We start from the raw sequence: 97832 nt of genomic DNA, 5'->3' as shown, positions 1-97832 counted from the left end.
AGTGTTTAATCATTTGCAGATAGAGTTTTTTATATTATCTCTTGTTAAGTAGCTAATTGTAGAATGAATAATATATCTAATAACTTAAAGACATTGTGTATGAAAAAATTGTTTATTTTGATTGCTTGGGTCAGTGCATTTTTTATGTCTTGTTCAAAGGATGATTCTAATGATATCCTGTGGAAACCTGACACTTTGGTTGAGACGGTTTGGGAGGGGAGAATAATACGGGATAATATTGAAAATAAGATTGTCGTTTCTTTTGTCTCGAAAGAAGATGGATTTTGTTATATGAATTCAGATAAAACAATTTCTTGTTTGTTTGAATATGATATGACAAATAATCAAATCATTTTTTCTAATATCTATGATGGAGATAAGAACTTGATTATTGAAGGAATGTGGCATTTTGATGTGTCAGAAAAAAAAAGAATGCGACTCATTCAGTTTGAGGCTGCTGACAAGCAGAATGTAATAGAGATGAAAAGAATTTTGTAATAGGATAAATGGCTGTTATTATGAGGATTAGAGTATTATTGAGCCTTGCTTTTATCTTGGAATTGTGTGCTTGTTCAAATGATATTGAATTATTCCATGAAGTATTGAGATATGATGAATCTTTTAAAAAGGATTCTGTTGAATTTATTTTGAGGGGTAGGGATTCTCAATATCCGTGGAAGCAAAATCAAAAATCTGCTGGGAATTCAGAAACGAGAGCTGATATTAATTACAATTATCAATACCTAGGATGTGGCTTTCAGCCCAATACGTTGCCGTTGATCGATTTTAATAATATTACCTATCCGATATTGGATCTTGGTAAAATTTTGCAGATTGGTAAGGATAATAAACTTTTTGATTTGAAATCCTCAAGGTTTATTAATTCTTGGAGTTCTAATATTCAGACGTTTAATAGGTTTAATGAGTTTGCTCAATCAACTAGTGTTACTAAAGTTGTTAAAGGGGGATTTTCACTTGCTAATATACCAATAATAGGAGGTCTATTTGGCTTCGGCGCTAAGAAAAAGTATAAAGAGGTATTTAATACTTTGAGAGTTGATACGACGAGAGTGGTTTATGGAAAGTTAGATATTGTATATCGTGACTCTCTACATCGGATTCCGGTGTCAGAATCAACTCTTAAAGATTTGTCTGGATGTTATCATCCACGGTTTAAAAGAGATCTCTATGAGTCACCTATGCAGGATGTGCTTAGGACATATGGATATTTTATGGTCTCCGGAATTGAAAGTGGAGGATTGCTAACAGCATTATATTATGGACATTTTAATTCTCGTCGTTTGTATGAATATCGTGGTAAATCTATGAGTGATAGTATTAGCGCGACTTTGACATTTAAAAATGTAGGTGGAAGTGTGGATTTTTCATTGCATAAAAGTAGGGGGAACTCTACTTCAAATGTAATAAGATATCGTAGTATACATATGTCTTATCAGAGTTTGGGGGGTAATTCCATTTCGATGAATTTCACACCTCCGACTGAAATTGATAAATTGTCAGAAATTAGCTTTAGTTCTTGGGCTGAATCGCTACAAAACAAGAATCTATTGACCGTTATAGAATTCCCTGAAAACGGTTTAGTGCCTCTTTATGATATTTTGTTAGAGGAGAATTTTAAGGAGCGTATTAAGAAATATATGTTGCAAGGTGTTGACAATGTAACCCAGGGATTGATTGAACCATATATTTATATGGAAAGCTATGGTAATCAAGATGTACGTTTTGCTTCGTTGTCTTTAGTAACAAAATATGGAGATTATATTTTATTAGCGTCAAAACAATTTCCGGGAGGGATCCCTGTTAGTGATAAAAACCTTCAGTTAGTTTTTAATTCTATGATTGATAGAGGAAAAGCTTTTTTCCCAGGCTTAAAAGTGAAAGTTATTCACTATTATGTTAGTGTTCCCTGTCCTGAAGAAGATAAGGAAATAGCGATGTCTACGGTAGTATTGCCTTCTAGAGAATTTGTTTATGATGCTGGTTTCCAAAGTGGTGATATGTTTGATTGGGAATTTTGTACTTGTAGGGAAAATTCGAATATTTACATGATATGTCGAAATAGTCGAATAGCATTTACTTTAGCTGATAAGTCAACATGGAATCAATATTGTCTTTTAATGCCTACTGATATGAAGAATTTGAGAAAAGTTTCTTTGTCTGACTTAATAGGATACCGTTTTTTTGCTTTGTAATATAATTAAAATATAGTAAGCGCCCGCCTTTGATACAATAGATATCAAGTGGCGGGCTTCTTACTATTATGTAGTCATCTATGTCAGAAAGTTAAGTTGGAAATTGGATTCTTGAAGGGTAATGTCAGAAGTGTGCAATTTGTGCCATGTCTTTTGTTTATTATTTGTGTCAAAACTCATTTCTTGAAGATATGAACTTATAATTTGAAATTTGAGAATCCTAAAATACTGAAGAAAGGGCCGTATCATTACTCAATACAGAGTTTGACACGACCCTTTTAATTATTATGGTTATAATCTGTAACTTTGAGGAGTAGCCATTTTAGTTTTGACGCACCCTCAATTGAATATTTCTTTCAAAGTATAATTATTGCAATAAGGTGTTTTCATCTTCACTCATCAGATAATTTTTATCTTATCCCTTTTCTGTCAGTCATTTGTTGTTAAGGGAGAGATTTTTAATTAAGGGTTGTTCGATATAAATATTGTTTGTATAGAGCTAGATATGTATATATTATACGTTTATATAGGACTATCTAGTTTGAATTGATTATGTGCTCAACTGGACAATTGGCAAGGAAATATCCTTCCTTTCCGCTCCCTGCCGACAGTCCGCGAGGCGGAAAATGTAGCGGCGACTTTTGTGAAATCCAAAAAAACATATACCTTTGCAACCGCATCTGAAACGGACGATGCACTTTTCATGATTGTACATATTCTTGCGGAAATAGCTCAGTTGGTAGAGCACAACCTTGCCAAGGTTGGGGTCGCGAGTTCGAGTCTCGTTTTCCGCTCTGAAGGATGCTCGAATGGTGGAATCGGTAGACACGAGGGACTTAAAATCCCTTGGCCATTGCGGCTGTGCGGGTTCAAGTCCCGCTTCGAGTACGAAGAAAGCCTCTTAATCGATTGATTGGGAGGCTGTTTTATTTCCCTGCATTTCTCCTTCCAGTCCGTTGGTGCCGTTTTCAGAAACTTGAAGCTAATGGGATGTTTACCAATAAAATTGCGGATATTTGCAGTTTTAATCTGAGTATGGAGCGTCTTTTCCCAAAAATGCCTATCTTTGCTCGCGTATACATAAGTTGTGTGCAGACATATTGAAAGAAAGTGCATTTTCACTTTGTTCCATTGACGTGAACTTCGACAACTCACAAGTAAGAACGGAATGATGTGGGAAAGACGCTCTCTTTGTATGCGTATATTCGTGCCCTTACGGGTATATCATACAGAGCGAGGTATTTATTCTCCTTATCTATCTTACAGGAAGTCGAAGTCCTACGTCAAGGGTAAGGTTCGGAATGAAGGCCTCGCTTTCCTTTTTTATGTTCTCTTCCTTACAGAAACGAATCCGACACATCGCAGGGTGACGGTGAACGGCAAGACCTATGTGGAACCTACCGGAGATATTGGTACATTTTCCGAATTTGTAAGTCATACTGCAGTTCAGATTGAGATCGAAGTGGCACCGAAGGAGACTGCCGGGGTGCAGTACTACCCGAGGCTCAGTATCCTTTTCCGTGCCGATCACTTCTTCCCGTATATGGTAAGCAAGGGGTATACGCTCACTCTTCATGACGACACCTGGATTGGCTACATCCCTTCCGCAAAGGGAGAAATTACCAACTACACCCGCTACGTCAGTGGAAAAATAATCTTCCAAGGTTTTTCGAATGGCATTGTAACCCTCCAGCTGGATAACGTCACGTTTGCTGATAAGAATAACCAGTTGAATGTCATCACGCTGAACGGGGCCTTGGACTTTGAATATAGCGTCTGATGAACAATCTCTGACAATAAAAGTTGCGGCGTCGCTGACGAATCACTCGCCGGCTGGCGCCGCTAAGAGAGTCTTTATTATCAGCTCCGGCAACAGAGATTGACTGTGGTGGAAAATCTCGAGTGATTGCATAAAAAAAGAAAGGTGCATCGTGCATCACGACACACCTTCGCCCTCTTTTATTGGGATATCCCCAAGAAAAGACGCTCTAACGGACGCTTACCACTTGGTCGAGTGGCAGACGCTTCTTAGGATTCTTTGTCGGTTGGTTGGGATCTTCTGTGTCACGATAGCCGATGGCCACGGCGAACAGAGTCTTGTAGCCTTGTAAGCCTACGATCCGGTCGTAAGCAGCAGTATCGATTCCCTCCATCGGGGTACTGTCAATCTGCATTTCAGCACAGGCCGACAAGAAAAATCCCAATGACAGGTATACTTGGTGCTGCATCCAGTTTTTGATAGCTGCTTCTCCTTTGGGCTTTACCATATTTTGGAAATAGGCAACGGCCCCTTCGGGCAAGTGAGCTTTAATCCGGGTCTCAAAAGCATCGATATCGTCCAATACGGAGAAAACAATCACGTGGCTGGCAGCATTGATTTTTTCTTCATTGAAGAATGATACCGAGGCAAGTTGCTTCTTCAAGCTCTCATCACCAACAAAAGTAAACTTCCAAGGTTGGCTGTTGATGGAAGAAGGGCTTAAGCGAAGGATTTCTTGCAGTTCTTGAATTTGTGTGTCTGATACTTTTTTACCGGCGTCATACCGCTTGGTGGTATAACGTGTCTGTGCTAATTCCAGGAATTTCATGACTTTAAATCTTATCTGTTTGATTGTATGATGCAAAATTAAGTTTTTCGTAGAAGTCTTTCGGCAGAAGTGCCTCTGTATTTCACGTCTGAATTTATCTTTTTCTCATTCGGGTGAGTTCGATAGCTTCCTTTCCGGTGATATGTTCGATGGTAAAGTCTATCATGTGCATGGCCTGGTGAGACTTCTTGATTTCCTTGTCCAGCCCCTCTTCGTCATCTTTGAAGAAGCGGTGTCCTAGCAGTCTTGTCGCAGCCATCTTTTCATCGGGGTCATCAATGATGCGCACCCGACCAAAGCAGATGACGCTGGTGAAATAGGTAGTAAACTCTGCTGGATGTATATCGTCTTTTGTTATGACTGTGAATGAAGCTTTGGGATACTTGCGGATAGCATCGACCTTGTGTCCACGCAATGCTGTGTGGAAATACAAGTGCCTGTCGTGGTAGACATGGCTGATAGGTACACCGTAGGGATATCCTTCATCACCCAACAGGCAAAGCACTCCCGATGTAGCTGATTCCAAGATATTGAGTGTTTCTTTTTCTGATAGTTGCTGACGTATCCTCCGCATGGGGCGGAAGGGCACCTGATGAGTGTCTGGGCGAGATGAATTTGTCATATTGATACGATTTTAAGTCCTATAATGCTGAGAATTAATGTTGAGATAAATAGGATGCGGGCTGCTGTGACAGGCTCATGAAAGAAAAAGATACCAAGCAGCACAGTGCCTGCTGCTCCAATGCCGGTCCAAACGGCATAAGCTGTTCCGATGGGTAACGATTGTGTCGCCTTGATCAGTAGATAGATACTAAGAATGTAGAGAGGGACGAACGCGACATACCATAAGAACCGCTGCGTTCCGGCGGCTTCCTTTGCACTGCCAAGGCAAAAAGTGAAGCCACATTCGCATAGTCCGGCAAGCACTAATATTATCCAATTCATATTTGTGTGTCTGGCTATCCTTCTTGAGGGCTGCAGCAAAACCCGGCGTCTCCTGCTGAGGATTGAAAAGTGCTACAAAGGTAGCATAATTGCTTGAGGTATCAAGAGATGGTTGAGGCTTTTTGATTGAAAAGTTGCGGCGCCACCGACGAATCACTCGCCGGCTGGCGCCGCTAAGAGAGTCTTTAGGGACTATATGGTTATGAATCGATTAGGCTCCCAGTCCGAAGAGTTCGAGGTCGCTCTCCACTTCACCGATACCACCGATGCCGAAGTTCTCGACCAGCACCTTGGCTACACCCGGAGACAGGAAGGCGGGGAGTGTCGGACCGAGGTGGATGTTCTTCACACCGAGGCTCAGCAGGGCGAGCAGTACGATGACCGCCTTCTGCTCATACCATGCGATGTTGTAGGTGATGGGCAGGTCGTTGACATCGGCAAGCTGGAAGATTTCCTTGAGCTTGAGGGCGATGACGGCGAGCGAGTAGGAGTCGTTGCACTGTCCGGCGTCAAGCACGCGAGGGATGCCGTTGATGTCGCCCAAGCCCAGCTTGTTGTAGCGATACTTGGCACATCCGGCAGTGAGGATAACCGTATCCTTCGGCAGACGGCGTGCAAACTCCGTGTAGTACTCGCGGCTCTTCATGCGTCCGTCACAACCACCCATCACGATGAAGCGGCGGATGGCTCCACTCTTCACAGCTTCCACAACAGGCTCTGCCAGGGCAACCACTTGGTTGTGGGCGAAACCGCCCAGGATTTCTCCGTGCTCGATTTCCGTCGGCGGCTGACATTGCTTGGCGAGGGCGATGATTTCGCTGAAGTCCTTGCGTCCGTCAGGTCCGGTCGGGATATGCTTGAAGCCGGGATAACCGGTGGAGTTGGCAGTGAACACGCGGTCCTTGTAGTTGGCGTTGGGCAGGGGCGGCACGATGCAGTTGGTCGTGAAGAGAATCGGCCCGTTGAAGGTGCTGAACTCTTCGCGTTGTTTCCACCAGGCGTTGCCATAGTTGCCCACGAAGTGCTCATACTTCTTGAAGGCAGGATAGTAGTGACCCGGGAGCATCTCGCTGTGTGTGTAGACGTCCACACCCTGGTCCTTGGTCTGTTCCAGCAGGTCCTCCAGGTCGCGCAGGTCGTGACCGCTGATGAGGATTCCCGGACGGTTGCGTACGCCGATGTTCACCCGTGTCATCTCGGGCTGTCCGTAACGGGAGGTGTTGGCTGTGTCGAGAAGCGCCATGGTCTTCACGCCGAATTCACCGGTCTTCATCACGAGGTCGATCAGCTCGTTGACCGCCGGCTTGCTGGTGGCGATAGTTGCCAGTGCATGTTGCATGAACTCATGGATGGACTCGTCGTCATGGTCAAGACGCATCGCATGTTCCAGATAGGCTGCCATACCCTTCAATCCGTAGACAACCAGCTCCTTCAGCGAGCGGCTGTCTGCATCCGTTTCGCGCAGTACGCCTACTGTAGCTGCTTTCTCTGCATAGTCCTCGCGGCTGCCGTTCCACGTCAGTTCGTCGACGGCCGGAAGAGATACACCCAGGCTTCGGGCTTCCTCGATGAGGTTGTTGCGCAACACCAGTCCGCGGTCCACACGTCCGAGGATGCTCTCCACATCGAAGTTAGCGTTGGTAATGGTTGAGAACAAGGCATCCACCACGAAGTTGTTCGCTTCCGGTCTTACCTTGTGGCCCGACTTGCGCAGGGCGTCGGTGACTACTGATACACCCCGTACGACGAAGAGCAACAGGTCCATTGATGTTGCCGTACGGCTGTCTTTTCCACATACACCTTTCACGGTGCATCCCGTTCCACGGGCTGCTTCCTGGCATTGGAAGCAAAACATAGCATTTTCTGTCATGGTTTTGTCTTTTTAGGCGCTGCAACTGCGCGGTTTTTCTTATTTTTGTGCTGCAAAGATGCTGATTCCTGTCGGCTGAAGTTGTAACGTATGTGACACGAACCCTTAAAGAATGTAAATCATGAACATGACCCGAGTGCTGGACCATCCGCTTTTTGACGGAATCCGGGAGAGTGAACTGAAGGCATTGCTGGAGATGCCGGGCAATGCGGTGCGCCGTTATCAAACAGGAGATTTCATCGCCTTGCAGGGAGACCCCTGCCGGGCGCTTTACATACTGGCTGAAGGGGACGCCCTGGCGCAGATGGTCAGTCCGGAAGGCAAGCAGCTGACCATTGACCATCTGAAGGCGGTTGAGCTGTTGGCGCCGGCTTTCCTCTTCGCGTCCGAGAACCGTTTCCCGGTCAACCTGGAGGCGCAGGAGGCGTGCGAGGTAATTGCCGTTGGTCGGGACAATTTCCTGGAGGCAATGCACGGCAATCCGCGGCTGATGCAGAATTTCCTTCAGGTCATTTCCGAACGCAGCCTGTTCCTGAGCCGCAAGCTCAACGAGTTTGCCTTGCAAGGACTGAAAGAGCGGTTGCTCAACTACCTGAAGCTGAACGGGACCATCCGCAATCAGAAGGAGGTGGCCTACATCCTGGGAGTAGCGCGTCCGTCGTTGGCACGTGCAGTCTCCGAACTGGTTGCTGAAGGGCGTGTCGTGGCAAGTGGGAAAGAATTCAAGGTCGTCGGGATGCACCGCGGCTGAAGGAGCGGATACAGAAACACCCGGATACAGAGGCTTGTGCCGGCATGGTTGCCGTACATGCTTCCTCTGTATCCGGGTGTTCCGTTGCCTTGTACCTGACGCTTCTAGAAGGACGCAGGCAATGCCTGCAGCTGGTACATCAGTGTCAGTGCCATGCGGCGATGCCCTTCGGCATTGGGATGCAGACGATCCGTGTCCCGGGTGTGGAAATAGGGGGCATGAGCATCATTCATCGGGTAGAGCCCGCTCAGGCTGTTCAGGTCGATGACCGGCACTGCCCACACATTGGCAGTCTCTTTTACTGCCGACACGTAGGAGTCGACATACAGCCCCAGTTTGTTGGGGAACGCCTCTTCCGGCTGGATGTTCTCGTTGCTGAAGCGTGCCGCTCCGCGATGGATGGGAGTCAGCACGATGATTTGCTGGGTGGGGAAGTTGGTCTTCAGGTAATCCATGGCGCGGTTGATGCGTCCACGGAAAGTCGCGCCGTTCGTTTGCGGGATGCGGCGTGCACGAGTCTCCGTCCCTCCACCCTTGACGACGGTTTCCGTCTGGGCATAGTCATACCATTCGCCCAAGGGCACTCCGGCATTGTAGTCATTGGTTCCTGCGAAGATGAGGATGGCATCGACCGCTTTTCCTTCGGCTTTCAGGCGTTCAGCCTGACGCAGCACACCATCCCACTGGTTGCCGTTCTTGGCATACACCTGTGGGTCGATGCCCAACCATTCTGCAAGATACTCCCAGTAGCACTTGGTGGTTCCTACACGGACGGAATCGGTGATGGAGTCGCCCAGGAAGGCCACCCGTTTTCCCTTCCACTGGTTGGCAGTTGCTTGTACCGGTTCATCGGACGCCGGTTGTGAAGATGCCGGGAATGCCGGCAGAGCTGTCAGCAGGGCCGACAGCAGACAGACAGATAGTTTCATGTACATCGTATATTTAAGTATTAAGTGTCATGTGTGATGACAGGCAAAAGTAGCCAATTCGGTTGAGAGTCATTCCTCCCGGACTGATATTTTCGCTGGAGGCACAGAAGCAAAATGATACTTGTCCCGGTCTGCGGGGGCTCTTCTGTGGAGGGGCTCTTCGGTTCACTATAAACTCATTAGCTAATCTTTGGCAGTAAAAAAAGAAAGATGATTTGTTTGCAGATTAATGGAAAAACCGTACCTTTGCAAGCCGATTATTATCTAGACGCTCTAAAAGTTTAGAATTAAGCGTGTTAATAGCCCGGTAAGAGGGTGGTTAGCGCTGCAAAAGAAAAAGTTTTTTAGTAGTTAACATTTAAAAAATTATTAAGAGTGGATACTTTAAGTTACAAGACCATTTCTGCAAACAAAGAGACTGTGACCAAAGAATGGGTCGTAGTTGATGCCACCGATCAGGTGCTCGGTCGCCTCGGTGCAAAAGTTGCGAAACTGTTGAGAGGAAAGTATAAACCCAACTTTACCCCTCACGTAGACTGCGGTGACAATGTGATCATCATCAACGCAGACAAAGTGAAATTGACCGGAAACAAATGGAACGACCGCATTTATCTGAACTTCACCGGCTATCCCGGCGGACAAAGAGAGATTACTCCGGCTCGTTTGATGGCTCGTCCCAACGGTGAGGACAAATTGCTCCGCCGTGTTGTGAAGGGCATGCTTCCGAAGAACCGTCTGGGTGCCAAATTGCTGGGCAACCTGTACATCTATGCCGGCAGCGAGCACAAGCACGAGGCTCAGAACCCGAAATCAATCGATATCAACTTACTTAAATAATAAAGAATGGAAGTAGTAAACGCATTAGGCAGACGTAAAAGCGCGATCGCTCGCGTGTTCGTTAGCGAAGGTACAGGAAAGATTACTATTAACAAGCGCGACCTTGCACAGTACTTTCCATCAACTATTCTTCAGTATGTCGTAAAGCAACCGTTGAACAAGCTGGGTGTTGCTGAAAAATATGATATTAAGGTTAATCTTTGCGGTGGTGGTTTCACCGGACAGTCTCAGGCTCTCCGTCTGGCCATTGCACGTGCATTGGTTAAAATCAATCCGGACGATAAGAAAGCGCTGCGCAGCGAAGGCTTCATGACACGCGATGCTCGTGAGGTTGAACGTAAGAAACCGGGACGTCCGAAGGCACGTAGAAGATTCCAGTTCAGTAAACGTTGATTTGAGTTCATAAGTTTTTTGGTTTATAAGTTTGTAAGTGGTGCTTCCGTGAGGAAGTCGCTTAGAACTCAAGGAACTTAAAAACTCAAGAACTTAGCGACTTGAAACTTCGTTTAGTATCTAAACTGTCGGGACTCCCGAAAGATGGACTACCCGGTGGTTGGTGAAAACAAAAAAGAATGTAAACGATTTAAAGAATAAACACAATGTCAAGAGTAACATTTGATACTTTATTGGAAGCAGGTTGCCACTTTGGTCACTTGAAAAGAAAGTGGAACCCCGCAATGGCTCCGTATATCTTCATGGAACGCAATGGTATTCACATCATTGACCTCCATAAAACAGTAGCTAAGGTTGATGAAGCAGCCGAGGCTCTGAAGCAAATCGCTAAATCAGGAAAGAAAATCCTGTTTGTTGCTACTAAGAAACAAGCTAAGCAAGTCGTAGCCGACAAGGCTGCGTCTATAAACATGCCTTACGTAATCGAGCGTTGGCCGGGTGGTATGTTGACGAACTTCCCGACTATCCGTAAGGCTGTGAAGAAGATGGCTACCATCGACAAACTGACAAGCGATGGTACTTACTCCAACCTCTCCAAGAGAGAAATCCTCCAGATCTCCCGTCAACGTGCCAAGTTGGACAAGAACCTCGGTTCCATTGCCGACCTGACCCGTCTGCCGTCTGCCTTGTTCGTGGTTGACGTCATGAAGGAAAACATTGCCGTACGTGAGGCCAACCGTCTGGGTATCCCCGTATTTGCAATCGTTGATACGAACTCAAACCCTAACAACGTGGATTTCGTAATCCCGGCTAACGACGATGCCAACAAGTCTATCGAGGTTATCCTCGACGCTTGCTGTGGTGCCATCGCTGAAGGTCTGGAAGAAAGAAAAGCCGAGAAAGTTGACATGGAAGCTGCCGGCGAAGCTCCGAAGACCAGAAAGAAAGGTGCTTCCAAGGCTCGTCTCGACAAATCAACCGAAGAGGCTATCAATGCAAGTAAAGCTGCTGCTTTCATTAAAGAAGACGAAGCTTAATCCTCTGATTGAAGCAACTACATAGGTAAGAGTTGAAAGTTGAGAGTTGAGAGTTGAGATGTGTTTCCGTCCCTGTACTTTCACCTTCAGCCTTCAACTCTTATCCTTTTTTATAAAACTCCCTTTTGAATATTCATTAACCCAATAAAAAGAAGAAAACTATGGCTGTAAGTATGGCTGATATTACCAAGCTCCGCAAAATGACCGGAGCCGGTATGATGGATTGCAAGAACGCTTTGACCGAAGCTGAAGGCGATTTCGACAAGGCAATGAAGATTATCCGTGAAAAAGGACAGGCTGTAGCTGCCAAGCGTTCTGACCGTGAAGCGTCTGAAGGCTGTGTGCTGGCTAAGGTTGCCGACGGATTCGGTGCAATCATCGCTTTGAAATGTGAAACCGACTTTGTGGCTAAGAACGAAGACTTCGTGAAGCTGACCAACGATATCCTGGATGCTGCCATCGCACACAAGTGCAAGACTTTGGACGAGGTGAAGGCACTCCCCTTGGGCGACACAACTGTGGCTCAGGCTGTGACCGACCGCAGCGGCATCACCGGAGAGAAGATGGAACTGGATGGCTACATGACCATCGAGGCTCCTGTCATCGCCGTTTACAACCACCAGAACAAGAACTTCCTCTGCACCATGGTTGCCTTGAACAAGGCTGTGGAAGGTGCTGAACGCATCGGTCACGAAGTGGCTATGCAGGTGGCTGCCATGAACCCGCTTGCCATCAGCGAAGCAGATGTTCCTGCTGACGTATTGGCTAAAGAGAAGGAAATCGCTGCTGACAAGGCTCGTCAGGAAGGCAAACCCGAGAACATGATCGAGAAGATTGCCATGGGCCGCATCGGCAAGTTCTACAAGGAGGTTTGCTTGCTCAAGCAAGAGTACATCCAGGACGCCAAGATGACAGTTGCCGACTTCTTGAAGGCTGCTGACAAGGACTTGACCGTGACTGCATTCAAACGCTTCACATTGCGTGCTGAATAATCCACACACAGCGGACCCCCGTCAATTCTAAGAAGGGCTGCATCTCCTAACCGCGGGATGCAGCCTTTTTCATAGATACGGGGAGATGGGAAGGCACCTACAGGCTTCTTCGGTCTGGGGGTGCCTTTCTTTGTTTACGGGGATGCCTTTCGGCGGAACGGCTCTCCTCTCTTCCTTCTTCAGATACTTTCCGCAAACACATCAGGACTTTTCTTCAGACGTTTCCCTCCTGAACTTCCGTACTTTGCAGTGCTAAGGAAGGAGGCCGGCTGGATGTTTCGCCGACGTTCTCCTTCGTCTGTCAAATGAAAAGGTCGAAACGATATGAGGATACATTCACTTAAGGTCCTTCTGTGGGCAGGGATGCTGTCGCTCTGCGGAACGGCTGCTGCCCGGATACAGGCACAGAACGATACATTGGACCTCCGTATTTACTACCGTCAGGGAGACGCACGGCTTGATGAGGACTACCGGCAGAACGGAGTACACCTCTCGTCGGTGCTCGATGCGCTGCGTCGGTTGGCTGACGGTTCCCCGGATGCCGTCCGGAGGCTGGAGATTGTCTCTGGTGCTTCGCCGGAAGGACGGGCTGACTTCAACCTGCACTAGTCCCGGCGCCGCACGAACGCGCTGGGGGACTATCTGCGTACACGGGTACCCCACAGCCTCTTCACTCGGATGGACACCCGTTCGCTGGGCGTCGATTGGGACGGACTGGAACGCCTCGTCGAACAGTCGGACATGCCCCACCGTGACACGGTGCTTCACATCCTGCGCCACACTCCCGAGTGGGTGTTGACCAACGGTGTGGTGACCGATAGCCGGAAGAGGCAGTTGAGCATGCTGGCTGGAGGCAGCCCCTGGCGCTACATGGAACGGCACTTCTTCCCGAGCCTGCGTTGCTCCCACCTGAGGGTCTACACCGACGGTCCGTTGCAGACTGCGACGGACGGGGCGGCAATTCCCTGTCCCGTGCAGGACACGATTTATATCGAGCGCGAGTGCGTCCGTACGCTGGTCGAACGGGACACCTCCTACGTCTATTCACTCTATATGGCGGTGAAGACCAATCTGCTCTACGATGCCTTGCTGGTGCCGAACCTGGCGCTGGAGTTCTATCTCGGCAATCGCTGGTCGCTCTCGGGCGGCTGGATGTATGCCTGGTGGAAGAACGACACGCGTCATCGCTATTGGCGGATTTACGGCGGCGAACTGGAACTGCGGCGTTACTTCGGCAGGAAGGCGGAAGAGAAGCCTCTCACCGGACATCACCTCGGCATTTACCTTCAGGGACTGACCTACGACTTCGAGTGGGGTGGCGAGGGATACCTCAGTCACTGGACCTACGGCGCCGGTATCAGCTATGGCTACTCGTTGCCTGTGGCGCGCCGCTTCAACCTGGACTTCGGGTTGGGCGTGGGCTATCTGGGTGGCACTTAAGACACGTATATCCCCACGGAGACCTGTTATGCCTGGCAACGCCGGTCGCGCCGTCACTGGTTTGGACCGACGAAAGCGGAAATCACGCTCGTCTGGCTCCTGGGACGGAACAACTATAATATAAGGAAAGGAGGCAGACGATGAAGAGAAACCTGTACATCCTGCTGACCCTGTTCGCCGTGCTGCTTGCCGGCTGTGAACACAAGGACTTCTGCTGCCGCTGCCTGCAGGCGGACGATGTGGAGGTGGTGTTCGACTGGAGCCGTTCGCCCGATGCGGACCCGGCGTCCATGAAGGTCTACTTCTTCCCCGAAGGCGGGGGAGAGGCGCTTGTCTACGAGTTCGCCGACATTCACGGAGGCAGCATCCGGCTGCCCGCCGGCAACTACCGCGCCGTGTGTGTCAACAGCGACACGGAATTCCTGCATTACGAACACACTGACCGCTTCGACTCCATCCGTGCCTGTACCGGCGGAGGCGTGTCGGGGCAGTTGCCGGGGACGGACGGCGAAGAGTTCCGCAACGCCCCCGACCGGATATGGACCGACCGGCTCGAGACATTCACCATCGGGCACAGCCCGGACCAGCGGCGTGTCATCTTCCGCCCCGCTCCCTCGGTCTGCCGGTACACCGTGGAGATACGCAATGTCTCCAACCTCGGTTACCTCGGCAGTACGGGTAGCCTCCGCGGTTCGCTGACGGGCTTGTCCGACGGACTTCTGCTTGGCACCGGCGAGCCGTCGGGCCATCCGGTGACCCTCCCTTTTGAGGCGACACACGACGGGAAGTCCACCATCACGGCAGATTTCCTGACTTTCGGTCCTCCCGCCGGAGCGACGGGAAAACACCTGTTGCGCATCTACGTGCAGCTGCCTGACGGCAAGAAGGTCTACTACACGTTCGACGTCACCGACCAGGTGCGTCACGCCCCCGACCCGCGCAACGTCCACATCGTGCTCGACGGGCTGACACTGCCCAAGCCCCTGGCAAACGGGAGCGGCTTCCGTCCGACTGTCGACGACTGGCAGGAGGTCGAGGTGCCCCTGCGCATGTGAGGTGGCGGATGAGGCTGCCCGTCGGCAGGACCGGTACCGCCCCGGCACATACACTTGTCTATGTTTTATCCATTTAATGTATAACTTATGAAAGCGAAACTCTTATTCATGACTTTGAGCGTCGCCGCACTGGCATCCTGCTCAAACGACGAAACACTCGACACGAACCGGAGCGCCATCTCCTTCCGTTCGCTCGTGGAAGGCATGACCCGCGGTACCTCGGTGACCGTAGCCAACCTGGACCAGTCCAAGGTGACTGCCGTGGCAACGGAAAAGTCTATATGGACAAAGTCGCCGTCAACGGCTCGGAAAGCGGAGCCAAGTGGGCGACTGAAGGAACCTACTACTGGCCCGCCTTCCAGCTGGACTTCTACGGCTATGCACCGGCTGACGCACAGGGCGTGACGCTCAACGAGACCACTCGGACGATTGCCGACTTCACGCCCGCACAGAAGGTCGAGGAACAGAAGGACCTGGTCATCGCCTGTAACACCGAAACGAAGGAGTCCAACCAGGAGACCGGTGTGCCCATGAACTTCCGCCATGCCTTGTCGCAGGTGGTTGTCAAGGCCAAGTGCCCCGCCGAGAACATGAAGGTGGAGGTCATCGGCATCAAGGTGGCAAACTCTATGCCGACACCATTGTGTCCGCTTCCCTGACCGACGGACAGGACACCCCGGCGCCGGTCCGTGCCCTGCCGGTCGGTACGGACAACTTCTACGACACCTTCGGTGTGTCGGCATACGCCTACACCGGCGACTGGAGCGACGACTGTACGCCCAACTACATGTACGACGTGGCAGTCGCCCCGTCCGGCAAAGTCTGGGCTTCCGCCAACACCTACTACTGGCCCGGCAGCACCTGCCGCCTGCGCTTCTTCGCCTATGCACCCCGCGGGAACGATGCCTACGCCTTCTCCGGTGCGGACGCCGCGGGAGCGCCGACCCTGCGCTGTGTCATCCCTGCCGAAGCCGGCGAGCAGAAGGACCTGCTGGTCGCCTCGACCGACGGCTTGCCGGGTGACCACCACCAGGCAGTCCCGCTGACGTTCCGCCATGCCCTGACCGCCGTGCGCTTCGTCTGTGGCGACGACATGCGTCCGGGCACCATCCGGCGCATCACCCTGAAGGAGGTCTGTACGTCCGGCGTCTATGACCTTGGCGCGGCACAGTGGTCGTCGGTGGACAACCCCTCGGCCTTCGTTCAGGAGCTTGACACACCGACGGAAGGGACAGCCGACGTGTCCCTCACCACCGGACCGCAGACCTTCATGATGCTGCCGCAGACCCTGCCTGCCGGAGCAAAAATCGAGATTCTCTTCAACGACGGCACCGAGGACTACCTGCTGACAGCCTCCATCGGCGGCACCCTGTGGCCCATGGGGAAGACCGTTACTTACCGCATCTCCACCACGTCCATCAACTGGGTGTACACGCTGGAGGCGAAGGGTCCGCGGCCCTATTCCTTCCGGGGCGAATACGATGAATACGCCGTGACGAGCTACCGCACGCATGTGGTGACCGGGCAGCAGGAACCTGTCGCCTGGAGCGAAACCTATTCGCTGGACGGCGGAAAGAGCTGGACCGACGTGCCTCCCCGCTGGACAAACGGCTTTGTCGGGTCGGGGGAAGGCAGCACGAAGCCCCGGTCCTACTCGCTGTATGTCCGGGAACAGGCGCCCGTCATCCACAACGGGGCGGCGGAGAAGCTGATGAACACACCGCCCAGGGGAACGGCGGACCGTCCGTGGAACCTCTCGAACCGGACGGGTGCCGACGCGGTGGAGAACACGGCGAACTGCTACGTCATCAACGGACCGGGGCACTACTGCTTCCCCCTTGTCTACGGCAACGCCATCCGCAACGGAGCCGACAACCCGGCAGCCTACAGTTCCACCAGCACCAACCCCTACGTGCTCAAGCAGTTCGTCAACTACATCAATAACCCCATCACCAAGCCCTACATCGACGAGGGCTATGCCTACCCGTTGACTTCGGCGGAAATCCTGTGGCAGGACGAACCGGGGCTGGTGACGGACGTCCGCTACCACGCCGAGCCGGGGCGGGGCACCATCTCGTTTGCCGTCCCCCGGGAGACCATCAAGGAGGGGAATGCGGTCATTGTGCTGAAGGACGAACGCGGGCAGGTCATCTGGTCGTGGCACATCTGGGTGACTTCTGCCGACGTGGAGCATACCATCCGCGTGAAGACGTTCCATGCAAAGGAAGCATACGTGCGCGTCTTCGAGTTCATGCCGGTCAACCTCGGCTGGTGCGGGATGGCCGAAGTGGAGTACCCCGGGCTTCCATGTGCCGCCCGTCACGGCATTCACCCGCTGTGCGGTCCTGAAGGAGGGACCGCCCGTCATGGCAGATGCCAACGGCACGTGGGACGACACGCAGAAAGGCTTCCGCTTCTACTGCGACGAGACGAAGTCCGGCACGGTCTTCCTGCCTGCACAGGGCATGAGGACCTATGTGAACGGAAAGGTCGTCGACTATGCCAAGTTCGGATATTACTGGACAGCGGGCAATGCCTACCGCGACCATAAGCCGGGCCCGGCGCCCGCTCCGCCTGCTGATGCGCCCTCCTGCGGACATACGATGATGTTCCGGGGGGATGTCAAGGTGGTCGACCCCTTCACCTGTTCCGGACATGCGTATGCGCTGCCGGTCCGTGCCGTGAGGGAGGAAGCGAATTGACAGACTGACGCCATTCGGCGGTTTTCTCTGTCATAATTTCCCGATTTGGCATTTTCAGCTGACGCGTACTTTGACAGTTTCATCTCTTCTAGAGAAAAGTTGAATACATATTTTAAGATACGACCGTCGGAATGGGTCGGTATTTTCATCCTGTTAACACAAAAACGGAGGTGCGAAGCCTTTCCCGGCACGGTGTGAACCCGTTTCCACCGTCGTACGGACAGGTCCGCACCACCGTACCGACCCATCCGTACCGTCGTGGCGACGCGTCCGCACGAAAAGAGGCCTCTGTTTTGTCTGGATTCTTTACCTGTTTTCATTTTTAGACGGACGAGGCGTCCTGTTTCTCATCTGTTATATTGACGACTTTCCGGATGGTTTGCTGACTTTTAAGCGGAAAATCCGTGTCAGTGTGGAATGAAAAGACAGGAAAACGAGGAAAGGAACTACAATGTGTATTTTGCGAATCGCCCGAGAAGGCGCTTTCTGCTCACCAACTCGCAGTTGGGTGCAAGGAAGGCCCTTCTCGGGCGATTCGTTTGACATTTTGACAAATTGTCATCTGTCCGTTCCGCTGTTCGCCGGGCACAACCTGCACCCCTGTCGGACTTCCTTCCGGGGGAGAGAGCGGGGCTGGCGTGCGGAGAGACGGACGCACGGTTTCCCTGCCGGCGTCCGCCTTTCCCGCCGGGAGCAGGAGGGGCGGGAGCGCCCGTTTCGTTGCGGCTCTGAAAGAAACTTAAAAGATGCGTTGAATGTTAAACCTTGGGGCGTTCCCGGAGTCGTATGTGCGTACATGAATGTCATCTTTTGTGTATCTTTGTCAACCTGGAGTAATGAACCAACTTAAAACATTCCATCTGAATATGAAAACACTGACCAAGGTCGGAGTGGCACTCTCCGCGCTGCTCTCGCTGGGTGCATGCAGCCAACCCGCAAACGAAGCTCCCCAGGATTACTATATGTTTACTTCTTTCCATGAACCTGCCAACGAGGGACTGCGCTTCCTCTACAGTGCGGACGGCATCCACTGGGACAGTGTGCCGGGGACCTGGCTCAAGCCGGAGCTGGGCGACAGCATCCTGCGCGACCCGTCCATCATTGTGGGCAAGGACAGTATCTTCCACCTGGTGTGGACGCTCTCCTGGCGCGGCAACACGGGCTTCGGCTATGCACGCTCGAAGGACCTCGTGCACTGGAGCGACCAGCGGCGGATTCCTGCGATGGACTCCATGCCGTCAACGGTCAACGTGTGGGCGCCCGAGTGGTTCTATGACGACGTGAACGACTGCTACATGGTCATCTACTCGTCGTGTGTCCCCGAGCGGAAGTTCGACCTGGGCGTGGAGGAAGAGAACAACAACCACCGCCTCTACTACGTCACCACCCGGGACTTCGAGACCTTCTCCGCTCCCGAGCTGCTCTACGACCCGGGCTTCAGCTGCATCGACGCCACGCTGGTGAAACGGGGCGAGCAGGACTACGTGATGGTGCTCAAGGACAACACCCGTCCGAACCGCAACCTGAAGGTGGCGTTCGCCAAGCGCCCCACGGGACCCTACACCGCCGCATCGTCGCCCTTCACCGGGTTCCTGGTGGAAGGTCCCTCGGTGGAGAAGCTGGGCGACGACTACCTCATCTACTTTGACGACTACCAGAACCACATCTACGGAGCGGTGAAGACGCGCGACTTTGCCGACTTCACCCCGATGACCGACAGTGTGAGCATCCCCAAGGGACACAAGCACGGCACCATCTTCCGCGCCCCCGAAGCCGTGGTGAAAGGCCTGCTCGACCAGGCGAAGTGAACGGATACTCCCTGAATGCAACGACTGAAAAAACAATCCTATATTACCTATGAACTATTCGAACAAACTTGTGATGACGTTTGCGGCTGCCCTGTTCTCCGTGGGCAGCCTGACAGCTCAGGAGCTGATCCATTACACCGGCACCGAGCTATCCGACCCGAACGCGCATGACGGAAGGCTGTCGCCCGTGGTGGGTGTGCACAACATACAGACCATGCGTGCCAACCGCGAGAAGCCGTCCGCCTCGAACGGCAATGGCTGGACGTACAACCACCAGCCGATGATGGCGTACTGGAACGGACGCTTCTACATGCACTACCTGTCCGACCCGGTCGACGAGCATGTGCCGCCCTCGGTCACATTCCTCCAGACTTCCGCCGACGGCTATACCTGGACCGACCCGGTGGAGCTGTTCCCTGCCTATGAGGTGCCCGAAGGCTTCCGCAAGTCCGACCTGCCTTATGTGGCAGAGAAGGGGACGAAGGCCATCATGCACCAGCGTGTGGGCTTCTACGTCTCCAAGTCGGGCAAGCTGATAGCCATGGGCAACTACGGCATCTGCCTGCACAAGAAGGAGGACGACCCGAACGACGGCAACGGCATCGGCCGTGTCGTGCGCGAAATCAAGGCGGACGGCTCGTTCGGACCCATCTATTTCATCTATCTGAACCACGACTTCAACCCGGAGAAGGGCGGCAAGTACAAGGCTGCCTACCCCTTCTATACGAAAGCCAAGGACAAGGCGTTCAGGCAGGCATGTGAGGAAATCCTTGCCAATCCGCTCTACCGCATGCAGTGGGTGGAGGAGGCGGACCGCGACGAACCGCTCATCCCGCTCAACAAGGCGTACAAGGCATTCAACTGGTACACCTTGCCTGACGGCAAGATTGCTGCGCTGTGGAAGCATGCGCTGACCTCGGTCAGTGCGGACGGCGGCAACACCTGGTCGCAACCCGTGCTCCGTGCGAAGGGCTTTGTGAACAGCAACGCCAAGATTTGGGGACAGCGGCTGAGCGACGGCACGTACGCCACCATCTACAACCCGGCGGAGTACCGCTGGCCGCTTGCCATCTCGCTGAGCCGTGACGGACTGGAGTACACCACGCTCAACCTCGTCTACGGCGATGTGCCCGCCATGCGCTATGCAGGCAACTACAAGTCCTTCGGTCCGCAGTATGCACGCGGCATCCAGGAGGGCAACGGCACGCCGCCCGACGGAGACTTGTGGGTGAGCTTCAGCGTAGGCAAGGAGGACATGTGGGTCACCCACATCCCCGTTCCGGTGCAGACAGTGGCGGCTTCACACGCCGATGAGGACTTTGCCGACTACAGGAAACTGGCGGACCTCGACATGTGGAACCTCAATTCGTACGTCTGGGCACCGGTGTCGCTGGAAGAGAAAGCCGGCAAGACGTGGCTCACCCTGCGCGACAAGGACCCCTTTGCCGCAGCGATGGCGGAGCGCAAGATTCCCGCCACGAAGAACCTGACCGTCTCGTTCGACCTGATGGCGGACCAGAACAACGCGGGCGAGCTGGAGATTGAGTTCCTCGATGAGGACGGGGTCGCCTGCGCGCGCATCGACCTGACGAAGGAAGGCATCATGCGTTCCAAGGGAGGAGCGCGTTACGGGACGGTGTGCAACTACGAGCCGGGCAAGGTCTACCATATCCGCATGGACCTCTCGGTGGAGAACCGCAGCTCCGTCCTGACGCTGAACAACGGCGAGAAGAAGGTGACCCGGATGTTCTTTGCCCCGGTGCACAGCATCGAGCGCATCAAGTTCCGCACGGGCGCACGCACGAGCTTCCCCACACCCGACACCTGGGCCGACCAGTTCGAGGACATGCCCAATCCGGGCGCCGAGGAGCCGCAGGCAACCTTCCGCATTGCCAACTTCAAGACGGTGTCGAACGACGTGGACGGGCAGGCTGCCCTGCTGAAGTTCGACAACTTCAAGCACTACGTGGACTACTTCAACACGATGGAGGACGAGAACATCGTCCAGGCAATCCCCAACGCTCAGGCTGCCGAGTGGATGCGGGCGAACGTCCCCCTGTTCGAGTGTCCTCAGAAGAACTTTGAGGAGATGTTCTACTACCGTTGGTGGACCCTCCGCAAGCACATCAAGAACACCCCGGCGGGATACGGCATGACGGAGTTCCTCGTGCAACGCTCCTACGCCGACAAGTATAATCTCATCGCGTGCGCCATCGGTCACCACATCCATGAGAGCCGCTGGCTGCGCGACCCCCAGTACCTGGACCAGATACTCCACACGTGGTACCGCGGCAATGAAGGCGGTGCCATGAAGAAGATGAACAAGTTCAGCTCCTGGAACCCCGCCGCCGTCTACGAGCGTTACCTCGTGGACGCCGACCGGGACTACATGCTCGACCTCTATCGCGACCTCGATGCCGAGTACAAGCGTTGGGAGAGCACCAACCGCCTCAAGAGCGGACTCTATTGGCAGGGCGACGTGCAGGACGGCATGGAGGAGAGCATCAGCGGCGGCCGCAAGAAGCAGTATGCCCGTCCGACCATCAACAGCTACATGTACGGCAACGCCCTGGCGCTCTCGAAGATGGCAGCCATGAAGGGCGATGACGCCGCCTCGAAGCTCTATGCCGCCAAGGCGGACACGCTCAAGCACCTCATCGAGACGCAGCTATGGAACGAGGAGCAGCAGTTCTTCGAGACCCGCCGTCCCGATTCGCTCGCCAACGTGCGCGAGGCCATCGGCTACATCCCCTGGTACTTCAACCTCCCCAATGACAACCAGAAGAAGTATGAAGTCGCCTGGTTGCAACTCACCGACGAGAAGGGCTTCTCCGCTCCCTTCGGTCTGACCACCGCCGAGCGCCGCCACCCGGAGTTCCGCACCCACGGCGTGGGACGTTGCGAGTGGGACGGTGCCATCTGGCCCTTCGCCACGTCGCAGACGCTCACCGGGCTGGCGAACTACCTGAACAGCACCGAGACCCCCGTGGTGACCGACAGCGTCTTCTTCCGTCAGATGGAACTGTACGTGGAGTCGCAGTACCGCCGCGGACGTCCGTACATCGGCGAGTACCTTGACGAGACCAACGGGCAGTGGCTCATGGGCGACCGCGAGCGCAGCCGCTACTACAACCACTCGACGTTCAATGACCTGGTGATCACAGGACTTGTCGGTCTGCGTCCGCGTGCCGACCGCACCCTCGAGGTGCATCCCCTCGTCCCGGCGGACAAGTGGGACTGGTTCTGCCTGGACAATGTGCTCTACCACGGACGCAACCTGACCATCCTCTGGGACAAGAACGGCGACCGCTACCACCTGGGCAAGGGCCTGCGTGTGCTGGTCGACGGCAAGGAGGTGGGACATGCCGACACCCTGGGACGCCTCGTCTGTCCCGACGTCCTTTGAACGATGAGTAACCGAATAACACAAGACGAATGAACAGGAAACGAACTGCATTCCTCGGAATGCTCGCATGGCTTGCAGCGACAACGCTGCAAGCCATTGACGTAACCCGCATCACGTGCGAGACTGCCGAACGTCCGCTGGCACTGTCCGCCTCCACGCCCCGCTTCGGGTGGCAGCTGGAGGGCGAGGCCGGCACGATGCAGTCTGCCTATGCCGTCGAGGTCTATACCCGTCAGGGAGACAGCCGGACCGTGGTGTGGGAGAGTGGAAAGACCGCTTCGGACCAGAGTCAGTGGGTGCCCTATGGCGGGACGTCGCTCCGCCCCATGGAGCGTTATTTCTGGAGGGTACGCGTGTGGGACGAGCAGGACCGTCCGTCGGCATGGAGCCGGGAGGGAGAGTTCCGTCTGGCACCCCGTGCGGACTTCTTCGATGCCCGTTGGATTGGTGCCATTACGAATCAGGACGCTCGCTTCCCGGAAGGACGCATCTACGAGGGTGCCCGCCTGAAGAAGGCGAAGGCTGCCTGGGATGCCGTCGACTCGCTGGCGTGGCGCAGCATCTGCCTGCGGAAGGACTTTACGGCATCCCGCCGGGTGGCAAGCGCCACGGCCTACGTCTGCGGACTGGGGCACTACGAGCTGACGCTCAACGGGACGAAGGTGGGCGACGGTGAGTTCACACCGCTCATCAGCGACTACGACAAGACCGTCTACTACAATACCTACGACGTGACCGACCTCGTGAAGCCGGGAGCGAACGCCGCCGGTGTCCTCCTGGGCAACGGTTTCTACAATGTCATGGGAGGCGGACGTTACCGCAAGCTCCAGGTAGCCTTCGGTGCGCCGACCCTGCTCTTCCAGCTGGTGATTGACTACGCCGACGGCACGCGCGAGGTGGTGAAGTCCGGTGCGGACTGGAAGTACGCTCTCAGCCCCATCACCTTCAACACCCTCTACGGCGGCGAGGACTACGATGCCCGTCTGGAGCAGCCCGGGTGGGACTGCCCCGGATTCGACGACGCAGCGTGGAACCCCGTCGTGCTGCAGGAGGCGCCCCGGGGAGCATTGCGCCCCCAACAGGCACCGCCCGTGAAAATCATGGAACGCTATGACGTGCAGCGGACGCACAAGCTCACCCCTGCCGAGGTCGACTCCGCCTGCGTGTCTACCAAGCGCACCGTGGACCCGTCGGCACTGATGTTCGACATGGGTCAGAACCTGGCGGGCTTCCCCGAGATTACCGTGCAGGGCAAGCGCGGCCAGCAGGTGACCATCCTCGTCGGTGAGGCACTGACGCCGGAGCATGCCGTCAACCAGCGGCAGACCGGGCGGCAGTACTACTACACCTACACCCTCAAGGGCGACGGGGTGGAGACCTGGCACCCGCGTTTCACCTACTACGGCTTCCGCTACATCCAGGTCGAGGGAGCGGTGATGAAAGGGCAGAAGAATCCCCGCAAGCTCCCCGTCATCCGGAAGATACAGTCGTGCTTCGTCTACAACTCCGCCCCGCAGACCGGACACTTCGAGTGCTCCAACCCCATCTTCACCGCGGCACACCGCCTCATCGACCGTGCCGTGCGCAGCAACATGCAGGGCGTGTTCACCGACTGTCCGCACCGTGAGAAGCTCGGTTGGCTGGAGGAGGTGCACCTCAATGGTCCGGGCCTGCTCTACAACTACGACCTGACCACCTTCGGGCGGAAGGTCATCCGCGACGTGGCGGACTCCCAGCAGCCCGACGGCATGGTGCCGACCACGGCTCCGCGCTACGTCATCTTCGAAGGTCCGGGCATGGACCCCTTTGCCGAGTCCCCCGAGTGGGCAAGCACGCTCATCCTCTTCCCCTTCATGTACTACGAGGCATACGGCGACGACTCGCTCATCCGCGAGTACTATCCCTGCATGCGTCGCTACGTGGACTACCTGACGTCCCGTGCCGACGGCCACATCGTCGACTTCGGACTGGGCGACTGGTACGACTATGACGGCATCCACAAGGCAGGCTTCTCTCGCAACACCTCGATAGCCATCGTTGCCACGGCACATTACTACATGGACCTCTGCAAGCTCGTCGAGGCGGCACGTATGGTGGGCAATGCCTACGACGCGGCGACCTACGGAGCCTTGGCTGACGAGGTGAAGCAGGCATTCAACGCCCGTTTCTTCCACGCAGACACCAACCAGTACGATACCGGCAGCCAGTGTGCCAACGCCCTGGCACTCTTCATGGACGTGGTGCCTGCCGACCGTCGGCAGGCGGTGCTCGACAACCTGGTGAAGGACATCCGTGCCCGTGGCACACGCCTCACCACCGGCGACGTGGGCAACCGCTACCTCTTCCGCGTCCTGGCAGACAACGGGCTGAACGACCTGATGTACGCCATGCACAACCACGAGGAGGCGCCCGGCTACGGCTTCCAGCTGAAGTTCGGCGCCACGACGCTCACCGAACAGTGGGACCCCCGGCAAGGCTCGTCCTGGAACCACTTCATGATGGGACAGATCGAGGAGTGGTTCTATCGCTCGCTGGCGGGCATTCTCCCCGCATCGGACAAGCCCGGCTGCCAGCACCTGATTATCCGTCCGCAAGCCGTGGGCGACCTGAAGGAAGTGAAGGCCTCCTGCCACACCCTCTACGGCGAGGTCTCCGTGGAGTGGACCCGCAAGGGCGGTAACTTCAGCCTCCGTGTCAGTGTCCCCGTGAACTGTACGGCGGACGTCTACCTGCCCGGCGACACCACTCCGCGCACCGTGAAGAGCGGTACCCATACCTTGACGAAAGCTATCTGAGAACCTTTGATACATACTATGCTGACAATGAAGAAACAACTGACACTCACATTGCTCGCCTGCGCGGCGCTCTCCGCACAGGCACAAAACACGTTTGAAGGGAAGTTCACCCGTCCGCTGGGTGAAGTCCTGGAGGAAATCTCCACGCGCTTCAACGTCCGTCTCGCCTACGACATCGACACCGTGGGCAAGACACTGCCGTATGCCGACTTCCGCATCCGCCCCTATTCGGTGGAGGAGTCGCTCACCAACGTACTCGCCCCGTTCGACTATAAGTTCGTCAAGCAGAGCGACACGCGCTACAAGCTGAAACGCTATGAATATGCCCGGCGCACCGATGCCGACGGAGAGAAGCTGCTGAACTACCTCTGCACGCTCTACACCGACAAGGCAAGCTTCGAGCAACGCAAGGCCGTGCTGAAAAAGGAGGTGCGCGAACGCCTCCAGATAGACAAGTACCTCGCCCAGCGCACCGGCAGCGAACCCATCCTGTCGAAGGTGCGCAAGTACGACGGGTACACCGTGCAGAACTTTGCCCTGGAGACCCTGCCCGGACTGTATGTCTGCGGCTCCATCTACACGCCGAAGGGCAAGGGCAAGCATGCCCTCATCATTTGCCCGAACGGCCACTTCGGCAACGGACGTTACCGCGAGGACCAGCAGCAGCGCATGGGGACATTGGCACGCATGGGCGCCATCTGTGTCGACTACGACCTGTTCGGCTGGGGAGAGTCTGCGCTCCAGGTGTCTTCAGTGGGACATAACACCAGCATCGCCCACATCATCCAGGCGATGAACGGCATCTCCATCCTGGACTACATGATGACCCGTGAGGACGTCGACATCACCCGTGTGGGAGTCAACGGCGGTTCGGGTGGCGGCACGCAGACGGTGTTGCTCTCCGTGCTCGACGACCGCTACACGGCAGCCTGTCCGGTGGTAAGCCTGGCTTCCCACTTCGACGGCGGTTGCCCCTGTGAGAGCGGCATGCCCGTGACACTGGCAGGCGGAGGCACCTGCAATGCCGAGCTGGGTGCCCTCTTCGCTCCGAAGCCCATGTGCGTGGTGTCCGACGGGAAGGACTGGACCGCCAGCACGCCGGGGCTGGAGTTCCCCTACCTGCAGAAGGTCTACGGCTTCTACGGCGCTGCCGACAAGGTGACCAACGTCCACCTGCCCAAGGAAGGGCACGACTTCGGTCCGAACAAGCGCAATGCGGTCTATGACTTCTTCGCCGACGTGTTCCGCCTCGACAAGAGCAAGCTGGACGAGAGCAAGGTGACCATTGAGCCGTTTGAGAACCTCTACAGCTTCGGCAAGAAAGGCGAGAAGATGCCCGAGAACGCCATCCGCTCGGTCAACGACCTGGGCAAGTTCTTCGGGCAGGATGCCGTGCGCGCCGCTGCTGCCGACGAGTCGGTGCTGAAGAAGTCGCAGGAAATCATCGCCGCCCTCAACCTCACCGACGAGAAGGCTGCCAACCTGGCCACGACAGCGGTCTATAACCACCGCCGTGCCGTGCGCGACTGGCACAACACCCATCCCTACACCATCATCCCCGAAGTGGACCAGGCGACGGGCCGCAAGCTCAGCAAGGTAGAGCGCGAGATGATGGCGGACAAGAGCATTCCGGAGTCTGTGCACGCCCGGCTGCTGAAAGACCTGAACCGTGTCCTGACGCCGGAGCAGGTAGAGCAGGTCTTCGACGGATACACCGTCGGGAAGGTGGCGTTCACCATGAAGGGCTACTATGCCATCGTCCCCGACCTGACCGACGAAGAGGCGCGCGTCATCGAAGGCTACCTGAAGCAGGCACGCGAGGAGGCGCTGGAGTGCAAGAGCATGAAAGCCATCTCACAGGTGTTCGAGGTCTACAAGAGCAAGTGCGAGCAGTACCTCAACAGCAACGGACGCAACTGGCGTCAGCTCTTCAAGGACTATGTGAACAAGCGTAATGCCGAGAAGAAAGCCAAGAAGAACTAGGCAGACTCGTTATTCATCCTCCCTTAAACAACCGATACTATGACGATAAAGAAACTGTTAATGACCGCCGCATGGGGGCTGACGCTTCTCCCTCTGCAGGCACAGGAGTACAAGCTGTGGTACGACCAGCCGGCGCATGTCTGGACGGAAGCCCTCCCGTTGGGTAACGGACGTCTGGGCGCGATGCTCTACGGCAACCCCGCAGCCGAGCATCTCCAGCTCAACGAAGAGACCATCTGGGCAGGACGCCCGAACAACAACCCCAGTCCCGAAGCGCGGGAGTGGTTGCCCAAGATACGCGAGCTCGTGCTGGCGGGGAAGTACAAGGAGGCACAGGACCTGTGCACGGCACATGTCAAGTCGAAGACCAATCAGGGTATGCCTTACCAGCCCTTCGGCGACTTGCGGTTGAACTTCCCCGGACACACCCGCTACACCAACTACTACCGCGAGCTGAGCCTGGACTCCGCCCGTGCCGTGGTGCGCTACGAGGTCGACGGGGTACGCTTCCAACGCGAGACCTTCACTTCGTTTCCCGACCAGGTTGTCATCACCCGTGTGACGGCAAGCCAGCCCGGGAAGGTGACGTTTAATGCGACCATGACCAGTCCGCACCAGGATGTCATCATTACCTCCGAAGGCAATGACATCACGCTCGAAGGAGTCTCTTCGCTCCACGAGGCACTCAAGGGCAAGGTGCAGTTCCAGGGACGCACGACCGTGAAGACCCGGGGTGGTGTGGTGACCAACCGCGACGGAGTCCTGACGGTGGAGCATGCCGATGAGGCTATCATCTACACGTCCATCGGGACGAACTTCAACAACTACAAGGACATCACGGGAGACTACATCGCCCGTGCCAAGGACTACCTGGCGAAGGCTGTCGGCAAGGACTATGCCGATGCCAAGGACCGCCATGTGAAATACTACGAGCAGTTCCAGAACCGTACTTCTCTCCATCTGGGCGAAGACCGGTATGCCGACGTCCCGACGGACAAGCGGGTGGAGAACTTCAAGCAGACCAACGACGCCTTCCTCGTGGCGACCTACTTCAAGTTCGGGCGCTACCTGCTCATCTGCTCTTCGCAGCCCGGCGGACAGCCTGCCAACCTGCAAGGCATCTGGAACGACAAGCTTTTCCCCTCGTGGGACAGCAAGTATACCTGCAACATCAACCTGGAAATGAACTACTGGCCGGCGGAAGTCACCAACCTGACCGACCTCAACGAGCCCCTCTTCCGCCTCATCCGCGAGGTGAGCGAGACCGGCAAGGAGAGTGCGCAGGTGATGTACGGCTCCGACGGCTGGGTGCTCCATCACAACACCGACATCTGGCGCGTGACGGGTGCCATCGACAATTCTCCTTCGGGCATGTGGGCTTCGGGCGGTGCATGGCTGTGCCAACATCTGTGGCAACACTACCTCTACACCGGGGACGAGGAGTTCCTGCGCAAGGCTTATCCCATCCTGAAGGGGGCTGCCCTCTTCTTCGACCAGGTGATGATTAAGGAGCCGACCCACGGCTGGCTGGTGATGTGTCCGAGCAACTCGCCCGAGAACACCCATGCCGGGAGCGACAACAAGGCTACGACGGCAGCCGGCTGTACGATGGACAACCAGCTGGTGTTCGACTTGTGGCACGCCGTCATCCGTTCGTCGGAGATTCTGGGTGAGGACGCCGACTATGCCGCCCACCTGAAGAGCCGCCTGACCGAGCTGCCCCCGATGCAGGTGGGCCGCTGGGGACAGTTGCAGGAGTGGATGTTCGACTGGGACAACCCCGACGACCAGCATCGCCACGTGTCACATCTCTACGGACTTTTCCCCAGCAACCAGATTTCTCCTTACCGCACGCCGGAGCTGTTCGATGCGGCACGTACGTCGCTCATCCACCGGGGAGACCCCTCGACGGGATGGAGCATGGGGTGGAAGGTCTGCCTTTGGGCACGTCTGCTCGACGGTGACCATGCCTACAAGCTCATCACCGACCAGCTGACGCTCGTGCGCAACGAGAAGAAGAAGGGTGGTACGTATCCGAACCTCTTTGATGCGCATCCGCCTTTCCAGATTGACGGCAACTTCGGTTGTACCGCCGGTATCGCCGAGATGCTGATGCAGAGCTACGACGGCTTCATCTACCTGTTGCCCGCCCTGCCTTCCGTGTGGAAAGAAGGAGAGGTGAAGGGATTGGTGGCACGCGGAGGCTTCGAGCTGGACATTACCTGGAAAGAAGGCAAGGTGAGCCGTCTGGTGGTGAAGTCGCGCTTGGGAGGCAACTGCCGCCTGCGTTCGCTCAACCGCCTCTCGGGCAAGGGCCTCTCGAAGGCAAGAGGGGAGAATGACAATCCGCTCTATGCCGTCGACCCGGTCGCCGCACCTCTTATTAACAAGGAGGCGAAGCTTAATCCCGTGGAGCTGAAGAAGACCTACCTCTACGACTTGAAGACCGAGCCGGGTGGAGAGTACGTCCTCCTTGGAAAGTGAACGGACGGGAAAGCCCCCGCTGACAAGCAATCAATAATCACTTAACACACATACAAACACTATGAAAAAGATTTCAATCTTGACGATGCTCTTCCTCTTCGTTGCAGGAAGTCTGTTCGCCGAAGACGAACCCCAAGTGTATCTGCCGTGGCAGAACGGCAAGCTCCAGGTGTCCGACAACGGACGCTACCTGCAGCACGAGAACGGTACGCCCTTCTTCTGGATGGGAGAGACCGGATGGTTGCTCCCCGAGAAGCTGAATCGTGACGAGGCTGCCTATTACCTGACCAAGTGCCGCGAGGCTGGTTACAACGTCGTGCAGGTGCAGACGGTCAACGCCGTGCCTGCCATGAACTTCTACGGGCAGTATTCCTTCCCCGACGGATTCAACTTCAAGGACATCAACAAGAAGGGTGTCTATGGCTACTGGGACCACATGGACTACATCATCAAGACGGCCGAGCAGAACGGCATCTACATCGGCATGGTCTGCATTTGGGGCGGACTGGTGAAAGCCGGGCTGATGAACGAGAAGGAGGCGGAAGCCTACGGCAAGTTCCTTGCCGAGCGTTACAAGGACTCGCCCAACATCATCTGGTTCATCGGTGGCGACATCCGCGGCGATGTGAAGACCGAGGTGTGGGAGACCCTTGCCCGTACCATCAAGTCCATTGACAAGAACCACCTGATGACCTTCCACCCCTTCGGACGCACCAGCTCCATCTACTGGTTCCATGATGCTGACTGGTTGGACTTCAACATGTTCCAGAGCGGACACCGTCGTTATGACCAGACACGTGGAGACGGCGACAACACGGCCGAGGCAGCTGTGGCTGAAGACAACTGGCGCTATGTGGAGGCTGCGCTTGCCAAGACTCCTGCCAAGCCCGTCATCGACGGAGAACCCAGCTACGAAGAGATTCCGCAGGGACTGCATGACCCCAGCGAACCCTGGTGGAAAGCGCCCGACGTCCGCCGTTACGCCTATTGGTCGGTATTCGCCGGTTCGTTCGGACACACCTACGGGCACAACTCCATCATGCAGATGGTGAAGCCTGCCACCAACGGCGGTTACGGTGCTACCAAGACTTGGTATGATGCCTTGAAGGACCCCGGCTTCAACCAGATGAAGCATGTGAAGAACCTCATGCTTTCGTTCCCCTTCTTCGAGCGCGTGCCCGACCAGAGCGTCATCTCCGGAGAGAACGGCTTCCGCTATGACCGCGCCATTGCCACCCGTGGCAACGACTACCTCCTGGTCTACACCTACACCAACCGTCCGATGGACATCGACCTGAGCAAAATCAGCGGTGCGAAGAAGAACGTGTGGTGGTACAGCCCCGTGGACGGCTCGCTGGAATATGTCGGTGAGTTCGACAGCAAGGTGCAGCACTTCAACTACGACGGTGCCTACGGAGCCGCCAACGACCATGTGCTCATTGCCGTGGACGCAGCCAAGGACTACATTCACAAGGACTGGACGAAACTTCCGACAAAGAACTAAGTTATGAGAACCAACAGATACAAAGCCCTTCTGGTCGCTTTCCTGCTGGCTGTAGGCATGCAGGCGGAAGTCAAGACTACCCGCCTGCTCACCGAGGGGCAGACTTCGCCGCTGAGCATCGAGAGTGAGCGTCCGCGCCTGAGCTGGGTCATCGAGTCGGATGCCCAGGGCGTGATGCAGCAAGGCTACCACATCCTGGTGGCAAGCTCGCTCGAGAAGCTGGCAGCCGGTGAAGGCGACCTGTGGGATTCGGGACGGGTGGACTCCGACCAATCCCTCTATGTACCTTACGGAGGCAAGCCGCTGACGAGCAACCAGCGTTGCTTCTGGAAGGTGAAGGTCTACACCACAAATGGTGAAACGGAATGGAGCGAACCGGCTTCATGGGGCATGGGCCTGCTGGGAGAGACCCACTGGTCCGGCCGTTGGATAGGCTGGGATGCACCCTTTGCCTGGGACAAGGAGGTGACACACAGTCGGCTGAGCGCACGCTATCTCCGCACGGAGTTCAAGGCGAAAGCCGGCATCAAGCGTGCCACCCTGCATATCTCCGGTCTGGGGCTTTACGAACTGTTCATCAACGGCAGGCAGGTGGGCGACCAGGTGCTGGCTCCCGCACCGACGGATTACCGGCGTACGGTGCTCTACAACTCGTTCGACGTGACCTCGATGCTGGCCGCCGACAACGCCATCGGCGTGGTCCTGGGCAACGGACGCCACTACACCATGCGCCAGAACTACAAGCCTTACAAGATTGTGCAGTTCGGCTATCCCAAGATGAGGCTGAACCTCATCATCGAGTATGCCGACGGGACGAAACAGACCGTGAGCAGCAACGAGAAAGACTGGAAGCTGACCGGCAACGGTCCCATCCGCAGCAACAACGAATACGACGGTGAGGAGTACGACGCCCGCAAGGAGCTGGGCGCATGGACGACTGTCGGCTATGACGACAGCCAGTGGCTGACCGCACAGCGTGTGGCTCTTCCCTACGGAAGCCTGCATGGCGCACAGTCGCCCAACATGAAGGTGATGGACCGGTTGAAGGCAGTGTCCATCAAGCAGTACGGCGACCGCTACATCGTCGACTTCGGACAGAACCTTTCCGGTTGGGTGCGCATGAAGGTGCGTGGCGGAGCGGAGGGAGACACCATCCGTCTGCGTTATGCCGAGCTGCTGACGGCTGACGGCAAACAGCTCAACGTGGCTGGCTTCCGCGATGCACAAAGCACCGACACCTATATCTGTAACGGACGCGAGAACGGACGCGAATGGTCTCCCCGCTTCACTTCACACGGTTTCCGCTACATCGAGGTGACCGGCTACAAGCAGCCCCGTCGGGAAGACTTCACCGCCGAGCTGATTTACGACGAGATGGAGAACACGGGCACCTTCGAGTGCTCCAATCCGCTGTTCAACCAGATTTTCCGCAACGCCTGGTGGGGCATCGCCTCCAACTACAAGGGCATGCCCGTCGACTGTCCGCAGCGCAACGAACGGCAGCCCTGGCTGGGAGACCGCACGATGACCTCCTGGAGCGAGAGCTACCTCTTCGGCAACCACCTGCTCTATGCCAAGTGGATGAAGGACATCTGCGACTCGCAGCGTGAAGACGGCAGCCTGCCCGACATGTCCCCGGCCTACTATAACTATTACACCGACGACATCACGTGGCCCGTGGCATTGCCCGTCATCTGCGACATGCTCTACGAACAGTACGGGGACATCCGCCCCATTGCCGACAGCTATGCCGTGATGGTGAAGTGGATGGCTTACATGAAGAAGGAATACGTCAATGAGAAAGGCTTGCTGGGCAAGTACAAGTTCGGAGACTGGTGCATGCCGCCCGAAGCTCCGGAGCTCATCCACAGCAACGACCCTGCCCGTCAGACTGACAAGGGTCTCATCGTGACGGCCTATTACTACAAGACCTTGTGCCTGATGGCGAAATTCTCCCGTCTGCTGGGGCACGAAGCCGAGGCACAGGCATACGAGAAGGAGGGCGCTCTCGTACGGACCAGTTTCAACGAGGCTTACCTCACGGTGAAGAAGGGCACTTCGCCTGCACCGGGACACTGGCTCTATCCGGACAGCATCTTCTACGGCAACAATACGGTGACGGCAAACGTCCTGCCGCTCGCGTTCGGCATGGTGCCCGACGAGTACCGCGGGGAGGTGGAGAAGAACATCATCACCCGCATCAATGCCGACAAGGAGCATGTGAGCTGGGGCATCATCGGCGGTTCGTGGATTATGCGCGAGCTGAGCCGCATGGGACGTGGCGACGTGGCGTATGTCGTCAACAACCAGAAGACGTACCCGAGCTTCGGTTACATGCTGGCGAACGGGGCGACCACAATCTGGGAGCTCTGGAACGGAGACAAGGCAAGCCCGAAGATGAACAGCGCCAACCACGTGATGCAGCTCGGTGACCTGCTGATGTGGTACTATGCGGACCTGGCAGGCATCGCTCCGGCAAAGCCCGGCTACAAGGAGATACGCATGGCACCCGACTTCTCCATCGAGGAGCTGGACGCCGTGAATGCGTCTTACCGGACACCCTACGGGACAGTCGTCAGCCGGTGGAAGAAAGACCTGATGCACCTCACGTGGGACATTACCGTTCCCTGCAACACCACGGCATGGGTCTATCTGCCTATGCACGATGCACAGGCTGTCGTACCGGACGGAGTGACCTACGTCCGCAACGAAGGCAACCGCTCCGTGTGGCGTGTCGGACCGGGTGTGCATCACCTGACCGTCCGCATCGACCCGACGCTGGGCAAAGACAAGCAGGGCATTGTGGAGACGCAGTTCCTCTATGAGTCGGCACCTTTCCCGCAGGCACACTCGGCGAGCATCGCCGAAACACCGCAGGGCGACCTCGTGGCAACCTACTTCGGCGGAACGAAAGAGCGTAACCCGGATGTCTGCATCTGGGTGAGCCGGAAGCCGAAGGGGGCTGCGGAGTGGACCGCCCCCGTACAGGTGGCAGACGGCATCATCAGTGCCACCGAGCGGAAAGCCTGCTGGAACCCCGTCCTCTTCCAGATGCCCGGCAAGAAGGGCGAGCTGCTCTTGTTCTATAAGGTAGGCAAGAACGTGGCTGACTGGAAGGCTTACATCATCCGTTCCAAAGACGGAGGAAAGACCTGGAGCAAACCTGAAGCCATGCCGGAAGGTTTCCTAGGCCCGTCGAAGAACAAGCCTGAATATGTGGACGGACGCATCATCTGCCCGAGCAGTACCGAAGGGTCAGGCGGATGGCGCATCCACTTCGAGATTTCCGACGACGGCGGCCACACCTGGCGCAAGGTCGGTCCGGTGGAAGCCGAACTGTCCGTCCCGACGCAGTTCCGCAAGCCGGGAGCAGCCAATACCGACGACATGGAAGCCGGTGAAGCCATCGAGGGAGAAGGCGCGAAGCCTGTCTACTGCATCCAGCCGAGCATCCTCCGTCACAAGGACGGCCGTCTGCAAGTGGTCTGCCGGACGCGCAACGCCAAGATAGCCACCAGCTGGAGCAGCGACAACGGAGAGACGTGGAGCAAAGTGACCCTGCTCGACATCGAGAGCAATAATTCCGGCATCGACGCCGTGACGCTGAAAGACGGACGTCACGTGATGGTCTACAACAACTTCGAGACCATTCCCGGTACGCCGAAGGGCGCCCGCACGCCGCTGAGTGTTGCCCTGTCGGACGACGGCATCCATTGGCAGCACGTCATCACGCTCGAAGACAGTCCCGTGAGTCAGTATTCTTACCCGGCTGTCATCCAAGGCAAGGACGGCAAGGTGCACGTGGTCTACACCTGGCGCCGCCAACGCATCAAGTACGCGGCATTGGAACTCTGAGACGCCGCATGAATAAGGACACAGGGGGGTGTATCGCAACGAAGCGATGCACCCTCCTTGCGTATATAATCGGGTAACCACAGGCCTTCAACCGGGTAAACACAAGGGCTTGACTTGATACGCATAAGGGCTTGACATACCAAAGTATCATATTTAGGCAGGCAAAGTATAATACTTAGACCCCCTAAGTATAATACTTAGGTAGCCTAAGTATTATACTTTGGTCTGTCAAACTACTATGTTTGTCAAGTCAAACTCATGTGTTTGTCGGGTCAAACACGTATGTTTCGTCCGTCGGACAATTATGTTTACCGGGAGAAAGGCAGGATAACGCAGGCTGTCTCCTGTGTACTTGTGGAATATTTCTACAATTGTCTCATCCAATATTCCACACATCATGGCGGCGCATGAAGATTGTGCCCATGAAGTCTCCGAGAAATGCTTGTTGGATAAGTTTGGCATGTGAATTGTATATTTTTATAGGATAACACTCCTTTGCATGAATGGAAAAGGACTATCTTTGTAAACATTGTGTGAATACATGCAACTAATATCTAAATCAACATCTGTGGTATGAGACGATTTCTAAGAAGTAAAGAACTAAACATCTCTAGGAGGAAAATTACCTACACTTTTGTAGCGTTGGTCGTGTTGGCTGTAGCCATCTGGGTACTGACTCACCGTACGACTGCCGAGCCGGATGTGCCGGTGGTGGCAACCGTACCTGTAGCGCAGGAGGATGTGAACATCTACGGGGAATACGTGGGGCGCATCCGGGCGCAACAGTTCGTGGAGATACGTGCCCGTGTGGAAGGCTTCCTGGAAGAGATGCTCTTTGAGGAAGGAACCTATGTGGCAAAGAATCAGGTCCTGTTTGTCATCAACCAGGAGCAATACCGCGCCAAGGCGGACAAGGCACGTGCGCAGCTTAAGAAAGACGAGGCGCAGGAACGGAAGGCACAGCGGGACCTGGAGCGTATCCGTCCGCTGTATGCACAGAACGCCGCCAGCCAGCTGGACCTGGACAATGCCGTGGCTGCCTATGAGAGTGCCGTGGCGTCGGTGGCAATGAGTGAGGCCGACCTCTTCCAGGCGGAGCAGGAGCTGGGATACACCATCGTCCGTTCCCCCATCTCGGGCAACATCAGTGAGAGGCTGGTCGACCTGGGTACGTTGGTGGGGACAGGCGGCAAGTCGCTCCTGGCAACCATCGTAAAGAGCGACACGGTGTTGGTGGATTTCAGCATGACTGCACTCGACTACCTCAAGAGCCGCGAGCGGAACGTCAATCTCGGGCAGAAGGACTCCACCCGCTCCTGGCAACCCTATATCACCGTAACGTTGGCGGACAACACCGAATACCCTTACCGCGGTCTCGTGGACTTTGCCGAGCCGCAGGTAGACCCGCACACGGGGACCTTCTCCGTGCGTGCCGAGATGCCCAATCCCGAGCGGGTGCTGTTGCCGGGACAGTTCACGAAGGTCCGTCTGTTGCTGGACGTCATGGAGGATGCCCTCGTCGTACCACAGAAGGCTGTCATCATCGAGAAGGGCGGTGCCTACATCTATGTCGTGCGTAAGGATTCCGTGGCGGAGCGCCGCTTTGTGGAGCTGGGACCGGAACAGGGCAATTTCGTTGTCGTGGAACGCGGACTGGCTGCCGGCGAGCAGATTGTCGCCGAAGGATACCACAAGCTGACGCCGGGCATCAAGGTGCGTGTGGACAACAGCAACCTGACTCTGCCTGCCGACAGCATACCGGCACCGGCTGTGGCAACTCCCGACTCCCTCTCACAACCTAACGCCTAAATCTCCGTCCGTATGAAAGTGAATTTCTTCATAGACCGTCCCATCTTCTCGACGGTCATCTCGATTGTGATTGTCATTGTGGGCATCATCGGACTGACGATGCTCCCCATAGACCAATATCCGCAGATTACCCCTCCGGTGGTGAAAATCAGTGCATCTTATCCCGGGGCGAGCGCGACGACTGTTTCACAGGCTGTGGCGACCCCCATTGAACAGGAGTTGAACGGTACGCCGGGGATGCTCTATATGGAGTCGACCAGCTCCAACTCCGGAGGCTTTTCGGCTACGGTTACCTTCGACATCTCTGCCGACCCCGACTTGTCGGCAGTGGAGATACAGAACCGTCTGAAGCTGGCAGAGTCGCGTCTGCCTGCCGAAGTCATCCAGAACGGAATCTCGGTGGAGAAGCAGGCTGCCAGTCAGCTGATGACCATCTGTCTGACGTCGACCGACCCGAAGTTCGACGAAATCTACCTGAGCAACTTCGCCACCATCAACGTGCTTGACTTCCTGCGGCGCATCCCCGGTGTGGGACGTGTGTCGAACATCGGCAGCCGTTACTACGCCATGCAGATATGGGTGCAGCCGGACAAGATGGCGAACTTCGGACTGACCGTGCAGGACTTGCAGAACGCGCTGAAGGACCAGAACCGCGAGTCGGCTGCCGGTGTCCTGGGACAGCAGCCGGTGACGGGGGTGGACGTGACCATCCCGATTACCACCCAGGGACGTCTCTCGACCGTCAGTCAGTTTGAAGACATCGTGGTGCGGGCAAATCCGGACGGGTCCATCATCCGTCTGCGCGACGTGGCACGGGTCTCCCTGGAAGCCTCCTCCTATAATACGGAGAGTGGCATCAACGGGGGCAATGCTGCCGTGCTGGGTGTCTACATGCTGCCCGGGGCCAATGCCATGGAGGTGGCGGAGAACGTGAAGAAGGCGATGGAGGACATCAGCCGGAACTTCCCCGAAGGGCTGACCTACGAGATTCCCTTTGACATGACCACCTACATCTCCGAGTCCATCCACGAAGTCTACAAGACGCTGTTCGAGGCATTGTTCCTGGTGATTGTCGTCGTGTTCCTCTCCTTGCAGAGCTGGCGTGCCACACTCATCCCGGTGGTGGCTGTGCCCATCTCGCTCATCGGAACATTCGGCTTCATGCTCATCTTCGGTTTCTCGCTGAACATCCTGACGCTGCTCGGGTTGATTCTCGCCATCGGTATCGTGGTCGACGACGCCATTGTCGTGGTCGAGAACGTGGAGCGCATCATGGAGGAAGAGAGGCTGGGTGCCTACGAGGCGACCAAGAAAGCCATGGACGGACTGACGGGCGCACTGATTGCCACGTCGCTGGTGCTGGCTGCCGTCTTTGTGCCTGTCAGCTTCCTGCCGGGCATCACGGGACAGCTCTATCGTCAGTTCACGGTCACCATTGTCGTGTCGGTGCTCATCTCGACCATTGTGGCGCTGACGCTGAGTCCGGTCATGTGCTCGCTCATCCTGAAGCCCGGCTCCGGAAAGAAGAAGAACATCGTCTTCCGTTACATCAACTACTGGTTGCGGAAGGGCAACACGAAATACATTGCGGTCATAACCCGGCTCATCGCCCATCCCCGTCGGGTGATGAGTGTCTTCGGTATGGTGCTGATTGCCATCCTGCTCCTGCACCGGTTCATCCCCACGAGCTTCCTTCCGACGGAGGACCAGGGCTACTTCAAGGTTGAGCTGGAGTTGCCCGAGGGGGCAACGCTGGAGCGGACACGCATCGTGACCGAACGCGCCATCGACTACCTGATGACGCAGCCCGAAGTGGAGTACGTGCAGAACGTGACGGGTACCAGTCCGCGGGTCGGAAGCAACCAGGGACGCAGCGAGCTGACCGTCATCCTGAAACCCTGGAAGGAGCGCGACAACACGACCATTGACGGCGTCATGGAACGGGTGCGCAAGGAGCTGAGCCGTTATCCGGAGAGCAAGGTCTACCTGTCCACGCCTCCGGTGATTCCCGGACTGGGTAGCTCCGGCGGCTTCGAGATGCAGCTGGAGGCACGCGGCGATGCCACGTTCGACAACCTGGTGCAGGCGGTGGACACCTTATTATACTATGCCGCACAGCGCAAGGAGCTGACGGGGCTGTCGTCCTCGTTGCAGGCGGAGATTCCCCAGCTCTATTTCGATGTCGACCGTGACCGGGTGAAGTTTGCCGGCGTCCCCTTGTCCGATGTCTTCTCCACGATGAAGGCATATACGGGGTCGGTCTATGTGAACGACTTCAACATGTTCAACCGCATCTACCGTGTCTATATACAGGCGGAAGCTTCGTACCGCGGGCACAAGGACAACCTGAACCTCTTCTTCGTGCGGGGTACCGACGGAGCGATGATTCCGCTGACAGCTCTCGGTACGGCGTCCTACACGACCGGACCGGGCAGCATCAAGCGCTTCAACATGTTTACCACCTCCATCATCCGGGGAGGGGCTGCCGAAGGCTACAGCTCCGGACAGGCGATGGAAATCATGGAGGAGATAGCCCGCGAACATCTGCCCGACAACATCGGTGTAGAGTGGAGCGGCTTGTCCTATCAGGAGAAGCAGGCAGGCGGACAGACGGGACTCGTGCTGGCACTGGTGTTCCTGTTCGTCTTTCTCTTCCTCGCCGCGCTCTATGAGAGCTGGATGATTCCTGCCGCCGTGCTCCTCTCGCTGCCTGTGGCGGCGTTGGGTGCCTACCTGGGGGTGTGGGCATGCGGACTGGAGAACGATGTCTACTTCCAGATCGGACTGGTGATGCTCGTCGGTCTTGCTGCCAAGAACGCCATTCTCATCGTGGAGTTTGCCAAGGAGCAGGTTGACAGCGGCGTCGGCACGCTGGAAGCAGCCCTTCACGCGTCGCAGATGCGTTTCCGCCCCATCCTGATGACCTCCCTCGCCTTCATCCTCGGCATGCTGCCGATGGTCATAGCTTCCGGTCCGGGAGCGGCGAGCCGGCAAGCCATCGGTACGGGTGTGTTCTTCGGCATGATTTGTGCCGTCATCTTCGGCATCATCCTCGTGCCCTTCTTCTTCGTATACATCTACAAGGCGAAAGGGAAGCTGAAAGGGAAGCTGGCAGACCGCCGTGCCGGCAAGGAGACTGTAAACGAACCGTTAAAGTAACCATCATGAAGCGTTTTATGAAGCATATCCTCACATACATACTGTTCTTGGGCGTGTGTCTGACCTCGTGTCAGCTCGGCAAGCACTACACGCGCCCCGATTTGCACCTGCCCGAGCGGCTCGACAGCATGGCGACGGACACGATGTCCATTGCCGACTTCCGCTGGTGGGAGATTTACACCGACACCACCCTCCAGACACTCATCCGCCAGACCCTGGAGCATAACAAAGACATGCTGACGGCGGCGGCACGCCTGAAGGAGATGGCTGCCCAGAAGCGCATAGCCTATGCCAACCTCTTTCCCGAGGTGAAGGGGCAGCTGTATACGGACAAGGAAGCAGAGAACTACGGGGGCGACAGCTATGAGTCTGTCCCGGAGTATTCCGCCAAGTTCATTGCCTCCTGGGAGCTGGACTTGTGGGGCAACCTGCGTTGGGTGAAGGACCGGAGCATGGCACAGTTCCTGCAGGCGGTGGAGAACCAGCGTGCCCTCCGGATGACACTGGTGGCACAGGTGGCGCAGGCGTACTTCGAGCTGGTGGCACTCGACAACGAGCTTGCCATTGTGAAGCAGACCTTGCGTGCCCGTCAGGAGAGCGTCCACCTGGCAGAGCTGCGCTTCAACGGCGGACTCACGTCGGAGACTGCCTACCAGCAGGCACAGGTGGAACTGGCGCGGACGGCGACGCTCGTGCCTGACCTGGAGCGTGCCATCGCGTTGAAGGAGAACGATATCAGCTTCCTCGCCGGGCGTTATCCCTCGACGGTGGAACGCTCGCACCATCCGCAGGACATCCGCCTGCCCGAGACGTTGCCTGCGGGACTGCCGTCGTCGTTGCTGGAGAGACGGCCGGATGTCCGTGCTGCCGAGGAGGCACTGATTGCTGCCAATGCCGAGGTGGGCATTGCCTACACCAACCTCTTCCCGCGCATCACGCTGACTGCCCATTACGGATTGGAGAGCGAGGAGTTCCGGGACTTCCTGCATTCGCCCTACCACTTTCTGAGTGCCAACCTGCTGACGCCGCTCTTTGCCATGGGCAAGAACCGCGCGGCGCTCAAAGCGAAGAAGGCTGCCTGCGAACAGGCGGCTTACCAGTATGAGAAGGCTGTCCTCTCGGCATTCAAGGATGCCCGCAATGCCATCGTGGAGTTCAATAAGATTCAGGACATCTACGATGCCCAGCTGGAGCTGGAACAGGCAGCACGCAAGAGCATCGACCTGACCCGTACGCAGTATCTCAATGGATACATCAGTTACCTCGACATGCTTGACGCCCAGCGTACCTATCTCGACGCACAGATTGCCCTGAGCAACGCCGTCCGCGACAAGCAGATCGCCCTCGTCCAGCTCTACAAGGCATTGGGTGGCGGATGGGAATGAGCCGGAAATGTAACCTGTCCTACATCCTGTCGTAACAGGGAGTGTCTACCTTCGTGCAGTGAACAAAGGCAGACACATCCATGATGTATTTACGCAGACATTACCGCACCGTTGTCCTCTCGGACATTCACCTGGGAACTTCCCACTCCAAAGTCGAGGAGGTCAGCCGTTTCCTGAGCAGCATCGACTGCGAACGGCTCATCCTCAACGGCGACATCATCGACGGCTGGCACATCCGCAAGAACGGGACGCGCCGCTGGCAACCCGCACATACCCGCTTCTTCAAGATTCTCATGAAGATGATGGAGAACTGCGGGACCGAAATCATTTACGTCCGTGGAAACCACGACGACTTTCTCGATGCCCTGGCACCGATGGACTTTGCCAACCTGCACCTGGTGAAGGAATACACCTTCGACGGTGCCAACGGCAAACGTTACTTCGTCACTCACGGCGATATCTTCGATCGTGTGACTACCCGCATGACATGGCTGGCACAGCTGGGCGACATGGGTTACACCTTCCTGCTGTGGTTCAACGGCATCTACAACCGCTACCGTGCCTACCGGGGAAAGCCCTACTACTCCCTGTCGCAACGCGTGAAGCAGAAGGTCAAGACCGCCGTGTCCTACATCTCCGACTTCGAACATACACTGGCAGAGTTCGCCCGTTCGCGCAAGTGCGACGGCATCATCTGCGGACACATACACCATCCCGAGAATACTTTCTACGGACAGACCCACTATCTCAACTCCGGCGATTGGGTAGAAACGATGTCGGCTCTTACCGAAAGCAAAGAGGGCGACTGGAACATCGTCTACTACGCCGAAGTTGAGTTTGAAAACGGGTCGTCCGATCTGAATCTTGTACCCACCATCGCACCCGCCTCATGAAATACCTGTTCATTGTCCAGGGCGAGGGCAGGGGACACCTGACCCAAGCCATCGCGCTCGAAGAAATCCTGCGCAACAGCGGCCACGAGGTGGTCGAAGTCCTTGTCGGCAAAAGCCGCTCCCGACGTCTTCCGTCCTTCTTCAGCCGCCACATCCATGCTCCCGTCCACCGTTTCGAGAGCCCCAATTTCCTACCGACGGCTTCCAACAAGCGCAACCGGCTGGGACGCAGCGTTGCCTACAACGTGGCACGTCTGCCCGTCTACCTGCGCAGCATGCGTTTCATCCGCGAGCATATCGTCCGTAGTGGTGCGGACATGGTCATCAACTTCTACGAGCTGCTGACGGGGCTGACCTATGCGCTCTACCCTATCCGGACACCGCAAATCTGCATCGGACACCAGTACCTCTTCCTGCACAAGGACTTCCATCTGCCCTGGAAGAATGCACCGCGACTGTGGTTGCTGAACTTCTTCACCCGTCTGACCTGTGTGGGTGCACGGAAGAAGCTGGCACTCTCGTTCCGTCCGATGGAGGAGGATGCGCACGGAGGCATCCGTGTGGTCCCGCCCCTGTTGAGGAAAGAAGTACTGCGGAGTGAATCTGTACCAGGCGACTACGTGCACGGCTACATGGTCAATTCCGGCTTTGCCGAGAGTGTCACTGCATGGCATGCCGCGCATCCGGAGGTGCCGCTCCGCTTCTTTTGGGACAAGAAGGGAGAGACGGACGTACGTCGTGTTGACTCCACCCTGAGCTTCTATCCTCTCGACGACACCGAGTTCCTCCGTCAGATGAGCGGTTGCCGCGCCTATGCCAGCACGGCAGGCTTTGAATCCATCTGCGAGGCCATGTTCCTGGGCAAGCCTGTCCTGATGGTGCCCGCACACATCGAGCAGGACTGCAACGCCTTCGATGCCGCTTCCAATGGCGCCGGTATCGTGGCGGACCGCTTCGAGCTGGACCGTCTGCTCGACTTTGCCGACCGCTATGAGCCCGATCCGTCGTTCCGCATCTGGGTGGAGAGTGCTCCCTACATCATCCGCCATGCGCTTGACCCCGATGTATACAGACGTCCGTCCGCCGACCACATGTACATGGTGGAGGAGTTCACATAATATGGAAATGGGGGATTCCCCTGGGGTTGTCCGGACCTTCTTCCGGACAAATACAAATGCTTGGAGGGTGCATCGCTCAAATTACGATACACCCTCTCGTTGGCATCGGCATGTCCGTCCGTGAAGGAGTGCCTCCCGGTTACAGCCTCGTTTCCCCTTCCACGTAGTTCTCCAGGAAGATGTGCTCCCCGTCGTAGACCGCGTAGGTGAAGGTAGTAATCCAGTCGCCGAGGATGAGGACGCGCGTGTTGCGGTTCAGCATCAGGTCCAGCTCGATGTGCCGGTGTCCGTAGATGAAGAAGTTGATGTCGGGATGGAGCTTGAGGTACTCTTTGGAATAGAGCACGAGGTGTTCGCGGTCTTCACCCATGTAGTCGGGTTCCTTGCCGCCTGCACGCTTCATGCGGCTGTGCTTCGCCCAGGTCAGACCGAGCTCAACGCTCCAGCGTGGGTGCAAGGCAGAGAAGAGGCACTGCAGGGTGTGGCTGTGGAAGAGCGTGCGGAGCAGCTTGAACTTCTTGTCCGGGTCGCCCAGCCCGTCTCCGTGGGCAAGGTAGAACAGCTTCCCGTAAATCTCACAGGTGATAGGGGCGCGATGGAGCACCACGCCGCATTCCTTCTCCAGATAGTCTCCGCACCACAGGTCATGATTGCCCGTGAAGTAGTGCACCTCTACGCCACGGTCCGTCAGTTCCGACAGTTTCCCGAGGAAGCGCGTATAGCCCTTGGGAACCACCGTCTTGAACTCATACCAGAAGTCGAACATGTCTCCCAGCAGGTAGACGGCAGCAGCCTTGTCTTTGATTTGGTCGAGGAAATTCACCAGCCGGCGTTCCTGCGTGCGGCTGTGGGCGATGGCACGCGAGCCGAGGTGTGCGTCTGAAAGGAAATAGATGTTCTTCATAACCGGGCAATGTTTAGAGGTGAGGTGAATGTGTACACGGCGGTTGTTACAGGAAGCCCAGCTCCAACTTGGCTTCTTCGCTCATCATGTCCTTGTTCCATTCCGGTTCAAAGACGAGGTTGATGGTGGCGCTCTTCACGCCTTCCACCGACTCCACCTTCATCCGGACGTCCTCCATGATGAAGTCCGCGGCGGGGCAGTTGGGGGCAGTGAGTGTCATGTCAATCAGTGTGGTGCCGTCGTCCTGCACGTCGACTTTGTATACCAGTCCCAGGTCGTAGATGTTCACCGGGATTTCCGGGTCATAGACGGTCCTGAGCATCTTGATGATATTTTCTTCAATGGCTAGTTTGTTGTTTGCATCCATAGTGTCACAGTTTATACTGCAAATGTAAGCGATAATTTCGAAATCCGTGGCTTCTTCTCCCGAAAGTTGAGTGTGGACAGGTCTGTACCTGTCACGAGGATATGAAAAAGGCACAGGGCAGTTCCCCTTTTCGTGCAGGGGATGCTCTGTGCCTGGAAGGCTGGTGTGGCGGTTCGTGTCCGGTTGGTCAGACGCGGAAGGTATTCCGTTCTGCAGCCTGACGATCTCTGCCCGGGCGTTCACTCGGACGTGGACGATTGGTGGGGCGGACAGCCGGGCGTTCGTTCCGTGAGGGGCGTACGGCAGGACGTTCAGGTCTTGACGGACGTTCGTTGCGGCTCGGCATCACGTTGGGGCGTTGTGGACGTTCCACCCGTGAAGGTCGTTCGTTCTTATCGGGTCTTTGCGGACGCTCGATGCGTGAGGGGCGGACAGCGGGTCTGTCGTTACGGTCAGGTCTGGACGGGCGTTCGATGCTGACGGGTCTTGACGGTCGTTCGTCCCGTGAGGGCCTGATGTTCGGACGGTCGTTGTGACCGGGCCTTGACGGACGCTCGACTTGTGAGGGTCTCCGTCCCGGACGGTCATTGTAGCCGGGTCTTGTCGGCCGGTTCTCATGCGGTGGACGGATACCAGGACGGTCAGGACGATGACCGATGCCAGGCCGATGGTCGACGATGGGGCGTGGCGGACGTCCGGCAATGCCGGGACCGAAGTCATGCCGCCGGTAGTAGTCGTAATGGGAGTGTCGGGTCGGACGTGTCCAGATGCCCGTATAGCGCGGGTGGTGATAACGGTTGCAGTAGTATCCGTGTGCGAAGTGTGCCCGGCTATGGATGCCCACATAGGTCAGAAAGTTCAGCGGAGCAGCAAAATAGAAGAACGTCGGGTCGTCATATACCGCATAGATGCGCAGGCGACAGCTGCGGTCGTTGACGTACAGCGGACGGTAGAAGTAGTCGCGGTTCATGAAGCGTTCGAACTGGCTGCGGGTGAGCACATAGCTCAGGTCGTCGTTGCGCAGGTCGAGATTCTTGTAATATTCGTCGATGGCATAGCTGTATCCGGCAGCGAGGTCGTCGGCAACGTAGCGTACCCGGTCGAAGAAGTCAAAGTTGATTTCGTAGACGTCGGTGATTTGCATGCTGCTCAGTCGCAGTTCATACGCCATGCGGTCGGTCATGAAGCGTGCACTGTTGCGCACCTCCGTCGTGCTCAGCATGGCAAAGCTTGCCACGGTGCACAGGCAGAAAGCCACCATCAGGACGATTCTCTTCATACATTTCATAGCTTTTATGTTTAGAGTTTGACATCAGTTGTTGGTTCTGTGGGCAAAGATAGGCGTAGGGATTTCCCCGTCCAACAGTTTTTCCCTATAATCCCGTAGGGAAATCCCTTTTGCTCCTTTGGCATCCCGGACTTCCAGCTTCAAGGTTCCTGCAAGAGTTGATTGCCCCGGGCAGGCATCAGGCGTCCGTTGTTCAGTCTCACCATCCCGTTTGCCGGTACGCCCCACACAAAGTTACCTTCAGGGGTACGGAAGTATCCGGCTTGTATGGTAGAGTCGTTCCTCAGTCCCTTTTTCCAGGGTGAGTCATCGAGGTAGGAGTCGAAGCTGTTGACCTTCCCGTCGACAAACGTGATGCAATAGACAGATGGTCTGGTGGAACCTGCGCTGTTCCGATATTCCCATTCTTCCCGGTTACCATCGAAGCGGCGGTAGTCCGGTTTCCCCAGCAGGCTGATGATTTCAGTCTCACTCATGCCGCTGCGGATGTCCATCAGGTGTTTGTGAAGCGTCCCAAAGCTGTAAGAGGCAGGTATGCAGCTGCCGAGGACAAGGCCGCATGCTAGACAAAGGAGTACAATCGTTTTTTTCATAGTTAATGGATGTTTAGTCGATGTTCAAGTGGATGCCTATCCCCGGAGTGTCCATGCCGAAGCGGTATGGCGGACGGTCCGGTTCTTTGTGTGGACGGGACGGACGGGGCTTTTTCGGATGAGGACGGTGTGCGTGTGGAGGCGGTCCGGCAGGTTCGTCATACAGACCCAGGTACGTGTGCGGCATGCAGGAGGAGAGGAGTCCGCCCAGGCATGCGATAAGGAGTAAGTGTAAATAGCGTTTCATAAGGCAAGTGCTTTTTAGGTTTATCTCTACCGCAAAGGTATGCGGAGGAAATCACACTTGCACGGGGATTTTTCCTATCGTTGGGTAGGAAAGTCCCTATAAATGCAGATGCTCCTTCCGGTGCCACACACGCAGCATGCACACCGGAAGGAGCATTCATTGTCCGTATGTCAATCGTCTATCGAAGCGCGCAGACCGTCTTCCTCGATGAGGATGAGCCGTTTCCGGTACAGTTCGCCGACAGCCTTCTTGAAGGTCTTCTTGCTCACGCCGAAGGTCGCATAAATCTCCTCCGCGGGACTCTTGTCGTTGAAGGGGGTGAAGCCACCGTTGCGGTCGATATACGCCAGCAGCGTGTCGGCAAAGTCGTCCACCTTGCGGGCGCCTCCCCGTTGCAGCTCCAGGTCAATCTTCCCGTCGGGGCGTACCTGTTTGACGTATGCCTCCAGCTTCATGCCCGGTTCCAGCGTGCGGAACACCTCGTTGGCATAGAGCAGTCCACTGAAGCGGTTGTCCACAATCGCCTTGTATCCCAGCTCCGTCCGTTGCCAGATGAGGAGGTCCACCGGGTCGCCTGCCTTGTAGGGCGGCTTGTCTTTGGACAGGTAGCGTTCCACTTTGGCGGACGCCATGATGCGGAAGCTGTCTTCGTCGATGTGTACGTGGACGACGTAGCGCCGCCCCTTCTGCATCTTCATCTTCTGTTCGCGGAAGGGGACGAAGAGGTCCTTCATCAGTCCCCAGTTGAGGAATGCTCCGTATTCGTTGGTCCATGCCACTTCCAGGCAGGCGAAGTCGCCCACCTGTGCATACGGGGTCTGTGTGGTTGCCACGAGGCGCTCTTCGTTGTCGAGGTAGATGAATACGTTGAGCAGGTCGCCCGGCTTGCATCCGTCAGGGACATAACGTGCGGGGAGCAGGATTTCGCCGTCGTCGTCTCCGTCGAGGTAGACACCGAAGTCCACTTCCTTGACGACGGGCAACTGATTATATTTTCCTAATTGTACGTGCATTTGGTAAGGATGTTAGGTGATTCATTACTTGTGTTTCGTCTTGTCGGGTGCGACGCTCATCCGACGACCCGTCCGTCCTGCAGGTGGATGGTGCGGTCGGTGAGGGAGGACAGCGTCTCGTCGTGCGTCACGATGACAAATGTCTGTCCGAAGGTGTCGCGCAGGTGGAAAAAGAGCTGGTGCAGCTCCGCCTTGTTCTGCGTGTCGAGGCTGCCCGAAGGCTCGTCGGCAAGCACCACGTCCGGATGATTGACCAGGGCGCGTGCCACGGCTACCCGCTGTTTTTCTCCACCCGAGAGCTCGTTGGGCTTGTGCGACGCACGCTCCTCCAGCCCCATGAAGCGGAGTAGTTCGCGGGCACGGGTCTCCGCCTCTTTCTGTCCCTTCCCGGCGATGTAGGCAGGGATGAGTATGTTCTCCATCGCCGTGAATTCAGGCAGCAGCTGGTGGAATTGGAAGACGAAGCCGATGTGCAGGTTGCGGAAGCGTGCCAGTTCCTTCTCCTTCAGTCGTCCCACGTCGATGCCGTCAATGGCGACCGTGCCTTCGTCGGGTTTGTCGAGTGTGCCCATGATTTGCAGCAGGGTGGTCTTTCCCGCCCCGCTCGGTCCCACGATACTCACAATCTCGTTGCGTCCGATGTCGAGGTCGATGCCCTTCAACACCTGGAGCGAGCCGAAGCTCTTGGTGATTCCTCGGAGTTCTATCATAGATGTTCGATTACGTATTGTGCCAGGTAACAGCCGAAGACGGCAGGCATGTAGCTCACCGTTCCGGCAGTCGATTTCTTGTTTCGTTCGTTGTCGATGAGGAGCACGGCGTGCGGGTCTGCCTGTTCGGTGCTGAACACCACGGGCAGCTTCCGTTTCGGTCCCATCTTCTGGAGGCGTTTGCGCACCGCCTTGCTCAGTCCGCAGTGGTACGTCTCCCACAGGTCGGCAAAGCGCACCTTCGTCAGGTCACGTTTGGCTCCAGCACCCATGCTCGACACGATGGGGATGCGCCGTTGCCATGCCTCACTGATGAGGTGGCACTTTGGGCTGATGGTGTCGATGGCGTCGACGATGAAGTCGAAGCGGGCACTGTCGAGCAGTTCGGGGATGCTCCCGTCCTTCAGGTATTCGGCACGGACGGTCAGTTCCAGCTCCGGGTTGATGTCGCGGAAGCGTTCCGCCAGGATGGCGACTTTCGGTTTTCCCAGCGTGGAGTGCAGGGCAGGCAGCTGGCGGTTGATGTTCGACGGTTGTACGGTGTCGGCATCCACTAGCGTCAGGTGTCCCACGCCGGCACGGCAGAGCATTTCTGCCGCATAGGCGCCCACTCCGCCCGTCCCGACGATGAGCACGTGGGAGCGGCGCAAGTGTGTCAGGCGTTCTTCGCCCAGCAGCAGAGCTGTGCGTTCCAGCCAGGAAGGGGTATGTGTCAGTTCCATTGTTACGATTCGGATTTAAACCATTTGTAGAGATACTTGCTCACCGTCTCGTACGCTTTCGAGTCCACCGTCTGGTGCGGTTCGGAGAAGCTGACGAGGTCCTGCGGGTCGCCCAGCTGGTCGGGGTAGATGACCATCAGGCTGTTGTTCGCAAAGTAGCGTGAGATTTGCAGGGGCAGCTTTTCGAACGACGGTTGGTAGGAGATGGAGCCTTTGCGGGCGGACACCACGACGAACAGGTGGTCGTAGTTCACCTGCCCGGTGAGTAGCAGCAGGTCTTCCCAGTCATCCAGCTCCGTATATTCGGCGTTGGCATTCTGTTGTTCCACCAGGTGGCGGAGGAACCCCAGGGTCTGAGGGGTGGCGAAGAAGTGGACACGGCAGCCCAGTGTTTTGCTCAGACGGCAGACCTGTCCCACCCATTTCGGGAAGCCCACTTCGTATTCTGCCTGCATGGGCACGGCCACGACGATGCGGCGGAGTGTATTGGCAGGCATGAGTAGCTTCATGATCATCACTTCGCGGTGGGTGCCCTTCAGCAGACTCTCCGTGAGGTTACCGAAGAAAGAGTCCATGATGTTTGTCTTGCGGTGCAACCCGATGACGAGGTCGGTGATGGCATGCTCCTTGGCTGCATGGATGATGCCCTGTGCCACGTTGATGTCGTAGCGCAGCACGGTCTGTATGTCCGTACCGGCCGCTGAGGCAATCCGGGATGTCTGTTCCAGGTCTTTTCGTGCCTTGAGTTCCTTCGCTTCGGATGCCGTGCTGTCGTTGACCACGCTCAGGGCAACCAGCCCTTTGTTCTGCTTGGGATTCCGTATCATGAGTGCGATGTCCATCAGTCCCTGGATGGTCTCCGGGTTGTAGATGGAGATCAGGATACGCTCGTCGCGCTTCTCTTTCTCGTCCGTCACTTGCCCCTCATGTTCTTCGGTAACCAGACAACGGGCCGCATTCTCGGTGATGAACGCACTCACCGTGCAGCTGACGATGATGAGCAGAATGGCACCGTTGAACACATCCTCGTTGAGGAGGCGGCTCCCGTCGGGCAGGATAATGTTGTAGCCTACCGTGACGGCAGCCAGTGTCGCTGCGGCACGTGCATTGCTGAGGCCGTACATGAGCCGGCGCTCCACCTTGCGCATGCGGAATATCTTCTGTGTGGCCCATGCCGCCAGCCATTTTCCCACCAGGGACACGGCGACCATGATGCCTGCTACCTTCAGTGCATACAGGTGATTGAAGAGGGAGGTGACGTTGATGAGCATGCCGATGCCGATGAGGAAGTAAGGGATGAACAGGGCGTTACCTACGAACTCCAGATGGTTCATCAGCGGCGAGACGTGGGGGATGAGGCGGTTCAGCAACAAGCCCACCAGGAAGGCGCCCAGGATGCCCTCCATGCCAATGAAGGCCATGACTCCGGCTCCCAGGAATACCATGGAAAGGACGAAGATGTATTGCAGGACGGGGTCGCTGTAGCGTCGGAAGAACCACCTTGCCACACGGGGGAAGAGGAAGGTGATGACAATGGCGGCCACGATGAATTTCAGTATCAGCCATACCCAGAACAGGTTGGGCGTGTTCTCCCGGAACGAACCGGCGGTGATGGCGAGCACGAGCAGCGTCAGGGTGTCGGTGATTGCCGTACCGCCCACAGCAATACCCACGGCGCGTTGTTTGGAGAGTCCGTACCGGATGGCGATGGGGTAGGTGACCAGCGTATGGCTGGCGTAAAGACAGGCGAGCAGGATGCCGGACATCAGCCCGTATTCCAGCAGCGTCAGGTTGGCCCAGACGCCGATGCACAGTGGAAAGAGAAAGGCGAGCACTCCCAGGACGGTCGCCTTCACACGGATGCTCTTGAAGTCCTCCATGTTCATCTCCAGACCGGCAAGGAACATGATGTAGAACAGCCCGACTTCGCCGAACAGTTCAAAACTGCTGTCGCGTTCCAGGATGTGGAAACCATGTTCGCCGATGAGGGCACCTGCCAGAATCATGCCGATGATGTGAGGCACATGCAGGCGCTCCAGAATGATGGGAGCCAGCAGGATGATGACCAGCACAAGGAAGAAGATCCACGTGGGGTCAGTGATGGGGAAATATCCGGCGTTCAAGAGAGTCAACATAGCTAATCTGTCCGTGAATTCTTGCGCAAAATAAATAAAAAGAATCCAATTTATACCGCCGTATCTGCCAAAATGTTATACTTTTGCACCCGATAAAAGAGATATTTATCCGAAATTACGCTTCCGGTTGACGAGTTGACAAGCAGACAGGTCATCAAACCGGACCCATTATTAACTTTATTCACTAACTAAGACAGATTCAAGAACGATGAAAGTAGCTATTGTTGGCGCGAGTGGAGCCGTAGGTCAAGAGTTCCTCCGCGTACTCGAAGAGAGAAATTTTCCAATCGATGAATTGGTATTGTTCGGTTCTTCCCGCAGTGCAGGCACGAAATATGCCTTCCGCGGTAAAGAGTATGAAGTAAAACTTCTTCAACATAACGATGACTTCAAGGGAGTGGATATCGCTTTCACCTCAGCCGGAGCCGGCACGTCGAAGGAATATGCTGAGACCATCACGAAGTATGGTGCGGTGATGATTGACAATTCGAGTGCCTTCCGTATGGATGAGGATGTGCCTCTGGTTGTGCCCGAGGTGAATGCGGAAGATGCGCTGGTACGTCCGCGCGGCATCATCGCCAACCCCAACTGTACGACCATCCAGATGGTGGTAGCCCTGAAGGCCATCGAGAAACTTTCACACATCAAACGCGTGCATGTGGCGACCTATCAGGCTGCCAGCGGTGCAGGTGCCGCTGCCATGGCGGAGTTGCACGAGCAGTATCGCCAAATTCTTGCCGGTGAACCTGTCACGGTGGAGAAGTTTGCCTATCAGCTTGCCTACAACGTCATCCCGCAGATTGATGTCTTCATGGACAATGGATATACGAAGGAGGAGATGAAGATGTTCAACGAGACACGCAAGATCATGCACTCCGACGTGAAGACCAGTGCCACTTGTGTGCGTGTGCCTGCCCTCCGTTCTCACTCCGAGAGCATCTGGGTGGAGACTGAACGTCCGATTTCCGTTGAGGAAGCTCGCAAGGCATTTGCCGAAGGGGAAGGCCTCGTGCTGATGGACGAACCCGAGAAGAAGGTTTATCCCATGCCGCTCTTCCTTGCCGGTAAAGACCCTGTTTACGTGGGACGTATCCGCAAGGACCTGACCGACGAGAACGGACTCACCTTCTGGATTGTGGGCGACCAGATTAAGAAGGGGGCTGCCCTGAATGCCGTACAGATTGCCGAATACCTCATCAAGGTGGGAAATTTGAAATAGGAACATTCTGAAAAGAATAGCGAAAAAGCCAACTAATTCAGCCTTAAAGCATTGCGAATTAGTTGGCTTTTTGTATCTTTAGGTTTTGAAGAGCCATAAAACACAGCGAGACAAACAAATGAACTTTGTTTATCTCGCTGGAATTTCCTTGTTTAATCTATTGGAAGGAGCTTAGTACTCGTCCTCGTTGAAGAAAAAGTCTTCTTTGCTTGGATAGTCGGGCCAAATATCTTCAATGCTTTCATATATTTCGCCTTCGTCTTCCATTTCCTGCAAATTTTCAATTACCTCAAGAGGTGCTCCCGAACGCATCGCATAATCAATCAACTCATCTTTTGTCGCCGGCCAAGGAGCATCTTCCAATTTAGATGCCAATTCTAGTGTCCAATACATAGCTATCTTTTTTAATAGAGTTCGTAATGCGGCGCAAAAATATAATAAATATTATCACTCACAAGATTTTTGCCAAATAATTTCATGTCCTCCTGTTAAATTGTTCAATTTGCGGGAGAAGACAAATAAGTAATCTGACAGGCGGTTGATGTAGGCCGTCAATAACGGGTCTACTTCAACTCCGGACTCTATCAGGGCCAGGATGCGGCGTTCTGCACGACGGCATACCGTGCGGCAGACATGCGCGACGGCTGCCCCTTGTGAACCTCCGGGAAGGATGAAAGCTTGTAAGGCAGGCAATCCGTCTTCCGCTGCATCGATGGCGTGTTCCATCTTTTCTACGTCGGCTTCACGCACCACACACTGGGGATGCACCTCCTTCTGTTCCTGATCGGTCGCCAGGTAAGAACCTACGGCAAAGAGTTTGTGTTGAACCGACAGCAGGAATTTGCGGTCGGCTTCATCGGTCACGTAGGTCACCAGTAGACCGATGTTTGAATTGAGTTCGTCGACTGTGCCATAAGCTTCCAGACGCGGATGCGTCTTTGACACCCTGATTCCTCCCACGAGACTGGTCGTTCCTTTGTCGCCGGTCTTCGTATACACCATGCTTTTCTTCATATTTCTTTTGTTTTTTGACAGAAGTTGTGCCAGACGTCCAAATTCTGTCAGTTTATTGATTTTCAACTCTCATATAGTGAACGCAAATGCCTTCAGCAATAGGTTATCCGGTAGTTGCGGCGTGGATGATTGCGGTCAAAAAACACCAATCCGATGTCGTAGAGGTCTACTGTGAACCCGGTACGTTCGTCATGCTCTACCGCTTTCCACCACATCCGTCGGTCTTTATCTGCATGGATGGATAGAATGATGAAGACCGAATGTTCTCCGGTGAGTGGTAAAGCTGCCTCAAATGCTTCCCTGAAAGCGTTGGTGCTGGAAATGAACAGAAAGTCCAGTTGCCGGCTGTTCCCCAAAGTCTGTTTCAGCTCCTCGGTTGAGAACCCACGACCGTCGGGTATATTCCTGCAAACAGCATCCTTCCGTGCCAGGGACATGCTTTTCAAGCTCCTCCCGTCACTGTCTCCTGTTTCGATGATGCTGTCGGGAAGGAAACGGTTGACCAGACGGAAGAGCAGCCGGTTGATTTTGAATGAACCGGAGGAGTATGGAGACTCACCGGGCAGTTGGCCGATGGCTTCGTATGCATAATAGGGGAGCCGTTCACGGAACACGTCGGTCAGCAATGCATATATATAAGGTGAATGAACGCCAAAACCCAGGCTTTGGCGCAAGCGGCAGACAGAAGCGAATATTTTGCGTAAGGATGTCATGATGTTTCTTTTACCGGAAGCACGGAACAGATAAAAAGTCACCTTGCCCGGTTCGCAAACATAACAAAAAAAGCGCTGTACCGCAACGGGCACAACGCTTTTCTTTATCGAATGTCAAACAATGACTTATTTCACGATGCTTTGGAACTCAGAGTTGGTTACATATTTAGCAAACTCAAGGTCAGTTGCAGCCTTCTTTGCCAAAGATGCATCTTTTGAAACGGCAGTCTTCAGGTTGCTGATTACCATGGCTGCATTGTTGGTGCGTGCACCGAGGATAGCCGACAGGTAAGCTGTGTAGGCGTCGGGGTTCTTCACACCTTCAAGTGTAGACTTGGCACGGTTGTAATCCTTTGTCAGGATTTGAGCCAATGCAGCACTGTTGGTCTTCACGTCGCCGAATGAAGTTACGGCTCTGTCATATTGACCGGCAGCAATGTAGTAGTTACCGAAAGCTTCGTCGAGACCGGCAGCACCGGCAGCCTTGCCAAGATAAGTCTCAGCGGCAGCCTTGTCACCTTTGATCAAGGAGATCAAGCCGAGGTTGGCGTTGGCTTCAGCTGCAGAAGCGTTCTTTTGGAGAGCGGTCTTGAAGTAGTTTTCAGCTTCATCAAACTTACCTGCCTGGTAAGCCAGCTCACCCAAGTTGTTGTAAGCACGGTAGTCTGCAGGGAAACGGTCGGTTGTAGTCTTGTAGATAGCTTCTTTTTCAGCAGCGCTGTCTACCAATGTGGCAGCATAGAGAAGTTCCTCTACGCTGAGTACTTGCGGTTCGCTCTTGAACGCAGCCAGAATTTCATCATCTGAACGGCCAATCAATTGGTAGTTCAAGGTCAGGCGTGCACGACGCAGTTGCGGGAGGATCTCATCAGCCAGGTTCTTGAATACAGAAGAGATGTTCTTGATTTCAGCCTCGCGTTGTTCGGGGTCTTGATACATGGAGAGCACGCGCAAGATAAGGTCCTTATCCTGGATGTTTGATTTGGAAACCAATTCCTGGAAGCCTTCCCAGTCTTGTGCGGTGTATTTGGCGTCAACGTTGGTTTCAATCTTTTCTTTCTTCAACTGTTTGTTGAGGTAGTTCTCGGTGTTCTTCTGACGTTGAGCAGCCAGTTTGTCGTTCAGTTCCAGACCACCATCAGGTGAAGCATAAGCAGAGATTTCGATGTTTTCCATCAATTTGCCCTTTTGGTCTTCCTTGACGTTCTTCAGCATTTCGTTGAAAGCTTTCAGAGAGTCGGACTTCAACTCGCTGGCACGCAGGTTGGCCTGTTGGATCAAGAACATGATGTTGGCATTCTTGGCTTGTTTGATGACACGTTGGAAAGCGTCTTCACCGTTGGTCGTGTTGGCGTTTGCCAAAGTGTTCTTCACCAGTTCGGAAGTTGCAATCACACCGTCAGCGATTTTCACTGCCGGGATGGTCACGGTCTTTTTGCCTACTTTGGCATCAAACTCCAGATAGAGTTCCGATTTAGCCATTTCAGGCACATAGTCGAAAGAAGTCTGCATGGTGTAGTTTCCACCGGCTTTGTAGTAAATGGTCTGGTCGTTGCCTTTTACTTTCTCACCTTGGAAGGTGGCAGGTTGTCCTTTGGCTTCACCACCATCCCAGCGGAGTACCGGAGTTACTGTTACGACAGCTTTTTTCTTAAAATACTTTTCGGGGAATTTACCATTGATGGTCACATCCACTTTACCTCCGACAGCCTCTAGTACTTGAGGAGTCGTCGTGAAATAGTCAGATGACAATTCACCCATTTTGCCGCTACATGAAGAGAGCGCAAAAACCAATACCATTAGAAATGGCAAATAGAGTTTTTTAATCATAACACGTTAAACTTAGTTATTTAGATAATAGTCTTACATAAAGTAGTGCAAAGATATAAAATCCGTGTTCGATAGAACAAAAGAGACTTAATTTTTTTACTTCAATCTTTATTTTGTGGTATAAGGAATCTTAAAATGCGTCTTTTTTCCTTTAGTTTATGTTCAAAGCGGCTTGATGTCGTCACTTTTAGGGTACTTTGGAGAAAACTGAAGTCCGGTATTTGGAGGTCTCAAAGGAGTCTTTTCGCCTGATTTTTACTGACGGCAATAGCTCCCATTTGTTTTGAAGGCCCTGATTTTGTTCGCCTTTTTTACAATCTCCGGTCTGTCTGTTCCCGAAGTCTCCGGTGATGGCGGAGGTTCTGTCGTTTGTCCGGGGATTTTCTTGGAAGAAAGTGCGTCAGGGGTGTTCGTTTTCATCGTTGTTCTTTCGGAGGTTACGGGGGTGATGCTCAAGGATTGCTTCGCGAAGCATGCTGCGGTCGATGTGCGTGTAGATTTCCGTAGTGCCTATGGATTCGTGTCCCAGCATCATTTGGATGGCACGCAAGTTGGCTCCACCTTCCAGCAGATGGGTGGCGAAAGAATGGCGGAAGGTATGGGGGCTGACCGTCTTGTGTATGCCTGCCTCTTCCACCAGCAGTTTGATGAAGTGAAACACCGTGATGCGTGAAAGCTTTGTGCCACGGCGGAAACTCAGGAAGACAACGTCTTCGTGTCCGGGCTTGATATTGTCCATTGCCGAACGTTGTTCCAGGTAGAGTTGCAGCTCATTGATGGCTCGTTGGGAAATGGGAACCAGACGCTGCTTGCTCCCCTTTCCTTCCACGCGCAGAAAGCCTTCGTCAAAATAGAGGTCTGAAAGGCGGAGAGAGCAGACTTCCGAGACCCGGAGCCCGCAGCTGTAGAGTGTCTCGATGAGGGCACGGTCGCGCTGGCCTTCCGTCTTTGACAAGTCGATGGCGCCCTGGATGCGATCAATCTCTTCCACCGTCAGCACGTCGGGCAGGTGCATGCCCAGTTGAGGAGATTCGAGCAGGGTGGTCGGGTCATCGTCTATGTAGTCTTCCAGAACGAGGAAACGGTAGAAGGAGCGGATGCCTGAGAGGATGCGTGCCTGTGAACGTGGATGGATGCCGATGTCTTTCAGTCCGGCAGCAAAATGATGGAGGTCTTCGAGGGTGACGTCGAACACATGGATATCTTCTAAAGTCAGATAGGACAGGAGCTTGTCCAAGTCGGTCAGATAGGCTTCTATGGTGTTTGCCGACAATGATTTTTCAAGTTGCAGATACTGTTTATATTTCCTAATGAGGAGGTTGTTTTGCTCCTTCTTATCGATTTTTTCCTTGCATTCCATTTCTTTTTCCTAACTTTGTACCCAAATTTTCTTCTGCAAAAATAGAACAAAACTCCAAAGTAGACAGGCAATGAAAATACAAATTATCAACGGCCCTAACATAAATTTATTGGGCAAACGCGAGCCTTCCATCTACGGCGCGGTTTCGTTTGATACTTATTTGGAACAACTACGCCAACGCTACCCCGACATCGAGTTGGACTATTACCAATCGAATGTGGAAGGGGAACTCATCAACAAACTTCATGAAACGGGTTTCGATTATGACGGTATTGTGCTCAATGCCGGCGCTTATACCCATACATCGATTGCATTGCAGGACGCCATTCGCGCCATTACGGCACCGGTGGTGGAGGTACATATATCTAATGTACACCGTCGGGAAGAGTTCCGCCACAAGTCGATGATATCCTGTGCTTGCCTCGGAGTCATCTGTGGCTTCGGGCTCAATTCCTACCGGCTTGCCATTGAGGCGTTGCTGGATGCCTGCCCGACAAAATGAATCTATAAAAACGAGATATACGAAAAACCTATGATGCTAAAAAAGACCAAAATCGTAGCGTCAATTTCCGATTTGCGCTGCGAGGAAGATTTTATCAGAGACTTGTTTAACGCCGGCATGAATGTCGTCCGTATGAATACGGCACATGCCAGCCGCGAAGGATTCGAAAAGCTGATCGCCAATGTGCGGAAGGTTTCGAACCGAATCGCCATATTGATGGATACCAAAGGCCCGGAAGTGCGTACGACCGACCTTGCCGGGGGAGAACCCATTGCCTTTACAACGGGTGACCGGGTAAAAGTGACCGGTAATCCGGGTAAGGAGACGAACCGTGAATGTATCTCCGTGTCCTATACTAACTTCGTGCATGACTTGAATGTCGGAGAGACCATCCTGATTGACGATGGTGACCTGGAACTTTCGGTGATTGCAAAGGACGAAGCTGCCAATGAGCTGACTTGCGAGGTGAAGAATGAGGCAACCTTGGGCAACCACAAGAGTGTCAATGTTCCCGGTGTCCGCATCAACCTGCCTTCGCTCACGGAGAAGGACCGCAACAACATCCTCTATGCCATCGAGAAAGATATAGACTTCATTGCCCACTCTTTTGTGCGCAACAAGCAGGATGTGCTCGATATCCGCAAGATTCTGCACGAGCACAACAGCCGCATCAAAATCATTGCCAAAATCGAGAATCAGGAAGGTGTGGACAACATCGACGAAATCATCGAGGTGGCTGACGGTATCATGGTGGCACGTGGCGACCTGGGTATCGAGGTTCCGCAAGAACGCATACCGGGTATCCAGCGTGTATTGATCCGGAAGTGTGTCATGGCACGTAAGCCGGTCATCGTCGCTACCCAGATGCTTCATACGATGATCAAGAATCCGCGTCCGACCCGTGCTGAAGTGACGGACATTGCCAATGCCATCTATTATCGTACGGATGCCCTGATGCTGAGTGGAGAGACTGCCTATGGCAAATATCCGGTGGAGGCGGTGAAGACCATGGCGAAGATTGCCGCACAGGCTGAAATAGACAAACTCTCGGAAAACGATATCCCCATTCCGCTTGAAGATAACTGCGATGTGACCGAGTTCCTCGCCAAGCAGGCTGTCAAGGCTACGGAGAAAATGAACATCGGTGCCATCATCACCGATAGTTTCAGTGGATATACGGCACGTAACCTGGCTGCCTTCCGTGGTAAGAATCCGGTGCTTGCCATCTGCTACAATGAGAAGACCATGCGTCACCTGGCATTGTCCTATGGAGTGGAGGCCATCTACATGCCGGAACAGCCCAACGGACAGGCATACTATTTTGCCGCGTTGCACAAGCTGTTGCAGGATGGTGTCATCCGTGAAAATGAAATGGTGGCTTACCTCAGCGGTGGCAAGCAGGGCACTCATACCTCTTACCTGGAAATCAACCAGGTGGGTGACGTGCTGAAGTATGCCGAGGACGACGAATACATCCTTCCGAACCGGAACAGATATCTGTAAAGTAAATCCTGAGACTTATGGATGAATCCATTGAACGCTATATCCTGGACCACATTGACGACGAAGGTGACTACCTGCGTGCACTCTACCGGGACACGCACGTGAAGCTGCTCCGCCCGCGTATGGCTTCCGGGCATTTGCAGGGACGCATGCTCAAGATGTTCGTGCGCATGATACGTCCGCGACAGATTATCGAGATAGGGACGTACAGCGGCTATTCCGCACTTTGTCTGGCCGAAGGGCTGGAGGAAGGCGGGATGGTGCATACGTTCGAAATCAACGATGAGCAGGAGGATTTCACCCGTCCGTGGCTGGAAGGTTCACCGTATGCCGACAGGATCAGGTTCCATATAGGCGATGCGCTGGAGCTGGTGCCACGCCTGGACCTGCATTGTGACATGGCGTTCATGGACGGTAACAAACGCAACTACATCGACTACTACGAGATGTTGTTGCCACGGCTTCCTTCCGGTGGGTATATCCTGGCTGACAATACCCTGTGGGACGGGCATGTGCTGGAACAGGCACAACCGTCAGACCGTCAGACCATCGGTATACAGGCGTTCAATGACCTGATCGCTGCCGACAACCGGGTGGAGAAGGTGATTCTTCCATTGCGGGACGGGCTGACCATCATCCGTAAAAAATGAATATCACAGTTGACAAGTGGACGAGTCTACAAACGGGATAAGGCTTTTCTGTCAGTGAAAGGATTATCGGCTTGTCCGCTTGCCAACTGATTTAAATACCTTAGTATATATGGAAACAACCAGACAGAACAAAATCGCGCGCTTGCTTCAGAAGGAGTTGAGCGACATCTTCCAGAAACAGACCCAGGCGATGGGAGGCGTTCTGGTGTCGGTGAGCGTCGTACGCATCAGTCCTGACATGAGTGTGGCACGTGCTTACCTGAGCATCTTCCCTTCGGACCGCGGACAGGAAATTCTGGACAATATCAATGCTCATGCCAAAGCCATCCGCTTCGAACTGGGCAACCGTGTCCGCCATCAGCTGCGCATCATCCCAGAATTGCGCTTCTTCATCGATGATTCATTGGATTACCTGGAGAAGATTGATGAGCTGTTGAAAGAATGAATCTGCCCTTTTACATTGCGAAGAGGTATCTCTTCTCAAAGAAGTCGCACCATGCCATCAACATCATTTCCGGCATTTCCGTCTGTGGTGTAGCACTTGCCACATTGGCACTGGTGTGCACCCTGTCGGTGTTCAACGGATTTCAGGAACTGGTGGCAGGTTTCTTCACCTCGTTCGACCCGGAGCTGAAAATCACGGTCAAGGAGGGCAAGGTGTTCGATTCGCAGGATGAGCGGCTTGCCCGTGTCAAGGCATTGCCCGATGTAGACGTGTTCACCTGTACCTTGGAGGAGAATGCCATGGTGCAGTATAAAAACAAGCAGGCGATGGTGACACTGAAGGGGGTGGAAGACAACTTTGAGCAGCTGGTCGCCATCGACAGTATTCTGTACGGTCGGGGGAAGTTCATGCTCCATGATGAAGTGGCGGATTACGGGATTCCCGGCATCCAGCTGACCTCGGTCTTGGGCTCCGGCCTTGCTTTCGTCGACCCGTTGGAGGTCTATGCTCCCAAACGGAACGCCAAGGTCAACCTGGCGAACCCGTCGGCCAGTTTCAACCGTTCCTATCTCTATTCACCTGGAGTGGCTTTCATTGTCAACCAGCAGAAATACGACGATGCCTACATCCTGGTGTCACTCGATTTTGCGCGGCGTCTCTTCGACTATACCACAGAGGTGTCTGCCGTGGAACTGAAGTTGCGTCCGGGCAGTTCGACTGGAAAAGTCAAAGAGGAAATCAGTCGCATCCTGGGAGATGGCTTCGTGGTGGCAGACCGCTATGAGCAGCAGGCTGACGTATTCCGTATCATGGAGATAGAGAAGCTGATTTCCTACCTCTTCCTGACCTTCATCCTGATGATTGCCTGCTTCAATGTGATTGGCTCACTCTCCATGCTGATTATCGACAAGAAGCGGGATGTCGCTACCCTGCGCAACCTGGGAGCGAGCGATCACCTGATTGTGCGTATCTTTCTCTTTGAAGGACGCATGATTTCGCTTATCGGTGCGGTCATCGGTATCGTTCTCGGACTGGCTCTCTGCTACATCCAACAGCGTTTCGGACTGCTCACTCTGGGTGGCTCGACCGACAATTTCGTCGTGGATGCCTATCCGGTCAGCGTGCATGCCTCCGATGTCTTGCTGGTGTTTGTTACCGTGGTCGTTGTCGGCTTTCTTTCAGTCTGGTATCCGGTGCGTTACCTCAGCCGGCGTCTGCTTTGAGAGGGGATGTCGTATTGGAGCGTTTATGAATCCTGTGGCAGGCACTGTGTGAAGTAGGTCAGTGCCAGGTCCAGCGAACTGTGCCAATAGTTCCAGTCATGACCTCCTGACCTGACGCGCATCTGGTAGCCGATGCCTTGCTGGCGGAAAGCCTTGACCAGGTCCATGTTCCCTTCCAGGGTGAAATCCTGGTCTCCACAATCCACAAACCATCGGACGGTCTTCCATGCCTGTACCTGTTGCGGGGAGGCGTTCTCTATCGTCCGGATTGGATTATGGTCCTCCACCACCTGTTGCCGCCATTCTGCTGACGGGTCGTTTTTCAGGAATTCGAGAGGTTGGCGTCGCAGGTATCCGCTCATGTCGAACACCATGCTGAACAGTTCGGGGTGGTGCAGCCCATAGACTACGGCAGCCCCACCTCCTATGGAGAAACCAGCCACGCCGCGGTGATTGCGGTCGGCTTTTACCCGATAAGTGCGCTCGATGTAGGGAATAAGTTCCCGGAAAAAGTAGTCTTCATAGGTCCAATGAGGCGCATTGAACCAAATCATGTTGTCCTTGCAGGCTTCCGGACAGACAATAATCATTTCCTCCATTTCTTTCCGTGCCACCAGGCTGTCCACGACGGCCTGCAACCGTCCGTTCTCTTCCCATTCCGTGTGGTGGCACCCTCCGCCATGCAGCAGGTAGAGCACTGGATAGGTCCGTTCCTTTTGGGAATCATAACTTGCCGGGAGGCAGACGGAGTATTCCCGTTCTGTAATTCCCTGCAACAACTTGCAGGGCATCACCCGACGTTCAATCCGACATCCTGCCGACAAGTTGCCGGTCAGCAGGAAGGCTGTCAGAAAAGCCAGAAACAATTTGGATGAGTAATTCATATACGTTGAGAGATTCATGTCGCAAAAGTAACAGGAAGTTTTGGATTCTCCATTTATTTCCCGGCGAAGAGTTATTCTTTTGGATGGTAAATTCTTACTGTTTCGTTCCATCCGTCTGTTGTAATCTTGTAATGACTTGTGGGTTTGTATCCCCGATATGAAAAAGGATGATTCTATAGCATAATATTGATTTTTTACCAAAATATACAGTGTCTGATGTAAGGAATATGGAAAATTGATATACCTTTGTAACCATCAATCTTCCGATGTCTGTCTGAACTGTTAGCTGTCATGTCGGCCGATTGTCTGAATCGTAAAAACAGAATATTATGAAGAAATTTTGGAGTATCCTGCTGATTGTGGCCGCACTTTGTGTGGCAGTTCCTTCACACGCCCAGTTCCAATGGGGTGTGCGCGGTGGTGTAAGCTTGGCGAAAGCATCCTTTAAAGGTGGCAATCTGAAATCAGACAATTTCACAGGTTTCTTTATCGGCCCGACGGCAGAGTTCACCATTCCCCTGGTGGGACTGGGCATCGACGGTTCCTTGCTCTATTCGCAGACCGGACTGAAGGGAGATGATGAAACGCTGAAGCGCCGTTCGTTTGAAATTCCCATCAACCTGAAGTATAACATCGGCTTGGGCAGCATGTTGGGCGTCTATATCGCGGCTGGTCCCCAATTTGGTTTTGGACTGAACGACGATGAAGTTCAGATGGGGAATGGCGGCAAGTTTGCTTTCAAGAACTCCAACCTGAGTCTGAATCTCGGAGCCGGTCTTAAGATTCTCCGCCATCTGCAGGCCGGTGTCATCTATAACATCCCCTTAGGCAAGACCGCCGAATATGAGGGTGTCTTGCAGGCCGGCGAAGATGCTTTGTCCGCAAAATTGAAAACTTGGCAGATTTCCGTTGCCTATATGTTCTGATGCATCGTAGGCTCAGGTGCACTTGAGAGATTGTCGGGAGGACTTTGTCTCAAGTGCATTTTTAACATTTGATGATGCAGTGTTTTTCTCTCTTATACATTTATTGCATATAAAGACATGTACCCCTCAGCTGTCAAACTGCTCATTTTTAGCAGTAGCAAGACCGCTGGAGTGAAAAAACGGACTTGAATCAGTCCGGGTCTTTATATTATATGTATCTTTGTGCACTTTTCAACAGGTCCTTCTGCTGAAAGAGTGTATGAAAAGTGTGAGATACTAACGGATACATCAATTGTTTTTTATTAGAAAAATATTCTATGTTTGTTTCGGTACTAATCTCTACGTATAACTGGAAAGATGCGCTGGCTCTTTGTGTCCGTAGTGTATTCCGTCAGACAGTCAAGCCTGCCGAGATTGTCATTGCGGACGACGGTTCGCGCGACGATACGCGTGAGATGATCGAAGAGCTGCGCCAGGAAACAGACATACCCATCGTTCATGTGTGGCACGAGGACCGAGGCTTCCGCAAGACGGAAATCCTCAACAAGGCCATCATGAAAGTCTCCCATCCTTACATCATACAGATTGACGGCGATGTCGTACTCGACAAGCATTTCATAGCCGACCATCTGGAGCTGGCCGAGAAAGACTACTTTGTCTGCGGTAGCCGTGTTGGTGTCGATCCCCATCAGACGGAACGTTTCTTCAAGACGAAGGGCAAGTTCCGCCCCTACTTTTTTCAGCTGACGTTCATGTATATGCTCAACTCCTTCCGTTCCAAGTGGGTACGCCGTTATCTGGAGAAACGCTATTTCCCGAAGAACATCAAGCGCCTGCGTGGGTGCAACATGGCATTCTGGAAAGAGGACCTCCTGAAGGTCAACGGTTACAACGAGGACCTCACCATGTGGGGACAGGAAGATACTGAAATAGCCTACCGCCTGATATTTGCCGGAGTGAAGAAAAAGTTCCTCAAGGCAGGCGGGGTGGAGTATCACCTCTATCACAAGCCCGCCTCCCGTGCCAACCTGGAGTTCCATAACCAGGTGCTCGACGAGGTCATTGCCGAGCATCGTTCCTGGTGTGAGAATGGGATTGTGAAAGGGAAGAAGGAGAGATGATGCGGACGAATCGAAGAAACTCAAAATGGAATGTATGCAGCTTAGCACATCCTTGATTATATCTACCTACAATTGGCCGGAAGCGCTTTCTCTTTGTCTGGAGAGTGTGCTGCATCAGACCGTGCTTCCCGACGAAGTAATCATTGCAGACGACGGTTCGCGTGATGACACACGTCGGTTGATCGAGGCATTCCGCCAACGGTGTCCCGTGCCGCTGCTTCATGTCTGGCATGAAGACGACGGTTTCCGCAAGACACAAATCATGAACCAGGCCTTTCTGCAAGTTTCTCATCCTTATATCATTCAGATTGACGGTGACATCATTCTGAACCGTCATTTTGTGGAAGACCATCTCCATTTTGCACGGGAAGGAAGTTTTGTCACAGGCAGCCGGGTTGTCATTGGCAAAGAGCTGACCCAACGCCTGCTCAGGGCACATCGGTGGAGATTCTCGCTGTTCACTCCCGGACTTCACAACCGCCTGAATGGTTTGCGGCTTCCGTTTCTGACAAAGAGCCAGGAGAACTACCGGCAACATGACACACTCTATGTGCGGGGCTGTAATATGGCCTTTTGGCGAAAGGATATTTTTGCAGTCAATGGCTATGATGAGGCCATTACCGGATGGGGACGTGAAGACAATGAACTCGCCGAGCGGCTGATCAATTCCGGTATTCGCAAACGCGTCATCAAATTTTCCGCCATTGCTTTTCATCTTTACCATGAATGGCGGTCACGCGGAAGTGTGGAGCGTAATGATGAAATCCTCCACTCGACCATGACGCAGAAACGAATACGTTGCGAACGGGGTATTGACGGGCATACTTGATTTGAAAACAAACACTAAACTATTCTAATCTAATTCTCTAAATCCATCCTATGAATACAGGAGACAACACATCTTATCCGTTAGTTACAATTGTCACCATTACCCGGAATCTGCTTAGGGAGAAACGTGAAGCATATGCCAAGGAATGCATCGAAAGTGTGCACCGCCAGCGTTATCCTTCCATTGAACATTTGGTGATTGACGGTGCGTCGGACGACGGTACGCTTGAATTTTTGCAGCCTTATGTGGAAAAAGGATACATAAAGGTATACTCAGAACCGGATAAGGGCATTTATGATGCCATGAACAAGGGACTGGCAAAAGCAAAAGGGAAGTATGTGAATTTCCTGAATACCGATGATTTCTTTCACAATCCGTTGGCTGTTCGTCTGAGTGTGGAACAATTGGAGAAGGAGGGCGCAGACTACTCTTTTGGGAATGCGGTCTTGAAATATCCGGATGGAAAAGAAGTGGTATGGACCGGCGATTTATCCCGTTTGCCGTGGGCGTCCCATTATTGCCACCAGACGATGTTTGTCCGTACGGAACTGTTGCGTAGTCTGGGTGGATTTAATCTGGACTATAAAGTTTCGGCAGATACGGAAATGATGATTCATCTGTGTGCCCTGAATACCCGTTTCGTGGTGGTGAATGATGAGTTGGTGACTTATCGGGTCGGAGGGTATTCCTCACAATGCCAGCATCAGTCGCGCATCGACCATTCAACCGCTTTTTATCTGTATATAGGACAGCATGTAGGGTTGAGCCAACATGATTGTTTCTTGCTTTGGGACAGACGCTTTTTCGAAGAACTGGCTCCTGACGCACAGTTGGATCTGATATGCAGGGTTCCTGCCCGGTACGGGCAACATGCCTTGATTGAAGAGTACGTCCGGCGTATGCAGGCACGTCAGCATTCGGACAAGCGGTATTACCTGTTCGGCTTTCTTCCCGTTTTGAAAAGCCGCATGAGAGGCAACAAGACCAAGTATTATCTGTTCGGTGTGTTGCCGTTGTGGAAAGTCAAGGAAGCAGGTTGTCCTGTATATGCGAAATAATAGATGCCATGATGAAGAAAATCTTATTTGTTTATCCGCACAACTTCCTGGAGCATACTATGGGTACAAATACCCGTATTCGTGCATTGGCACGGGAATTATGCCGGATGGGATACACGATTGACCTGTATGCGTTAAGCAACTTTGTGTCCCGGTATGATGGATTTGCGGCATTGAATAAAGAAGAGTCACTGGTGGACAAGCTTTATCTGTATGATTATGCTGAAGTCCGCCGGTATTCCAAACGGAAGAGGCGCCTTAACAGGTTGTTGGGGCGCCACCGTCAAGAGACGCTGGACAATTGGGTAACTCCCGGTATGGTGAAGCAATTCAATGAAATAGTGTCTGCCGGAGATTATACGCATATTGTCATGTTTTATGCTTATACGGCCGATTTGCTTCTACCGGAAAATTATCGGGGACATGAAGGCGTCTGCAAGATTTATTTCATGGAAGACCTTTTGTCCGTAGGAGCCTATGTATCCGGACAAAGTAGTGCGATCGGGAGCTTGCTTGATGATGAAATGAAGCGTATATCCGTTTTTGACCGCATTGCCTGTATCTCGTATGATGAGAAAATATGGATAGAGAAGCTGATGAAAGGTCGGCATCACGTAGACTTTCTTCCTCATATTGTGGAGCGTAAGGTGGTGGAGACATCGGAACCGGATACGTTGAAGCACCCTCGTGTGGTGTTTGTGGGGTATGACAATCCTTATAACATAGAGGGGATGAAGTGGTTTCTGCAGGAGGTATATCCCAGCCTGTCGCCAGAAGTGGAACTGACCGTGGTCGGCAAGGTCAACAGACACCTTCATGTTGAGTACCCGAATCTGCATCAAATAGATTATGTACCCGATTTGGATGAGATGTATCGGCATACGGATATCATCATCTGTCCCTTGTTAAATGGAACCGGGATGAAAATCAAGGTCGTTGAGGCGATGAGTTATGGCATACCTGTGGTCTGTACGTCAAGGGGAGTTGACGGTTTGCCGGATAAAACGCGCAATGGCTGTCTGGTGGCCGATGATGCAGCTGCATTTGCCGGACATATCAACCGGCTGGTATGTGATACGGCCTTCTATAAGCAGTGTCAGCAACAGGTAAAAGACTATTTCTCGACAACATTGGATTGGAGCAGGCATAAAGATACATTGCTCCATCTGTTCCGGGAAGAATGAAGCCTTTTTGAAGATAACCAACACTAAACTAGTTTATAATTATGCATAGACTATTCTATTCTTTGTTTTTGAGGAATGAGCATAAGCCGCATGTGCTCTATGATTATCAGGCTTTCCAGATGCAGCGGTTTGGAGGAATATCCCGTTATTTCTGTGAAATCATCCGCCGGCTGCACCTCAGTTATGACATTGCGATACGCTATACCATCAATTACTACCTGACGACCTGGAACCTGGGGAAGCACCGTGTGCCGATCTTCCGTTTCCTCTACAAGCATTATGGCGAGTGGTGCAAACACAAGAACTACCGTCTGTCAATCCGTTCTCTGAGAGAGCAGACCAACTATGTCTTTCATCCTACTTATTATGACCCTTATTTTCTCAAATACATTGGGGAGGCACCTTATGTCATAACGGTGCATGACATGATTCATGAACGCTTTGCTGACTGGATTCCGGATGCCGAGCGGTACATCCGGGAGAAGAAAGAGGTTATCACCCGCGCTTCCCGCATCATTGCCATAAGTGAAAATACCAAGAAGGATATTGTGGAGCTGTTGCATATAGCCCCGGAGAAGATTGACGTCATTTATCACAGCACCAGCATGAAGCCGCATACCGGTAGATTCAATCTGAAATTGCCTGAACATTTCGTCCTGTATGTAGGGGAACGCTCCTTGTACAAGAACTTCTGGCGTTTCATGAAGGCCTTTGTCAAACTGCGTGAGGTATATCCTGATTTATATGTGGTGTGTACCGGTCGCAGGTTTGATGCCCAGGAAAGGGCTGCCATCGAAGAGTTGGGCTTGGGGGAATGCCTTCTCTGTCTTAAGGCTTCCGACAAGGAGTTGGGCGAACTATATGCTCGTGCCCTCTGTTTTGTTTATCCGTCCTTGTATGAGGGTTTTGGTATACCTATACTGGAGGCTTACGCCTGTCAGTGTCCGGTGGTTCTCAGCAATACAAGCTGTTTTCCGGAGATTGCAGGAGAGGCCGGTTGCTATTTTGACCCCTATTCTGAGGATTCGATGTTTGAGGCAATTCGCTCCGTACTGGACAGTCCGCAAAAGCGTGAGGAACTGGTGCGTCTGGGCAATGAACGGTTGAAACTGTTCTCATGGGATAAGGCAGCTGAGGCTACGGAGGCTGTCTATCGGAAAGTGCTGGAAGAATACCAACGGAAATGAGCCTCACAATGCGAGGATGTTGAAATCTGTCGATCTGATTCCCGGTAGGAATATACGTGCAAATCGTCTGTTCCTACTGGGAATCATGGCATTTAGCCGGTTCAGGACGATTTGCGGCATGCCTTCCAGATGTCTTTCCACATGAATTTGAAGGCATTCCTTAGTAGCTTGATGTCCCGTTGGATGGGAGGCAGGGACAGGGCTTTCTGTATTTTCTTTTCCAGCTTTTCATCAAACAGGTAGTAGGCGTCATGATTGCATATCTCTGCCTGTACGCGGGGAGGGAGCAGGGCATCGATGACTTCTTTTCTTTCTGCGTCGTTCAGGCGCGCACTCTTCTCATTGCTCGATATGCCTCCCAGGTAAAAGGTGGAAATCACGATGTCAAGTGGAACGTAGGAACGGTTGTGCAGCACCCATTCCTGCAGAAAGTATTCCCAGTCGGACACGATTTTGTGTTGCTCGTTGTATGGACGTTCTTTCAGAAGAGCGGAACGTGTGAAGGTGGCTTGATGCATGATGGAGTCTTCCAGGAGGAAGCGGACTGACATTTGTTGAGGGGTCTTTCGCAGGGTTGATTTTCCGTTGCGGTTCAGCATGGAGTGTCCGACATAGAAATCTTCTCCTTTTAATAAGGGAAGTGCTTCTGCCAGTACCCCGTCATTGTAGAGCTCATCTCCCGAATTCAAGAACAAGACATATTCTCCACCGGCGATGCGTATTCCTTTGTTCATGGCGTTATAGATTCCCTTGTCGGGTTCGCTTATCCATTGGCTGACGCCGGCCAGTCCTTCGATATATTCTTTGCAGCCATCCGTGGAGCCACCGTCGATGATAATGTACTCAAACTCCTTGCAGGTTTGTTGGAGGACTGAAGCAACCGTACGCTTCAGTTCCTCCAGGTTGTTCAGGCAGATGGTGATGATGCTCAGTTTCATAAAGGCATTCTTTTACAAACTCTGCATGTCGTTCAGTTTCTTGTAGTACCCGTTCAGTGCCAGCAGTTCCTCGTGGGTACCACGTTCCACGATTTCGCCTTCATAGAGCACACAGATTTCGTCAGCGTTCTTGATGGTGCTCAGGCGGTGGGCGATGGCGATGGTCGTGCGCGACTTCATCAGGCGTTCCAGTGCCTCCTGTACCAGACGTTCAGACTCGGTGTCGAGTGCCGACGTCGCTTCGTCGAGGATGAGGATGGGTGGATTCTTCAGGATGGCACGGGCGATGCTCACACGTTGGCGTTGTCCGCCGGAGAGTCGGCCTCCGCGGTCGCCGATCATGGTGTCATAACCCTTTTCCGTCTCCATGATGAACTCATGCGCATTGGCAATCTTGGCAGCCTCGATGACCTGTTCCATGGTCGCATTTTCCACACCGAAGGTGATGTTGTTGTAGAACGTGTCGTTGAAGAGGATGGCTTCCTGGTTGACATTGCCGATGAGCGAACGCAGGCTGCTGATGGACACGTCCTTCACGTTCTTGCCGTCGATGAGCAGCTCACCTTCCGAGACATCGTGATAGCGGGGTACAAGGTCTACCATCGTCGACTTTCCGGAACCGGATTGTCCCACGAGGGCGACGGTCTTGCCTTTGGCTACGGTCAGGTTGATGTGTTTCAGGACAGGACGTCCGGGGAGGTAGCTGAAGCCCACGTTGCGGAACTCCAGTTGCTCCCGGAACTCGTCGAGCGGTTTCGGCTGGGCAGGTTCCTTGATGGGGTTCTCGGCTTTCAGGATCATGTCGATGCGCTCCATGCCTCCCAGTCCCAGGGGGACGTTGTAGAACGCTTTGGCAAACTCCTTCAGCGGGTTGATGATGCTGTAGAGGATGACGAGGTAGAAGATGAAGGTGGCGGCATCCATCGGCGCATATTCCGTGTTCAGGATGAGCGAACCTCCGAACCACAGCACGATGACGATGACACACGTACCCAGGAACTCACTCATCGGGTGGGCAGAGCTTTGGCGGATGACCATCTCGTTCATGGCACGGCGGAACTCGTTGTTGGTCTTCTCAAAACGGTCTGCCATTTTCCGTTCGGCAATGAAAGCCTTGATGATGCGCAGTCCGCCCAACGTCTCGTCGAGCTGGGACATGATGTCGCCCCACTGTGACTGTGCCTCCGTGGACTGACGTTTCAGCTTGCGGCTCACCGTACCCATGATCCATCCTGCCAGAGGCAGTACCACGAGCACGAACAGGGTCATCTTCCAGCTGATGGTGAACAGGGTGATGAAGCACACGAGCAAGGCTATCGGGTTGCGGATCAGCATGTCGATGGAGCTGGTCAGCGAGTTCTCCACCACAGTCACGTCGGCACTCATACGGGCAATGATGTCACCCTTCCGCTCTTCCGAGAAGAAGCTCAGCGGCAGGCGCAGCACCTTGTTGTATACCTGGATGCGGATATCGCGGACGATACCGGTGCGGAGCGGTACCATGACGGCTGATGAGGCAAAATAGCCGGCGGTCTTGAGCAGGGTCATCACGATGAGGATGCACCCCATGATGATGAGGGTGATGAATGCGCCGTGCGTATAGATAATCTGGCTGATGTAGTAATAAGCATTGTTGATCAACACGTCCTTGTCCAGATGGTTCCACTCCATGGGGATGTACTCATAGGTCTTTGTGTCGATTTTGAACAAGATGTTCAGAATAGGGATGATAGCGGCAAAAGAGAATACGTTCAACCATTGGGAAACGAAGTTCAATATCAACGCCCAAGTCAGGTATTTGCGATAGGGCGCAATGTATCGCCTCATCAACGAAAAGAACTGTTTGATCATAAATGTCAGTGTATTAAGTTGGAATAACGGCTGCAAAAGTAGGAAAAAAACTCCAAATGCCCCAGAGAATCTTTGGGGGATTCAGCAACTGTAGCTGATGATTCATAGTATAAATATTTGCAAATGTACACCATGCAGAAACTGGGCGATGCAACCGATGAGAATGGAAATCTGAAACTATTCTACGGCATTGTGGCCCACATTTTTTAAAATTACGCAAATCTCTGTATATAAATGTTTCAGCTTAGATGCAAGGTGCAAGCTATATATATATATAGATATATACTTGCACCTATCCGAAAAAAATATGCCGAAAAATTTGGCTATTTAAAACAATGTTCGTAATTTTACGAACAATAAAAAGGAGAATTGGAATGAAAGAGAAACAGTACACAACAGAGCAGGAACAGATTGCTCGGTTTGCCAAAGCAATGGGACATCCTGCACGGATGGCTATTCTTGCTTTCTTGGCAAAACAAGATAGTTGCTTCTTCGGTGATATTCACGAAGAACTACCTATTGCTAAAGCAACCGTTTCGCAGCATTTGAAAGAATTGAAAGAAGCTGGCTTAATTCAGGGGGAAATAGAAACGCCCAAAGTCCGGTATTGTATAAACCGGGAGAACTGGGAACTTGCCCGAAAATTGTTTACAGCTTTTTTAGGGGATTGTAAATGTAAAGGTACATCGTGCTGTGAATAGCAGTACCTTTTTTTAGAATCTTCGTTCGTAGTTCTACGAATTACGATTATTATATTAACTTTAAAGTAGAATGACAATGGAAATTAAAGTATTAGGAACTGGGTGTTCAAGCTGTAAAGCCTTGTACGAAACCACCAAACAAGCTATTTCAGAATTAGGTTGCGATGCAACCCTTATCAAAGAGGAAGATTTATTGAAAATCATGGAGTATAACATTTTAGGGCTTCCAGCTTTGGTGATTGACGAGAAAGTCGTATCAGCCGGAAAAAAGTTATCTCTTGCAGAAGTGAAAGGGTTAATAACAAAATAAAAATGAACTATGAGAAAATTATTTTATCTACTGATTGCAACGCTGGTCTTAGTTTCCTGTGGTAATGGTTCAAAGAAAAAGACCGGAGAAAACCAAGCGGAAGAAACACAGACTAACCGCATAGAAGTTCTTTATTTTCATGGAGCTCAACGGTGTATCACTTGCCGGGCGATAGAAGCAAATACAGTAGCCCTTTTGGATAGCCTTTATTCAAAAGAAAAAGCAGACGGTAAAATCATCTATAAAGTGATAGATATTTCAAAGAAAGAAAATGAAGCGATTGCTGACAAGTACGAAGTTACATGGTCGTCTTTGTTCGTTAACGGTTGGAAAAACGGCAAAGAGAATGTAAACAACATGACCGAGTTTAGTTTTTCCAATGCGAAAAATGCACCAGACAAGTTTAAAGAGGGAATTAAAAGCAAGATTGACGAATTGTTAAAACAGTTGTAAGATGGATTTTCTTCAATCGCTATTAGATAACAGTTCTATTCCTGCTATTACAGCTTTTATATTGGGGATTTTAACATCAGTCAGCCCATGCCCGTTAGCGACCAACATAACGGCAATAGGATTTATTAGCAAGGACATAGAAAACCGTCACCGAATATTTATAAACGGATTGCTTTATACTTTCGGCAGAATAGTAAGCTATACAGTTCTTGGCTTTATCCTTATCCCTATTCTCCGTGAGGGAGCAAGTATGTTTATGGTTCAAAAAGCCGTAAGTAAGTACGGGGAAATGCTGATTGCTCCGGCGTTAATCATCATTGGAATATTTATGCTCGATATAATAAAACTCAATCTGCCGAAAATCAATATCGGCGGTGAAAGTTTGAAAAAGAGAACTAAAGGCGGTTGGGGGGCTATGCTATTGGGTATTTTATTCGCCCTTGCTTTTTGTCCTACCAGTGGAGTATTTTATTTCGGTATGCTTATGCCTTTGTCAGCAGCGGAAACGGGCGGGTATCTCTTACCTGTAATTTACGCTATTGCTACGGGATTACCCGTAATCCTTGTTGCATGGATTTTAGCGTACAGTGTTGCCGGATTGGGTAAGTTTTATAACCGGATACAAATATTCGAGAAATGGTTTCGTAAAATTGTTGCCATCCTCTTTATTGCGGTAGGAATTTATTATGCATTAGTCTTTTATCTATAAATAAACATATAGAGTTTCATTTTAAATAAAAACAGTATGAAAAAGATAGAAATTTTCGACCCGGCAATGTGTTGCCCTACGGGTCTTTGTGGAACAAATATTGACCCTGAGTTAATGCGTATTGCGGTTGTCATTGAAACATTGAAGAAACAGGGTATCATCGTTACCCGTCACAATTTACGTGACGAACCGCAAGTGTATGTAAGTAATAAAACAGTAAACGAGCATCTGCAACAACATGGGGCGGATGCACTGCCTATTACTTTAGTGGATGGCGAAATCGCAGTTTCAAAAATCTATCCTACCACTAAACAAATGAGTGAATGGACGGGTATCAATTTGGATTATATGCCGGTAAAATGAGTATTCACCAGCTAATTATATAAAAATGGAAACATTCAATTTATCAGATATAGATTTGACGAAATACCTTTTCTTTACCGGAAAGGGCGGTGTAGGAAAAACTTCGATTGCTTGTGCTACTGCGGTAGGTTTGGCAGATAATGGGAAGAAAATACTTCTTATCAGTACAGACCCGGCTTCAAACCTGCAAGACGTGTTTAATCAAACACTGAACGGACACGGTACGGATATTCAAGAAGTACCCGGCTTAACGGTCGTTAATCTCGACCCGGAACAAGCCGCAGCCGAATACAGGGAAAGCGTTATTGCTCCTTTCCGGGGACAACTGCCCGAAAGTGTTATTCAGAATATGGAAGAACAACTTTCAGGCTCTTGCACGGTAGAAATTGCGGCTTTTAACCAGTTTTCCGATTTTATCACGGATGCCAATAAAGCAAAGGAATACGACCATATCATCTTTGATACAGCCCCCACGGGACACACGTTACGAATGCTACAACTGCCGTCAGCGTGGAGTACATTTATTAGTGAGAGTACGCACGGTGCATCTTGCTTAGGTCAATTATCCGGTTTGGAAGAACGAAAAGGCATCTATAAGCAGGCCGTTGAAACTCTTTCGGATGCAAACGCAACCCGCTTAGTGTTGGTTAGTCGTCCCGAAATCGCACCATTAAAAGAAGCCGCACGTTCTTCACATGAATTGCAATTACTGGGAATTAAAAACCAGCTATTGGTAATCAACGGGCTTTTGCTGCAATTAGATGAAGCCGACAGCGTATCGAAACAAATATATGCCAGACAGCAAAACGCCCTGAAACAGACCCCTGCGGAACTGTTGGCATATCCGTCTTATTATGTTCCTTTACGGTCATACAATTTATCTAATATTGCGAATATCCGCCGGATGCTTTACAACGATAATTTAACAAATGATGCGAATTATCAGCAGATTACCGATGCCAAAGGGTTAGATGAACTGGTAAACGACCTTTATCTGTCAGGGAAAAGGGTTGTTTTTACTATGGGAAAAGGCGGCGTGGGAAAAACCACTTTAGCCACTGAAATAGCCCTAAAATTAACAAAACTTGGCGCAAAGGTGCATCTTACCACCACCGACCCGGCAAACCATCTGAATTATAACCTTGCTGTTCAGGCAGGCATTACGGTAAGCCGTATTGATGAAGCGGAAGTATTGGAAGTCTATAAAAACGAGGTTCGCAGTAAAGCTGCGGAAACAATGACAGCCGAAGATATGGAATATATAGAGGAAGATTTACGTTCACCGTGTACGCAGGAAATCGCAGTATTCCGGGCTTTCGCTGAAATTGTCGATAAGGCGGAAAATGAAGTCGTAGTAATTGATACCGCACCTACCGGACACACTTTGTTATTGCTGGATGCAACGGAAAGTTACCATAAAGAAGTGCAACGTACACATGGCGACACTCCCGCTTCCGTAAGAAAGCTGTTACCACGTTTGAGAAACCAGCAGGAAACAGAAGTCGTTATTGTGACCCTGCCCGAAGCAACACCCGTATTTGAAGCCGAACGTTTGCAAATGGATTTACAACGTGCCGGGATTAATAATAAATGGTGGATCGTGAATGCTTGCTTGTCATTAACTGACACCGAAAATTCTTTCTTGCGGGCAAAGGCGCAAAATGAATTGGCTTGGATTAAGAAAGTAGAAGAATTATCAAAGGGAAATGCTGCCCTGATAGCTTGGAAAAACAACTAAAAACATGAAGATTTTAATTCTTTGTACAGGAAATAGCTGCCGCAGCCAAATGGCACATGGCTTTTTGCAATCATTTGACAATAAACTGGATGTCTTTTCAGCAGGAACAAAACCTGCTGAAAAGGTTAATCCGATGGCGGTAAAGGTTATGGATGAAATGGGTATAGATTTAACCCACCATACCCCTAAAAGTGTAAACCTATATATAGGACAGGAATGGGACTATGTTATTACGGTCTGCGGTGGGGCAAACGAAAGCTGCCCGATGTTTACGGGTGAAGTAAGGAACAGGCTGCATATAGGATTTGACGACCCTTCAGAAGCAACCGGAACGCCGGAGTTTATAAACAGTGAATTTCATCGGGTACGGGATGAAATAAAAGCCCGTTTCTATGACTTCTACCTGAACGAATTAAAACCACAATTAAGCTAAATAGTTGTTATTATGGAAAAGAAACAAGGAATTGGATTTTTTGAAAAATACCTGACTATCTGGGTTGCCTTGTGCATCATTATTGGAATTGCTGTGGGACAATGGCTTCCGGCAATTCCGCAAGCATTAAGCAAATTTGAATATGCCAACGTGTCTATACCCGTGGCAATCCTGATTTGGTTGATGATTTATCCGATGATGCTAAAAGTGTATTTTCAAAGCGTTAAGAATGTAGGCAGGCGTCCGAAAGGAATAATAGTCACTTGCGTTACAAATTGGCTGATAAAACCATTTACCATGTTCGGGATAGCTTATTTGTTCTTCTATGTCATTTTTAAAACTTTTATACCTGCCGAATTAGCAGAAGAATATTTAGCCGGAGCGGTATTATTGGGGGCTGCACCTTGCACGGCTATGGTATTCGTGTGGAGTTATCTCACTAAAGGGGATGCCGCTTATACGCTGGTACAAGTTGCAGTGAACGATTTAATCATATTGATAGCGTTTGCTCCTATCGTTGCTTTCCTGCTGGGAGTTGGTGGCGTATCTATCCCGTGGGACACCCTGTTGTTATCCGTAGTATTATTTGTTGTGATACCACTTGCTGCCGGGGTCATTACCCGTATAATGATTATCCGCCGCAAAGGGGTGGACTATTTCAATAACGTATTTATTAAGAAATTTGATAATTATACGGTAAGTGGATTACTATTAACGCTTATTATCCTGTTTTCATTTCAAGGAGAAACGATACTGAACAATCCCCTGCATATCTTATTGATTGCAGTTCCGCTTGTGTTGCAAACGGTTCTGATATTCTTCATCGCTTACGGTTGGGCGAAGTGGTGGAAATTACCCCATGAAGTTGCCGCACCTGCTGGAATGATTGGGGCAAGTAATTTCTTTGAATTGGCGGTTGCTGTGGCTATTTCTCTTTTTGGTTTACAATCCGGGGCTGCATTGGCTACGGTGGTAGGTGTGCTGGTTGAAGTTCCGGTTATGTTGATGTTGGTAAGGATTGCAAATAATACACGGAAATGGTTTCCGATTACAAAATAATTGTAGATAAAAAGGAGAATGTGTCAGAATGGACACATTCTCCTAATGGAATGTTTTTGTTTTACTATCACTTAGTTTACCGTTGACAACAGCAAGTATGTGTATGGCAAGACCTGTGATTTAAGTGATGATGATGTCTACAGTTTCTATGGCTTAAAGTACATCCGACTAGTGACATCAATAAAACTAAAGTAAATGCTATTCCTGAATTCTCATATTATTGTTGATTTTGAGTTTATTTTATAATTTAAAATCTGAGTTTAACACCCGCATTCATTACAAATCCATCCAAAGGAGCATAAATATCCCGGAAAACAGGATTAGATATACTTCCGGTATATATAGTATCAAAGCGGGTTTGCCGTCTGTCGGTGAAGTTTTCAAAGTTAGCATACAATGAAAACATCTCCCATATTTTTTCAATCATGAAGCCGCACACCACATATTGTTTTCCTTTTTGTCCGTCTCCTAGTTTTTGGGGGCTGAAATAATAAGCCTCTAATCCTATTTTCCATTTATCTTCTACTTCATACATTAGAATACTGTTCAACCTATGTTTCGGAGTTAATATATTCTCTTGTTTCACCCCATTTTCTTTGGTTCGGGTATCGGTGTATGTATAGCCTAAGTATAAGTGGAAATCTTTGTATCCGATTTTTACATTCGTTTCTCCTCCTTTGCTATCTGTATTGCCGGATATGTTGTTAAGTCGATATAGCCCATCTTTTGTAGATTGCAATAATAAAGGATTATCGAGATAAGTGTAGAAGAATAATTGGTTTATGCTGAAAGTTACATTTCCATCGAAGATTGATGTGACATAATTAAAGTCTAAATTCAAACCATAACTTCTTTCGAGCTTGTTATTGTCTTTATCAATTGGCAATACATTCTGATATTGTAGCCTTTCGCTATCCTCTGTAAATATGGTAGGTGATTTATAGCCAAATCCTCCTCCAAGTCGAGATGAAAACTTATCCGTAATTTTGAAATGTGCAGAAACTCGTGGTAGAATTGCTGCGCCATAATCCGGAATATAGTCTGCTCTTAATCCGGTTTCCAGATTCAACCATTTTGTTGCCTCCCAATTGTTTTGTACGAATGCTCCCATGGTTGTCTGGTTGTAGTCTCTTAACTGAAAATCAGTAAGTTTCTTTTCATCAAATTTGTCTGTCCATAAGTTGAGACCAGCCACCCATTCTGTTTTTTGATTCGTGCGTGTGTAAGTCAATTCACTAAAGGTAGATACCTGAGTACCTTCAAAAGTATAAGTGGGTACACCGATATTTCTATTGAAGTATGTTACACTGTTTTTGAAATCAATTCTGTCTTTTTCGCCGAATTTGTGTTCGAATGTCAGTTGTGTGGAATGTCTTTGAGTCTTGTTTTTCTCGAAATAGGAATGTGTGTCATTTCCATTTCCTTTAATATACTCAATATCCCCGCCCAAACGGTCTTCAAACATAGCATTTAGCCCTACACTCATTTGCGTGTTCTCTGAAAAATAGAGAAATAATTTGGGGTTGAAGACATATCTGTCAAACTGCGGAATGGCTGTGAATCCGGTGTTAGAGGGGTCGTAAGCCCAATTTCTGTTGTAGGAAGCAAAAATGGTTGTACCGACCTTTTTGAATCGTTGCCCATAGAAAGCGCTGACGTCCAAACCTTTTCCGGATGTCCCGTTAAGATGCAGACCTAAATCTCTTTTCTCTTCGGGAGTTTTTGAGATAAGATTAATCAAGCCTGCTATTGCTCCACCGCCATATAAAGTTGAAGTTGAGCCTTTGATGATTTCCACTTGTTTTAAGTCAAGAGGTGGCGTTTGCAATAATCCCAGTCCGCTCGCTGCACCAGCAAAAACGGGGAATCCATCTTTTAATATTTGTGTATATCTGCCATCCAATCCTTGTATGCGGATTGATGCATTTCCGGATGTGGCAGAAGTTTGCTGGGTGATAATACCTGTGCTTTCGTTTAGTAACATACGAATGTCGCCCGGTTTCATGCTCCCTTTTTCTCCTAGTTCTTCGCTTGAAATAAATTCAACACGGGTCGGGATGTTTTGAATAGTGCGTGTACCTCTGGTTGAAGAAATGGTAACTTCTTCCAGCATTTCATCATCTTGTTCCAAGAAGATTTCGACCGGAGCTGAAGAAGATAAAGGGAATGTGTATGATTTGGTTTCCGATTCATAGCCTAAGTAGCTGAATGTGATATGTTGCTTTCCGTCAGGTATGTTCGAAATGGTGATTATTCCGTTTTCATCTGAGCTTGCTCCATTGGCGGTTTTATTAAGAACGGCATTCACGCCAACCAGTATCTCTTTAGTATCTCCGTCTTTAACGATTGCTTTAAATATGTTTTGCGCACAAATGCTTTGTGCCAGCAATGTAATTATTGCCAGTGCTATTAATTTAATTTTCATTTTTCTTGTTTTGTCAATTTAGTGCCACACACTTAATCTGTATTATAATAAGTGCACGACGTACTGGTGATGAAACAGCGGTTTCATCATCATGAATTTAATAAATAAATGGTGAGGTCATATTAATTATGACATACAGAAATCTGCTAAATTCATCAGCTTAGGCGGCTGCCAAATTGAGGAAGAGAAATGAGGAATCATTTTCTCTTTGTAAAACGAAAGGTTATTATTTAATAGAATTAATTCGGCGGTTGGTGAATGAAACAATTTGGGTATTGGACAACCTGTGCATGTGTTGCAATGTAGAAATGGTGAACAATTGCAGTCTGTACATGAGGAACCATCATTATCAGCACATGGTTCTTCTGTTTGTTCATTAGCACATTGAAACAGACATTTGTCTTCAAGAAAGCATGGAACTGTTGATAATAACAGCACCCATAAAGCTAATATGTAGGACAAATGTTTCATTAATATCTATGCTTTGTTCTAATTTTGAGCTGCAAAATTAGTTATTTATATTTTATAAACAAAACATTCTCCATAAATCCCTCGAACATGTAGCAGGTTTCTCTCGGCTCTTCCGCCTGTCGTATATAAGTGATGCGTTAGTTATAAGGCTCTAAATACAATATTTGTAAGCCGACTTATCAGCTGCAAGAGGGTGGTCAGTGAAAAATATCCCTCCCGTCATTCGGAAATATTCCGAAAAGACCTACCTTTGCAGCATTCCGGAATTTCCGGAAGTTTTTTAGTGACACGAGAATCTTTTGGTACTTATGAAGCTCAACAGTCAACCAATGACCATCAATGAGGCATTCCGGTTGTATTATCGTCCGTTGTGTCTGTATGCTCTCCACTATTTAGGTGACACGGAAGAGGTCGAAGATGTAGTCCAGGATTGCTTCGTCGACTTGTGGGTCCGCATGAAGGCGGACCGGACTCCCATTGAAAACGTGAAGTCTTACATGTATTCCATGGTGAGGAACCGTTGCCTGGATGCCCGGAGCCCCGGGCTGGCTCTCAGAGACCTGCGTCCCCTTGACCTGGAGGAGCCCCTTACTGACGAAGAATGTGAGGAACGTTCGTTCGTCGAGGCTCGTCTGTGGACTGCCATCGATGCCCTTCCCACCCGTTGTCGCGAAGCCTTCCTGCTCAGCAAACGTGACGGACTGACTTATGAGGAGATTGCCCGGAGGCTCGACATCTCCGTCAATACCGTCAGGAACCATGTGAGCAAGGCGCTCAAAATCCTGAAAGAGGGCGGACGGACTGTCTATTATTTCTTTTTCGGCTGAATGGTTGCCCGTGAATGGTTGACAGATTGCAACCCAGTCAGACAAATCCCTTTACAGAATTGATGAAAATGCCGTTCCCGGCTAACGCGTACTTTTGAAAAATCGGGCAAAGTAGGCTTTTTTAGGAATATTCATGCGAAACGGTTTGCATGGATATGTAGAAATCGGGGCAAAAACGAATAATTATACCGCGAAACAATATTGTTTCACTCTTCAAACAATATTGTTTGACGTGCCAAACACAAGTGTTTGACGTCCCAAACAATATTGTTTCATCCGCCGAAGTCAAATGTTCGGAAGAAAAAATACTTGATTTGCATTTCTGAAACACTATTTTAGAACTATTCACCTCTAGTTTGTTGCCGGAAGCGTCCGATTGAGAGGTGTGAAAAGGTATGGTATGTTTCCTGATATTGTTTCCGTATGATGTCCCGTGGGTCTGTTTTTGTGCTGTTTGGATGTCGTATGAGTGGATCGGGTGTCAATGTGTATTTCGCGAATCGCCCGAGAAGGCCCTCCGAATCCATAAAGCCGTATTTTGGTGCGAGGAATGCATTTTCAGAGGGGTTCATTTGACGTTTTGACACTTTGACAAAGGGAGAGTGGAAGAATGGATGTATTTGCATGTGTGCTTTGAAGTGATAAATCGAAAGGATGTGTTTTCTTTCGTTTTGATAGAAAAATGACGCTTTTTATCTCTGTTTGGAGTCTTTGTGTTTTTATTTTCCGCCTTTGTTGTGTATGTGAAAGAGAATATCTAATTTTGCGCCCGCTTTGGAAAAAGGAAAATGTTTTAAATTGAAAGTAGAATATGAAAATCATCTGGTCTGTACGGTCTTTTAATTTTACGAACATACCGTAATGGGTTGGTATTGTGAGTGATTTGTTGTTGTATTGTATAGGTGAAAAATAAGAAGTTGTGTCGTGCCCGGTCCGTGTTGGCTGGGGTGCGGCAAAATAGAAAAGAAGAATTTCCATGTTTACTTTTATTTTGATGATGTTGCTCGGTGTCCTGATAGGATATTCGTTGCGCAACCGTTCGAAGATTCGTAAAGTCAATTCCTTGATTCATGGGGTGGTCTGGCTGATGCTGGGACTGCTGGGATGTTCCATCGGACAGAATCGTCTGATTGTCGACCACCTGAGTTATTTCTGCGGACAGGCGGCAGTCATTTCGTTGCTCAGCGTTCTGGGAAGCCTGTTGGGTTCGGTGTTGGTGTATCACCTGTTTTTCAATAAGAAAGGAGCAAGCCATGAGAAGTAGTCTGATTACGTTGCTGTTTTTTCTGCTGGGTGGGGTTGTCGGAGCCTGTGCCTCGGTGAGTGTCGACACTCATCGTGCGTCGGTCTATGTGCTCTATCTGCTGATGCTCCTGCTGGGCATCAGTCTGGGGTGCAGCCGCGACCCGAAACAGATTGTCGCTTCGTTGCGTCCGGATGCCTTGCTGTTGCCGTTGGCCACGGTTGGTGGTACACTGCTGTTTTCGGCGATGGGCGGATTCCTGTTGAGTCGGTGGACGGCGTTCGACTGCATGGCGGTCGGTAGCGGTTTTGCCTACTATTCCGTGTCATCCATCCTGATTACCGAGATCAAGTCGGCTTCCTTGGGTGTTCAGGTCGCTACCGAACTGGGCACCATCGCCCTGCTCTCAAACATCTTCCGTGAGATGGCAGCTCTGCTCTGTGCTCCGCTGTTCCGCCGCTACTTCGGCTACCTGGCTCCGATTTCCGCCGCAGGCATCGGTTCGGCAGATATCTCGTTGCCCGCCATAGCCCGCTATTCCGGTCCGGATGCCATTCCGTTAGCCATCATTCACGGACTGCTCATCGAAATCAGCATGCCGTTCTTCGTCTCCCTGTTCTGCCGGTTGTGATTTGCTCCCTTTATTTTGGGTATTATGCTGGGGAAACATTATGCTTGCGTTGCATAATTTTACCCCGAATCGGTCATTCTACCAACTGATCCCATGAAAAGAAAATACATTTTGCTCATTGTTGCCGTTCTCCTTGTGGGCTTGTCCTGTGCCGTCGGCAGATTAGTTCCTTCTTTGCCCAACAAGGCATTGACTGGGCGGGACGTGTGATTGACAGCCGGGAGACGGTGACGTTCCGCAGCGATTGGGTAGATTCCCTGTATGCGAAGAAACGTTATGCCTATTTCCTGTTCACGAAGGGAGAGGGGAGGGGTGCTGATGACATCGTGCGTTCCCTTCCGCAGGACTCCGTGCTGGCTGTCAAACCCGTCGGACTCCCGGCGTGTTCTACGGACGAGCCTTTTGATACCCTGTCGTTGCCGGTTTCGGTTCTGGAACTGATGGTCAGGAAGGACGACCCGGCAGCTCTGTTCCGCGTCCTTTCCGTGGAACAGGATTCTGTCGGTGCCTTTTATCGGCTGAAGAGACTTCCTGTCCGGGAATGACCGTTCGGTCCGATGTCTCACGGACAACTATCCCCAATCGTCAGTAGTCCAGCTCCTGGATGCACGGGATGAAAGGCTTCCAGAAGGGAAGGCGGCTCTTGTGCATGAACCCGTGGCAACCCATGGGGAGGCGGCGTCCGTTAAGCTCGTGACAGACCTGGGGCTTCAGGTCGTAGGCAAACTGGAGGGCTGTCTCGACCGTCGGATAACGGAACTCCCGGGGAACGAGCGCCCAGAAGATGTCTTCGTTGTGGAGGTCATCCTGACGGGCGTTGAAGGCGGCGATTTCGTCGGCGTAGGTACTGCATGCCTGACGGAAGGCAGCCACACGACGCAGGCAGAGACCGCCGTTGCCGATGCGCCCGAACATGCGGGAACGCGGAAGGTCCCGTCGGCTGAAAAAGTCCTTCAGGGCAAGCCACTGACGGAACGGGAAACGGCGGTAACGCGGACGCAACGGCCAGGGAGCAGCCACCAGGTCATAGCCCTTCCGACACCAGGCGGCAAGTTCGTCGCGGAACAACCAGGCATCGAGGTGGCAGATGAAGATGTACTCGGTGTCGGCAAACAGGTCGTAGAACGAGCGCGACAGCATCATCTCGTTGTAGCCCGCAATGCCGCGTCGGGTGCCCAGCCAGTCGGGGCTGACCCGCATGACTTCAACCGACGGATAGACGGTGCTGAGCGGACGGATGTCCAGTCCTTCGGGAATCAGGAAGAGGATGGGGTAGGCCGACAGGAGGCGAAGGGTGTTGTCGAGCGAGGCGCGCTCCCAGTCTTTCAACGTGGTGCGGTAGATGGGGATAATGACTTTAACGAGGTTGTTCATAGGGGCATGTTTGATTGGCTAATCGTGGAATGTGAATCCGGTCGCAAAAGTAACGATTCGCAGGTAAATCCCCGCTACAATGTGTCAATTTTTATGTCCGTTATTGCATCCTGACGCCTCCCGTGTTTCCTATTTTTCACTAAAAACAGCCAATCCGCTTCCGTTTTATGTGGCACTTATAAGCGAAAAGTTTACCTTTGCACCTAATTATTAAAGGAATTCAACTTTCGCATGTTCAAGTTGTAGTCGACAGGGAGCTTCCTTGTCCCATCTCCATTGAATCTCCCTCCGTTGACTGGAAGTTGGGCGTATGCGGAACTTACGCTAAAGAAGAAACTGAATTATGTCGTGTATATTGCATATTGAGACCTCAACGCAGGTGTGCTCGGTGGCGTTGAGCGAAGACGGACAATGCATCTTTTCAAAGACTGATTTCGAGGGACCCTCCCATGCCGTGACGCTGGGCGTATATGTGGACGAGGCACTGTCGTTTGCCGACAGCCATGCCATCCCTCTCGATGCCGTAGCGGTGAGCTGCGGTCCCGGTTCGTATACGGGCCTGCGCATCGGTGTTTCGATGGCAAAGGGCATCTGCTACGGACGCAACCTTCCGCTCATCGGCATCCCGACGCCGGAAGTGATGTGTGTCCCCCTGCTGCTGGATGAAGAGCTGCCCGAGGATGCCTTGCTCTGTCCGATGATTGATGCCCGACGGATGGAGGTCTATGCAGCCCTCTACGACCGTGCCCTGCATCCCGTGCGCGAGATTGAGGCGGTCATCATCGACGAGTCGTCCTACGAGGACTACCTCAACCGCGGTCCGGTCTATTTCTTCGGCAACGGTGCTGCCAAGTGCAAGGAGAAAATCCTGCATCCCAATGCGCGCTTTGTCGAGGACATCCATCCGCTTGCCAAGTGGATGTTCCCCCTTGCCGAGAAGGCATTTGCCCGCGGAGACTTCAAGGACGTCGCCTATTTCGAACCGTTCTACCTGAAGGAGTTCGTGGCTTCCAAGCCGAAGAAGCTGCTGTGAGACAGGCATTCCCGTGAAACCGATTGGCCTGTCTCCCCCGTTTCCCCTTTTTTTCAACCAACGAATTATGAATCAAGAATACAATTATAACACCCAACGTAAGAAAATGGCGCTTCCGGAGTACGGACGGAGCGTGCAGAACATGGTCGACCATGCGTTGACCATCGAAGACCGTGCAGAACGTCAACGCTGTGCCAACACCATCGTCAACATCATGGGAGGCATGTTCCCCCAACTGCGCGAAGTCCCCGACTTCAAGCACAAGCTGTGGGACCACCTCGCCATCATGTCGGACTTCAAGCTGGACATCGACTACCCCTATGAGATTGTCCGTCCGGACTACCTGAACGTGAAGCCTGACCGCATCCCCTATTCCAGCGGCAAAATCCGCTACCGGCATTACGGACGTGCCATCGAGCTGCTCATCCAGAAAGCCGTGGAGATGCCTGAAGGCGAAGAGCGCGACCAGCTCATTGCCCTGATCGCAAGCCACATGAAGAAGGACTACATCACCTGGAACAAGGACACGGTGGAAGACCAGAAAATCTATGACGACATCTACGAGATGTCCGGAGGAGCCATCCGTCTGAGCGACGAGAACTTCCACCTGGGCATCACCGCACCGCAGCACCAACAGCCGCAGCGGCAGTTCCAGCAGCAGCGCAAACGCTATTCGAACAATAACCAGAAACGCAAATATTGAAACGTGGAGACGTCCCCCCGTCTCTCGTCAACCTTAAAAACTAACCACTATGGCAGCATTTGTGATAGAAGGCGGACATCGCCTCAAGGGCGACATCTATCCGCAGGGAGCCAAGAACGAAGTACTCCAGATTCTTTGTGCCACGTTGTTGACACGCGAAAAAGTGACCATTCATAACGTGCCCGACATCCTCGATGTGAACAACCTCATCCAGTTGCTGCGCGACATGGGGGTGAAGGTGACGCGCGAAGGGGTCAGCTCCTACAGCTTCATCGCCGACGATGTGGACCTGGAGTTCGCCTCCGGAGAAGTGTTCCTGAAGAAGTGTGCCAAGCTGCGCGGCTCGGTGATGCTCATCGGGGCGATGCTGGGACGTTGCGGACAGGCCGTCTATGCCAAACCCGGTGGCGACCAGATCGGACGACGTCGGCTCGACACCCACTTCATCGGCATCCAACGTCTGGGAGCGGAATTCCACTACGACGAGGAACTGAAGGCATACGTCATCAAGGCAGAACACCTGAAGGGGACGTACATGCTGCTCGACGAGGCGTCCGTCACCGGAACGGCAAACATCATCATGACTGCCGTGAAGGCGGAAGGGACCACCGTCATCTACAACGCTGCCTGCGAGCCATACATACAACAGCTCTGCCGCATGCTCAACCGCATGGGGGCGCGCATCAGCGGAATCGCCTCCAACCTCCTCACCATCGAAGGGGTGGAGGAACTGCACGGATGCGAGCACACCGTCCTGCCTGACATGATCGAGGTGGGAAGCTTCATCGGCATGGCTGCCATGACACAGAGCGAAATCACCATCAAGAACGTCTCCTACGAGAACCTGGGCATCATCCCCGAGAGCTTCCGTCGGCTGGGCATCACGCTCGAACAGTGGGGCGACGACATCTTCGTCCCCGAGCAGAAATACTACGCCGTGGAGTCGTTCATGGACGGTTCCATCCTCACACTTGCCGATGCGCCCTGGCCCGGACTGACGCCCGACCTGCTGAGCGTGATGCTCGTGGTGGCGACACAGGCACGGGGCAGCGTGCTCATCCATCAGAAGATGTTCGAGAGCCGCCTCTTCTTCGTCGACAAGCTCATCGACATGGGAGCGCAAATCATCCTGTGCGACCCGCACCGCGCCGTGGTCATCGGGCACGACCGCAAGTTCCGCCTGAGAGGAGGGAACATGGCATCGCCCGACATCCGTGCCGGTATCGCCCTGCTCATTGCCGCCATGAGTGCCGAAGGCATCAGCCGCATCAGCAACGTGGAGCAGATTGACCGTGGCTATCAGGACATCGAACGACGGTTGAACGCACTGGGGGCGGGCATCACACGAATCTGAACAAACTGACTCATGATAAAGAAAGAAGACGTATATAAAATAGGTGTGCTCAACAAGCCGCACGGCGTCAAGGGGGAGGTCGCATTCACCTTCACCGACGATGTGTTCGACCGCGTGGACTGCGACTACCTGATTTGCCTCATGGACGGCATCCTCGTGCCGTTCTTCATCGAGGAGTACCGCTTCAAGTCCGACAGCGTGGCGCTGGTCAAGTTTGAGGACATCGACACGGCGGAACAGGCGCGACGCTTCACCAACGTGGAAGTCTATTTCCCCCTCCACCTTGCCACCGAGGCGGACAGCGACGAGCTGTCATGGGCCTACTTCGTCGGTTTCGAGGTGGCGGACGTGCATCACGGCGACCTGGGCCCCGTCACCGACGTGGACGAGTCGACCATCAACACCCTGTTCGTCATCAATCACGACGGTCGCGAGCTGCTCGTCCCCGCACGGGAAGAGTTCATCCGCGAACTGGACCACGAGCACCGGAAGATGCTGCTGCAGCTGCCTGACGGACTGCTCCACCTCGACAGCGTCCCCGCAGCGGAACAGGAAGAGTAACCATTCATCACGGAGCATCCACCCATGAAGAGAAAGCGGTTTTGGCATAACATCAAGTTCAAGTACAAGCTGACCATCGTCAACGAGAGTACTCTCGAGGAGGTAGTCGGGCTGCACGTGTCGAAGCTCAACGGACTGTCCGTGCTGCTGGCGGTCTGCGTGGTGCTGTTCGTCATCGTCGCCCTCATCGTCTCGTTCACGCCCCTGCGCAACTACCTGCCGGGCTACATGAACAGCGAGGTGCGCAAGCAGATTGTCGACAATGCCCTGCTCGCCGACTCGCTCCACCGGCTGCTCGACCGCCAGAACCTCTACATCATGAACATCCAGGACATTATCCGCGGCGAGGTGAAGCCCGACTCCGTCCGCTCCATCGACTCGCTCACCGTGCAACGCTCCGAGGCGCTGATGGAACGTACGCAGAACGAAGAGCGCTTCCGCAAGGAGTTCGAGGAGCAGGAGAAGTACAACCTTGCCGCCGTCAAGGGGCGCACCGGAGTGGCGGACGCCATCTTCTACCGTCCCGTGCGCGGCATGCTGACCCATGACTTCAATCCCGACGACCGCCACTTCGGCGTGGACATCGCTGCCGGAGCCGACGAGAGCATCCTCGCCACGCTCGACGGGACAGTCATCTTCAGCGGCTATACAGCGGACGCCGGACACGTCATCGCCCTGCAACACGGCAGCAACCTCGTCTCGGTCTACAAGCACTGCGGCTCCCTGCTCAAGGCGCTCGGCGACAAGGTCGCGGCAGGCGAAGTCATCGCCCTCGTGGGACGCCCCGACGGCACCACCGGCGGACCGCACCTCCACTTCGAGCTGTGGCACCGCGGACAGGTGCTCAACCCCGCCCAATTCATTGTCTTCTAAATCCTCACATCCATGAATAAAGCAACCGAACCAATGAAAAAACAAATAGCCATCCTGGGCTCAACAGGCTCCATCGGCACGCAGGCGTTGCAAGTCATCGCCGAGCACTCCGACCTCTATGAAGCCTACGCACTGACGGCGCACAACCAGGTGGACCTGCTCATCGAGCAAGCCCGGCGTTTCATGCCCGAAGCCGTCGTGATAGCCAATCCCGACAAGTATGCCCGGCTGAAAGACGCCCTCGCCGACCTCCCCATCAAGGTCTATGCCGGCGAAGACGCCCTCTGCCAGATTGTGGAGTCCGCACCCATCGACATCGTGCTCACCGCCATGGTGGGTTACGCCGGACTGCGCCCCACGATGAACGCCATCCGTGCCGGGAAAGCCATCGCGCTGGCAAACAAGGAGACGCTCGTCGTGGCGGGCGACCTCATCACCCGCCTCGTGGACGAATACCACGTCCCCATCCTGCCGGTGGACTCCGAACACTCCGCCGTGTTCCAATGCCTGGAGCCGGGCAATCCCCTGGAGAAGGTCATCCTCACCGCATCGGGCGGACCCTTCCGCACACTCACTGCCGAACAGCTTGCCACCGTCACCCGGGAGCAGGCGCTCAAGCACCCCAACTGGCACATGGGAGCGAAGATAACCATCGACTCCGCCTCGATGATGAACAAGGGCTTCGAGGTCATGGAGGCACGCTGGCTCTTCGGCGTACGTCCCGAGCAAATCGAGGTCGTCGTCCATCCGCAGTCCATCATCCACTCCATGGTGCAGTTCGCCGACGGGGCAGTGAAGGCACAACTCGGCATGCCCGACATGCGCGTGCCCATCCAGTTCGCCTTCTCCTATCCCAGACGGCTCCCGCTGTCGGTCGAGCGCATCGACTTCACCCGCTTCCATGAGCTGACCTTCGAGCAACCCGACACACGCCGCTTCCGCAACCTGGCACTCGCCTACGAAGCCCTCCACCGCGGAGGCAACATGCCCTGCATCGTCAATGCCGCCAACGAGGTCGTCGTCGAGGCATTCCTCCACGACCGCATCTCCTTCCTCGGCATGAGCGACGTCATCGCCCGCACGATGGAGCGCGTCTCCTTCGTCGGCAGACCCACGTACGACGACTATGTGGCGACCGACGCCGAGGCACGCCGCGTGGCGGAAGAGCTGGTGGCATCCGGAGGCATACCGACACTGAAACCATAAAATTCACCGGACGCACGGAACGTACGTCCCCCTATAAATCCTAAAAAACAAACGAACACAAATGGAAACATTCTTAATCCGCGCCCTGCAACTCATGATGTCGCTCTCCCTGCTCGTCATCATCCACGAAGGAGGGCACTATCTCTTCGCCCGCCTGTTCAAGATACGGGTGGAGAAGTTCTATCTGTTCTTCGACGCCTGGTTTGCCCTCTTCCGCTACAAACCCAAGAACAGCCACACCGAGTACGGCATCGGCTGGCTGCCCCTGGGCGGATACGTGAAGATTGCCGGCATGATCGACGAGTCGATGGACAAGGAACAGATGGCAAAGCCGCCCCAACCCTGGGAGTTCCGCTCGAAACCCGCCTGGCAACGTCTGCTGGTGATGATTGGCGGCGTGCTGTTCAACTTCCTCCTCGCCCTGTTCATCTACTCGATGATTCTCTTCACCTGGGGCGACAGCTACTATTCGCTCCCTGAGATGGACCGCGGCATGAAGTTCAACGAACGTGCCCAGAGCATCGGCTTCCGCGACGGAGACATCCTCCTGCGTGCCGACGACAAACCCTTCGAACGCTACGGCATGGACATGCTGCGCGACATTGTCGACGCCAAGGTTGTCACCGTCCGCCGCGACGGACGAGAGGAACAGGTCTACATCCCCGACGACCTCAGCCTGCTGACCGTCGGCAAGGAACAACCCATCTTCGTCGACATGCTCATCCCCGCCAAGGTCGATTCCGTCCTTCCCGGAAGCCCTGCCGGACGGGCAGGCGTGCAGCGTGGCGACAGCCTGATTGCCCTCAACGGCAAGCCGCTCAACTCCTGGAACGCCTTTCAGGAGGGACTGTCCTCTCTGCGCGACAAGGCAGCCATGAAACCCGACGCACGTGCTGAATATGCCGACGTCTCGCTCGCCGTCGTCCGTGCATCGGGCGTCACCGACACCCTGCACATGCAGCTGGACTCCACCTTCGTGGCAGGCGTCGTGGCAGCCCCGCTGACCGACTACTACAAGCCGCACGTGGTGGAATACAGCTTCCTGTCGTCATTCCCCGCCGGCATCACCCACGGGGTGAACGTCCTCAAGGGTTACGTGAACGACATGAAGTACGTCTTCAGCAAGGAGGGCGCCGCCAGCCTGGGCGGTTTCGGCACCATCGGAAGCATCTTCCCCACGGAGTGGAACTGGCCCCGTTTCTGGGAGATGACCGCCTTCCTGAGCATCATCCTTGCCTTCATGAACATCCTGCCCATCCCCGCGCTCGACGGTGGGCACGTGCTCTTCCTCATCTACGAGATTGTCGCCCGCCGCAAGCCCAGCGACAAGTTCATGGAGCGTGCACAGGTGACAGGCATGGCGATTCTGTTCCTGCTTCTCATCTGGGCGAACTTCAACGACATCCTGCGCTTCCTCTTCTAGCGCATCCTGCGTCCCTGTGACCGTGACACCGCGCAATCTTCCTTCACGAGGTTGGTTGCGCGGTGTTTCTGTGTCCGTGCGTCCGTCTGTCTTTTTCAGCGGAAGCGTCGCCTGTCGTCATCCCCTTCCTCCCGTTTCTTTCCTTTTCCGCGGACGCCGTGTCGGTCGACATGCCTTCCTTCTCCTTCCTCCGCCTTGCGGATACGGCGTATCCAGCTCCAAAAGAAATTGTTTGGCGGAAGATAGGGCATATCCAGCGCCAAAAGAAATTATTTGTTAAAGGATACGTCATATCTAGCTTCAAAGTGAATCAGTTGTTAAAGGATACGACATATCCAGCTTCAAAGTAAATCATTTGTTAAAGGATACGACGTATCCAGGACCAAAAGGAATTGCGGGACGAAAGAAACGGCATTTCCGGGAGCGGAGAGGGGAGAAGGCGGGGGGTGTCGGCAGGCGGGGCGTCCGCTGACCCCCGGAGAAGGGTGTGAAAAAGGAAACGCGGACGAAGGGGATGTGGAGGTCCCTTTCGTCCGCGTGTTTTATGCTGTCTTGTAGCTCCTTGCGCCCCTTGTCAGCGGAAGCCGGAGGGGGAAGGACGGCGGCGGCGCAAAGCATCAGCCCGACCCCAATGAAGAGTTTGTTCATGATTTTATAGTGTTTAGGTTTTCCGGACGGGCGATGTGTCCGTCCCTGCAATTTAGTTTACCGGTTTCATCCTGAATTTAATCAGCAGGGGGTTGTCAGCGGACGGGATGGAACGCGCCACTGCCTGCTTCAGGGGTGAATCATCCTCCACGTATTCGGGATAGAACAGGGCGTAGAAGGCATCGCCTTCCACCTGCAGGATGTTCAGCCGGGCTTTGGGGTCGGTGTCCCCCTTCAGTATCTTGCCGGACGCCTTGTCGATGTAGATGTCATAGTAGGCCGTCTTCGGGCTGAGGGCTGATACGTAGATGCCCGTCCGGCTTTCCAGCACGGAGAAGAGGGTCTTGAAATAAGGCTCCTTTTCCAACTTCCGGATGTCTGCTGCGCTTTGCGGCAGGAGGTCTTCGGGAATAGCCTTGTCGCCGAAGTCGATGTAGAAGCGTTTCTCCCCGTCAACCGTTGAGACGCCGAACTCCCCGTAATCCGGGCAGACCAGGTAGTTCCCTTCGTAATCCGCGAAAAACTTCTTTCCGCTCAGTTGGTAGTTGCTGCGGGGTTTCAGTCCGGTCATTTCCTTCCCGTCGTATTTGTAGAGCGTGTGGTCTCCCATGTCGGTCCACAGGAAGAAGGTGCTGTCGGAGGGATTGATGCAGGAGGCGAACAGGACGTTCCGTGGCGGGTTGTCCACTTCCAGGTTCAGCGGACGTGCCTGTCGGAAGGTGCCGTCGGCGAGGCTGTAGGACAAGAGCTTGTAGCCGTCGTTGATGAGGATGTCTTTCCCGTCGGCTGACGTACAGAAGCTGCGTATGTCGAGGTATTCGCCGGGCCCGTTCCCCTGGTTGTGGATGGAGTAGAGGTAGTTCCCTTTCCGGTCGAAGACAAAGAGCAGGTGCTGCTTGTAGTCGTGCACGAGAATCCTGTCGTCGGTCACCTGACAGCCCTGTATCAGGCTGATCATCGAGCTGTCGGAGAATTCAAACGGAACGACTTCTTCCACTTCGATGTGTGAATACCAGTCAAAGGTTTCCCCGTCTTCGTACGCGATGGTGTATGTCGTCGGATAGTCTTCGTGGGAGACGGTCTTCCGGATACAGGCTGTCAGTAGCAGCCCGGTAACTGTAAGCAAGGTGAGGATGGTTGATTTCATGGTGTGTGATGGGTGGTGTGAGGGGTTAATAATATGGGTCATGACACATTCCGTTCATGTCAGAAGGGAACGGGATGTGCTGCAAATATAGCCAAACAGACGATAAGGTGTATCGTTGTGTGGATGGAAAAGAGTCTACCCGTATGTTTATTCAATCCGTTTCCACACTCTGTCCCAATTCATGTCTCCGGTAAAACGGTTCTTCGATTGCCAGATGCGCACGGCTTTTCCGGCGATGTAGCTTTCCGGCAGCAAGCCCCAGTAGCGGCTGTCAACGGAATCAAATACATTGTCACCTGCCATGAAGTAGTAATTTTCTTGAAAATGATAGGCAATCAGTTTCTTTCCGTTCAGATAGGCTCCATCCTCATGCCAAATTAATTTTTGACCTGTTTCCCATTCGATTAAAGTGCGATAAAGCAGGAAATGCTGTCGACTGATGGTGAGGTAGTCTCCTTTCCGCGGGATATAAAACGGACCGAAGTTTATGGTAGTCCACCCAATCTCTTTTTGTTTTGGATAGGCATTGATAGATACACCTTTTATATGTTTCTCTCCGGTTGTGAATACCTGATGGAGGCTATCGTGCAAGTGGCAAACGGCGGATGGAAATACAGTTAGTGGATGCCCGTTTATTTGATAATAGCCTTCGTCGATGGATAGGCTATCCCCCGGCACACCGACACAGCGTTTTACATAATAGCTTAGTATGTCAAATCCGATACTGTCTCTTGTTTGCGGATAGGGGTAGTTGAAGATGGTGATATCGCCTGCTTTCAGTTGATTCCGTCCCCATACGCGATAGATTTTGAAAGGTTTGTGCTCAATGGATGCCTGTAGATTGAAGATGCGTGCTCCTAAATAAGTCTTATCTACCAAAATATAGTCTCCCGGCAACAATGTGGGTTTCATGGAACTTGACGGAATGTTGTAGCTTGCAAACAAGAATATGATTGTAAAAATCCATCCTCCGACCAACCAGAGTCCTACAGAAACGGTCCGGTCGAGTAATCGTAAGGTATGTTGGATCCATTTTCTCATTGTCAGTACCAGATTTGTTCATTGTCTTCATACAGGAAGATACGTTCTTCTTTTCCTCTCGTATGGTCCCTCAATATCAGTAAGGCATTATCGGGAACATTATTAAAAGTCAAGCTCATGATAGTGGCTCGTTGTTTCCCTAAAGATACCCATCCGTTTACATCCCAATAATAGAGTTCGTATTCGTCTCCGACACGAATATTGTTGTCATCTCCTCTGGCAAGATAGCCTACCTTATTTATCCTGACCGGTTTGCCAAAGTCCATACCGATCCAGCCACCCGACTGGAGATTTGATATGTAATAGGTGAACGGGTCATCGTCAAACGCTGCTTCACGGCTATATCGTACATCCTCTTTTTGACGTTGCCCCGTCCCGATGATGTCACCTGTCATTTTGTTCCCTTGATTATCAAAAAAAGCAAGTTCTGCAAGGTAGCAATAGCAAGGATTGGGACAAAAGTATCTCCAGTAGCGATAGCCGATAGAATCATTGGTATCCACATAGCCTGCTACTGTAAATTTGTCGAAACGGTGCAGAGTGACAGCATCACTGAAATCGGCATGGTTTGCGGCTTGTATCAGACTTCCTTTTATACACCTTCCTGTGTTAAATGCTTTAGTGGTCAGGGGAAACTTTCGATGCAGTGTCATGCTTCGGGTGTGCTGTTTATCAGGTTTCAGATACTTGATTTTTTCCTGTTGTGTAAGTAGGAATGGATAGTTTGCAGGCTGTAGTCCTTTTTCAGTATAATAGGTAGGCAGGTAAACAGCGCCACGTTCCATGTCTTTGAAGCAGACCTGTTCATCTTCTGTCCGGGCATAGCAGACAGGTACCCAGTTGTAGTTCCCGTAGACTGCCAGATAGGCATATTTTTCGTGGTTCTGTCGTAATTCGGGCAATGGCTTTACGGTGACATTTACCGGACGGACATACTCAGCTGTCACATCCTTCATGAAAATAGTCCTGAGTGTCGGTGGCACATGCACAGCTTCCGTATTCAACCGTATCAGACCTTTATCAGGCGCATACGTGCGACGGTAGACTTTGCCTTTACATTCTCCAGGTCTCATGAAGCCTAAGACCTTTCCTTCACACCCTTCCAAGTATCCCGGGCGTTGTGTGTCGGTCAGTAAAGTGACCCATGAATGGTTGTTGGTCTTGGTTGCCCATTGTAGAATAAAATCATTGACAGCAGGAATACCTTTACTTCGTAAGATACTGACTGTGACTAATGAATAGATATCACATTCTCCGGAAGGTATTTTAGTCCAGAAAGGAACCCGGAATAGTGAATGACTGCGCATGGCATCTCCCAGATGACCACGGTGTAGCCTGTCCAAACTATCATTGATGGCACCGGCTGCCCAATAAGCAGAATGCCGATACACTCTGTTGTATACAAAGTCTTCATAGGCCCCTTCTGCTATAGGGCGCAGGGTGTCCCGCCAATTGTCCAATGCTTGATAATCGATGCATTTATAAGGCAACAAGTATTCGCAAAATTCTTCAAAAGAGATTTGTTGGGCATATACCCCATGCTGCCAGTCATCAAATGCCCTGTCTATGTTATGTATCAAGTAGTCAGCAGTGATGATTTTTACGTCTTGCTCTTTTTTAATGATGCCGGGAGGATATTTCCGATACAGTTCTTCCAGCATTCTGACTTTGGTTGCCGGAAGACTGTCGGAAAGTAAGATAGGTTTGGCTTCCTGATAATAGCACTCAATCTCTTGACCGACATATGATACATGTCCGGGCATATTGCAGATGAGGAACTTGGCTGCTTTCAGCTTTAGGGAATCGTTGGCATAATGCTTCAGTACCTTTTCCAATTCCGTGCGATTCTCTTCGGCTGCTTGTAAAGCAAATTCAAGTTGTTGTTCGGTCTCCGATTTACAAGCAATTATAAAGAGCAATAGGATAAAAAAACAGTGTTTCATGAGTGGATGAGGATATTGGTTTAGTTAGCTTGCGCACTCGTTCCATAGCGACGTGGTATTTTCTTTCTGCAATCGTGGAAGCTTAAGCATATTTTTCTTCTGCGATTTTCCTGAATGGTAAATATCGTTTTTCTCATCGTTCGTATCCTTTATATGCTTTACTATCGGAGCTTCCACAGCCATGTGAGTAAGTTTATTGCCCACATGGTTGAGTAGCTCCTCAGACACTTGTTTTATTCTCTTTGCAATCATGTTCCAATTGGTGAACCTTAGATTGTAGTTTATAATAGTTCGTTAAAAATTTACCGAAGTATTGCTAAATAAATAGTCTCGACTTATTTAGTATACTACAGTCTCTCAATGAGCAGTTCTCATCACACAGAAAACGCAGTCTGGCATCAAGACGGATAAAGCAATTTCAAACTTGAAAAATTATGAATCAACCTTTTATTTTAAATCATAAAATACCAACACCGGATTTCCTTCTTTATCCGCCTGCTTCAAACACGCCTTCAATGCAGGAGAGATAATCTCCTCTTCCATATCAAGCAACGAAAGGCTGCCTACCAGCAAATCCCCATCCGTGCCGACTGGCATTGGAAACAAACCGCCCAACCCCAAATCATCTTGCACATCAGCGGCTTTCACGTTGGCAACCCGCCCCGAAGACTTGTTATAAACCGACAGATACAAGTCTTTTTGAACATAATACTTCACGGCTAAGGCAGTCCGGTTTTCATATACATACAGAAAGCGGATATAATCGTCCGACAAGATCTCACGCATTACATCTCCT

The 97832-nt window shown here is 52.7% G+C and carries 83 protein-coding genes, 2 tRNA genes and 1 pseudogene; 58 read left to right on the top strand and 28 right to left on the bottom strand.

Annotation, left to right across the window (positions count from 1 at the left end):
• Window positions 1–99 precede the first annotated feature (99 nt).
• The 5 genes from M3087_RS10955 to M3087_RS10935 all read left to right on the top strand — a co-directional run bounded on the left by M3087_RS10955 (window position 100) and on the right by M3087_RS10935 (window position 3993).
• Entirely contained in the window at window positions 100–498 is a 399-nt protein-coding gene (locus tag M3087_RS10955; protein WP_022385433.1) for a hypothetical protein, read from the top strand.
• A gap of 20 nt (window positions 499–518) precedes the next feature.
• A complete protein-coding gene (locus tag M3087_RS10950) occupies window positions 519–2213 on the top strand; it encodes an MAC/perforin domain-containing protein (RefSeq protein ID WP_249095702.1) in 1695 nt (564 codons plus the stop codon).
• A gap of 721 nt (window positions 2214–2934) precedes the next feature.
• Window positions 2935–3007 (top strand) — tRNA-Gly (locus M3087_RS10945).
• A 9-nt stretch (window positions 3008–3016) separates the two neighbouring features.
• Window positions 3017–3101, top strand: a tRNA-Leu gene (locus M3087_RS10940).
• Window positions 3102–3408: 307 nt separating this feature from the next.
• Window positions 3409–3993, top strand: a complete 585-nt coding sequence (locus M3087_RS10935) for a hypothetical protein (RefSeq protein WP_249095699.1) — start codon at window positions 3409–3411, stop codon at window positions 3991–3993.
• A gap of 208 nt (window positions 3994–4201) precedes the next feature.
• On the opposite strand, the gene M3087_RS10930 is transcribed toward M3087_RS10935, so the two are convergent.
• The 4 genes from M3087_RS10930 to hcp all read right to left on the bottom strand — a co-directional run bounded on the left by M3087_RS10930 (window position 4202) and on the right by hcp (window position 7616).
• Window positions 4202–4801, bottom strand: coding sequence for a nitroreductase family protein (locus M3087_RS10930; RefSeq protein ID WP_249095698.1), 600 nt, complete (start codon window positions 4799–4801; stop codon window positions 4202–4204).
• Window positions 4802–4895: 94 nt separating this feature from the next.
• Window positions 4896–5423: a pyridoxamine 5'-phosphate oxidase family protein gene (locus M3087_RS10925; protein ID WP_022385714.1), complete on the bottom strand. Its 528-nt coding sequence runs from the start codon at window positions 5421–5423 to the stop codon at window positions 4896–4898.
• Window positions 5420–5746, bottom strand: a complete 327-nt coding sequence (locus tag M3087_RS10920) for a DMT family transporter (protein WP_249095695.1) — start codon at window positions 5744–5746, stop codon at window positions 5420–5422. The genes M3087_RS10925 and M3087_RS10920 overlap by 4 nt, the downstream gene beginning before the upstream one ends.
• 211 nt (window positions 5747–5957) lie before the next feature.
• The gene (gene hcp / locus M3087_RS10915; protein WP_106484295.1) at window positions 5958–7616 is read right to left on the bottom strand and encodes a hydroxylamine reductase; all 1659 of its coding nucleotides are present in this window, start codon (window positions 7614–7616) and stop codon (window positions 5958–5960) included.
• Between the two features lie 121 nt (window positions 7617–7737).
• Here hcp and M3087_RS10910 point away from each other — a divergent pair, with 121 nt between their 5' ends.
• Window positions 7738–8367: a Crp/Fnr family transcriptional regulator gene (locus M3087_RS10910; RefSeq protein ID WP_022385712.1), complete on the top strand. Its 630-nt coding sequence runs from the start codon at window positions 7738–7740 to the stop codon at window positions 8365–8367.
• A gap of 104 nt (window positions 8368–8471) precedes the next feature.
• On the opposite strand, the gene M3087_RS10905 is transcribed toward M3087_RS10910, so the two are convergent.
• Window positions 8472–9302 (bottom strand): SGNH/GDSL hydrolase family protein, encoded by an 831-nt coding sequence (locus tag M3087_RS10905; RefSeq protein ID WP_249095693.1) that lies wholly within the window; start codon window positions 9300–9302, stop codon window positions 8472–8474.
• 369 nt (window positions 9303–9671) lie between these two features.
• On the opposite strand from M3087_RS10905, the gene rplM reads away from it, so the two are divergent.
• The 21 genes and pseudogenes from rplM (at window position 9672) to M3087_RS10800 (ending at window position 43951) form a co-directional block, all read left to right on the top strand.
• Window positions 9672–10133 carry a 50S ribosomal protein L13 gene (rplM, locus tag M3087_RS10900; protein ID WP_022385710.1) on the top strand — a complete coding sequence of 154 codons (462 nt, stop codon included), beginning with the start codon at window positions 9672–9674 and terminating at the stop codon, window positions 10131–10133.
• A gap of 6 nt (window positions 10134–10139) precedes the next feature.
• Window positions 10140–10526 carry a 30S ribosomal protein S9 gene (gene rpsI, locus M3087_RS10895; protein ID WP_022385709.1) on the top strand — a complete coding sequence of 129 codons (387 nt, stop codon included), beginning with the start codon at window positions 10140–10142 and terminating at the stop codon, window positions 10524–10526.
• A 206-nt stretch (window positions 10527–10732) separates the two neighbouring features.
• A complete protein-coding gene (gene rpsB / locus M3087_RS10890; protein WP_022385708.1) occupies window positions 10733–11563 on the top strand; it encodes a 30S ribosomal protein S2 in 831 nt (276 codons plus the stop codon).
• A 161-nt stretch (window positions 11564–11724) separates the two neighbouring features.
• Window positions 11725–12555 carry a translation elongation factor Ts gene (gene tsf / locus M3087_RS10885; protein ID WP_022385707.1) on the top strand — a complete coding sequence of 277 codons (831 nt, stop codon included), beginning with the start codon at window positions 11725–11727 and terminating at the stop codon, window positions 12553–12555.
• 324 nt (window positions 12556–12879) lie between these two features.
• Window positions 12880–13164, top strand: coding sequence for a hypothetical protein (locus M3087_RS10880; protein ID WP_249095691.1), 285 nt, complete (start codon window positions 12880–12882; stop codon window positions 13162–13164).
• Window positions 13165–13233: 69 nt separating this feature from the next.
• Window positions 13234–14139: pseudogene (locus tag M3087_RS14380) on the top strand (DUF3575 domain-containing protein).
• Window positions 14136–15050, top strand: a complete 915-nt coding sequence (locus M3087_RS10870) for a DUF5119 domain-containing protein (RefSeq protein WP_249095689.1) — start codon at window positions 14136–14138, stop codon at window positions 15048–15050. The pseudogene M3087_RS14380 and the gene M3087_RS10870 overlap by 4 nt, the downstream one beginning before the upstream one ends.
• Before the next feature lie 281 nt (window positions 15051–15331).
• Entirely contained in the window at window positions 15332–15709 is a 378-nt protein-coding gene (locus M3087_RS10865) for a fimbrillin family protein (RefSeq protein WP_249095686.1), read from the top strand.
• On the top strand, window positions 15625–17601 hold the full coding sequence (locus M3087_RS10860) for a fimbrillin family protein (RefSeq protein WP_249095685.1): 1977 nt from the start codon (window positions 15625–15627) through the stop codon (window positions 17599–17601). Before M3087_RS10865 ends, M3087_RS10860 begins: the two co-directional genes overlap by 85 nt.
• Window positions 17602–18618: 1017 nt before the next feature.
• A complete protein-coding gene (locus M3087_RS10855) occupies window positions 18619–19560 on the top strand; it encodes a glycoside hydrolase family 43 protein (RefSeq protein ID WP_249095683.1) in 942 nt (313 codons plus the stop codon).
• Window positions 19561–19609: 49 nt separating this feature from the next.
• On the top strand, window positions 19610–22966 hold the full coding sequence (locus M3087_RS10850) for an MGH1-like glycoside hydrolase domain-containing protein (protein ID WP_249095681.1): 3357 nt from the start codon (window positions 19610–19612) through the stop codon (window positions 22964–22966).
• Between the two features lie 29 nt (window positions 22967–22995).
• A complete protein-coding gene (locus tag M3087_RS10845; protein WP_249095679.1) occupies window positions 22996–25761 on the top strand; it encodes an alpha-L-rhamnosidase in 2766 nt (921 codons plus the stop codon).
• A 27-nt stretch (window positions 25762–25788) separates the two neighbouring features.
• Window positions 25789–27744: a DUF3826 domain-containing protein gene (locus M3087_RS10840; RefSeq protein ID WP_106625729.1), complete on the top strand. Its 1956-nt coding sequence runs from the start codon at window positions 25789–25791 to the stop codon at window positions 27742–27744.
• Between the two features lie 60 nt (window positions 27745–27804).
• Window positions 27805–30228 carry a glycosyl hydrolase family 95 catalytic domain-containing protein gene (locus tag M3087_RS10835; protein WP_249095706.1) on the top strand — a complete coding sequence of 808 codons (2424 nt, stop codon included), beginning with the start codon at window positions 27805–27807 and terminating at the stop codon, window positions 30226–30228.
• Window positions 30229–30313: 85 nt separating this feature from the next.
• Window positions 30314–31732, top strand: coding sequence for a glycoside hydrolase family 140 protein (locus M3087_RS10830; RefSeq protein WP_369861207.1), 1419 nt, complete (start codon window positions 30314–30316; stop codon window positions 31730–31732).
• A 3-nt stretch (window positions 31733–31735) separates the two neighbouring features.
• A complete protein-coding gene (locus tag M3087_RS10825; RefSeq protein WP_249095678.1) occupies window positions 31736–35587 on the top strand; it encodes a family 78 glycoside hydrolase catalytic domain in 3852 nt (1283 codons plus the stop codon).
• Between the two features lie 573 nt (window positions 35588–36160).
• Window positions 36161–37396 carry an efflux RND transporter periplasmic adaptor subunit gene (locus M3087_RS10820; protein ID WP_249095676.1) on the top strand — a complete coding sequence of 412 codons (1236 nt, stop codon included), beginning with the start codon at window positions 36161–36163 and terminating at the stop codon, window positions 37394–37396.
• Between the two features lie 12 nt (window positions 37397–37408).
• Window positions 37409–40555 carry an efflux RND transporter permease subunit gene (locus tag M3087_RS10815; RefSeq protein ID WP_249095674.1) on the top strand — a complete coding sequence of 1049 codons (3147 nt, stop codon included), beginning with the start codon at window positions 37409–37411 and terminating at the stop codon, window positions 40553–40555.
• Window positions 40556–40560: 5 nt separating this feature from the next.
• A complete protein-coding gene (locus tag M3087_RS10810; protein WP_249095672.1) occupies window positions 40561–41940 on the top strand; it encodes an efflux transporter outer membrane subunit in 1380 nt (459 codons plus the stop codon).
• 83 nt (window positions 41941–42023) lie between these two features.
• On the top strand, window positions 42024–42833 hold the full coding sequence (locus tag M3087_RS10805) for a UDP-2,3-diacylglucosamine diphosphatase (protein WP_249095704.1): 810 nt from the start codon (window positions 42024–42026) through the stop codon (window positions 42831–42833).
• Complete coding sequence (locus tag M3087_RS10800; protein WP_106484313.1) at window positions 42830–43951, top strand: glycosyltransferase family protein; 1122 nt, start codon at window positions 42830–42832, stop codon at window positions 43949–43951. Before M3087_RS10805 ends, M3087_RS10800 begins: the two co-directional genes overlap by 4 nt.
• A 139-nt stretch (window positions 43952–44090) precedes the next feature.
• On the opposite strand, the gene M3087_RS10795 is transcribed toward M3087_RS10800, so the two are convergent.
• The 9 genes from M3087_RS10795 to M3087_RS10755 form a co-directional block, all read right to left on the bottom strand.
• Window positions 44091–44855, bottom strand: coding sequence for a UDP-2,3-diacylglucosamine diphosphatase (locus M3087_RS10795; RefSeq protein ID WP_022385688.1), 765 nt, complete (start codon window positions 44853–44855; stop codon window positions 44091–44093).
• Window positions 44856–44901: 46 nt separating this feature from the next.
• Window positions 44902–45222 carry a metal-sulfur cluster assembly factor gene (locus M3087_RS10790; RefSeq protein ID WP_022385687.1) on the bottom strand — a complete coding sequence of 107 codons (321 nt, stop codon included), beginning with the start codon at window positions 45220–45222 and terminating at the stop codon, window positions 44902–44904.
• A gap of 187 nt (window positions 45223–45409) precedes the next feature.
• Window positions 45410–46501: a hypothetical protein gene (locus M3087_RS10785; RefSeq protein ID WP_249095670.1), complete on the bottom strand. Its 1092-nt coding sequence runs from the start codon at window positions 46499–46501 to the stop codon at window positions 45410–45412.
• Window positions 46502–46650: 149 nt separating this feature from the next.
• Window positions 46651–47103, bottom strand: coding sequence for a hypothetical protein (locus M3087_RS10780; protein ID WP_249095669.1), 453 nt, complete (start codon window positions 47101–47103; stop codon window positions 46651–46653).
• A gap of 13 nt (window positions 47104–47116) precedes the next feature.
• A complete protein-coding gene (locus tag M3087_RS10775; RefSeq protein ID WP_249095667.1) occupies window positions 47117–47350 on the bottom strand; it encodes a hypothetical protein in 234 nt (77 codons plus the stop codon).
• A gap of 170 nt (window positions 47351–47520) precedes the next feature.
• Window positions 47521–48363, bottom strand: coding sequence for a S1 RNA-binding domain-containing protein (locus tag M3087_RS10770; RefSeq protein WP_249095664.1), 843 nt, complete (start codon window positions 48361–48363; stop codon window positions 47521–47523).
• A gap of 56 nt (window positions 48364–48419) precedes the next feature.
• Complete coding sequence (locus M3087_RS10765) at window positions 48420–49073, bottom strand: ABC transporter ATP-binding protein (RefSeq protein WP_022385682.1); 654 nt, start codon at window positions 49071–49073, stop codon at window positions 48420–48422.
• Window positions 49070–49795: a ThiF family adenylyltransferase gene (locus M3087_RS10760; protein ID WP_249095662.1), complete on the bottom strand. Its 726-nt coding sequence runs from the start codon at window positions 49793–49795 to the stop codon at window positions 49070–49072. The genes M3087_RS10765 and M3087_RS10760 overlap by 4 nt, the downstream gene beginning before the upstream one ends.
• 2 nt (window positions 49796–49797) lie before the next feature.
• Complete coding sequence (locus tag M3087_RS10755; protein WP_022385680.1) at window positions 49798–51930, bottom strand: cation:proton antiporter; 2133 nt, start codon at window positions 51928–51930, stop codon at window positions 49798–49800.
• A gap of 208 nt (window positions 51931–52138) precedes the next feature.
• Between M3087_RS10755 and M3087_RS10750 the strand changes: the two genes are divergently transcribed.
• Complete coding sequence (locus M3087_RS10750; RefSeq protein WP_022385678.1) at window positions 52139–53149, top strand: aspartate-semialdehyde dehydrogenase; 1011 nt, start codon at window positions 52139–52141, stop codon at window positions 53147–53149.
• Between the two features lie 171 nt (window positions 53150–53320).
• Here the strand turns inward: M3087_RS10750 and M3087_RS10745 are convergent, their stop codons facing one another.
• The 5 genes from M3087_RS10745 to xerD all read right to left on the bottom strand — a co-directional run bounded on the left by M3087_RS10745 (window position 53321) and on the right by xerD (window position 58066).
• On the bottom strand, window positions 53321–53542 hold the full coding sequence (locus M3087_RS10745) for a DUF2795 domain-containing protein (RefSeq protein ID WP_022385660.1): 222 nt from the start codon (window positions 53540–53542) through the stop codon (window positions 53321–53323).
• A gap of 54 nt (window positions 53543–53596) precedes the next feature.
• Complete coding sequence (locus M3087_RS10740) at window positions 53597–54163, bottom strand: cob(I)yrinic acid a,c-diamide adenosyltransferase (protein ID WP_106484320.1); 567 nt, start codon at window positions 54161–54163, stop codon at window positions 53597–53599.
• 92 nt (window positions 54164–54255) lie between these two features.
• Window positions 54256–54876, bottom strand: coding sequence for a hypothetical protein (locus M3087_RS10735; RefSeq protein ID WP_249095660.1), 621 nt, complete (start codon window positions 54874–54876; stop codon window positions 54256–54258).
• Window positions 54877–55002: 126 nt separating this feature from the next.
• A complete protein-coding gene (locus M3087_RS10730) occupies window positions 55003–56706 on the bottom strand; it encodes a tetratricopeptide repeat protein (RefSeq protein WP_022385657.1) in 1704 nt (567 codons plus the stop codon).
• A gap of 400 nt (window positions 56707–57106) precedes the next feature.
• Window positions 57107–58066, bottom strand: a complete 960-nt coding sequence (gene xerD, locus M3087_RS10725) for a site-specific tyrosine recombinase XerD (RefSeq protein WP_249095657.1) — start codon at window positions 58064–58066, stop codon at window positions 57107–57109.
• 70 nt (window positions 58067–58136) lie between these two features.
• On the opposite strand from xerD, the gene aroQ reads away from it, so the two are divergent.
• The 5 genes from aroQ to M3087_RS10700 all read left to right on the top strand — a co-directional run bounded on the left by aroQ (window position 58137) and on the right by M3087_RS10700 (window position 62389).
• The gene (gene aroQ / locus M3087_RS10720) at window positions 58137–58568 is read left to right on the top strand and encodes a type II 3-dehydroquinate dehydratase (RefSeq protein WP_249095655.1); all 432 of its coding nucleotides are present in this window, start codon (window positions 58137–58139) and stop codon (window positions 58566–58568) included.
• Between the two features lie 30 nt (window positions 58569–58598).
• On the top strand, window positions 58599–60071 hold the full coding sequence (gene pyk, locus M3087_RS10715) for a pyruvate kinase (RefSeq protein ID WP_106484323.1): 1473 nt from the start codon (window positions 58599–58601) through the stop codon (window positions 60069–60071).
• 17 nt (window positions 60072–60088) lie between these two features.
• Complete coding sequence (locus M3087_RS10710) at window positions 60089–60721, top strand: O-methyltransferase (RefSeq protein ID WP_249095653.1); 633 nt, start codon at window positions 60089–60091, stop codon at window positions 60719–60721.
• Between the two features lie 109 nt (window positions 60722–60830).
• Complete coding sequence (gene rbfA, locus M3087_RS10705; protein WP_022385652.1) at window positions 60831–61166, top strand: 30S ribosome-binding factor RbfA; 336 nt, start codon at window positions 60831–60833, stop codon at window positions 61164–61166.
• Complete coding sequence (locus M3087_RS10700; protein ID WP_106484325.1) at window positions 61163–62389, top strand: FtsX-like permease family protein; 1227 nt, start codon at window positions 61163–61165, stop codon at window positions 62387–62389. The genes rbfA and M3087_RS10700 overlap by 4 nt, the downstream gene beginning before the upstream one ends.
• Window positions 62390–62412: 23 nt before the next feature.
• Here the strand turns inward: M3087_RS10700 and M3087_RS10695 are convergent, their stop codons facing one another.
• Window positions 62413–63273: an alpha/beta hydrolase gene (locus M3087_RS10695; protein WP_249095651.1), complete on the bottom strand. Its 861-nt coding sequence runs from the start codon at window positions 63271–63273 to the stop codon at window positions 62413–62415.
• A gap of 329 nt (window positions 63274–63602) precedes the next feature.
• Here M3087_RS10695 and M3087_RS10690 point away from each other — a divergent pair, with 329 nt between their 5' ends.
• From M3087_RS10690 to M3087_RS10665, 6 genes are all read left to right on the top strand, one after another.
• Window positions 63603–64199 (top strand): porin family protein, encoded by a 597-nt coding sequence (locus M3087_RS10690; protein ID WP_249095649.1) that lies wholly within the window; start codon window positions 63603–63605, stop codon window positions 64197–64199.
• Between the two features lie 317 nt (window positions 64200–64516).
• Complete coding sequence (locus M3087_RS10685; protein WP_249095646.1) at window positions 64517–65320, top strand: glycosyltransferase family 2 protein; 804 nt, start codon at window positions 64517–64519, stop codon at window positions 65318–65320.
• 34 nt (window positions 65321–65354) lie between these two features.
• On the top strand, window positions 65355–66149 hold the full coding sequence (locus M3087_RS10680; protein ID WP_249095644.1) for a glycosyltransferase family 2 protein: 795 nt from the start codon (window positions 65355–65357) through the stop codon (window positions 66147–66149).
• A gap of 50 nt (window positions 66150–66199) precedes the next feature.
• Window positions 66200–67207: a glycosyltransferase family 2 protein gene (locus M3087_RS10675; protein WP_022385646.1), complete on the top strand. Its 1008-nt coding sequence runs from the start codon at window positions 66200–66202 to the stop codon at window positions 67205–67207.
• 8 nt (window positions 67208–67215) lie between these two features.
• Window positions 67216–68391 (top strand): glycosyltransferase, encoded by a 1176-nt coding sequence (locus M3087_RS10670; protein WP_249095643.1) that lies wholly within the window; start codon window positions 67216–67218, stop codon window positions 68389–68391.
• Between the two features lie 41 nt (window positions 68392–68432).
• A complete protein-coding gene (locus tag M3087_RS10665) occupies window positions 68433–69578 on the top strand; it encodes a glycosyltransferase family 4 protein (protein WP_249095641.1) in 1146 nt (381 codons plus the stop codon).
• A 101-nt stretch (window positions 69579–69679) separates the two neighbouring features.
• Here the strand turns inward: M3087_RS10665 and M3087_RS10660 are convergent, their stop codons facing one another.
• Together M3087_RS10660 and M3087_RS10655 are read right to left on the bottom strand one after the other, a co-directional pair.
• Window positions 69680–70516 (bottom strand): glycosyltransferase family 2 protein, encoded by an 837-nt coding sequence (locus tag M3087_RS10660; RefSeq protein WP_106484332.1) that lies wholly within the window; start codon window positions 70514–70516, stop codon window positions 69680–69682.
• A 12-nt stretch (window positions 70517–70528) separates the two neighbouring features.
• The gene (locus M3087_RS10655; RefSeq protein WP_106484333.1) at window positions 70529–72367 is read right to left on the bottom strand and encodes an ABC transporter ATP-binding protein; all 1839 of its coding nucleotides are present in this window, start codon (window positions 72365–72367) and stop codon (window positions 70529–70531) included.
• Window positions 72368–72741: 374 nt separating this feature from the next.
• Between M3087_RS10655 and M3087_RS10650 the strand changes: the two genes are divergently transcribed.
• The 8 genes from M3087_RS10650 to arsB all read left to right on the top strand — a co-directional run bounded on the left by M3087_RS10650 (window position 72742) and on the right by arsB (window position 78133).
• A complete protein-coding gene (locus tag M3087_RS10650) occupies window positions 72742–73068 on the top strand; it encodes an ArsR/SmtB family transcription factor (protein WP_249095638.1) in 327 nt (108 codons plus the stop codon).
• Between the two features lie 76 nt (window positions 73069–73144).
• Complete coding sequence (locus tag M3087_RS10645; protein ID WP_249095636.1) at window positions 73145–73378, top strand: thioredoxin family protein; 234 nt, start codon at window positions 73145–73147, stop codon at window positions 73376–73378.
• A gap of 9 nt (window positions 73379–73387) precedes the next feature.
• The gene (locus M3087_RS10640) at window positions 73388–73831 is read left to right on the top strand and encodes a nitrophenyl compound nitroreductase subunit ArsF family protein (protein WP_249095633.1); all 444 of its coding nucleotides are present in this window, start codon (window positions 73388–73390) and stop codon (window positions 73829–73831) included.
• A 1-nt stretch (window position 73832) separates the two neighbouring features.
• Window positions 73833–74540 carry an aromatic aminobenezylarsenical efflux permease ArsG family transporter gene (locus M3087_RS10635; protein WP_249095632.1) on the top strand — a complete coding sequence of 236 codons (708 nt, stop codon included), beginning with the start codon at window positions 73833–73835 and terminating at the stop codon, window positions 74538–74540.
• 36 nt (window positions 74541–74576) lie between these two features.
• Window positions 74577–74903, top strand: a complete 327-nt coding sequence (gene arsD / locus M3087_RS10630) for an arsenite efflux transporter metallochaperone ArsD (RefSeq protein WP_249095630.1) — start codon at window positions 74577–74579, stop codon at window positions 74901–74903.
• Between the two features lie 25 nt (window positions 74904–74928).
• Window positions 74929–76641, top strand: coding sequence for an arsenical pump-driving ATPase (arsA, locus tag M3087_RS10625; RefSeq protein ID WP_249095628.1), 1713 nt, complete (start codon window positions 74929–74931; stop codon window positions 76639–76641).
• Window positions 76642–76645: 4 nt separating this feature from the next.
• Window positions 76646–77074, top strand: a complete 429-nt coding sequence (locus tag M3087_RS10620) for an arsenate reductase ArsC (protein WP_249095626.1) — start codon at window positions 76646–76648, stop codon at window positions 77072–77074.
• A gap of 12 nt (window positions 77075–77086) precedes the next feature.
• Complete coding sequence (arsB, locus tag M3087_RS10615) at window positions 77087–78133, top strand: ACR3 family arsenite efflux transporter (protein WP_249095624.1); 1047 nt, start codon at window positions 77087–77089, stop codon at window positions 78131–78133.
• A gap of 247 nt (window positions 78134–78380) precedes the next feature.
• On the opposite strand, the gene M3087_RS10610 is transcribed toward arsB, so the two are convergent.
• Window positions 78381–80558: a TonB-dependent receptor gene (locus M3087_RS10610; RefSeq protein ID WP_005839481.1), complete on the bottom strand. Its 2178-nt coding sequence runs from the start codon at window positions 80556–80558 to the stop codon at window positions 78381–78383.
• Between the two features lie 779 nt (window positions 80559–81337).
• Here M3087_RS10610 and M3087_RS10605 point away from each other — a divergent pair.
• From M3087_RS10605 to M3087_RS10590, 4 genes are all read left to right on the top strand, one after another.
• Window positions 81338–81856: a sigma-70 family RNA polymerase sigma factor gene (locus tag M3087_RS10605; RefSeq protein WP_022383331.1), complete on the top strand. Its 519-nt coding sequence runs from the start codon at window positions 81338–81340 to the stop codon at window positions 81854–81856.
• Between the two features lie 976 nt (window positions 81857–82832).
• A complete protein-coding gene (locus tag M3087_RS10600; protein WP_022384694.1) occupies window positions 82833–83120 on the top strand; it encodes a LysO family transporter in 288 nt (95 codons plus the stop codon).
• The gene (locus tag M3087_RS10595) at window positions 83110–83730 is read left to right on the top strand and encodes a lysine exporter LysO family protein (RefSeq protein ID WP_106484337.1); all 621 of its coding nucleotides are present in this window, start codon (window positions 83110–83112) and stop codon (window positions 83728–83730) included. Before M3087_RS10600 ends, M3087_RS10595 begins: the two co-directional genes overlap by 11 nt.
• A 206-nt stretch (window positions 83731–83936) precedes the next feature.
• Entirely contained in the window at window positions 83937–84275 is a 339-nt protein-coding gene (locus M3087_RS10590; protein ID WP_249095621.1) for a hypothetical protein, read from the top strand.
• A gap of 40 nt (window positions 84276–84315) precedes the next feature.
• On the opposite strand, the gene M3087_RS10585 is transcribed toward M3087_RS10590, so the two are convergent.
• The gene (locus tag M3087_RS10585; protein ID WP_249095619.1) at window positions 84316–85104 is read right to left on the bottom strand and encodes a DUF5672 family protein; all 789 of its coding nucleotides are present in this window, start codon (window positions 85102–85104) and stop codon (window positions 84316–84318) included.
• 343 nt (window positions 85105–85447) lie between these two features.
• Here M3087_RS10585 and tsaB point away from each other — a divergent pair, with 343 nt between their 5' ends.
• The 7 genes from tsaB to rseP all read left to right on the top strand — a co-directional run bounded on the left by tsaB (window position 85448) and on the right by rseP (window position 92257).
• Entirely contained in the window at window positions 85448–86137 is a 690-nt protein-coding gene (gene tsaB / locus M3087_RS10580) for a tRNA (adenosine(37)-N6)-threonylcarbamoyltransferase complex dimerization subunit type 1 TsaB (protein ID WP_022384690.1), read from the top strand.
• Window positions 86138–86204: 67 nt separating this feature from the next.
• Window positions 86205–86840 (top strand): DUF4290 domain-containing protein, encoded by a 636-nt coding sequence (locus M3087_RS10575; protein WP_249095616.1) that lies wholly within the window; start codon window positions 86205–86207, stop codon window positions 86838–86840.
• Window positions 86841–86889: 49 nt separating this feature from the next.
• A complete protein-coding gene (gene murA, locus M3087_RS10570) occupies window positions 86890–88194 on the top strand; it encodes a UDP-N-acetylglucosamine 1-carboxyvinyltransferase (protein WP_249095613.1) in 1305 nt (434 codons plus the stop codon).
• Between the two features lie 12 nt (window positions 88195–88206).
• On the top strand, window positions 88207–88755 hold the full coding sequence (gene rimM / locus M3087_RS10565; protein ID WP_249095608.1) for a ribosome maturation factor RimM: 549 nt from the start codon (window positions 88207–88209) through the stop codon (window positions 88753–88755).
• Between the two features lie 24 nt (window positions 88756–88779).
• Entirely contained in the window at window positions 88780–89628 is an 849-nt protein-coding gene (locus tag M3087_RS10560) for a M23 family metallopeptidase (RefSeq protein ID WP_249095604.1), read from the top strand.
• Between the two features lie 33 nt (window positions 89629–89661).
• A complete protein-coding gene (locus tag M3087_RS10555; protein ID WP_249095602.1) occupies window positions 89662–90834 on the top strand; it encodes a 1-deoxy-D-xylulose-5-phosphate reductoisomerase in 1173 nt (390 codons plus the stop codon).
• Between the two features lie 61 nt (window positions 90835–90895).
• Window positions 90896–92257 carry an RIP metalloprotease RseP gene (rseP, locus tag M3087_RS10550; RefSeq protein WP_106484345.1) on the top strand — a complete coding sequence of 454 codons (1362 nt, stop codon included), beginning with the start codon at window positions 90896–90898 and terminating at the stop codon, window positions 92255–92257.
• Window positions 92258–92957: 700 nt separating this feature from the next.
• Here rseP and M3087_RS10545 read toward each other — a convergent pair.
• From M3087_RS10545 to M3087_RS10530, 4 genes are all read right to left on the bottom strand, one after another.
• Window positions 92958–94052, bottom strand: coding sequence for a 6-bladed beta-propeller (locus tag M3087_RS10545; RefSeq protein WP_249095599.1), 1095 nt, complete (start codon window positions 94050–94052; stop codon window positions 92958–92960).
• A 147-nt stretch (window positions 94053–94199) separates the two neighbouring features.
• Window positions 94200–95093 carry a signal peptidase I gene (lepB, locus tag M3087_RS10540; protein WP_249095597.1) on the bottom strand — a complete coding sequence of 298 codons (894 nt, stop codon included), beginning with the start codon at window positions 95091–95093 and terminating at the stop codon, window positions 94200–94202.
• A gap of 2 nt (window positions 95094–95095) precedes the next feature.
• On the bottom strand, window positions 95096–97036 hold the full coding sequence (locus M3087_RS10535) for a discoidin domain-containing protein (protein ID WP_249095593.1): 1941 nt from the start codon (window positions 97034–97036) through the stop codon (window positions 95096–95098).
• Window positions 97037–97483: 447 nt separating this feature from the next.
• A partial coding sequence (locus M3087_RS10530) for a 6-bladed beta-propeller (RefSeq protein ID WP_249095590.1) occupies window positions 97484–97832 on the bottom strand: 349 nt, incomplete at its 5' end.

This window comes from Mediterranea sp. ET5 (assembly GCF_023337025.1).
Taxonomy (GTDB): domain Bacteria; phylum Bacteroidota; class Bacteroidia; order Bacteroidales; family Bacteroidaceae; genus Phocaeicola_A.
This window is presented reverse-complemented; position numbering and strand designations above follow the sequence as displayed.

Excerpts from the sequence above, each read along its gene's own strand:
- M3087_RS10955 (WP_022385433.1), top strand. The coding sequence starts at position 100 with ATGAAAAAATTGTTTATTTTGATTGCTTGGGTCAGTGCATTTTTTATG.
- M3087_RS10950 (WP_249095702.1), top strand. The coding sequence starts at position 519 with ATGAGGATTAGAGTATTATTGAGCCTTGCTTTTATCTTGGAATTGTGT.
- M3087_RS10935 (WP_249095699.1), top strand. The coding sequence starts at position 3,409 with ATGCGTATATTCGTGCCCTTACGGGTATATCATACAGAGCGAGGTATT.
- M3087_RS10930 (WP_249095698.1), bottom strand. The coding sequence starts at position 4,801 with ATGAAATTCCTGGAATTAGCACAGACACGTTATACCACCAAGCGGTAT.
- M3087_RS10925 (WP_022385714.1), bottom strand. The coding sequence starts at position 5,423 with ATGACAAATTCATCTCGCCCAGACACTCATCAGGTGCCCTTCCGCCCC.
- M3087_RS10920 (WP_249095695.1), bottom strand. The coding sequence starts at position 5,746 with ATGAATTGGATAATATTAGTGCTTGCCGGACTATGCGAATGTGGCTTC.
- hcp (WP_106484295.1), bottom strand. The coding sequence starts at position 7,616 with ATGACAGAAAATGCTATGTTTTGCTTCCAATGCCAGGAAGCAGCCCGT.
- M3087_RS10910 (WP_022385712.1), top strand. The coding sequence starts at position 7,738 with ATGAACATGACCCGAGTGCTGGACCATCCGCTTTTTGACGGAATCCGG.
- M3087_RS10905 (WP_249095693.1), bottom strand. The coding sequence starts at position 9,302 with ATGTACATGAAACTATCTGTCTGTCTGCTGTCGGCCCTGCTGACAGCT.
- rpsI (WP_022385709.1), top strand. The coding sequence starts at position 10,140 with ATGGAAGTAGTAAACGCATTAGGCAGACGTAAAAGCGCGATCGCTCGC.
- rpsB (WP_022385708.1), top strand. The coding sequence starts at position 10,733 with ATGTCAAGAGTAACATTTGATACTTTATTGGAAGCAGGTTGCCACTTT.
- tsf (WP_022385707.1), top strand. The coding sequence starts at position 11,725 with ATGGCTGTAAGTATGGCTGATATTACCAAGCTCCGCAAAATGACCGGA.
- M3087_RS10880 (WP_249095691.1), top strand. The coding sequence starts at position 12,880 with ATGAGGATACATTCACTTAAGGTCCTTCTGTGGGCAGGGATGCTGTCG.
- M3087_RS10870 (WP_249095689.1), top strand. The coding sequence starts at position 14,136 with ATGAAGAGAAACCTGTACATCCTGCTGACCCTGTTCGCCGTGCTGCTT.
- M3087_RS10865 (WP_249095686.1), top strand. The coding sequence starts at position 15,332 with ATGGACAAAGTCGCCGTCAACGGCTCGGAAAGCGGAGCCAAGTGGGCG.
- M3087_RS10855 (WP_249095683.1), top strand. The coding sequence starts at position 18,619 with ATGAAAACACTGACCAAGGTCGGAGTGGCACTCTCCGCGCTGCTCTCG.
- M3087_RS10850 (WP_249095681.1), top strand. The coding sequence starts at position 19,610 with ATGAACTATTCGAACAAACTTGTGATGACGTTTGCGGCTGCCCTGTTC.
- M3087_RS10845 (WP_249095679.1), top strand. The coding sequence starts at position 22,996 with ATGAACAGGAAACGAACTGCATTCCTCGGAATGCTCGCATGGCTTGCA.
- M3087_RS10840 (WP_106625729.1), top strand. The coding sequence starts at position 25,789 with ATGAAGAAACAACTGACACTCACATTGCTCGCCTGCGCGGCGCTCTCC.
- M3087_RS10835 (WP_249095706.1), top strand. The coding sequence starts at position 27,805 with ATGACCGCCGCATGGGGGCTGACGCTTCTCCCTCTGCAGGCACAGGAG.
- M3087_RS10830 (WP_369861207.1), top strand. The coding sequence starts at position 30,314 with ATGCTCTTCCTCTTCGTTGCAGGAAGTCTGTTCGCCGAAGACGAACCC.
- M3087_RS10825 (WP_249095678.1), top strand. The coding sequence starts at position 31,736 with ATGAGAACCAACAGATACAAAGCCCTTCTGGTCGCTTTCCTGCTGGCT.
- M3087_RS10820 (WP_249095676.1), top strand. The coding sequence starts at position 36,161 with ATGAGACGATTTCTAAGAAGTAAAGAACTAAACATCTCTAGGAGGAAA.
- M3087_RS10815 (WP_249095674.1), top strand. The coding sequence starts at position 37,409 with ATGAAAGTGAATTTCTTCATAGACCGTCCCATCTTCTCGACGGTCATC.
- M3087_RS10810 (WP_249095672.1), top strand. The coding sequence starts at position 40,561 with ATGAAGCGTTTTATGAAGCATATCCTCACATACATACTGTTCTTGGGC.
- M3087_RS10805 (WP_249095704.1), top strand. The coding sequence starts at position 42,024 with ATGTATTTACGCAGACATTACCGCACCGTTGTCCTCTCGGACATTCAC.
- M3087_RS10800 (WP_106484313.1), top strand. The coding sequence starts at position 42,830 with ATGAAATACCTGTTCATTGTCCAGGGCGAGGGCAGGGGACACCTGACC.
- M3087_RS10795 (WP_022385688.1), bottom strand. The coding sequence starts at position 44,855 with ATGAAGAACATCTATTTCCTTTCAGACGCACACCTCGGCTCGCGTGCC.
- M3087_RS10790 (WP_022385687.1), bottom strand. The coding sequence starts at position 45,222 with ATGGATGCAAACAACAAACTAGCCATTGAAGAAAATATCATCAAGATG.
- M3087_RS10785 (WP_249095670.1), bottom strand. The coding sequence starts at position 46,501 with ATGAAGAGAATCGTCCTGATGGTGGCTTTCTGCCTGTGCACCGTGGCA.
- M3087_RS10780 (WP_249095669.1), bottom strand. The coding sequence starts at position 47,103 with ATGAAAAAAACGATTGTACTCCTTTGTCTAGCATGCGGCCTTGTCCTC.
- M3087_RS10775 (WP_249095667.1), bottom strand. The coding sequence starts at position 47,350 with ATGAAACGCTATTTACACTTACTCCTTATCGCATGCCTGGGCGGACTC.
- M3087_RS10770 (WP_249095664.1), bottom strand. The coding sequence starts at position 48,363 with ATGCACGTACAATTAGGAAAATATAATCAGTTGCCCGTCGTCAAGGAA.
- M3087_RS10765 (WP_022385682.1), bottom strand. The coding sequence starts at position 49,073 with ATGATAGAACTCCGAGGAATCACCAAGAGCTTCGGCTCGCTCCAGGTG.
- M3087_RS10760 (WP_249095662.1), bottom strand. The coding sequence starts at position 49,795 with ATGGAACTGACACATACCCCTTCCTGGCTGGAACGCACAGCTCTGCTG.
- M3087_RS10755 (WP_022385680.1), bottom strand. The coding sequence starts at position 51,930 with ATGTTGACTCTCTTGAACGCCGGATATTTCCCCATCACTGACCCCACG.
- M3087_RS10750 (WP_022385678.1), top strand. The coding sequence starts at position 52,139 with ATGAAAGTAGCTATTGTTGGCGCGAGTGGAGCCGTAGGTCAAGAGTTC.
- M3087_RS10745 (WP_022385660.1), bottom strand. The coding sequence starts at position 53,542 with ATGTATTGGACACTAGAATTGGCATCTAAATTGGAAGATGCTCCTTGG.
- M3087_RS10740 (WP_106484320.1), bottom strand. The coding sequence starts at position 54,163 with ATGAAGAAAAGCATGGTGTATACGAAGACCGGCGACAAAGGAACGACC.
- M3087_RS10735 (WP_249095660.1), bottom strand. The coding sequence starts at position 54,876 with ATGACATCCTTACGCAAAATATTCGCTTCTGTCTGCCGCTTGCGCCAA.
- M3087_RS10730 (WP_022385657.1), bottom strand. The coding sequence starts at position 56,706 with ATGATTAAAAAACTCTATTTGCCATTTCTAATGGTATTGGTTTTTGCG.
- xerD (WP_249095657.1), bottom strand. The coding sequence starts at position 58,066 with ATGGAATGCAAGGAAAAAATCGATAAGAAGGAGCAAAACAACCTCCTC.
- aroQ (WP_249095655.1), top strand. The coding sequence starts at position 58,137 with ATGAAAATACAAATTATCAACGGCCCTAACATAAATTTATTGGGCAAA.
- pyk (WP_106484323.1), top strand. The coding sequence starts at position 58,599 with ATGATGCTAAAAAAGACCAAAATCGTAGCGTCAATTTCCGATTTGCGC.
- M3087_RS10710 (WP_249095653.1), top strand. The coding sequence starts at position 60,089 with ATGGATGAATCCATTGAACGCTATATCCTGGACCACATTGACGACGAA.
- rbfA (WP_022385652.1), top strand. The coding sequence starts at position 60,831 with ATGGAAACAACCAGACAGAACAAAATCGCGCGCTTGCTTCAGAAGGAG.
- M3087_RS10700 (WP_106484325.1), top strand. The coding sequence starts at position 61,163 with ATGAATCTGCCCTTTTACATTGCGAAGAGGTATCTCTTCTCAAAGAAG.
- M3087_RS10695 (WP_249095651.1), bottom strand. The coding sequence starts at position 63,273 with ATGAATTACTCATCCAAATTGTTTCTGGCTTTTCTGACAGCCTTCCTG.
- M3087_RS10690 (WP_249095649.1), top strand. The coding sequence starts at position 63,603 with ATGAAGAAATTTTGGAGTATCCTGCTGATTGTGGCCGCACTTTGTGTG.
- M3087_RS10685 (WP_249095646.1), top strand. The coding sequence starts at position 64,517 with ATGTTTGTTTCGGTACTAATCTCTACGTATAACTGGAAAGATGCGCTG.
- M3087_RS10680 (WP_249095644.1), top strand. The coding sequence starts at position 65,355 with ATGCAGCTTAGCACATCCTTGATTATATCTACCTACAATTGGCCGGAA.
- M3087_RS10675 (WP_022385646.1), top strand. The coding sequence starts at position 66,200 with ATGAATACAGGAGACAACACATCTTATCCGTTAGTTACAATTGTCACC.
- M3087_RS10670 (WP_249095643.1), top strand. The coding sequence starts at position 67,216 with ATGATGAAGAAAATCTTATTTGTTTATCCGCACAACTTCCTGGAGCAT.
- M3087_RS10665 (WP_249095641.1), top strand. The coding sequence starts at position 68,433 with ATGCATAGACTATTCTATTCTTTGTTTTTGAGGAATGAGCATAAGCCG.
- M3087_RS10660 (WP_106484332.1), bottom strand. The coding sequence starts at position 70,516 with ATGAAACTGAGCATCATCACCATCTGCCTGAACAACCTGGAGGAACTG.
- M3087_RS10655 (WP_106484333.1), bottom strand. The coding sequence starts at position 72,367 with ATGATCAAACAGTTCTTTTCGTTGATGAGGCGATACATTGCGCCCTAT.
- M3087_RS10650 (WP_249095638.1), top strand. The coding sequence starts at position 72,742 with ATGAAAGAGAAACAGTACACAACAGAGCAGGAACAGATTGCTCGGTTT.
- M3087_RS10645 (WP_249095636.1), top strand. The coding sequence starts at position 73,145 with ATGGAAATTAAAGTATTAGGAACTGGGTGTTCAAGCTGTAAAGCCTTG.
- M3087_RS10640 (WP_249095633.1), top strand. The coding sequence starts at position 73,388 with ATGAGAAAATTATTTTATCTACTGATTGCAACGCTGGTCTTAGTTTCC.
- M3087_RS10635 (WP_249095632.1), top strand. The coding sequence starts at position 73,833 with ATGGATTTTCTTCAATCGCTATTAGATAACAGTTCTATTCCTGCTATT.
- arsD (WP_249095630.1), top strand. The coding sequence starts at position 74,577 with ATGAAAAAGATAGAAATTTTCGACCCGGCAATGTGTTGCCCTACGGGT.
- arsA (WP_249095628.1), top strand. The coding sequence starts at position 74,929 with ATGGAAACATTCAATTTATCAGATATAGATTTGACGAAATACCTTTTC.
- M3087_RS10620 (WP_249095626.1), top strand. The coding sequence starts at position 76,646 with ATGAAGATTTTAATTCTTTGTACAGGAAATAGCTGCCGCAGCCAAATG.
- arsB (WP_249095624.1), top strand. The coding sequence starts at position 77,087 with ATGGAAAAGAAACAAGGAATTGGATTTTTTGAAAAATACCTGACTATC.
- M3087_RS10610 (WP_005839481.1), bottom strand. The coding sequence starts at position 80,558 with ATGAAAATTAAATTAATAGCACTGGCAATAATTACATTGCTGGCACAA.
- M3087_RS10605 (WP_022383331.1), top strand. The coding sequence starts at position 81,338 with ATGAAGCTCAACAGTCAACCAATGACCATCAATGAGGCATTCCGGTTG.
- M3087_RS10600 (WP_022384694.1), top strand. The coding sequence starts at position 82,833 with ATGTTTACTTTTATTTTGATGATGTTGCTCGGTGTCCTGATAGGATAT.
- M3087_RS10595 (WP_106484337.1), top strand. The coding sequence starts at position 83,110 with ATGAGAAGTAGTCTGATTACGTTGCTGTTTTTTCTGCTGGGTGGGGTT.
- M3087_RS10585 (WP_249095619.1), bottom strand. The coding sequence starts at position 85,104 with ATGAACAACCTCGTTAAAGTCATTATCCCCATCTACCGCACCACGTTG.
- tsaB (WP_022384690.1), top strand. The coding sequence starts at position 85,448 with ATGTCGTGTATATTGCATATTGAGACCTCAACGCAGGTGTGCTCGGTG.
- M3087_RS10575 (WP_249095616.1), top strand. The coding sequence starts at position 86,205 with ATGAATCAAGAATACAATTATAACACCCAACGTAAGAAAATGGCGCTT.
- murA (WP_249095613.1), top strand. The coding sequence starts at position 86,890 with ATGGCAGCATTTGTGATAGAAGGCGGACATCGCCTCAAGGGCGACATC.
- rimM (WP_249095608.1), top strand. The coding sequence starts at position 88,207 with ATGATAAAGAAAGAAGACGTATATAAAATAGGTGTGCTCAACAAGCCG.
- M3087_RS10560 (WP_249095604.1), top strand. The coding sequence starts at position 88,780 with ATGAAGAGAAAGCGGTTTTGGCATAACATCAAGTTCAAGTACAAGCTG.
- M3087_RS10555 (WP_249095602.1), top strand. The coding sequence starts at position 89,662 with ATGAAAAAACAAATAGCCATCCTGGGCTCAACAGGCTCCATCGGCACG.
- rseP (WP_106484345.1), top strand. The coding sequence starts at position 90,896 with ATGGAAACATTCTTAATCCGCGCCCTGCAACTCATGATGTCGCTCTCC.
- M3087_RS10545 (WP_249095599.1), bottom strand. The coding sequence starts at position 94,052 with ATGAAATCAACCATCCTCACCTTGCTTACAGTTACCGGGCTGCTACTG.
- lepB (WP_249095597.1), bottom strand. The coding sequence starts at position 95,093 with ATGAGAAAATGGATCCAACATACCTTACGATTACTCGACCGGACCGTT.
- M3087_RS10535 (WP_249095593.1), bottom strand. The coding sequence starts at position 97,036 with ATGAAACACTGTTTTTTTATCCTATTGCTCTTTATAATTGCTTGTAAA.